This is a genomic window from Nonomuraea soli (assembly GCF_013761175.1).
In the GTDB taxonomy this organism is placed as follows: domain Bacteria; phylum Actinomycetota; class Actinomycetes; order Streptosporangiales; family Streptosporangiaceae; genus Nonomuraea; species Nonomuraea soli.
The window spans coordinates 669,839-782,677 of record NZ_JACDUR010000005.1; the positions used below are offsets into that span (position 1 = coordinate 669,839).

The window sequence follows — 112,839 nt, forward strand, 5'->3', positions numbered from 1 at the left end:
GTGTCCACCGCCACCGGATCGACGGCCGCCACGCCGTACAGCACCTGGATGAGCACCTGCCAGAAGGAGGCGTACACCACGAGCAGCAGCGTGGAGCCCAGCGAGGCGCCGAACAGGAGCGTGGCGAGCGGGATGAGCGCCACCGACGGGATGGGCCGCAGGAACTCGACCGTGCTGTTGGTGGCCGCCCGCAGCCCTGGCACGGTGCCGATGACCATGCCGGCGGCCACGGCGGCGCAGAAGGCGATGCCCAGGCCGAGCGCCCAGCCGAGCAGGGTCTCGCCGAGCGCCGCCCAGAGCCCGGCGGTGACCAGCTGTCCGCCCAGGGTCCGGAGGATCTCCGAGGCGGGCGGCAGGAAGCGCTCGTCGACGAGCCCGAGCCGGGGCACGGCCTCCATCAGCAGCAGGAGGCCGGCCACGCCGTACAGGGATCTCATTCCACCAGGCTCGGGACGCTCTTGAGCACGCCGTCGTTCTTGGCCATCTCCGCGATCGCGGTGACCGACTCCTTGTTGATCTCGGCGGGCCACTTGGGGAGCTTGATCTTGGCGATGACGTCCGGCGCGATCTTGGTGTAGGTCTTCAGCGTCTCGCGCACCTCGTCCGGATGCTCGGCGGCATAGGCGAGCGACTCGTTGATGGCCTTGGCGAAGCGGCCGGACAGATCGGCGTCGGCCTTGCCGGTGGTGAAGTACATGGCGACCGTGAGGTTGGGCGTGGCCTCGGCGAAGTTCCACGCCACCGCGCGGGCGCCCTGCGAGAGCGCCTGGCTGACGAAGGGCTCGACCACCCAGATGGCGTCCACGCTGCCGTTCTGCAGGGCCGCGGGCGCGTCGGGGAAGGGCAGCTCGACGAACTGGATGCCGGACGGGTCGCCGCCCGCCTTGCGGACGGTGGCGCGGATGGTCGTGTCGCCGATGTTCTTGAGCTGGTTGACCGAGACCTTCTTGCCCGCCAGGTCGGCGGCGGACTGGATGGGGCTGTCGGCCTTGACCAGCACGGCGCTGAAGTCCTCACCTGGCGTGCCGGTCGAGGAGACGCCGTTGGCCACCACCTTCACGTCCAGACCCTGCTCCTTGGCGGCCAGCAGGGAGGTCACGTTGGCGAAGGCGAACTGGAACTGGTTGCTCACCACCCCCGAGATGGCGGCGGCGCCGCCCTGGACCGGGGTGATCGTGAGGTCGATGTCGTGCTTGTCGAAGAAGCCCTTGGCCTTGCCGAGGTGGATGGGCGCGGTGTCGACGATCGCGATCACGCCCGCGTTGACCTTGTCCTTGCCCCCGGAGGTGTCTGTTGAGCCGCAGGCCGTCAGGGCGGCCAGTAAGACGACGGCTAAGACACGGCGCATCTCGCCTCCAGATTGTGTTCGCGATACGCACAGCCTGCCCGGTTGACGCCGTAAATGTCCACAGCTTAGCGTCACATTTGCGACCAGGAGTTCGGTAGACGAACAAGGAGCCTCCCATGCAACTCCTCGACCCCAAGATCTGGACGGGATCGGTGTTCAGCGGCGGATGGAGTTCCGCGCGGGAGGACGCGCCGGTGGTGGAACCGGCCACCGGCGAGGAGCTCGGCCGCGCCGGGGTGGCCGGGCCCGAGGAGATCGCGCGGGCCTGCGCCTCGGCGGCGGCGGCCCAGCGCGAATGGGCGGCGACGAGCTTCGAGGAGCGGGCCGCGGTGCTGCGCCGCGCCGGGCGGCTGTTCGAGGAGCACGCCGCCGAGATCCAGGAGTGGATCGTGCGCGAGGCGGGCTCCATCCCGCCCAAGGCGGGCTTCGAGGTGCACGTGGCCGCCCAGGAGTGTTACGAGGCGGCCATGCTGACCTCCCAGCCGCTGGGCGACATCCTGCCCACCGCCAAGCGGCGCCTCAGCCTGGCCCGCCGGGTCCCGGCCGGCGTGGTCGGCGTCATCGCGCCCTTCAACTTCCCGCTCATCCTCGGCATCCGCTCCGTCGCCCCCGCCCTGGCCCTGGGCAACGCGGTCGTCTTCAAGCCCGACCCGCGCACCGCCGTCTGCGGCGGCGTCTCGATCGCGCGGGTGATGGAGGAGGCGGGGCTCCCGGAAGGTGTGCTGCACGTGCTGCCGGGCGGCGCTGAAGCGGGCACCGCCCTGGTCGCCGACCCGCACGTCCGGGTGATCTCGTTCACCGGCTCCACCGCCGCGGGGCGCAAGGTCGGCGAGCTGGCCGCGCGCCACCTCAAGCGTGCTCACCTGGAGCTGGGCGGCAACTCGGCGCTGATCGTGCTGGAGGACGCCGACCTCGAAGCGGCGGTCTCGGCGGCGGCCTGGGGCTCCTTCCTGCACCAGGGGCAGATCTGCATGACCACGGGCCGTCATCTCGTGCACGCCTCGCTCGCCGAGGAGTACGCCGCCCTGCTGTCGGCCAAGGCCGAGGCCATGCCGGTCGGCAACCCCCTGACCGAGCAGGTCGCGCTCGGCCCGATCATCGACGCCGGGCAGCTGGAGAAGGTGCACGCGCTGGTCACCGCCAGCGTCGACGCGGGCGCCAGGCTCGACGCCGGCGGCACCTACCAGGACCTGTTCTACCGGCCCACCGTGTTGTCGCGGGTGCCCACCGCGGCGCCCGCCTTCGCCCAGGAGGTCTTCGGACCGGTCGCGCCCATCGTCTCCTTCAGGGACGACCCCGAGGCCGCCGCGCTGGCCGCCGCCTCGGAGTACGGCCTGTCGCTCGGCATCCTCACCGGCGACCCGATGCGCGGCATGGAGCTGGCCGAGCACATCCCCACCGGCATCGTGCACATCAACGACCAGACGGTCGACGACGAGGCGGTGGCCCCGTTCGGCGGGGTCGGCGCGTCCGGCACCGGTGCTCGCTTCGGCGGCGCCGCCGCTAACATCGAGGCATTCACGGAGACACGCTGGATGACGATGCAGAGCGGGATAGAGCGCTATCCGTTCTAGGTGGGGGTGACCGGATGGCGGAGTCGGCTGAGCACGTGCAGTCGCTGGCGCGCGGCCTGGCGGTGATCCGCGCCTTCGGCTCCGACACCCCGGAGCTCACGCTCAGCGACGTGGCCAAGTCCACCGGCCTGACCAGGGCCGCCGCGAGGCGTTTCCTGCTCACCCTGGTCGACCTCGGCTACGTGCGCACCGACGGCAAACTGTTCGCGCTCACCCCGCGGGTGCTGGAGCTCGGCTACTCCTACCTGTCAAGCCTGAGCCTGCCCGAGGTCGCCGACCCGCACCTCGAACGACTGGTCGCCGAGGTGCACGAGTCCGCCTCCGTGGCGGTGCTCGACGGTCCCGACGTCGTCTACGTGGCCCGCGTGGCCACCTCGCGCATCATGCGGGTGTCGATCAACATCGGCACCCGCTTCCCGGCCTACTGCACCTCGATGGGCCGCGCGCTGCTGGCCGGGCTCGACGACGAGGCGCTCGACACCTACCTGTCCGGCACCGAGCTGCGGGCGCTCACCCCTCGCACGATCACCTCGCCGATGGTGCTGCGCGCCGAGCTCGACAAGGTGCGCAGGCAGGGATGGGTCCTGGTCGACCAGGAGCTGGAGGAGGGGCTGCGCTCGCTGGCCGCGCCGATCCGCGACCGCGGCGGGCGCACGATCGCGGCGATCAACATCTCCTCGCACGCCAGCCGTACCACCGCCCAGTCGGTGCGCCGCGACCTGCTGCCGCCGCTGCTGGCGACCGCGGCCAGGATCGAGGCCGACCTGGAGGCGACGCGAACGGGCCTGCGGGCCTGACAACGTTGTCGACGGCGGCTCGCTGAGCGATGATTCGGTCGTGAGACCGACGATGAACGATGTCGCCCGCGCGGCAGGAGTGGCGCTCAAGACCGTCTCCCGCGTCGTGAACGGCGAGCCGGGCGTCAACGAGTCCACCGCGGCGCGGGTGCGCGAGGCGATCCAGGAGCTCGGCTACAGCCGCAACGAGGGCGCCCGCATGTTGCGCCGAGGCCGCACCGCCACCATCGGCCTGGTCATCGAGGACGTGGGCGACCCCTTCTACGCCGGGCTCAGCCGCGCGGTCGAGGAGAGCGTGATCCGCCACGGATACCTGTTGCTCACGGGCTCCTCTGGAGAGGATCCGGGGCGCGAGCGCGAGCTGGTGCGGGCCTTCTGCGACCGCCGGGTCGACGGTCTGATCGTCATCCCGGCCGGGAGCGACCACACCTATCTGCGCCCCGAGCTCGACGCCGGCACTCCCGCCGTCTTCGTGGACCGGCCGCCGGGGCCGGGCATCGACGCCGACACGGTGCTGTGCGACAACGCGGGCGGCGCCGCCCTGGCCGTCGGCCACCTGCTCAGGCACGGCCACCGGCGTATCGCCTTCCTCGGCGACAGCCCGTCGATCTTCACCGCCACCGAGCGCCTGCGCGGTTACCGCGAGACGCTGGGCGAGCTGTTCGACGAGCGGCTGGTCACGATGCGCCCGGCGACGCTGGAAGGTGTGCGCGCCGACCTCGACCGCATGTTCGCCCTCGACGACCCGCCGACCGCGCTGTTCACCGGCAACGGCCGCTTCACCATGACCACGCTCCGGGCTCTGGCGGGCAGATGGCTGCCGCTGGTCGGCTTCGACGACTTCGAGCTGGCCGACCTGCTCTCCCCCGGCGTCACGGTGGTCGCCCAGGACCCCGCCGGGCTCGGGAGGGTCGCGGCCGAGCTGCTGCTGCGCAGGATCGGCGGCGACGACGGCCCCTCGGAGCACCTGCGACTGCCGGTCAGGCTCATCGTGCGCGGCTCGGTCGAACGCTGAGCAGCGCCACGACCATGCCCACCGCTCCCGCCAGAGCGATCGCCAGGTGCGGCGCGGCCACCTCGCCGACGCCGCCCACCAGCGCCGCGCCCACGGCCTGGCCGGTCATCAGCCCGGTGCTCTGCAGCCCGAACGCCTGACCGCGCACCTGCTCGGGCACCGCGTCGAGGAAGGCACGCTGCAGCCCGAGCGTGTAGGCCAGGCAGGCCGCCGACAACCCCGCGCACACGGCGGCCACCACGACGCCCGGCTGCGCCGCGAAGACCAGCCACGGCAGGCCCATGAGAACGGCCAGCGGCCGTGACAGGCGCTCGCGGGCCGGCGGCGCGAGGAACCTGCCCACGACGAACTCCCCCACGGCCATGCCGCCCGCCGCGATGCCCAGCACCAGGCCGGCCTTCGACCCCAGGTACGGCACCAGCATCGCCTCGGCCCCGGCCAGGAACATCACCGGCAGCCACTGCGCCAGCAGCAGCCCTCGCACCTTCCGGTCGGCGAACAGCCGCCTGTTGACGGCCAGCGAGCCGCCCGCGCCGCCACGGGCCGGACGGTACGGCAGGCCGAGGCGCAGCAGCAGCGCCGAGAGCAGGGCCATGGCCGCAGTGACGGCCAGGGCGTTCTCCGGCCCGGTCAGCGCGATGAAGGCCCCGCCCACCGCCATGCCCGCGATCTGGGAGCCCGCCGAGGTCACGCCCAGCACCGAGCGTCCCAGCACGAAGGCGTCGCCCGGCAGCACCTCGGGCATCATCGCCGACCTCGCGGCCATGAAGACCGGGGTGAAGATCCCGCTCACCAGCACCAGGGCCAGCAGCACCCAGATGGGCAGGCCCGCGAAGGCGATCAGCAGGCAGACCACGACCCGCACCAGCTCGCCCACGATCATGAGCAGCCGCGGCGAGATCCGGTCGGCCAGGTTGAGCAGGAACAGGCCGCCGAAGACGTAGGGCAGCCATCCGGCCATGTAGGCCGCCGCCGACAGGCCGGGCGAGCCGGTCTGGGCGTAGACCAGCACCGACAGGGCGAGCATCTTGACCGAGTCGCCGGTCACCAGGAGGGCGAAGCTGCCGAACAGCACCCGGAACTCGCGGACGGCGAAGACCTGCCCGAAGGTGGCGGCCTGCTCCCCGCCCTGAGTCGTCGTCATCCTGGCTCCTTCGTGTCGGATCGCCCCGGCGGCCGAGGGAGGAGGGCCGCCGGGGCGAGGTACCCGACGATCGTCAGGGCTTGAGGCGCTCGGGGGCGAAAGATTCGGATATAACCGAAAGATGTACCGCCTGGAGGTCTCGCCACAGGACATCGTCGCCAGCCGCTTCGCCATCTCACCGCTCATGGAGACGATGCACTGCCAGTTCGTCCTCGACGGCCAGCATCCGCCGGGGCCGCACCGCCAGTGGCTGGCCCGCTGGCGGGAGCCGTACCTGCGACTGCGCGAGCACCACCTCGGCCTGCGGCTGGCACCCCTGATCACCGGCCTGCGCGGCCCGAACAACGTCGACTTCCTCGCCCCGCCGCCCATCGGCGTGGCGGTCGGCTTCGACGAGGAGATCGCCGCCATGCGGCGGGTGCCGCTGGAACAGGCCCACCAGGAGATCGAGGAGGCGCTCGCCCCGCGACGCGGGATCGACCCCGGGCTGCGGCGCGTCCTGCTCGGGCCGGACGTCGTCGAACTGCTCGCCCAGGCCATGGAGGCGCTGTGGCGGGAGATCCTCAGTACGGCCTGGCCGAGATTCCAGGCCGTCCTCCAGCGCGACATCGTGCACCGGGCCGGGCAACTGGCCGCCTACGGCTGGGCGGCGGCGCTCGGCGACCTGAGCGAGCACGTCCGATGGGTGCCACCCGGGCGGATCGAGATCGACATGCGCAGCGACGGCGACATCAGGCTCGACGGGCGCGGCCTGCTGCTCGTCCCGACCGTGTTCGGGTTCGACGTGGGCGCCTACCTGGAGGAGGCCTGGCCGTACGCGCTGGTCTACCCGGCCAGGGGCGTGGCCGCCGACCTGCCCTCCCACCACGACCTGACCGGGCTGATCGGGCGCAGCCGTACACGCATCCTGCTCGAACTGGCGAGCCCGGCGACCACCACGCAGCTCGCGGTCCTGCTGGAGCAGAGCCCCGGCACCGTCGGCGAGCACATCGCCGCCCTGCGCGGGGCCGGGCTGATCAGCGGGGCCCGCTCGGGGCGGCACGTGCTCTACAGCCGCACGCTCCTGGGCGAGGCGCTGGTCAGCCCTTCAACGCTCCAGCCATGAGCCCGCGCATGAAGAAGCGGCCCAGGAAGACGTAGATCAGCATCGTCGGGATGGAGCTCAGGATCGCCGCGGCCATCTGCTGGCTGTACGGCGTGGCCTGCGCGCCGGCGATGTTGTTGAGCATCACGGTGGTCGGCCAGTTCTGCGGGCTGGCCAGGAAGACCGCGAACAGGAAGTCGTTCCAGAGCGAGGTGAACTGCCAGATGATCACCACGGCGATCGCCGGCCCGCTCACCGGCAGCACCACCGACCAGTAGGTGCGCAGCATGCCCGCGCCGTCGACGCGGCTGGCCTCGATCAGCTCCGTCGGGATCGTCACGTAGTAGTTGCGGAAGATCAGCGTGCAGATCGGGATGCCGTAGACGACGTGCGCCAGGATCAGGCCGGGAAGGCCGCCGTAGAAGAAGCCGCTCGCGCCCACCGCCTCGTCCAGGTTGATCAGCAGCTGGACCAGCGGGATCATCACGCCCTGGTACGGGATGAACATGCCGAACAGGAAGAGCGTGAACAGCACGTCGGCGCCCGGGAAGCGCCATTTCGACAGCACGTATCCGTTCATCGAGCCGAGCGCGCAGGCCAGGATCGAGCCGGGCACGGCCAGCAGGATCGAGTTCCAGATGCCGGGGCGCAGCTTCTCCCAGGCCACGCCCCACGCCTCGAAGGTCCAGGTCTGCGGCAGGTTCCAGGCCTGGCTCGGGTCCGCCTCCGTCAGGGGCTTGAAGCTGGTGGCCAGCAGCACGTAGACGGGGATCAGGAAGATCAGCACGAAGGCCAGCAGCAGGATGAAGCGGACGGCCCTCAACGGTCCTTCTCCTTACGCACCGACCAGACCAGGTAGGGGATGACGAAGATCGCCACGGCGAGCACGATGTAGGCGGCGATGGTCGCGCCCTTGGCCGGATCGTCGGAGTCGAAGACCGTCACCCACATGAACACCGCGGGCACGTCGGTGACGATCTGCTTGCCCGACACCGCCATGATCAGGTCGAAGACCTTCAGCGAGATGTGGCCCAGGATGATCAGCGCCGACAGGGTCACAGGACGCAGCAGCGGCAGCACCACGTGGCGGTAGACGCCCCACTCCGTGCAGCCGTCGACCCGCGCCGCCTCCCTCAGCTCCTCCGGCACCCCGCGGAAGCCGGCCAGGAACAACGCCATGACATAGCCCGACATCTGCCAGACCGCCGGGATCGCCATCGCGGCCATGCCCCAGTCCTGGTCGCGGAACCACGCCCACTGCGGCAGCCCGACCGCGTCGAACAGCCGGTTCAGGCCGACGGCCCGCTCGCCCTGACCCGAGTTCATCAGCCAGCGCCACACGATGCCGGTGGCGATGAACGAGACGGCCATCGGGAACAGGTAGATCGTGCGGAAGGTGCCCTCGCCCCTGATGCCCTTCTCCATGAGGAACGCCAGGAACCAGCCGAGCACCAGCGCCCCGACCACGAAGACGACCGTGAACTTGATCGCGTGCTCGACCGACAGGTGCCATCGGGGCTGGTCCCAGATGGCGATGAAGTTCTCCAGCCCGACGAACTGCTCGTCCTGCTGCCTGCTCGTGTGCTTGTCGGTCATCGCCAGGCGGAAGTTCCAGCCCAGCATGCCGTACACGAACACGCCGATCGCCACGATCGAGGGCGCGACCAGGAGCAGTCCGGGCAACCAGGTGCGTGCCCTTCGCAAGATCTCTCCCTCAGTGAGGCGGGCCCCCTCTCGGGGGCCCGCGCTGCTACTGAATGTTGGCCTTCGCCGCGTCGTCGAGCGCCTTCTGCAGGCCGGCGACGTCCTTCGTGCCCATGAACAGGCCCACCGCCTCGCCGATCGCCGCCAGGTGCGGCTGGCTCACCGAGACGCCGTGCTGGATGGATCCGGCCAGCTTGTTGCCGCCCCAGTCCTTCAGCGCGTCGGCCAGGTAGTCGGTGTAGAGACTCGTGTCGGCGTCCTTGCGGGCCGGGATCGAGCCCTTCTTCGGGTTGAAGGCGTCCTGGCCCTCCTTGCTCGCCGCGACCTTCAGCCAGGCGAGCGCGCCGTCACGGTTCTTGGCGCCCTTGGGGAGGGTGAAACTGTCGGACAGCCACATGTAGGTGCCCTCGGTGCCGGGCGAGGGGGCCCAGTCGAAGTCGGTCTTGGAGGCCTTGCCCAGACCGCCGTCCGGAGGGTTGTGGAAGTAGCCGTAGGCCCAGTCGCCCATGATGTTGAAGGCGGCCTGGCCGTCGGCGACCTGCTTGGCGGCGGGCTGCCAGTCGTCCTGCGGGTCGCCCGCGTACTCCATGATCTTGGCGAACTTCTGCAGCGCCGTGGTCACCTCGGGACCCGCCCAGTTGCCGCCCGGCTTGAACAGGGCGTTGTAGGCGTCGGTGCCCATCGAGCCGAGCATGACGTTCTCGAGCAGGTGGGCGACGGTCCACTCCGAACCGATCGACAGCGGGATCTTGCCGGTGGCCTTGACCTTCTCCAGGGCGGCGATGAACTCGTCGATCGACTTCGGCGCGCCCGCGAGGCCGGCTTCCTTGAGGATGGCCGGGTTGAACCACAGGACGTTCGAGCGGTGGATGTTCACCGGGACCGAGTAGATCTGGCCGTCGACGCTGATCTGCTCGATCAGCTGCGCCGGGAAGACGTCCTTGAGCTTGAGCTCGTCGTAGAGGCTGTTGAGCGGCTCCAGCTTGCCGTCCTTGATGTAGCCCTGGAGCTCGGCGCCCGCGTGACCCTGGAAGGTGTCGGGGGGCTGGTTGCCGTCGAGCTTCGTCTTCAGCAGGGCCTTCGCCTTGTCACCCGAGCCACCGGCGACGGCGGCGTCGAAGAAGGTGAACTGGGTGTTCTGCTTCTCGAAGATCTCTCTCATGGCCTTCAGGCCGTCGGCCTCACCCGGGCCCGTCCACCAGGAGAAGACCTCCACCTGTTTCTTGGAATCGCCGCCCGCCGCGCCCGTCGCCTGCGTTCCCGACGGGGTCTGGTTGCCCCCTCCGCAGGCGGCCAGGCCCAGTAAGCCGGCCATCGCGATGGTCGCTAACCACTGTCGTCGCATCGCACACCGTCCCTTTCACAACCCCGAGCGGTCGTCAGGTGACAACGTTGTCAGTAGGGCAATCAACCCACTTCGCGGACTACGGCGTCAAGGAGCTACGGATAACAGGTCCGCATAGAAGGGGAGCGCTCTCCGCCCTACACACCGGCTCACGGAGTATGTAGCGGGGCCTCCTGGGGGTGAAGTGTTGGGCGGGCCCGAGCCCTGCGCGACATCTGTGGGGGCAGTCCCGCTGTCGCTGCTTTTTTGGGCGGGCTCGAGCCCTGCGCGACATCTGTGGGGGCAGTCCCGCTGTCGCTGCTTTTTGGGCGGGCCCGAGCCCTGCGCGACTCGGGCCCGCTGTCGCGTGTCGGCGGCCAGAACCTCCACCCCTCCGAGGAGGCCAAGGCCGCGGGGGACACGCGACGTCCCCGATCGATCGGGCCGCGGCCGCGATCCCAGGCTCGCCCGGGGCACGGGGGCGGGGGTCGCGGACACGCGGCCGATCACACTGAGAACGCTAGGCCCGCACAGCCCCGAGCACATGGGCCGACTTCACCATTCGACGGTGTATCCCAAGTTGTGTAGGCACCCGACCATGTATGCAGGCCATCGGAAGTGTCAGTGCACGAGCGCACACTGGAAGGATGGCCGAAGAACCGTTAGACCTCGGCGAGGTCACCTTCTCCGACTGGCACGCCCATACCGGCACCCTCACCGGGCTGCGTTTCCTCACGATGGCCCGCCGCCTGCCCGCGCTGATCCGCCACGCGATGCGCCTGGCCTGGCAGGCAAGCCCCCGCGACACGACGGTCACGATCGGGCTCAACCTGGTCAGCGGCGTCTTCACCGCCTTCGGCCTGCTCGCCACCACCGGTGTGCTCGACGCTCTCTTCAGCCAGGGTCCCACCCCCGACCGGGTGCGGGCCGCGCTGCCGAGCCTGGCGCTGGTGGCCGCGGCGGCGGCGCTGCGCGCGTCGACGCAGGCGCTGGCCGGGTGGGCGCAGTCTCGCCTGTCCCCGCAGATCTCCCGCCTGGCCGAGGGGCGGCTCTACGACCTGACGGCGCAGGTCGAGCTGGTCGCCTTCGACGATCCCGAGTTCCATGACGCCTTGGAGCGTGCGCGGGCTCGTGGGGCAGACAACGCCCACGCGGTGGTCTCCACGGCGATCAACGTGGTCACCGCCCTGGTGAGCCTGACCGCGGTGGCCGGCGTGCTGGGCGTGCTGCATCCGGTGCTGCTTCCGCTGCTGCTGCTCGCGGTGCTTCCCGACGCGTGGGCGGCGGTGCGCACGGCCAAGATGCGCTATGCCGCCAACTTCGCGGTCATTCCCGCCATGCGCCGCAAGTGGATCATCGCCGACCTCATGGGCGGCCGGCATCCGGCGGCCGAGGCCAGGTCGTTCACCATGCGCGGCTTCCTCACCCGGATGTACGACGCCGTGGCGCGGGCCGAGCAGGACGTGATGCTCGACCTGGCCAGGAGGCGCACGGTGGTGCAGCTGATCGGCCAGGGGCTGGGCGGGCTCGGCACCGGCATGGTCTACGCGGCGCTCGGGGTGATGTTGTGGCTGGGCACGATCCCGCTGGCGATCGCGGGCACCGCCGTGCTGGCGATCAGGCAGGGGCAGAACTCCCTGGAGAACCTGATGTACGCCACCAACCGCCTCTACGAGGAGGGGCTGTACTTCACCGACTTCCTCGACTTCTGCGCGGCCGCGGAGAAGCGCCTGCCGCGCAGCCGGTCACAACTCGCGCCGCGCGAGTTCGCCACGATCGCCGCCGAGGACGTGCACTTCACCTATCCGGGCAGCGACTCCCCCGCCCTGCGCGGCGTCTCGATCGAGATCAACCGGGGCGAGGTCATCGCCTTCGTCGGGGAGAACGGCTCGGGCAAGACCACGCTCGCCAAGATCCTCTCCGGCCTGTACGAACCCGGCGTCGGCCGGGTCACCTGGGACGACATCGACGTCGCGCAGGTCGAGCCCGAGCAGCTCAGGAGCCACATCGCGGTGATCGCCCAGGACCACACGCGCTGGCCGCTGACCGCCCGCTACAACATCACGATGGGCACGGACAAGGGCCAGGAACAGCTCGAGGCCGCGGCCAGGGTCGCCGGGGCCGACGAGGTCGTGGCCGACCTGCCGTACGGCTATCGCACACTGCTCGACCGGCGCTTCAAGGACGGCCAGGAGTTGTCGGGCGGCCAGTGGCAGCGCATCGCCGTGGCACGGGGCTTCCACCGCGACGCCACGCTGCTGATCTGCGACGAGCCCACCGCGGCGCTCGACGCCAGGGCCGAGCACGCCCTGTTCGAGCGCATCCGTACCCATGCCGACGGCCGGACGGTCCTGCTGATCACTCACCGCCTGGCCAGCGTGAGGTACGCCGACCGGATCTACGTGCTCGACCGCGGCAAGGTGGTGGAGCAGGGCTCGCACCGGCAGCTGATGGTGCTCGACGGCCTCTACGCCGAGCTGTACAACCTCCAGGCCTCCGCCTACCAGGCGGGTGTGTAGTCACGAGAGGGCGGCCTCCATGATGGCCCTGGCGATGGGCGCGGCGACCGAGCCTCCGCTGCCGGCGTTCTCGACCACCACCCCCACCGCCACCGCCGGGGCGTCGGCGGGGGCGAAGGCGGTGAAGACCGCGTGGTCGGCAGCCCCGGGCACGTTCTCCGAGGTGCCGGTCTTGGCGGCCACGGCCACCCCGGGGATGGCGGCGCCGGTGCCGGTGCCGCCCGGCTGGGTGACCGCGACCATCATGGTGGTCAGCTCGCGCGCCTCCATGACCCCCATGGTGGTGCGGTACTCCGCGGGCTCGGCCCGCGAGATGAGCGTGCGGTCCGGCAGCCTGATCTCGTCGACCAGGTAGGGCGTCATCAGCACGCCGTCGTTGGCGACGGCGGCCGAGAGCATCGCGACCTGGAGCGGGGTGGCCCGGACGTCGTACTGCCCGATCGCGGCCATGGCCAGCTGGGCCTGGTCGAGCTGCTTGGGGAAGACGCTCTCCGACACCGGCATCGGCACCGACAGGCCCCCGGCGTCGAAGCCGAAGCCCTCGGCCTGGTCGCGCAGCACGTCCTGGCCGAGTTGCAGGCCGATGGTGGCGAAGGCGGTGTTGCAGGAGGTCTGGAAGGCGTACGTCAGGGTGGGGCGGTCGTCGCCGCAGGGCTCGCCGCCCGCGTTGCCCAGGGAGGTCGAGGTTCCCGGCAGCGTCATGCGCCGGGGCGCGTCGATCTGCGTGGCGGGGGTGTACTCCCCCGAGGTCAGCGCGGCCGCCGCGGTGACCACCTTGAAGGTGGAGCCGGGCGGATAGGTCTGGTTGAGCGCCCGGTTGAGCAGCGGCTCGGCGGGGTCGTCGCGCAACGCGGAGTCCGCCTGGGCCAGCTTGGCGCTGTCGAAGGTCGTGTAGGCGTTGGGGTCGTAGGTGGGTGTCGAGACCATGGCCAGGATCGCGCCGGTGGCGGGGTCGATCGCGACGGCCGCCCCGCGCCTGCCCGTGGCCCGCAACGCCTCGTAGGCGGCCTCCTGCACCCGCGCCTCGATGGTCAGGCGCAGGTCGGCGCCGGTGAAGTCGCCGTCCTTGACCACCGAGCGCACCTTGACCTTGGGGTCGCTTCCCGACAGCTGGGCGTCCTCGGCCCGCTCCAGGCCGGTGGCGCTGTAGAGCGAGACGTGCCCGGTGACGGCGGCGTAGTGCCCGGCCCGCGGGTAGTGCCGCCGGTAGGTGTACTTGGCGTCCTCGGTGCGCACGCTGCGGGCGATGACCGTGCCGTCGGAGGTGAGGATGTCGCCGCGAGGATTGTCGAAGCGGGCGATGATCCGCCGTTCGTTGCGCGGGTCGGCGTTGAGCGAGTCGGCGCGGAAGGCCTGGATGTAGGTGATGTTGGCCATGAGCAGGAAGAGCATCCCCGCGCACATGAGGGCGACGCGGCGGAGCGGGATGTTGATCCTCTTCGCCCTGGGTCCTGCCATACGCCCTGGTCTAACAGCCGGACCACCGGGTTCCGGCTACACGACGCTGCGATAATAGGAAATCTTGGTGCGAATGTAGCGCTGCTGGGCTCGCTGCTGGGCGATCTGTTCCTCGACCCGGCGGTCGTGCTCCTCCAGGAGCTTGATCCGGTCGGTGATGGTGTGGTCGCCGGCGCGGACGAGTTCGGCGAAACGGAGCATCTCGGCGATCGGCATACCGGTGTCACGCAGGCAGCGGATGGTGCCGAGCCAGCTCACATCGTGTTCGGTGAAGCGGCGCTGACCCGCGGCGTTACGCTCCACGCGGTCCAGCAGGCCGATCTTCTCGTAGTAGCGCAGGGTGTCGATGGAGAAGCCGGTCTCCTCGACCACCTCGGCGGGGGTGTAGACACTCACGCTGCGATTGTCCCACCTGGAGTGAGCTCCAGGTCAACCGGTTGACCTGGAGCTCACTCCAGCTGACACGGTTCTCGCATGACCTTCGCACTGGGCACGATTCCCCTGGGTACCACCGTCTCCCCCGAGGACTCCTTCGCGATCCTCGACCGGTTCGCCGAGGCCGGCGGGACGATGCTGGACACCGCCAACAACTACCCGTTCTGGAACGAGGGCTGCACCGGCGACGAGAGCGAGGCGACCATCGGCGCCTGGCTCGCCGCCCGCGGCAACCGCGACGGCGTCTACCTGAGCACCAAGGGCGGCGCCCGCCCCACGGTGCCGGGCGACCGTACCCTGGCCTCCGCCGAGGGCGTCACCGGCAAGGCGCTGCGCGCGGCGATCGAGGGCAGCCTGAAGCGGCTCGGCGTGGATCACGTCGACCTCTACTGGACCCACATCGAGGACCGGGAGACGCCGCTGGAGGACACGCTGGAGGCGCTCGACGAGTTCCACCGCACGGGCAAGATCCTCAAGGCGGGGTCGAGCAACATGCCCGCCTGGCGCGTGGAGCAGGCCCGCGGCGTCTCGCGTGCGCACGGCTGGCTGCCCTACACCCACCTGCAGCTGCGCTTCACCTATCTTCAGCCGCGTCCCGGCGCGCTCCTGCGCGAGATGGGGCACAAGCTCGCGACCGCCGAGACGCTCGGCTACGTGCGGCACGCCCCCGACCTGACCCTGTGGGCCTACAACACCCTGATGTTCGGCTCCTACACGAACCCCGACAAGCCGATCGACCCCGCCTACGACCACCAGGGCAGCACGGAGCGCCTCAAGGTGCTGCGCGGGGTCGCCGCGGAGCTGGGCGCCACCGTCAACCAGGTGGTCCTGGCCTGGCACCGGCGTCAGGGGATCGTGCCCATCGTGGGCGTGACCCGCATGGAGCAGCTCGAGGAGGCCATCGGCGCCGCCCAGATCGACCTCGACGACGAACTCTTCGCACGTCTGGAGGACCCGGCGTGAGGAACGGCACAGTGGTGATCGGCAGCGGCGGCGCGTGGTTCGTCCCCCGCCACGAGCTCGTCAGGCGGTCAGGTGCTCGGCGAGGTAGCGCCTCACCAGATGCTTGCACTCGGCGATCAGATCGGGATCCCCGTCGGGGTGCACGCGGAAGGCCAGCTTGAGCACGGCGTCGGTGGCCTCGACCGCGACCAGCAGGGCCCGGTCGGCCGCGGTGCCGACCGGAGCGCCGAGCAGGTCGCGCAGCCGGTCGGCGACGACGGCGTTGTTCTCCAGCGCGGCGTCGAGCATGCGGTTGGTGCCGGGGACGGCGGGCCCGCCGGGGGTGGGCAGCACCTCTCCGAAGTCGACCACGGCGAAGCCAGGGGTGCTGCGCTTCATCTCGACGAACTCGTCGATGGCCAGGTCGACCAGGTCGGTCCAGTGTTCGGGAGCACGCCGGGCGATCTGGTCGGCCACGCGGGCCAGGAAGGCCTCCAGGTTGCGCAGCGCCAGAGCGCGCACGAGGCCGCGTTTGTCCTGGAAGAACTGGTAGAAGGTGCCGATCGGCACCTCGGCGCGGCGCGCGACCTCCTTGGTGGTCAGCGCGTCGTAGCCCACCTCCCCGAGCAGCGCGGCACACTCGTCGAGCATGCGCTCGACGCGCTCGACACTGCGTCGCTGGGCTGGACGGCGGCGGAGGGTACTCGTCATGCCTCCATCCTGGCTCATTACCGATCAGTAGGCTTAACATGAGCCATGCACACGTTCCTCTGGGGTACGGCCACGGCCTCCTACCAGATCGAAGGCGCCGCTCACGAGGACGGGCGCGTGCCCTCGATCTGGGACACCTTCTCGCACGAGCCGGGCCGTACGCGTGACGGCCACACCGGCGACGTCGCCTGCGACCACTACCACCGCTGGCCCGAGGACGTGGCTCTGATGAAGGAGCTCGGCGTCAACGCCTACCGCTTCTCCATCGCCTGGCCCAGGGTCATGGGCGGCCCCGCCGGGCTCGACTTCTACGAGCGCCTCGTCGACGCCCTGCTCGACGCCGGGATCACGCCCACGCCCACGCTCTTCCACTGGGACCTGCCCCAGGAACTGCAGGACCGGGGCGGCTGGCTGAACCGCGACACCGCGCACCGCTTCGCCGGCTACGCCGCCCAGGTCGCGGCGAGGCTGGCCGACCGCGTCTCCACCTGGATCACGCTCAACGAGCCGTTCGCCCACACCATCGAGGGACACGCCCTCGGGGTGCACGCCCCCGGCCAGGCACTCATGCTCGACTCGCTGCCCGTCGCCCACCACCAGCTGCTCGCGCACGGCCTGGCCGTACCCGCCCTGCGCGCGGCCGGGGCGGAGCAGGTGTGGATCACCCAGAACTGCTCGCCCGCCTGGGCCGCCACCCCGGCCGACCAGGCGGCCGCCGACGCCTACGCCACGCTGCACAACTGGCTCTTCAACGACCCGGTGCTGCTGGGCCGCTACCCGGATCTGTCGGCGTTCGGGGTGGAGCCGGACTTCGTGCGAGACGGCGATCTGGAGATCATCTCGGCGCCCATCGACGGCCTGGGCATCAACTACTACAACCCCACGCTGCTCGGCTCGCCGACCGGTGACGGCCTGCCCTTCGACCTGCTGGAGATCACCGGCTACCCGACCACCGCGTTCGGCTGGCCCGTCGTGCCCGACGGGCTGCGCGAGCTGCTGATCTCCTTCAAGGACAGGTACGGCACGGCGCTGCCGCCCGTCTACATCACCGAGAACGGCTGCTCCTCCGACGAGCCCCTGGACGACCAGGAGCGCGTCACCTTCCTGGAGGGCCACCTCGCCGCGCTCGACCAGGCCAGGGCCGAGGGGGTGGACGTGCGCGGCTACTTCGCCTGGTCGCTGCTGGACAACTTCGAGTGGGCCGAGGGTTACCACCAGCGGTTCGGCCTGGTGCACGTCGACTTCGAGACGCAGCGCCGTACACCGAAGGCTTCCTACCACTGGTTCAGGAAGTACCTCGAAGATCGACGATGATCTTGCCCACCTGCTGGCCGGCCTCCAGGTAGCGGTGGGCCTCGACGATGTCGTCGAGGGAGAAGACGCGGTCCACGGCCGCCTCGAACACGCCGTCGCGCAGCCCGGAGGAGACGAAGGCGACGGCCCTGCGCAGCCGCTCGGGGTCCGTGGTCGTCTCGTGCACGGTGTAGGTGCGCACGCTCAGCGCCGGCATGCCCAGCTCGAAGCCGGGATAGGGGGTGGGCAGGCCGCTCAGCAGGCCGTACAGCAGGAGCGTGCCGCCGGGGGCGACCACCCTGGCCAGCTCCAGCACGCCGGGGCCGGCGACGGCGTCGAAGACGATCTCGGCGCCCCTGCCGCCTGTCAGCTCCAGCACCCGCGGGGCGACCTCCTCGGCCGAGGTCACGATCACCTCGGCCGCCCCCGCCTTCAGCAGCGCGGCCTTCTTGGCCTCCGTGCGGGTGGTGGCGATCGGGATCGCGCCGACGCGGTTGGCGACCCTGATCGCGGCCAGGCCGACGCTGCTGGAGGCGGCGGTGATCACCACCGTGTCGCCCGCCCGCAGCCCGCCCTCCACCAGCGCGCCGTACGCGGTCAGGTAGGGCATCCACACCGCCGCGCCCGCCACCGCGTCGACACTCTCGGGGCGGTGCACCACGGCCGAGGCGGGGACGATCGCCCGCTCGGCATAAACGCCGTAGTCGTTCATGGAGAAGGCGGGCACCACGCTGACCGCCTGGCCGGGCTCGAACCCCGGCGCGTTCGACGTCAGCACCACACCCGCGGCCTCCGCTCCCAGCAGGGACGGGAACCGCTCGACCGGCACGATGTAGTTCCCGCTGCGGAAGAGGGCCTCGGCGCGGTTGAGCCCGATCGCCTCCACCTGGATGAGCAGCTCACCCGGGCCGGGCTCGCCGACGGGCACGTCGTCGAGCTTCAGCACCTCGGGCCCGCCCAGTTCGTGGAAGCGCACAGTCCTGGTCATCACGACACTCCAAGCATTAGTACGACGGCCATCGAAGTTCGATGACCGTCGTACTATAACCCGTATCAGAAGACCGAGACGTGCACGTGGTCCCAGTGGTTGGCGGTCACGCCGCCGCGGTCGGACATCGGATCCCAGCCGCCACCCGAGCGGATGTCGTAGTAGCGCTGCTTCCAGATGATGTACATCACGCCGAGCTGCTGCCCGTTGTCGATGAGGTACTGGGCGATCTGGTCACCCCAGTGGGCGGAGTCGCCGCTGGCCATCTGCCCGCCCAGCGTCATCATGAAGTCGCACGCCCGGCCCTTGCCGTGCTCGCCGGGGTCGCCCGCGCGGAAGCAGCCGACGCTCTTGACCGGGAAGTTCGAGGTCACCGCGTTGCGGACGGCGATCATGCGGGCCGTCAGCCCGCCGCCCGAGGTCGGCGGCTGGAAGCCGAACTTGGTGAGCAGCTGCTGCACGTCGCGCCGCTTGCCCTGCATCTTCTTGATCTCGGCCTCGAGCTTGTCGACCTTCTCGGAGGCAGCCGTCCTGGACGCCTTGGCTTCCTTGATCAGCTCCTTGAGCCGCTTGACCTGGTCGGCGCGCTCCTCGGTCAGATACGACAGGCTCGCAGCCCGCCCGAGGACCTTGTACGGATCACCGGCGCCCAGCAGCCGGGAGGGGTCCATCGGGCCGGTGATGTAGCTGGTCTGCGCCATGGCGGTGACGTCGCCCCTGGCGTCGGCCAGCATCTTCTCCAGCCTGGCCGTCTGCGTGTTGGCGCTCTTGATCTGGACCTTGATCTCTTCGAGGCTCTGGATCTGGCCCCGGTACAGCTTCTCGAGCTGGGCGGCCTGCTTGGTGAGGCGCTTGACCTTGGCCGGGTCGGGATCGGCGAGGGCCGGCTGGGAAACCGGGCTGGCCAGGAGCATGGCAAGGACGGCGAACGACACGGCGATACGGCCGGATCTCACGCTCGTCCTCCCCTCAAGCGACGGGCGAAACTATAGGAGGTGATCTTGATCTCTGCCACCTGAACGGGGGAACTCATGCACCATTAGCGAAGTTTCTACCACTTATCGGGCACCTTGCCGAAAGAGCCAGAACATGCTTCGGTTTGAATCAACAACCAAGCGTCCGGTCATTGGAGGCTCGCGGCATGCGCCAGCACGACAAGCTTTTCATCGGGGGCGAATGGGTGGCCCCAGCGGGCACCGGAACGATTGACGTCATCTCCCCGCACACCGAGGAGATCGTGGGCCGCGTGCCCGACGGCACCCCCGCCGACATGGACCGCGCGGTGGCCGCCGCGCGCGAGGCCTTCGACCACGGCCCCTGGCCGAGGCTGAGCTTCGCCGAGCGCGCCGAGGCCATCGCCAGGCTCGCCGAGATCTACGCCGCCCGCCAGGGCGAGATGGCCGAGCTGATCACCGAGGAGATGGGCTCGCCGATCACCTTCTCCCAGCTGGCCCAGGCCCCCCAGCCGCTGGGCATGCTCCAGTTCTACGCGGAGTACGGCAAGACGTTCCAGCAGGAGGAGCAGCGCCCCGGGCTGTTCGGCCCGACCACCGTACGGCGCGAGCCGGTCGGCGTGGTGGCCGCCGTGGTGCCGTGGAACGTCCCCCAGTTCGTCACCATGACCAAGGTCGCCCCCGCCCTGCTGGCCGGATGCACGATCGTGCTGAAGCCCGCCCCCGAGACCCCCCTCGACGCCTACCTGCTGGCCGAGATGGTCCAGGAGGCCGGCATCCCCGCGGGCGTGCTCAACATCGTGCCCGCGGGCCGCGAGGCGGGCGAGCACCTGGTCAGCCACCCCGGCATCGACAAGGTCGCCTTCACCGGCTCCACCGCCGCCGGCCGCCGCATCGCCTCGATCTGCGGCGAGCAACTCAAGCGGGTCAGCCTGGAACTGGGCGGCAAGTCGGCGGCGATCGTCCTCGACGACGCCGACCTGGCCTCCAGCATGGGCATGCTGGCCATCGCCAGCCTGATGAACAACGGCCAGGCCTGCGTGGCCCAGACCCGCATCCTGGCCTCGCGCAACCGCTACGACGAGGTCGTCGAGGCCGTCGCCGGCATGGTCGGCGGCCAGCCCGTCGGCGACCCGAGCGACCCCACCACCGGCATCGGCCCGCTGGTCGCCAAGCGCCAGCAGGAGCGGGTGGAGAGCTACATCAAGATCGGCATGGACGAGGGCGCCAAGGTCGTCGTCGGCGGGCTCGACCGGCCCTACGACCGCGGCTGGTACGTCGCCCCCACGGTCTTCTCCGGCGTCAACAACGACATGCGCATCGCGCGCGAGGAGATCTTCGGCCCGGTGCTGGCGGTGATCCCCTACGACGACGAGGCGGACGCGATCCGGATCGCCAACGACAGCGACTACGGCCTGGCCGGAACGGTGTGGACCAGCGACACCGAGCACGGCATGGACATCGCCCGCCAGGTGCGCACCGGCACCTACGGGGTCAACTGCTTCATGCTGGAGGCCAACACGCCCTTCGGCGGCTACAAGGCCAGCGGCGTCGGGCGCGAGCTCGGCCCCGAGGGCCTCAGCGGCTACCTGGAGTACAAGACCATCTCCAGGCTGGGATAGCGGATGGGCCCAGCGCGCCCCCGCGACGCTGGGCAACCACCCGAACACAGGAAGTATGTCTCAAGTCCAACGGTTGACGCTGGACTATCCCCACGACATTTCTCCCAGGGGGTATCTTCCATCCGCCCTAAGTAGACGCTGTTTACTCAGGAAAGGTTCGAAGAGATCCAATTTCCGATGCGACGAATGAGATCGGGCCTGGCAGCCGACTCGGCGTGACCGTAGCCGGGCTCGATCCACAACTCCTTCGGCTCGCGTGCCCCCTCGAAGAGCTGATGCGCGTGCTCCAGCGGGAAGAAGGTGTCGCTGTCGCCGTGCACCACCAGCAGCGGGGTGGGTGAGATCAGCGCGGCCGCCTCGTGCGGCGGCACCGGCACCGGGTCCCATGGCCCGCGGGCGATCCTGGTGCGCTTGCCCAGCGAGGCCGCCCACCTCCCGACGGGGCGCTCGATCGCCCAGTGCACCGTGCGCATCGGGCGGGTGCCCCGGTAGTACCAGCGGGCGGGGGCGCTCACCGAGACCACCGCGTCCACCCCGCCGTGCAGGCCCGCGTGCCGTACCGACACCGCCGCTCCCATCGAGAAGCCCACCACCGCGATCTTCCGGTAGCCGATCATCCGCAGGTGCCGCACCGCCGCCTCGACGTCCAGGATCTCCAGGTCGCCCACGGTGCTCAGGCCCGTGGAGCGCCCGTGCCCGCGAAAGTCGAAGGCGACTACCCCGCCGGTGCGGCTCAGCACGTGCGCGATGCGCCGGGTGTCCTTGCACCGCCACGACCCGGTGAAGCCGTGCGCCAGCACGATGCCGATCTCGGAGCCGGGCCCCGGGGTGTGCACGGCGTCGAGCCTGACCCCGTCCTTGGTGACGAGCATGGCGGGATAGTTGGTGGCAAGAGGCATGTCAGCCAGGTTATGACCTCGCCGGACCGAGCCCTCGGGCGGCCGCCCGCACCGGCAGGGGTCCGGCGAGACATCGGCCGATCAGCCCGCGAGCTCGTGCGGGCTCACCACCACGCGCACCCGTGACTCCTCCGCCAGCTCCGGCCGATCGCTGATCATCACCCTGGCCGCGACGCCGTGCACCGCCTCGGGCGAGGGCGGGTAGGCCAGCGGCATCGCCACGGCCCCCAGCGCGATCACCGCGTTGACGGCCACCAGCAGGTCGGTGCCGGTGGGCAGGCAGATCAGCACCGCGTCGCCCTCGCGCACGCCGCGCTTGCGCAGGCGCAGGACGGCCGCCACCGTCCAGGCGTCGAGCTGCGCCTCGGTCAGCGGCAGGCCGGTGCCAGGGTCGACGGCCACCACGCGGTCCATACCTGACACCGTAGAGAGGAAGCCCGGCCCGAACATGGGGCGGATTATGCAGAAGATTATGCAGACCCCAGGTCGTGCTCGGCGGCCCACACCGCGATCTGCGCGCGGCTGGTGAAACCCAGCTTGTCCATGATGTTGGCGATGTGCCTGGCGACCGTCGCCGGGCTGATCACCAGCTCCTCGCCGATGGCCCGGTTCGACAACCCGCGCATCAGCAGGCTCGCGATCTCCTGCTCGCGGGCGGTCAGGACCGTGCGCCGGCGTACGGGGGGCGGATCGACCGCGCTGACGTGCTCCTGCTCCAGTACCCTGCCCGCGGCCTCCTCAGGCGACAACTCGCCGCCCTTGGCCCACATCGCGGCGGCCCTGCCGTCGCCGAGCTCGGCGCGGGCCCTGGCCATCAGCTCGTCCGTGCGGGCCCGCGAAGCGGGCTGGCCCACCGACTCGCGCAGCCGCTGGACCGCCGCCGCCGTCAGGACGGCGCCCTCCAGGTCGCCCTCCTTCTCGGCCAGGACCGACAGCGCCGACAGGCAGTGGGCGATGGTCAGGCGCTGGCCGGTGCCCTTGGCCAGGGCCAGGCTCCTGGCGAGATGGCGCCGGGCGGCGGCGAAGTCGCCCAGTTGCCCGGCCACCCTGCCGCTCCTGGACAGCACTCTGGCCAGCTCGGCCCGGTTGTCGAGCTCCTCGTTGAGCGGGACCGCGGCGGCCAGGTGCCCCAGCGCCGCCTCCAGGTCGCCCCGCGCCTCGGCCAGCACGCCGAGTTGCAGGCTGACCTGGGCGATGATCCACGGGTGCCCGTGCTCGCGCGCCGCCCGCAGGGCCTCTTCGACGTGCCGCTGCGCCTCGCGCAGGCGGCTGTCCGCCAGAGCCAGGGTGGAGCGGTAGAGCAGGGCGGCGGCGAGGGTGAACCGGTCGGCGTGGGCCCTGGCCCGTTCGATCAGCTCCTCCAGCCAGCGCCTTGAGGCCTCCCGCTCGCCCAGGCGCAGCAGCACCCTGACCGCGATCGCGTAGACCACGCCGAGCCGGAAGTGATAGGCGCCCGCCCGCAGCCCCTCCACGCCCTCCACGGCCAGCTCGCGAGCCTGGCGCAGCTCGTCGCGCGCCTCCAGCCCGTAGGCGATGAACGACTTGGCCATCAGCAGGTCGGAGGGGTCCACGGCCGACACGTCCATCGCCAGCAACAGGCCGAGCCAGTCGGCCGTCTCCGCCGCGTCTCCCGCCACCGCCAGGGGCGCCGCCGCGATCAGGCACAACTCGATGCCCGCGCGAGCGTCGCCGGCCCTGATCGCCCAGTCGAGCGCCGCCCGGGAGTCGTCGACCAGCGCCGACGCCCGCTGGAAGGCCTCCAGCCGGTCCGGGCGCTCCATGCGCTGCTCCTCGAAGGTGACGCGCAGCCCCCTGGCCTGGACGGCGAGCACCTCCCGCAGGTGGCGCTCGGCGAACCGGTCGCTCTCGCCCGCCTCGGCCAGCCGTTCCGCGGCGAACTGCCTGATGGTGGCCAGCAGCCGGAACCGCTCGCCCTCGCCGATGACCAGCGACTTGTCGACCAGCCCCGACAGCAGGTCGAGGACCTCGTGCTGGAGCAGGTGTCTGTCGTGGCAGACCTGCTCGGCGAAAGCCAGGTCGAAGTCTCCGGGGAAGACCGACAGCCGGTGCAGCAGCGCCTTCTCCTTCTCCTCCAGCAGGTCGTGGCTCCACTGCACGGTGGCCAGCAGCGTGCGATGCCGGGCGGGAGCCGTACGGTCACCGGAGGTCAGCAGCGTGAAGCGGTCGCCGATACGATCGATGATCTGGCGCGGGCTGAGCACCTTGGTGCGCGCGGCGGCCAGCTCCAGGGCCAGTGGCAGCCCGTCGAGCGCCACGCACAGGTCGGCCACGTCGGGCAGCACGTCGAGGGAGATGCGGATTCCCGCGGCCGTCGCCCGCTCCATGAACAGCAGCACAGACTCCGCGTCGGGACGGCGCGCGTCGGGCAGGTCGAGCGGCGGGACACGCCAGATGAGCTCCTGCGGGATGCGCAACGGCTCTCGGCTGGTGACCAGCACGCGCAGGTCGGGGCACGAGGCGACCAGCCGGGCGACCAGCTCGGCGCAGGCCTCGACCAGATGCTCGCAGTTGTCGAGCACCAGCAGGGTGCGCGCTCCGCGAAGGTTCTCGATCAGCCCGTCGGCGAGCGGCCTGGCGCCCTCCTCCCGCACGCCCAGCACCCCGGCCAGCTCCTTGGCCACCAGGTCGGCCCTGGTCAGCCGGGCCAGCTCCACCAGCCGCACCCCGCCGGGAAAACGGTGCACGAGGCGCTCGGCCACGCGTAAGGCCAGGCGGGTCTTGCCGATGCCGCCCACACCGCACAGGGTCACGACGCGCTCGTCGGCGAACAGCGCGCACAACTCCTCGACATCCCGCGCCCGGCCGATGAAGCGGTTGGGCTCGACGGGAAGGTTGTGGTTGGCCGCCTGCGGGGAGTACACGACTCCCTCAGTGTCGCATCACGGCCGTTGGCTGAACACCATCTCATCCACAACACGTATGCCCCGCTGCCCCGCCAGCCTCCTGCCCAGGTCGGGCGGGCCGACCATCACCGTGGCCCGGTGTTCGGACATCAGCACCCGGCAGCCGATCAGCGTCGGCTCGTAGGCCAGCACCACGTGGGCGCCGGACATCAACGCCAGGCCGAGCAGGCGCAGCAGCCGCATGGGGTCGCTGACCGCCGCCAGCACGACGTCGCCCCGGCCGATCATGCCGCCCTTGGCCATGCGCCGCAGATCGTCGGTGAGGTCGGCCTGGCTGAGCACCCTGTCGCCCAGTGCCAGCGCCGGGCCGGCGATCGGGCCGAACTCCAGGGAGTCTCCGGTGTACAGCTCGGCGAAGGTGCTCGCGCCGGGGGTCGGCTCGACCGTGAAGACCGGCCTGGTCTCCTCGGCGTCGAACCGGTTGTAGGTGACGGCCATGCGGGCCAGCCCGTTGGGGCGGGCGAACGAGACGACGCCGCCGGCCCACGAGACGGAATGGACGGCCAGCAGGAGCGCGATGCCGGGAGGCAGGTCGATCGACACCCGGTCCCCTGGTCGCAGGCCCCGGCGGCGCAGGCCCGCGGCCGCCTGGGTGACACGACGCGACAGGGCCGCGTAGGACAACACCTCTCCGGTCCTGACCTCCGTCACCGCCAGGCGATCACCCCGCTCGGGGGTTGCGCTCAAGACGAGTTCTGTCCAGGTCATGATGTTCAATCTAGAGAGGCGCATGGCCGCTGCCATGCGCAAAACCATGCACGGACCTATGTATGTTCGTGCGCGCCCGGCTTCACGGTTGCATCACCGGGACAGATGGAACCGGCCGACGCCGTGACGCCTGTCGCGCCACGGCGCCGGCCGGGCTCGGCGATCAGCCGGGGCGGACGACGATCATGGTGTGGCCGTGCACCGTCAGGCTCGTGTGGGTGCCCGGCAACACGGGGGCGATGCGCGGAGGCACCGCCGCGAGCGTCACGCCGTACTGCCCGATCAGCTCGCGGCAGCGGCTCAGCGACGTGTCGGCGGTGGCGACGATGTGGGCGCCCGCCATCAGCGCCACATCGAAGATCATCGCCTGCTCGCGCGACTCCGTGGCGGCCACCAGCACGACGTCGCGCTCGCGCAACCGCAGCTCGCGCGAGATCCGGCGCAGCTCGGCCACCATCTCGGCATGGCTGACCACACGCCGGCCGTCGAAGCTGGCGGCCGACGCCACGGGCACCCGCTCGGGGGCGCCGTCGAGATCGCAGAAGGCCGTCGCGCCGTGCACCTCGCCGAAGGCGAAGATCTGCCTGATCCTGGACTCGCCCACGGCGCTCGTCGACCAGCTCGCCAGCTCGGCATCGGTGATCAGGATGCGCGCCCGGCTCGAACACAGCCGCTCGTAGAACAACTCGGTGTCCATGTCGGCTTCGAGCGGCACCACCAGGCCACCGGCCGCGGCCGCCGCGTGCACGGCCAGCGGATAGTTGGCACCGGGCGGCAGATGCACCAGCACCGGGTCTCCGGTGGACAGGCCACGCTCGCGCAATCCGGCGGCAGCCCTGTTCAGGCGCTTGGGCAACAACTCATAGGTGAGGATCTCGCCGGTCCCGGCATCGGTCACCGCCGGGCGGCCGTTGCGGCGCCCGGCCTCCCCCAGCACGGCATCAGTCCAGGTAGGCATGGGTTCACCGTAAGAACGGGACGCCCGGCATACATGCGTACGAATATGCAGCGACCTAACCATTCACGATGCGGTGCTCCAGAGCCCACGCCGCGACCTGGGTGCGGGAGGAGAATCCCAGCTTCAGCATGATGTTGGCCACGTGCCTGGCGACCGTCGCGGGGCTGATCACCAGCTCCTCGGCGATCCTGCGGTTGGACATGCCCTTGACCAGCAGGCCGACCACCTCCCGCTCCCGTTCCGTGAGCAGCGAGGCGACCTCCATCGAGACCTGCTCCCCCGGCCCCGGCGCGGCGCGCTCCACGGGCTCGGCCGACTGCGCCTGCTGCAACGCGGCCTCCTCCGACATCGCGCGGCCGTGGGCGTACAGCAGGCCGGTCCTGGACTCGCCGATCTCCGTGCGGGCCTTGCCGAGGATCTCCTCCGCCCACGCCACCGACGAACGTTGCCCGATCGCGTCACGCAGCGCCGCCACGGTCCCGCACAGCAGCACCGCGCTCTCGATCTCGCCCGACGCCTCCGCCACCCGGGCCAGCGCCGCCAGTCCGCGCGTCACCCCGCGCCGCTGGCCGATCTTGCGGCTCAGCTCGATGCTCTCCACCAGGCGATCCCTGGCCCTGCCCAGGTCGCCCTGCTGCGTGGCCACCCGGCCGAGCTCCGCCAGCGCCCTGGCGATCTCCGGCTTGGCGTCGAGCGCCTCCAGGTACGGCAGGCTGGCCTCCAGATTGGCCCTGGCGTTGTCGTAGTCCTCTCTGATGCGCCCCAGCACGCCCACGCTGATGAGGGCGCGCCCGATGCCCCACGGCTGGTCGGTCTCGCGGAAGGCGACCAGGGCGTCCTCCGCGTGGCGCTGCGCCTCGCGCAGCTTGCCGCCGAGCCCGGCGATCAGGGTCAGGCCGTTGTGCGCCATGCCGATGTTCCACAGGTCTCCCGCCTGCGTGGCGCCCTCCAGCGCCTCCTCGGCGTGTCTGCGCGCCTCCTCGGGGCGGCCCGTGCGCAGGTAGATGATCGCGACGTTGTTCAGCGTCAGGCCCAGTGCGAAGCGGTAGCCGGGCTTGGTGCGCATCAGCTCGAGGCCCCGCAGCGCCGACCTCTCGGCCGTGGCCAGATCGTCCTGACCGAAGGCCATGTCGGCCTGGCGCGACCAGGCCTCCCCCACCAGCTCGGGACGGACCCTGCTGGTGTCGAGCGACAGCAGCCGTTCGTACCAGGCCCGGTTCTCGATCCAGGTGCCGCGCACCGCCCAGATCGGGTACAGGTAGCAGGCCGTCTCCAGGCCCACCTCGGCCTGCCCGGTCTCCACCGCCCAGGCGAGCGCCGCACGGTGGTCGGCGTTGCGGTCGGCGACCTTGCCGAAGGCCTGCAGCCGCTTGTCGCCCGGCAGCTTCTTGAGCATGTCGACCCAGAAGTCGTCCCTTGCGCGGTCACGCGTCACCCTCAGGTGCCGGTCGCGAAGCTCCTGCTCCTCGCCCGCCTCCTTGAGCTGCTCCCTGGCGAAGTGGGCGATGGTCTCCAGCAGGCGGTACCTGGCCTGGTCGAACTGCACGAGCGACTTGTCGACCAGGCCGGCGAGCAGGTCGAGGATGTCGTCGGCGGGCAGGATGCCGTCGCCGCAGACCAGCTCCACGTACTCCAGGTCGAACTGGGCGGCGAAGACGGCCAGCCGGCGCAGCAGCACCCGCTCGCCCTCCTCCAGGAGGTCGTGGCTCCACTGGACCGTGGCGAGCAGCGTGCGGTGCCGGGCGGGCGCCGTACGCTCGCCGCCCGTCAGGAGTTTGAAACGGTCCTTGATGCGGTCGGAGATCTGCTCGGGCGAGAGCACCCTCGTGCGGGCCGCGGCCAGTTCGAGGGCGAGCGGCATGCCGTCGAGGGCCCGGCAGAGCTGGCCGACGGTGCGCATCGTCTCGTCCGTGGGCTCGAGTCGCGAACCCGACGCGTAGGCGCGCTCCAGGAACAGCTGGACGGCCTCGCTCGCCTCGATCGCCCCGTCGTCGGGCAGGTCGAGTGGCGGCACACGCCACACCAGCTCGCCCGCGATGCGGACCGGCTCCCGGCTGGTCGCCAGGACCCTGAGGTTGGCGCAGTTGGCGATCAGCGCGTCGACCACCCGCGCGCACTCCTCGATCACGTGCTCGCAGTTGTCGAGCACCAGCAGGATGCGCTGGCTCGCGATCCGCCCGATGAGCGTGTCGAGGAGGGTCCTCGCGCCTTCCTCGGCCGCCTGCAGCACGTCGGCGAGCATGTGCAGGAGCAGGTCGGCACGGGTGATCTTGGCGAGCTCGACCAGCCACACCCCGTCGGCGAAGTCGTCGACCACCCGCGCGGCCACCTGGAGGGCGAACCTGGTCTTGCCGATGCCGCCCGCTCCGCACAGCGTGACCACTCTGTGCCTGGTCAGCAGCCCGGCGACCTCGGTCAGGTCGCGTTCCCTGCCGATGAATCGGTTGGGCTCCAGAGGGAGGTTGTGGGGCATCGTGGTCCCGTGGGTCGAGGCTCGATCATTCGGAGTCTCTTCTGACTGGGGAGAGCTTGCAAGCGTGAGTGACTTTTGTCCTGTATCTCACTTAAGCCACGGTGATGGCATCAATCGGCCTCCGAGTCTGGCCTTCGACCTCACGGCATGCACGAATCCGGCGATCATCAGGCCGAGGGCCCACGCCAGGGTGTACGGCACGGATCCGACACCGGTCAGCCAGGCGGGGACGATCAGGAAGGCGAGGATCCAGAGCACCGTGCCCGCCACGACGAACCGGGCGAACAGGCTGACCCGCAGGATGGCCGCCCAAGGCCGCGGCCCCGCCTCGAAGAGGGGCAGGGCGACCATCAGGGCGGTCACCGGAAGGACGGCGACGCGCAGGATCGTCTCGCTCTCCTCGATCGCCTGGGCCATCGTCGTGAAGACCGGGACGCACGCCAGCCAGATCGCGAACGGCAGCCCTCCGTGCCTGCGCAGGTTGGCCTCGTCCATGGCGTCGAGCTGCGCCCGGACCCTGGCCCGATGCCGCTCGACGACCGCGCGAACGCCCCCGCGCCGCTGGGCGCGCACGGCCCAGCCGATCGCCACGACCAGGAGGATCGCGCCGACGATCGCCAGCTCGACGGTGACATCGTCCACCAGCACGTTCATGGCCACGTTCCCGACGATGAGGATCAGGACTGCCGCGGCCCAGCTGCCGCCTTCACGAGCCATCGATCAGCCGGCCCTCCCGCTTCAGGGTGCGGCGGAGCGGCACGGTGTACGGCATCGTCACCAGCCAGCCGGCCACGCCCCAGGCCAGCGCGTAGAGCCACCAGCCCGGCTCGATCGTGACCGCCGCCAGGGCGGCGAAGGCGGCCGCCGCGTTGCCCCAGGCCGCCGGGCCCGCCTGCCGTACGCGGGGGCCCATGTCCTGCCACAACCACCACGCCACCAGCGCGCCGACCAGGGGTGGCCACACGCGCATCACCACCTGGTGACCGCCGGTGAGCGCGACCATCGGCACCAGGGCGGGCAGGACGGCGAAGCACAACACCGAGCCCGTCTCGGCCGCCGCGAGGCGCAGGTTGTCGGCGTCGAGCGCGGCCCACCAGGCCCGCTGTCCCTGGCGGCGTTTGCCGAGCGCGGCGCGGATCGTCTTGCCCGAGCGCCTGGCCTTGATCAGCTGCCAGCCCAGTACCGTCGCGCCCACCGCCAGCAGGAGTGAGGCGTCGCGGTGCACCGGCAGGTGGAGGGTTCTGACGAGTGCGGCCATCCCTTCGTCGAGGAGCAGGATGGCGGCGCCGGCGGCCAGGAGCGCGGCGCACCCGGTCGCTGCGTCCCTGACCTCACTGTCGGCCAAGGCGCCCCCACCGCTCGCGTACCCGGGCCGGCCGCCGCTCGGGTCCGGCCGCCAACGACACGACCCATGTGACGAAAATCCCGGCGAGCACGACGCTCAGGCCATCGAGGTCCGGGATGTCCACGGATCCCATGATGCCTCCGAGCCGGCCGGCCGTCACGCCCGCGGCGGAGATGGCCAGGACGGTGACCAGCAGGAAGAGCGCCCGCCTCATCCGGACTCACCTCCCGACGCCGGGAAACGTCGGGTGTCGGGCAGGCGACGAGGGTGGGTGGCCCGGGGAGACATAGCCTGAAATGTACTGCTTTGCGCAGGCCGCGCCATAGGTGCTAACGGGATCAACTAAAATGGAGTTGCCGCGACTTCGCGCGGACGACCCCACGAGCTACAGAGCGAGACACCACCATGCCTTTGAACCGCCGCGACGACCTGCGCAACATCGCGATCATCGCGCACGTCGACCATGGGAAGACGACGCTGGTCGACGCCATGCTCTGGCAGTCGGGGGCGTTCCGCGCGAATCAGGACGTCGACGACCGCGTGATGGACTCCAACGACCTCGAGCGCGAGAAGGGCATCACCATTCTCGCCAAGAACACCGCGGTCAAGCACGGCGACATGACCATCAACATCATCGACACCCCCGGCCACGCCGACTTCGGCGGCGAGGTCGAGCGCGGCCTGTCGATGGTCGACGGCGTCGTGCTGCTGGTCGACGCCTCCGAGGGCCCGCTGCCGCAGACGCGCTTCGTGCTGCGCAAGGCGCTGTCGGCCAAGATGCCGGTCATCCTGTGCATCAACAAGGTCGACCGCCCCGACGCCCGCATCGCCGAGGTCGTCGACGAGGTCTACGCCCTGTTCATGGACCTCGACGCCACCGACGACCAGATCGAGTTCCCGATCGTCTACGCCTCGGCCAAGGCCGGGCGCGCCTCGCTCGAGCGTCCCGCCGACGGCGGCATGCCCGACAGCGAAGACCTCGAGCCTCTGTTCGACATCATCAAGTCGACCATCCCGGCGCCCACCTACGACCCGACCGCGCCGCTGCAGGCCCACGTCACCAACCTCGACGCCTCGTCGTACCTGGGCCGCATCGCCCTGTGCCGCATCCACCAGGGCACGATGAAGAAGGGCCAGCAGGTCGCCTGGTGCAAGACCGACGGCACGATCCAGCGGGTGAAGATCACCGAGCTGCTCATGACCGAGGCGCTCGAGCGCAAGCCCGCCGAGGAGGCCGGCCCCGGCGACATCATCGCGATCGCGGGCATCCCCGAGATCATGATCGGTGAGACCCTGGCCGACCCCGACGACCCGCGCCCGCTGCCGCTGATCACGGTCGACGAGCCGGCCATCTCGATGACCATCGGCACCAACACCTCGCCGATGGTGGGCCGGGTCAAGGGTTCCAAGGTCACCGCCCGCATGGTCAAGGACCGCCTGGAGAAGGAGCTCGTCGGCAACGTGTCGCTGCGCGTGCTCCCGACCGAGCGTCCCGACGCCTGGGAGGTGCAGGGCCGTGGCGAGCTGGCACTGGCCATCCTGGTCGAGCAGATGCGCCGCGAGGGCTACGAGCTGACCGTCGGCAAGCCCCAGGTGGTCACCAAGGAGATCGACGGCAAGGTCCACGAGCCGGTCGAGCGCCTGACGGTCGACTGCCCCGAGGAGTACCTGGGCGCGGTCACGCAGCTGCTGGCCGTACGCAAGGGCCGCATGGAGCACATGACCAACCACGGCACCGGCTGGATCCGCATGGAGTTCATCGTGCCGGCCCGTGGCCTCATCGGCTTCCGCACCGAGTTCCTCACCGAGACCCGTGGCACCGGCCTGGTCCACCACGTGTTCGAGGCCTACGAGCCGTGGTTCGGCGAGCTGCGCACCCGCAACAACGGCTCGCTGGTCGCCGACCGCTCCGGCCCCGTCACCGCGTTCGCGATGACGAACCTGCAGGAGCGCGGCACGCTGTTCGTCTCGCCCGGCACCGAGGTGTACGAAGGCATGATCGTCGGCGAGAACTCCCGCTCCGACGACATGGACGTCAACATCACCAAGGAGAAGAAGCTCACCAACATGCGCTCCTCCACGGCCGATGTGACCGAGACGCTCACGCCGCCGCGCATCCTGTCGCTGGAGCAGGCGCTGGAGTTCATCCGCGACGACGAGTGCGTCGAGATCACTCCTGAGACCGTGCGCATCCGCAAGGTGGTGCTCGACGCCTCCACCCGCGCGCGCACCGCCGCCCGCGCCAAGCGTTCCAACTAGCACCCGCACCACCCGGCGGCCCGCGCGAACACGCGGGCCGTCGGCGTTTCACGGCTCTCGTGATGGGACCGTTACCCCTATCGCTAGAACCTTTCCCTCCGTCAATGGATCATCAGTAACCGTGGGTCCGTTACGGGTGGTCATCGGTTATGCGCTGGCCGCGATATCGGCCGGGGCGATCGTCTGGGGCGCCGCGGCCGCCGAACCCGTGCCACGGTTCCCCCAGCCGCCGCCCCAGGCGCAGACCCTGCAGACGGAACCCGAAGGCCCGCCGATCAGCGAGTCGATGATCCCGCCGGAGATCACGACGAAGGTGACGGTCTCCGACCCCTCAGACGCGGACCTCTCGCATGCCCCGCAGGGCCGCATCGACGTGGGCCGGCGCCAGGCCAAGCTGACCATCGTCCACACCCTGAGCGTCGACGCGCGCCAGAGCTCCCTGCTCGGCGGGATCAGGTCGCACCCGGACTTCCCCCAGCAGCTGGCCAAGGAGACCAACGAACTGTTCGGTCCCACGGCGGTGGTCACGGGCGAGGAACTGGCGTCGACGCGCCGCAGCCCACCGGAGACCACCACCGCCGACGGTGTCACCAAGCTCGCCTACAGCCTGGTCATGCTGCGCCAGACCGGCACGGGCGAGCCGCTCACGGTGAAGTTCCAGGTCCCCACGAGGCGGCCCTACCTGGTCGACCACCGCAAGATCTCGCTGGAGTCGAAGGAGTGGGTGGTCGTCAGGACCGGCGGCTTCGTGCCCGACAAGGAGACGAAGGAGGGCATCGAGGTCACCATCAACCCCAACGACATCGAGATCACGCTCGCGCACCGCAGTCACAGCTTCGTCGACGCCGCGCAGAACTCCGACGTCTCCTGGTCGGCCGCGCTGGGTGTGCTGACCGCGATCGTGCTCATCGTCTTCCTGATGCGCGCGCTGGGGAGCGACTGGTGGTATCGCATGCTCAACCGCGAGCTGGCCGTCGGCGCGGGGCTGTGCGCCGCCGTCGCCGCGATCGCGATCCCGCTGCAGCAGGCCGAGCGCGAGGCCTCCGACGCCGCCGCGCAGGCGCTGCACTCCTCGGCGATCGTCGGCTACGTGGCGCTGTTCGTGTTGCTGCCCGCGATCGCGCTGCGTCACGCCGTCAAGCTCGTCCCAGGCCCCGCGCCGTGGAACACCACCGACCTGCTGGTCGTCACCGGCTCCGGCATGCTCATCGGCGTCGGCATGCTCACCTGGTCGGGCATCCATCAGCAGCTCGGCATGCCCACGCTGCTGGCCACCGCCACGATCGCCGCCGCGGCCGCCGCGGGCTCGGCCGTGGCCTTCGGCGCCGACCTGGGCGACCGGGCCATGGTCGTCCGGCTGGCGCTGATCGCGGTGGGCATCGCCCTGGGCACGCTGGCCCTGGCGTTGTGGATGCGCGCGCTCATGAGCGGCGAGGCCTACCCTCCCGACAGCACCCGCCTGGTGCTGGCCCTGGCCTGGTCGCTGATCCCGATCGCCGGGATCGCGGTGGCCACCCGCCAGTGGTCGCGCGTGGTCGTCGGCATGGGCTTCGTGGCCGGGCTGCTGGTGCAGGGCTGGCCCAGCGAATGGCTCGACACCAACTCGTGGACCAGGCAGATCGAGAACGTCCAGCCCGTCTACCCCACGCTCGGCGCCTTCCCGCTCGACGCCCTCTACCGCGGCATGCTCGGCCTGCTGCTGCTCAGCTTCATCCTGATCGTGCTGCGGCTGCGGCGGCTCGGCGACTCACCCATGGCGCTCAACAGCAGGCCCGTCCAGGGAACGATGATGGCCGCCCTGCTCGTGGTCTATCTCACGCCCCGCGAGGACGCGCTCGACGTCGGCGTGCCGCTGCCGTCCCTGGCGATCACCTCGCTCATCGCCTGGCTGGGCGCGACCTGGCTGATCACCGGGCCCCGCCTGGAGTTCCGCGAGCCGCTCAACCACTCCGAGCACCGCGACATGATCCGCGAGGCGCTCCACCAGCGGCTGCTCTTCCAGGCCAAGCAGGAGCTGTACCGGCTCGGCCGCGGCAAGCTCGGCGCCGGGGAGATGACACTCGACGACTTCGACAGCCGGCGTCGTGACCTCAACCAGGCCCTGGGCGAGGAGTCGCACCGGCCGGAGACCGCCTTCGCCACCTCGGCGGCCTGTTCGCCGTGGCACAACGGCGTGACGGCCTTCACGCTCACGCTGGCGCTGACCCTGCCGTTCGCCGCCCTGTTCGGCTGGCCGTCGGGCACCGACCTGAGCGTCTTCGTCTTCGACGCCCGCGGGCTGCTCGCCCTGCCGGTCTTCGGCTTCCTCTTCGGCTACTTCTACCCGCTCCTGCGCGGCACGCAGCCGATGACCAAGGCGCTGTACCTGATGACCGCCGCCACGGCCACGGAGATCTCCGCCTACGTCACGGCGCTGTTCGAGCCCGACATCGGCGCGATCGACAAGTTCCAGGTGATCGCCATCGTCGTCGGGCAGACGGCGCTGGCGTGCATCGGGCTCGGGCTCTACTGGGAGTGGCGCATGATGCACCTGGCGGGCGAGCCGTGGGGCAGGGTGCGCAACGTACGGAGTGTGCGCAGCCTGGCGACCCCGCTGATCGCGGTCGTCATCGCCGCCGGCACCACGGCCGCCACCACCGTGGCGGGCAAGACCGTCGACCGGATCCTGCGCGGCGACTCCATCACGACGGGGCAGGTCCAGAACCCGCAAGGACCGTGAACCCCGCCTTCTCGAAGATGACGTGATAGCCGTGGCCGAGGAGGAAGCGCACCCTGGCCTGCTGCTCGCCCACGTCCTTGAAGGGGAAGACCCTGCGTCGTGTGTCGGCGATCACCCAGGGCGCCCAGCGGGGAGTACGGTCCCACAGCAGGACCTCGTTGCCCGCCGACAGGGCGGGGGCCAGGTTGTTGGGCGCCTCGACGCGCACGCCCCCGGGGATCGCCGCGACGGCCTCGGCCGCGGCGCGCTCGCGCTCGTCGCGCTGGTAGGTCGCGGGGTCGGCGAGCGTGGCCAGCGAGAAGAACGGCACGCTGGCGACCGCCACGACGAGCACGGCGATCGGCCATGCCCGCCGTACACGTCGTTGGGGAGTCTGAGACGGCACGGCACGCGGCCGGCCGCTCAGCCGGCAGGCCCCGTCGACGCCCGCGCAGAAGACCACCATCACCAGGAACGCGTTGTAGTGGTATTCCGGCACCCACCAGTTCGGGAACGCGCTGGCCAGCATCCGCTCGGCCAGCAGCGGCAGCGCGGCGAGCATCACCGGTGACAGGCACGCCGCCAGCAGTGTCACCCCCAGCAGCAGCCCCAGCGTCACCAGCTTGACCGGAGGCGTGCCGAGCTGGGCCAGCGCCGTCAGCGGCTGGGTGAGCACCGTCGTGGCCGCCTCCGTCATCGACGAGCCGAGCGCCCCGTAGGCCCAGTAGTAGTCGGGCCGCCCTCCGAAGGCCGGGATGAGCACCTGCGACGCCAGCCAGGTGAACCCGAGCCCACCGGCCAGGAAGCACCCGCCCATCACCCGCCAGCCCCGATGCCGGGCCTGGGGCGCGGCGCCGGCCACGTGGGCGCCGTCCAGGGTCCGCCAGCCGCGCTGGGTGAGCAGCGTCAGGCCGAAGCCCGCGACCAGCAGGCCCATGTCCTCCTTGACGGCCAGCAGCACGAGCGCCGCGAGGACGACGTGGACCTTGCGCCCTGCCTGCCAGCGTTCCAGCATGACGGCGGTGGCCAGCGGTGCGAAGGCGACCTCGTGGAAGTCGAAGGCGACGGCCTCGACGACCGGCCACGACAGCAGGTAGGCCGCGGCGACCAGGTGTGCCGCACCGGCGCCCATGGCCCGCCTGGTGAACACCCACAGCGGGACCGCCGCCAGTGCCATGAGCACCGCCTGCGCGACCAGCAGAGTCGCCGGGGTGTCGGCGATCCAGTAGAGCGGCGCCAGGAGGGCCAGGATCGGCGAGAAGTGGTCGCCGAGGACGGAGAAGCCCGGCCCGAAGTCGTTGTGGACGCCCTTGACGATGGCGACGGGCAAGCCGAAGCGGGAGTAGGAGCGCACGGCCTGGTCGAAGATGACCAGGTCGTAGGCGCCGGCCTTGAAGTCGGCCAGCCGGAGCAGCGAGAGCGCGGAGTAGACGGCCGCCGCGGCGGCGGTCATCGCCGCCAGGAGCGTCGTGTCGCGGCGTGATCGCTGGAGGGTGTCTCGGGCGTCGGTGAGCCGGGGGCGAGCTTTCACCGGGCCGGCAGCTCGCTGCCTCTCACGTGGTCGGAGAGCCACTCGACCAGCGGCGCGAAGTCGCGCCAGCTCCCCCGCACCCGCTCAGCGACTTCCGCGGTGTGCACCCACGGCTCGGGCTCGAAGCGCAGCCCGGCGTAGAGGCTCTTGTGGCGCAGCAGCTCCAGCCGCGGATGCCCCTCGTCGACGCCGCGCGGCCTGGTCTTGAGCCGCTCGCCCTCGACCGCGTAGCCGGCCTCGCGCAGCGAGTCGACGAGCTTCTCCAGGGGCACCCCGGTCAGCTCGTTGTCGACGGCGGCGCGGTAGCGGGCGACCTGGTCGGACGCGCCGCTGTAGTAGCCGCCGGCGACGTAGAGCCCGTCGGCGCTGATCTGCACGTAGAGGCCGATCCCCGGGCAACTGTCGACGAAGGCGCCCTGATGGTCCTTGTACGGCGACTTGTCCTTGGAGAAGCGCACGTCACGGTAGGGCCGGAACAGCGTGGCGACACCGAACTCCTCGCCCAGCTCCTCCGCCAGCGCCAGCATCGGCGCCCGGACCGCGTCATCGTAGAGATGTCTGTTGCGGGTGAAGTAGGTCTTGGAGTTGTCCGCCTCGAGCCCCTCGTAGAACAGGAAGGCCTCGTCGGGGAAACCAGTGAACGCCATGCCGTACAGAGTGCCACGGCGTGCCGACAACTACCGACGGCGCTTGGCCGTACCGAAGATCGATCTGCTGATCTCGCGGCCCAGCGTGCTCGCGATCGACCGGGTGAAGGAGCGGAAGAACGACGAGCCGAGGATGCCCTCGATCATCGACGGCTCCTGCTGCTGGGGCGGTGGCGCGGTGGGCGCGGGAGCCTGCGGCTCCTGGGCCAGCACCCGGGCGGCGAGCATCTCGTAGGCGGACTCCCTGTCCACCTCCGTGCCGTACCTGGGCATGAGCGGCGACTGGGCGATGAACCCCCGCATCACCACCTGATCGATCGGCCCCATCTGCGACTGCGGCGCCCGCAGCCGGGTCCAGGCCACCGGCGTGGGCACGCCCTTGTCGCCGAGCACGGTCACGACGGCCTCGCCGATGCCGAGCTGGGTGAGCACCTCCTCCAGGTCGTAGCCGGAGTGCGGGAAGGTGGACACGGTCGCCTTGAGCGCCTTGGCGTCCTGCGGGGTGAAGGCGCGAAGGGCGTGCTGCACCCTGGCTCCGAGCTGGGCGAGCACGTCGGCGGGCACGTCCTTGGGCGTCTGGGTGACGAAGAAGATGCCCACGCCCTTGGAGCGGATGAGCCGCACGGTCTGGGTGATCGACTGCAGGAACGCCTTGGAGGCCCCGGTGAACAGCAGGTGCGCCTCGTCGAAGAAGAAGACGAGCTTGGGCTTGTCGGGATCGCCCACCTCGGGCAGTTCGCCGAACAGGTCGGCCAGCAGCCACATCAGGAACGTCGAGAACAGCGCGGGCCGGTCCTGGACGGCGGGAAGCTCCAGCATGGAGACGACGCCGCGCCCGTCGGGCAGGACGCGCAGCAGGTCGGCGGTGTCGAAGGCGGGCTCGCCGAAGAACTGCGCGGCGCCCTGGGCCTCGAAGTTGACCAGGGTGCGCAGGATGACCCCCGCGGTCTGCTTGGACAGCCCTCCGACGTCCTTGAGCACCCCGGGATTGTCGATCAGGTACTGGATGACCGAGCGCAGGTCCTTCAGGTCGAGCAGCGGCAGTCCCTGCTGGTCGGCGAAGTGGAAGATCAGCCCGAGCGACGACTCCTGGGTCTCGTTGAGGCCGAGGACCTTGGCCAGCAGCGTCGGGCCGAAGTCGGTCATCGTGGCCCGGAGCGGGATGCCGTCGCCGATGCCGCCCAGGGAGTAGAACTCCACGGGGCAGGGTGTGCCCACCCAGTTCTGCCCGATGCCGGCCGTACGGCTGAGCAGCTTGTCGGAGCCGGCGCCCGCCACGGCCATGCCGGACAGGTCTCCCTTGACGTCGGCCAGGAAGACCGGGACTCCCTGCGCCGACAGTTGCTCGGCCATGACCTGCAGGGTCACGGTCTTGCCCGTACCGGTCGCGCCGGCGACCAGGCCGTGCCGGTTGAGCATGCGCAGCGGGATGCGGATCTGGTCGGCTGGGCTCGGCGTGCCGTCCACGAGCAGGGCCCCGAGGTCGATCGTGGGCCCGTCGAAGTCGTACTCGATCATCGTTCGGTGTACTTCCTTCCCGGTGCCGGGCGTTTGCCGTACAGCTCGGAGACGGTCACGAAGGTGTAGCCGCGGCGGGAGAAGGAGGAGATGAGCGAGGGCACGGCGGCGACCGTGCTGCGGTGGATGTCGTGCAGGAGGACGATCGAGCCCGGAGTGGCGGCGGCCGCGCGGCGGGCCACGACCGACGCGTAGCGGTCGCGCCAGTCGAGGGTGTCGACGTTCCAGAGGATCTGGGCGAGCCCTTCGCGGCGGCTCTCGGCGGCGACCCTGCCGTCGGTCGAGCCGTACGGCGGCCGCATGACCTGCATGGTGACGCCGGTCCTGTCCTTGACGATGGCCTGGGTGCGGGCCAGTTCGGCCTTGATGCCCGAGCTGGACAGGGCGGTGAGCTGGGCGTGGCTCCAGGAGTGGTTGCCGAGCTCGTGGCCGTCCTCGACCATGCGGCGCAGGTTGCCGTCGCGGTCCTCGGCGACCATCTGTCCGACGACGAAGAACGTGCTTCTGACGTTCCGTTTCTTCAACAGGTCCAGCAGGTTGGCGGTGTATTCACCGGGACCGTCGTCGAACGTCAGCGCAACACATTTAGTTTTGGCACAGTTTATCGGGATTTTCCTTTTTGGCCATTGCGCCTGCATCCCCTTCAGCCGCTGAGCCAGCACTCCCAGGTCAGCTGCCGGCGAAGGAAAGTCCCTCACTCCCATTTCCTTCGTCGACACCTGCGCCTCGCAGCCGGTTACGCCAAGGCTGACAAGGAGCACCCACACCCCCCACCGCATGCTTCCCCCCGAAAGCGCGCGCGGAGGTTAGATCACGGATAGTCCTGAGCCGAGTCCCCCCGCAGCTCTCTGCTCAGTTCCTCCCACCATGGTGGAATATCCGCCTGCAACTCTGCATAGCGACGCGCCACACGAATGGCACATCCGACCGGATCTGTACCCAGATGACGTCGTTTAACAGCCCCTTCCTGCCATCGGAAAAAACCATCCCTGAACCGCACGACCAGTCCGATCCATACGGAAAGGGTGGCACCATCGCCAACCTCGTCCGTATCGGTCACACCGAGACCGGTCAGCTCGATCTTGAGCTTCTCGATCGCAGCGCGAGCTTCGCTCACCAGCGCTCCTTTGCCTGGCCCCCCAACTGACGGTTTGTCGGTCGCATGTGGTGTACCCAAGATTGGCACCGCCATGGAGCAATCATGACTCAGACATCCAAGACTTCCCGCGGTTCGGCGACCATCATGACAAAACGCATGGTTTCCCCAGCGACATTCGCGTAACGGTGCGGCCGATCGGCCGTGAACAACACCGCGTCACCGGCTCCGACGGTGTGGCTCCTGCCGTCGACCGTCAGGGTCAGCTCCCCCTCCAGGATGGTCAGCAACTCGCGCGTGCCCGGTGGGTGGGCGTCGCCGTCGTGGTGCGAGCCGGGCTCCAGCCGCCAGTCCCACAACTCCAGGATCATCGGCGAGTCCGCGCCCACCAGCAGCGTGGCGGCCGAGCCGTCGTGGGAGAAGGTCACCATCTCGCTCTTGTCGACGACCCTGACCACGGGCACGTCCGACACCTCGACCAGCTTGGCCACGGTGGTGCCGAGCGCGGCGGCGACCCGGGTGAGCGTCGACACGCTGGGATTGGTGCGCGCCTGTTCGATCTGGATGAGCATGCCCCGGCTGACGTTCGAGCGGGCGGCCAGGGCGTCGAGGGTCATGTTCCGCTGGGTACGCAGGCCGCGGACGTTGGTGGCGATGGCCGCGGTCACCGCATCAGTTTCGCGCATTAGAGTGTACTAACTGTGCAATGGAGTGAACTGTGCTTGCTGTGATGTTAGCGACCGCGTGCGCCGTGGTTTACGGAACCGCCGACTTCCTGGGCGGACTGGCGACGCGCCGGTCGCGGGTGCTCGCCGTCGTGGTGCTCTCCCAGATCGCCGGATTCGCTCTGATCCTGCTGCTGATGCCGCTCCTGCCTGGGCTCTTCTCGTCATCGGCCCTGCTGTGGGGCATGGCCGCGGGCGTGGCCGGCGCGGCCGGGCTCACCTTGTTCTACCGTGCCCTGGCCACGGGTGTCATGTCCGTCGTCGCCCCCACCACCGCGGTGACCTCGACCGTGCTGCCCGTGGTGTTCGGCCTGGCGACGGGCGAGCGTCCCGAGATCCTGGCCGTGGTCGGGATCGTGCTCGCCGTGGTCGCGGTGATCATGGTGGGCCGCAGTCCCTCCCAGGGACAACGGTCCTCGGCCGCCTCCGTGCTCGCGGCGCTGGCGGCGGGCGCGGGATTCGGCGGCTTCTTCATCCTCCTCGCCCAGGCGCCCGAGGGCACGGGCCTGTGGCCGCTGGTCGGGGCCAGGATCACCTCCATCACAGCGGTGGTCCTGCTGGCGCTCGTGACGCGCGGCTCCCTGCGTCCCGGCAAGGGGGCGCTGGGCATCATCGCCGCCGCGGGGGCGCTCGATATGGCGGCCAACGTGCTCTACCTGCTGGCCGAGCAGCAGGGCATGCTCAGCCTGGTGGCCGTGCTGGTCTCGCTCTATCCCGCCAGCACGCTGGTCCTGGCCCGGTTCGTGCTGGGCGAGCGGCTGCAAGGAGTCCAGGTGGCCGGGGTGGCGTGCGCGCTGGGGGCGGTGGCGTTGATTGCCGTTGCCTAGCGGGCCAAGCGCTTGTTACGGTTCGCTGCGTGCACTTCCTGCACATGGCGGTGCCGTACAACTCGGACGAGGGCTTCCTCCACCTGGTCGGACCGCACGTCGAGAGAGCGCTGGGCGAGGGCCGTCACGTCCTGGCCATCACCGCGCCTGCCCGGCTCGACCTGCTCGACAGGCGCGTCGAGCGGCGAGTGGCCGCGCGCTGGTACGAACATCCGCCGCGCACCCTGGCGGCCACGCATGAGTACGCCGACGGCCGGCGCACGCTGATCGTGGGCGAGCCGCCCTGGCAGAGCGAGGCCTGGATCCGCTTCGAGTCGGTGCTCAACGCCGCCCTGCGCGGCCAGGCCTGCACGGCGTTGTGCCTCTACTCCGCTCCCCCCGAGCACATGTGGCTGACCCATCCGGCCCAGCTGGCCCCCAACGGCGTACGGCCGAGCGAACGCTACGTCGAGCCGCACGACCTGATCCTCGACAGCGATCGTGCTCCGCTGGCGGATCCGGTGGGCGAGGTGCGCGCGGCCGCCTTCACCGCGCCGGAGCTGGCCAGGCTGCGCCAGCTCGTCGCCGACTACGCCAGGTCGGCGGGCATGGAGCGCAACCTGATCTCGTCGCTGGTGCTGAGCGTCTCGGAGGTGGCGGCCAACAGCGTCGAGCACGGCGCGGGGCACGGCACGCTGAAGGTGTGGACCAACGGCCGCGAGGTGGTCTGCGAGATCATCGACCCGGGCGGCTCGCTGACCGACCCGCTACCGGGCTACATGCCACCAGAGCCCGAATCCCAGCGGGGATACGGGCTCTGGATAAGTCGTCAGTTGTGCGATCTGGTGGAGACAAGGACCGACGCGGGCGTCCTGAGGGTCCGGCTCCACCAGCGGCTGCGTTAGGCGGCGCGCTGCGCCGGAACCTTCGCGCCCTCGTCGAGAACGTAGTCCTCCAGCATGCTGCGCAGCTGGCGGCGGCCACGGTGCAGCCGGGACATCACGGTGCCGATGGGCGTGCCCATCCGCTCGGCGATCTCCTTGTAGGCGAAGCCCTCCACGTCGGCCAGGTACACCGCGACACGGAAGTCCTCGGGCAGCGAACGCAACGCGTCCATCACCGTGCTGTCGGGCAGCTGCTCCAGCGCCTCCGTCTCGGCGGACCTCAGCCCGGTGGAGGTGTGCGACTCGGCCGCGTGCAGCTGCCAGTCCTCGATCTCCTCGGCGGCCGAGAGCTTCGGGGAGCGCTGCTTCTTGCGGTAGTCGTTGATGAAGTTGTTGGTGAGGATGCGGTGCAGCCAGGCCTTGAGGTTCGTGCCCTCGCGGAACTGGTGGTAGGAGGTGTAGGCCTTGGTGACCGTCTCCTGGACCAGGTCCTCGGCGTCGGCGGTGTTCCGGGTCAGACGCATAGCGGAGGCGAACAGCTGGTTGGTCACTGGAACGACGTCGCGCTCGAACCAGTCCTGGCGCTGCTCTTCAGTCATAGTGATCAAGATCTTTCCCCCTTGCGCTATCCCCCGGTCCGGCGCACGCGCCGGACTCCATGCTCGCAAACCGCCCGTAAGGGGCGCGTTAGCTGGTCATTGGGGCGAATCATCCGTCTGCTCGCGGCGTGCGTGGTCACGTCCACGGCCGGATAAGTCTCATAATCATAACACTCTCCCTCCAATTCCGCATGAGGTGTGGTAAGAGTCACATGGGTTACGTTATGGGGCATGATGGACCGTCAATGGGTCGCCGAAGCCGTCCGAACAGTGGAGGCCGACGCCAACCGCAGTGCCGATACTCACCTGCATGTCTTTCCGCTTCCCTCGCGCTGGGGGGTAAACCTCTACTTGAAAGACGAGTCGGTCCACCCCACTGGTTCACTCAAACATCGCCTAGCGCGATCGCTTTTTCTGTATGGCCTTGCCAACGGCTGGATCGGGCCGAACACCACGATCGTTGAGGCTTCCAGCGGATCCACCGCGGTCAGCGAGGCGTACTTCGCCCGGCTGATCGGCCTGCCGTTCATCGCCGTCATGCCCGACTCCACCTCGCCCGAGAAGATCGCCCTGATCGAGTTCTACGGGGGCAAGTGCCACCTGGTCACCGATCCCCGCGAGATCTATTCGGAATCACAACGCCTGGCGGATGAGACCGGCGGCCATTTCATGGACCAGTTCACCTACGCCGAGCGGGCCACGGACTGGCGGGGCAACAACAACATCGCCGAGTCGATCTTCCAGCAGATGACCCTGGAGCCCTACCCCGTGCCTCACTGGATCGTGGTCGGCGCGGGCACCGGGGGCACCTCCGCCACGCTCGGGCGTTACCTGCGCTACCGATGTCACCCGACCCGGCTGTGCGTCGCCGACCCGGAGGGCTCGGCGTTCTACTCGGCCTGGACCACCGGAGACGTCTCGACCACGGCCGGCGGCTCGCGCATCGAGGGCATCGGCAGGCCGCGCGTGGAGCCGTCGTTCCTGCCCTCGGTGATCGACCGCATGATCCAGGTGCCCGACGCCCGCTCGATCGCCGCGATGCGCTGGGTGCACCGCCTCACCGGGCTCGACGTGGGCGGCTCGACCGGCACCAACGTGGCCGCGGCCGTCGACCTCATCCGCGAGATGATCGCCGCGGGCGCGCGCGGCAGCGTCGTCACCCTGATCTGCGACCAGGGCTCGCGCTACCGCGGCACCTACTGCGACGACTCCTGGGTCGCGGGCCAGGGGCTGGACCTCGCCCAGCACCTGGCGGAGTTCGAGGAGTTCCTCACCCTGTGACGTCGAAGATCTTGGCCACGTCGTCGAGGATCGCGTTGGCCCCCTGGATGCCCACGGCGGTCATCCAGGTGACGTCGGCCACGTCGTGCTTGTCGCCCTTGAGCTTGTCCCACAGGGGATTGGTGACGAACTGCTGCTTGGGCCCGACCGCGGCGGGGTCGGGATAGGTCGCGACGAAGATGTGGTCGGCGTCGAAGTCGGCGATCCGCTCCTGGCTGACGTCCACGGCGATCTTGGCCGGGTCCTTCGGCTGGCCGGCGGGGCGCGGGAAGCCGACGTCCTTCAGCACGATGCCCGAGTAGGAGTTCTCGACGTACAGGCGGGTCGTGGGCTCGCCGGCGAAGCGCACCACCGCGATGGTGGGCATGGCGCCCTCCTTGGCCTTGATCGCCTCACCCAGCTTGGCCGCGCGCGACTCGAAGGTCTTGAGGGTCTCGTCGGCCAGCTGCTCCTTGCCCAGGGCCTGGCCCATCAGGCGCAGGTTCTCCTTCCAGATCGCGCCGGTCGTCTCGCTGAAGACCGTCGGCGCGATCTGGGAGAGCTTGTCGTACAGGGCCTCGTGGCGGACCTTGGCCGAGACGATCAGGTCGGGCTTGAGCGCGATGATCTTCTCAAGGCTCGGCGACTCGAGCGTGCCCACCGGGACGGCGTCCTTGCCGTACTGCGCGGCGACCTCACCCAGATAGGCGGGCAGCTTGTCGTCGACCGAACGGTAGGTGGTGAAGCCGACCACGGGCGTCTGGAGGGTCAGCACGGCGTCGACGAAGCTCTGGTCCAGCGCGACCACCCGCTTGGGCTGCGCGGGGATCTTCGTCTCGCCCATCGCGTGCTTGATCGTCCGGAACGGCTGCTGGGGTGCGGCCTGCTCGGCCGTCGACCCGCAAGCGGACAGGGCCAGCGCGAGCGCGACTCCCAGGACCCAACGTTTCACAACAAACCCCCATGTTTAGCTTAGGCATGCCTAACCTGGCATACTTCACCCGAACCAGCAAACCTAGGAGGCACCAGATGGCACGCACGCGCATCCTGTGCGTGCTCGCCGCCGCACTCCTCGTCGCCGTCGCCCTGAGCATCACCATCGGGGCGAAAGCCGTCCCCCTCACCGACGCCTGGCAGGCGCTGACCGCGCCCACGGGGAGCGAGAACGACATCATCATCCGCTCCCTGCGCGTGCCACGCACCATCCTCGGCGTGCTGGCCGGCATCGCCCTCGGCGTCGCCGGCGCGCTCATGCAGGGCCACACCCGCAACCCGCTGGCCGACCCCGGGCTGCTCGGCGTGACCCAGGGCGCCGCCTTCCTGATGGTCTCCTCGATCATCTTCCTCGGCGTCTCCAATCTGTACGCCTACATCTGGTTCGGCCTGGCCGGGGCACTGATCGCCAGCGTCGGCGTCTTCGCCCTCGGCATGGTCGGCGGGCGCGGCGGCCCCACGCCCGTCACGCTCGCCCTCGCGGGCACCGCCGTCAGCGCCTTCCTCTACGCGCTGACCTCGGCCATCGTGCTGCTCGACGAGCAGGCCATGGACGTCTTCCGCTTCTGGCAGGCCGGCTCCATCGCCGCCCGCAGCGCCGACGTCGTCTGGCAGATCGTGCCGTTCATCGCCGCCGGGCTGATCCTCGCCCTCGTCAACGCCCCAGGACTCAACGCGCTGTCCCTGGGCGAGGACGTCGCCCGCTCACTCGGCCAGGACGTCAACCGCACCCGCGCGGTCGGCGTGGCCGCCGTCACGCTGCTGACCGGCGCCTCCGTCGCCGCCTGCGGCGCGCTCGCCTTCGTCGGGCTCATCGTCCCGCACCTGGCCAGGCATCTGTCGGGCACCGACCACCGCTGGCTGCTGCCGTACTCCGGGCTCATCGGAGCGGCCCTGCTGCTCGTCGCCGACGTGATCGGCCGCGTCGTCGCGCCACCCGGCGAACTCGAGGTCGGCGTCGTGCTCGCCCTGCTCGGCGCGCCGTTCTTCATCGCGCTCGTGCGGCGCAGGAAGCCGGTGCGGCTGTGAGATTCCGCGTACGGCCCCGCGCGGTGATCGCCTGCGTGACCGGGTCCATCGCCCTGCTCCTGCTGATGGCGCTCAACATCCGCATCGGTGACATCCCCATGTCCCTGGGCGAGGTGTTGCGGGGAGTGATCGAAGGCGACTTCGTCGTCATGGAGCTGCGCCTGCCCCGCGCCCTCACCGGCGCCCTCGTCGGGGCCGCGCTGGCCATGGCGGGCGGCATCACCCAGTCCATCGCCCGCAACCCGCTGGCCAGCCCCGAGATCCTCGGCGTCACCACCGGCGCCTCCGTCATGGTCGTGGCCGGCATCGTCGCCAGCGGCAGCGTGTACGGCGGAGCCAGCGGCCTGCTGCTCAGCCTCGGCATCCCCGTCCTGGCCCTGCTCGGCGGATTGCTCGGAGCGGCGCTCGTCTACTCCCTGGCCTGGCGGCGAGGGCTCGACGGCTACCGGCTCGTCCTCGTCGGCATCGGCGTGGCCGCCGTGTTCACCAACGTGAAGTACTGGCTGCTGACCGTCGGCGACGTCAACGACACCACGCGCGCCATGGTGTGGATCTCCGGGTCCCTGCACGGACGCGGATGGGAGCACGTGCTCCCCGTCTTCCTCGCCCTGGCCGTCCTCGTGCCCGTCGCCCTGGCGGCCACCCGCACCCTCGACGCGCTCCGCTTCGCCGATGACACCGCCATGTCGCTCGGCGTGCGGCTCAACCCGGCGCGCGCCGGCATGATCCTGCTGGCCGTGGGTCTGGCCGCCGTCGCCACCGCCTCCGCCGGGCCCATTGCCTTCGTCGCCCTCGCCTCGCCGCAGATCGCCCTCAGGCTGACGGGGTCGGGCAGGCCGCCCCTGCTGACGTCGGCGATCGTCGGAGCGGTCCTGGTCGCCGCGGCGGACCTGATCGCCAGAACCGCCTTCGCCCCCGTCGAACTGCCCGTGGGCATCGTCACCGCCGTGCTCGGCGCGCCGTACCTGATCTACCTGCTCATCCGACTGCGAAGGGGAACCCGCACATGAGGCTCCAGGCGGTGGACGTCCGTCTCGCGTACGGCGACCGCGTGGTGGTGGACGGCCTCGACCTCGGCATCGAGGCAGGCACCGTCACCACCATCATCGGCCCCAACGGCTGCGGCAAATCCACCCTGCTGCGCGCCCTCGGCCGCCTGCTCAAGCCGGCGGGCGGCGAGGTGCTGCTCGACGGCAAGCGCATCGACAAGCTCCCCACCCGCGAGGTCGCCCGCGTGCTCGGCGTCCTGCCCCAGTCGCCCACCGCCCCGGAGGGCCTCACCGTCGCCGACCTGGTCGCCCGCGGGCGCCACCCCCACCAGACCTGGTACCGCCAGTGGTCCTCGGACGACGAGTCGGCGGTCGCCGACGCCCTGTCCATGACGGGCCTGTCCGACCTGGCCGACCGGCCGCTCGACGAGCTCTCCGGCGGCCAGCGCCAGCGCGCGTGGATCTCCATGGCGCTCGCCCAGGGCACCGACCTGCTGCTGCTGGACGAACCGACCACCTTCCTCGACCTCGCCCACCAGGTGGAGGTGCTGGAGCTGGTCAGGCACCTGCACTCGTCGCTGGAGCGCACGGTCGTCATGGTGCTGCACGACCTCAACCTCGCCGCCAGGTACGCGGACCGGCTGGTGGCCATGCGGTCGGGGCACATCATCGCCGCGGGCACGCCGCACGAGGTGCTCACGGAGGAACTGCTGGCCTCGGTGTTCGACCTGGACGCCAAGGTGATCGCCGATCCGGTGGCGGGCACGCCCCTCGTCGTCCCCATCGGCACCCGGCACGGATCGCCCCCGGCGTCACCTGCCTGAACCCCTGCTCACCTCAAAAGACACCGGTTCCCACCAGGCGTTCGCTATGCGACGATCACCCGGTGCTGCGCAGCCTGGAAATCCAAGCCACCCTCTCCACCCCCTCCACGCCCGACCACCTCCCCCACTTATCGTGGTCCCCCACCATCGAACTGAGCCTCGACTGCTTCGTCTGCGTACGCGTGGGCCGCACCACCCGGCTCGAACGGGGTGCCGAGCAAGCCATCTGCTCCTCCGACCGCGACCACGGACCGCACTTCGCCCCGGCCCGCATCGCCGAGTTCGACACCGCCGGCACCTCGCTGCGCGCCGTCGTCGAGTTCTGGTGGGCGCCCTTCCACGACGCCAAGCGCGACACCCCGGCCACGCCGCTGAGCGAGGCCCCGTGGGTGCGGCTGCACCTGGCCTACCAGTGCCCCCTCCACGCGGCCCCCGGAACGGCCTCCACGCAGACGAACCTGGTCCGCCCGACCGCCCTGCGCTGTGAGCACTGCGCCGCCGTGATCGCCACCAGCCATGAGGCGCCCGCCATCCGCCTGCTGGGATGAACCGCCGGAAGCCGGGTAGCAGCGGCTGGTGCCCATGTTCGAGAAATTCCAGGCCGAGCACGTTCAGACCGGCGAGGCGTCGATCTTCACCCGCCATGGCGGCGACGGGCCGCCGGTGTTGTTGCTGCACGGCCATCCCCGCACCTCCGCGACCTGGCATCGGGTGGCGCCGCTCCTGGTGGACCAGGGCTTCACCGTGGTCTGCCCCGATCTGCGCGGGTACGGCAGGTCGCGTGGCCCGGCTCCCGCGGCCGATCATTCCGCGCACTCCAAACGCGCGGTGGCCGGCGACCTTCTGGCGGTGATGCGGACGCTCGGGCACGAGCGGTTCGCGCTGGCGGGTCACGACCGTGGCGGTGCCGTGGCCCTGCGGCTGGCCCTCGACCACCCCGACGCCGTCACCCGCCTGGCGATCCTGGACTGCATGCCGATCAGCGAGCACCTGTCGCGCATCACGGCGCAGTTCGCCACCCAGTGGTGGCACTGGTTCTTCTTCGCGCAGCCGGACACCCCCGAGCGCGTCATCAACGCCGACCCGGACAGCTGGTACAAGGGCGATCCCGAGCGGATGGGCGAGGAGAACTACGCCGAGTTCCGTGAGGCGACGCGCAACCCGGGTGTGGTGAGGGCCATGCTGGAGGACTACCGGGCGGGCCTCGCCATCGACGCCGGGCACGAGCGTGAGGACCGGGCCGCCGGGCGGGGGATCTCATGTCCCACGCTGGTCCTGTGGTCACAGCGCGACGACCTGGAGGAACTGTACGGCGATCCGCTGCGGATCTGGCGTGACTGGGCCGCTGACGTGCGCGGGCACGGCATCGACTGCGGGCACCACATGGCCGAGGAGGCTCCCGGCGAGCTGGCCGCGGCCCTGGCCGAGTTCCTGAAAGGAGTCGGCACGCCGCACACGTTTCCCGGCAGCGCTATGGGACCTTCTCCAAGGAAACCGGACGAATAGGCGACCGGGTGACGGCCAAAGCGATCACCAGCCAGCTCGTCCCGGCCACGGCCATGAGCAGGTAGGCGTTCCCGACCAGCGTCTCGAACGCCCCGGCCAGCAAGGCGGCCACCGGGATCGCCGCGAAGGCGATCATGCGGGCGGTGCCCAGGACCCGCCCCAGCAGCTCGTCGGGGATCACCTGCTGCCGCAGGGTCATGGTCGCCACGATCAGGATGCCCGCGCCCGCGAACTGCCCCGTCCACGCCAGCCCGATCAGCACGGGACCGCGAGCAGGGATCATCGCCAGCATCGACAGCCCGCCCAGCGCCGCACCCGCGGCGATCAGCACCCAGGGCGGCAGACCCCGCCGCAGCAGCCGGCTCCCGGCCAGCCCGCCGACCACGGCGCCCGCGCCCTGGAAGGCGTAGACGACGCCGATCTGCGTGGGTGTGAACGCATGGTAGGCGCTCAGGTAGAACACCAGGTTCGCCAGCAGCAGCCACACCCCGACGTTGCACGCGAACGACACCAGCGCCGTGGCCAGCACCTCCCGCCGCTCAACGAAGAGGTACCGCAACCCGGCCCGCACCGACACGTCACGACGCCGTACGGCGGGCAGCCGCCCGATGGGCGCCAGCAACGCGGCCGAGACGAAGAAGGTCGCCGCGTCCACGTAGATCGCCGTCTCATACCCGAAGGCGACGATCATCGCGCCACCGAGAGCCGGTCCGATCATGTTCGTCCCGTGCTCCCCGATGTGCACCCGGGCATTGGCGGGCGGCAGCCGGTCGGGCGTCACCAGCGAAGGCACGATCGCGTTGAACGCCGGCCGGTACAGCGGATCGACACACGACAGCAGCAGGACCAGCAGGTAGATCACCCACAGCGGCGGCGGCCCCATGGTCACCACCACGGCGAGCAGCAGCGCGAGCACCCCCGCCGCCAGGTCGCCGATCACGAGCACCGGCTTCCTGCCGAACCGATCGGCGATCACCCCGCCCAGCAGCCCCAGCACCAGGAACGGCAGGTATTCCAGCGCGTAGACCGCTCCCGTGCCCAGCGCTGAACCGGTCAGGTCGAGCACGAGCAGCGGCAACGCCAGCCGGTAGATCCACGTCCCCATCGACGAGATCAGATAGGCCGACAGCAGGAGCCAGTAGCGCGTCCCCATGCCGCGTCAGCCCGCCGCGAGCGCCTGGCGGATGTCCTCGTCGCCGGGCGCCAGCCGGGCGGCGGCGTGCAGGTCGGCTCGTGCTTCGTCGGCCCGCCCGCAGGCGCGTAAGGCGACCGCCCGGTTGAACCGCAGCTCGGCGCCGTCGTCGAGGTCGAGCGCGCGGGTCAGGTCGGCCACCGCGCCCCGGGCGTCGCCCTGGTCGAAGGCCAGCCGCCCGCGTCCCGCCCAGGCGGCGGCCAGGTCGGGCTGGAGCGAGATCGCCCGGTCGAAGGCGGCGCGTGCCAGGTCGGCACGCCCTTCCGCATCCTCCACCTGGCCCAGCACGCAGAGCAGGTGAGCGCTGCCGGAATCGAGCTCCAGGCCGCGCTCGACGTCGCGCCTGGCCTTGCCGTACTGCCCGAGGGCGGCGTGCAGCCCGGCGCGGTTGACGTAGGCGGGCGCGAACGCGGGATCGAGCTCCAGCGCGTAGTCGAGGTCGGCCAGCGCCCCTTCGAGGTCGCCCGCGCCGAAGCGGATGCCCGCCCGGTTGTAGTACGGCTCGGGGAAGGGCGGGCTGACGCGCATCGCGGTCTCGTAGTCGGCCAGCGCCTCCTCCTGGCGGCCGAGCTTGACCAGCAGGTTGCCGCGGTCGAGGTAGTAGTCGGGGTAGCCGGGGTCGATCGCGACGGCCTCGTCGTAGTCGGCCAGCGCCTCCTCGGTGACACCGCGCAGCTGGGCGCGGTTGGCCAGCAGCACCAAGCGGTGGATCGGGTGCCGCTCTCCCAGCGCGGACGCGACCTCGATGGCCTCGTCGACGAGCGCTGCGGCCCGGTCGAGCCGGCCCAGCCGTACCTCGACCAGGGCCCGGGTGTTGAGGTCGAAGCTCAGGTGGAAGGCGCGCTCGCCGGGGTCGGGCAGCAGCGACGTGATCGTGATCGCCTCGTTGATCCAGCCGAGCGCCTCTTCCGGGTCACGCCGCGACGGGTCGCTGTGCCGTACGAGGATCGTCGCCGTCTGGCAGGCGGTCGTGGCACGCGCGAGCGGGTCGACGCAGGTGCGGCGGGAGCGGTGGTACAACTCCAGCGCCTCGTCCTCCCGCTCGATGGCCGCCAGCGCGCAGGCCGTACGGCTCAGCAGGGTCCAGTCGTCGGGCGTCCTGGCCAGCGCGGCCAGGCCGCCCTCGGCCATCGCGTGGTGGAAGCCCTCGTTGCGCAGCCGTTCGAAATCGGTGACGAGAGGCAGGCCGGAGGGCATGTCACGGCCGCGCTCGACGCGCACCTGCGGCACCCGGCGCGCGAGGACGCCCAGGAACTCGCGGTCGGTCTGGTCGGCTTCGTCCAGGTTGTCGACGATCATCGTGACCGCCTCGGGCAACGCGTCACGGACGAACTCGGCCAGCCCGTTGGCGATCCACAACGTGCGGCGGGCGCCGGGCACCAGGATGCGCTCCTCCGAAGGCAGCCCGTCGGCCAGCGAGGTCCTGCGGGCGGCGACCCCGAGGTGCGGGGCGGCGACGCGTAGCTCGATGTCGTGCGCGGCGACCAGCTCGGGCCGCGCCTTGGGGACCAGCGTCTCCAGCAACCCGGCGGCGAGCGTGTACGGCCCGCGCAGGCGACGGTCGGCGTCGATGACGATCGTGTTCATGAAGAGGTCCTCCCGAGACATGAGAGAGCCGGCGCTCCTGTCCAGAAACGCCGGCTGATCCGCCACCTAGCCCGTGTGCCTGGGGGCACCGGCCCCGGCAGGCTTGAGAGTCCCGGGCTTGTAGACGATGACCTTCTTCATGGGCAACCTTTCTCTCGAACGGGTTGACGACTAATGTCAACACGAGCGAACTCTGAGATCAAGGTTCGAGGTGGTAATCGATCATTCCCGAGTGAGCTCGCGCCGGATGTCCTCGTCGTCCGGATCCAAGGAGGCCGCCTGGCGCAGGTCTTCCAGCGCCTCGGGCTCGCGGCCGCACGCACGCAGCGCGACGGCCCGGTTGAAGTACAGCTCGGCCGACTCCTCCAGCTTGAGCGCCTGGGTGAGGTCGGCCACGGCGGCCTCGTGATGGCCCTGGGCGTACTCCAGCTCGCCCCTGCTGGCCCAGCCCGCCACCAGATCCGGCTGGAGCTCCAGCGCGGCGTCGAAGGCCTGCCTGGCCTCCACCACGCGCCCCGAGGCCGCCTGGACCTGGCCCAGCACGCACAGCAGGTGCGGATTGGCGGGATCCAGCGCCAGGCCCCTGGCCGCGTCCCCCGCCGCCTCGCCGTAGCGGCCGAACTCCGCCAGCAGCCCGGCGCGGTTGACGTAGGCGGGCGCGAAGGAGGGGTCCAGCTCCAGCACGTAGTCGAGGTCGGCCAGCGCCCCTTCGTGGTCGCCGGCGGCGAAGCGCAGCTCGGAGCGGTTGTAGTACGGCTCGGGAGAGGGCGGGCCGAGCCGCATCGCGCTCTCGTAGTCGGCCAGCGCCTCCTCGGCCCGTCCCAGCTTGGCCAGCAGGACACCGCGGTCGAGGTAGTAGTCGGGATAGTCGGGATCGAGGGCGATCGCCCGCGTGTAGTCCTCGACGGCCGCCTCGGAGACGCCCTTGAGCAGGGCACGGTTGGCGTAGAGCACCATCCGGTGGATCGGGTGGCGCTCCCCCAGCGTGGCGGCCAGCGCGATGGCCTCGTCGACCAGCCCGGCCGCTCGGTCGACCCGGCCCAGCCGTACCTCGACCAGGGCCCTGGTGTTGAGGTCGAAGCCCAGGTGGAAGGCGCGCTCGTGGGGGTCGGGCAGCAGCGAGGTGATCGTGATCGCCTCGTTGATCCAGCCCAGCGCCTCGCCGGGGTCGCGCCGCGACGGGTCGCTGTGCCGTACGAGCAGTGTGGCCATCGAACACGCCACGGACGCGCGGTGCTTCGGCTCGGTGCCCTCGCGCCTGGCCAGCTGATACAGCTCCCAGGCCTCGTCCTCGCGCTCGATCGCCTCCAGCGCGCCCGCGGTGCGGTGGATCATGGTCCACCACTCCTCGCTCGACGGCTCCAGCCGGGGCAGCGCGTCGAGCCCGGATTCGGCCATCGCGTGGTGGAATCCCTCGTCGCGGTAGCGCTCGAAATCCGCGGGCAACGCCAGGCCGCTGGGCCGCGACTCCCCCGGCGTGATCGTCAGGTACGGCACGCGCCGCCGGATCACCCCGACCAGCTCGGCATCGGTCGGGTCGGCCTCGTCCAGGTTGTCGGCGATCACCGTGACCGGCCCGGCGAGCGCGTCACGGAAGAACTCCGCCAGCCCGTTGGCCAGCCACAACGTCCGCCGCGCCCCCGGGATGAGGATGCGCTCGCCCGGAGCGAGCCCGGTGGAACGTTCCTGGACCAGGTGGGGCGCCACCACCCGGATCACGCGCTCGTGCGCCTCCACCAGCGGCGCGGGCGCCCCCGGCACCAGCAACTCCAGGAGCGCGGCCCCCAGCGTGTACGGCCCCCGCAGGCGGCGGTCGGCGTCGACGACGGGCACTTCGATCCCCTCACCCAGGCTGTTTCCGGCAACAGAAAGGCCGGCGTCCTGTCCAGAACGCCGGCCGACAGTACTCAGCCCTTGTGCCGCGGCGCGGCGGCTCCGGACGGCTTCACGGTTCCGGGCTTGTGGACCACGACCTTCTTCATGCGCACCTCTCGCTTTCTTTCCGCGAGATCGCCCCCACTGCACCTTGGTGGCGATCCCGACATGACCGACTCATGTGAACACGGCGAGGTTGAGAGATCAAGGGCTGGGTCGGTAACGGACAATTCCCCATAAAAAAGGAACACCCCACGATTCCTCGCGGGGTGCCCAAAACTATTTCAGTCTCCCAGAATGGCGTCCACGAACACCTCGGGGTCGAACGGAGCCAGGTCGTCGGCGCCCTCGCCCAGTCCCACCAGCTTCACGGGTACGCCCAGTTCACGCTGGACCGAGACCACGATGCCGCCCTTGGCCGTGCCGTCGAGCTTGGTCAGCGCGATGCCGGTGATGTTCACCACCTCGGCGAACACCTGCGCCTGGCGCATGCCGTTCTGGCCGGTGGTGGCGTCGAGCACCAGCAGCACCTCGTCGACGGTCGAGCGCTTCTCGATGACCCGCTTGACCTTGCCGAGCTCGTCCATGAGGCCGGTCTTGGTGTGCAGGCGACCGGCGGTGTCGACGATGACGGTGTCGGCCTTCTCCTCCAGGCCCTTGGCCACCGCGTCGAACGCCACGGAGGCGGGGTCGCCGCCCTCGGGGCCGCGCACGACGTCGGCGCCGACCCGGTCACCCCAGGTCTGCAGCTGGTCGGCCGCCGCGGCACGGAAGGTGTCGGCCGCGCCGAGCACGACCTTCTTGCCGTCGCCGATCAGCACGCGCGCCAGCTTGCCGGTCGTGGTGGTCTTGCCGGTGCCGTTGACACCGACGACCAGCACCACGGCCGGGCGCTCGCCGTGCTTGTCGACGTGGAGCGTGCGGTCGAGATCGGGATTGACCTGCGCCAGCAGCTGCTCGCGCAGCAGGCCGCGCACCTCCGAAGGCGTGCGGCTGCCCAGGACCTTCACCTTGGTGCGCAGCTCGCCCACGATCTCCTGCGTCGGCGTGACACCAAGATCCGCGGTGAGGAGGGTCTCCTCGATCTCCTCCCAGACGTCCTCGTCGAGGCGGTCACGGGAGAGCAGCTCCAGCAGGCCCTTGCCCAGGGCGTTCTGCGAACGGGCCAGCCGGGCGCGCAGGCGCACCATGCGCCCCGCCGACGGCAGCGGAACGTCAACCTCGGCGAGCTCCGGAGCCTTGACTAGCTCCTGGGCGGGCTGGGCTGGAGGCGGCAGCGTGGTCGTCGCGCCGCCCTCGTCGGCCTGGGCCGGGGCGGAAGCGGCGGGAGCCTCCTTCTCCGCTTCCTCGACCTTCGGCGGCGCCGCGGGCGGCGGCACCGGCTTGGAGGATCGCCGGAACATGAAGAACAGGCCACCGGCCGCCAGCAGGGCGACCAGGGCCACGATCACGATGAGGAGAAGAGAATCACTCACAAGTGTTTAGTTTTCCAGATCAACCCAGATGCTCACGACGATCAGACACGTTCGCGCAGCCGCTGGCTCACCACCTGGGTCACGCCGTCGCCGCGCATCGACACGCCGTAGAGGGCGTCGGCGATCTCCATCGTGCGCTTGTTGTGCGTGATCACAATGAGCTGAGAGCTCTGCCGCAGCTCCTCGAACAACGTCAGCAGGCGCTGCGTGTTGGTGTCGTCGAGGGCCGCCTCGACCTCGTCCATCACGTAGAACGGCGAGGGCCTGGCCTTGAAGATGGAGATCAGGAACGCCACCGCGGTCAGCGAGCGCTCACCGCCCGACAGCAGCGACAGCCGCTTGACCTTCTTGCCCGGCGGTCGCGCCTCGACCTCGATGCCGGTGGTCAGCATGTCTTCTGGCGCGGTCAGGATCAGCCTGCCGTCGCCACCGGGAAAGACCCGGCCGAAGATCTGCTCGAACTCGCGCGCCACGTCGTCGTAGGCGGCGGCGAACATCTGCTGCACCCGGTCGTCGACCTCCTTGACGACCGTCAGCAGGTCGCGCCGGGTCTTCTTGAGGTCTTCGAGCTGGCTGTTGAGGAAGGCGTGACGCTCCTCCAGCGCCGCGAACTCCTCCAGCGCCAGCGGGTTGACCTTGCCGAGCTGCGTCATCTGCTTCTCGGCGATGCGCGCCCGCTTCTCCTGCTCCTCACGGACGTACGGCACCGCGGGATCGCCGGGCACCGGCGCCTGCGGACCGTACTCGGCGATCAGCGAGTCGGTCTCGACACCGAACTCCTCCATCGCCCGCACCTCGAGCTGCTCCAGCCGCAGGCGCTGCTCGGTGCGGGCGACCTCGTTGCCGTGGACCCGGTTGACGAGCTTGTCGAGCTCGTGGCCCAGCTCGCGCACGTGGGCGCGCACCTGCTTCAGCTCGGCGTCGATGGCGACCCTGGCCAGGTCGGCGTCGTCGCGCTCGCGACCCGCCTGCTGGATGGAGGCCGCCAAGGTCGACAGCACCCGCCCGGCGGCGTCGGCGATCTGCTCGGCCAGCGCCGCCTGCCTGCGCCGCTTCTCGCGCTGCTCGACCGCCCTGACCCGCTCCTCACGCTCCTGCTGGGCCTGGCGCACCAGCTGGTCGGCCCGGCCCTCGACGCCCCTGACCCGCTCCTCCGCGGTGCGGACCTGCAGGCGCGACTCCATCTCGCGCTGCCGGGCGGCGTCGCGGGTGGCGGCCAGCTCGTCGCGGGTGTCGGTGGTGGGCTCTGCCTCCAGCTCCTGGGCGTACTCGGCCTCGGCCAGGCGCATCTCCAGCTCGGCCGCCTCCTCTTGGCCCTCCGCCCTGGACTCCTCGGCCGCGCGCACGCTGGTGTTGAGGCGCGCCGCCTCGGCCTCGGCCGCCTTGGCCGCCGCCTCCAGCTGCGCCACCCGCCTGGCCGCGGCGGCGTTGCGCTGGTCGGCCTCGCGCTGCCTGGCCCTGACCTGGTCGAGCCGGCGCTGGGAGTCGGTCACCCCTGCCTGGGCGCTGCCCGCCTCCTGCTGAGCCGTCGCCACCCCCGCCTGGGCCGCTTCGAGAGCGGCCTGGGCGGTGTGCTCGGCCTCCAGCGCGGTGTCGAGGCCCTGGGCGGTGGTCTCGGCGGTGAGGCGGGCCTCCTCCAGGGCCGCCACGGCCTCGTCGAGCGCCGCACGGACCTGGAGCACGCTCGTGCCACCGGCGGAGCCGCCGTGGGCGGTATGGGCGCCGACCAGGTCGCCGTCCTTCGTGACGGCCTTCAGCGACGGGTCGCCTTCGACGAGGGAGCGGGCCTGGTCGAGGGTGTCGACGACCACGATGCCGTCGAGGAGGTGGTCGAGGGCGGCTCTCAGCTCGCCGGGAACCGTCACCAGGTCGGCGGCCCACTGCCCGGCCGCGAGAGCGCGCCGCGCCCCGCCGTACGGCTCCTCGCCGTGGCGGCGCCCGGAAAGAGCGGCTTCGGAGCCCGTGCCGGTGCCCGCCACGACGAGGGCGGCGCGGCCGCCGCCTGAGGCGCGCAGGTGCTCCAGCGCCTCCACGACCGACTCCAGCGACTTCACCGTCACCGCCTCGGCGGCGGCACCCAGGGCGGCCGCGATGGCCGCCTCCGCGCCCGGAGCGACCGTCAGCGAGGTCGCCAGCGGGCCCAGCACTCCCGGCAGGGACGCCGCCAGCAACGCGGCGCCGCCGTCGGCCCCCTGCGCCAGTCCCAGCTCCAGGGCCTCCCGGCGGGCCTCCAGCGCGGCCACGGCTCGCTGGGCCGCCTGGTCGGCGGCTCGGGCCGTGCCGACGGCCGCCTTGGCCGACTGCAGCGCCGATCGGGGCCCGCCCAGCGCGGCGGAGGCGGCCTCGACGGCCTCCTGCGCCTCGATCGCCAGCGCGCGAGCCTCCTCCAGGGCGGCCTCGGCCACCGCGAGATCGGCGGCGAGCTCCGGATCGGCCTCCGGTTCCTCGTCGCGCGCGGCGGCCAGCTCGTCGTCCGCGCTCTGGGCGCGGGCGGCGGCGTCGAAGACGGCCTTCTGGAGCCGCCCGATCTCCTCCTCCGCCGCGCGGACCCGGCTGCGCGCCGCGTCGACCTGGCCTCGGAGTCTCACGAGCTCCTCGCGGCGGGAGGCGGCGGCGCGGGCGGCGGCGGCCAGCACGCGCTCCTCCTCGGCCAGGGCCGCCTCGGCGTGCTGGCGGGCCTCGACGGCCTCCTCCATCAGCTCCTGGGCGGCCTCCAGCTCGGCGGCCAGGATGAGCTCCTGCTCGCGCGCCTCGACGGCCTCGCGCTCGAGCTCCTCGGGATCACGCCCGCGCCGCTCGATCGCGGCGGCGTCGAGGGCGTGGCGGTGGCGCTCGCGGGCCAGCTGCTCCAGGCCCGTGATGCGCTCGCGCAGCGACGACAGCCGGAAGTAGGTCTCGTGGGCGGCCGACAGCCGGGGCTGGGCCTCGGCCTCCGCCGTCTCCAGGGCGGCCTCGCGCTCCTGGCCCTCCTCGAGGGAGGCCTCGACCTGGGCGCGCCTGGCGACGATCGCCGCCTCGTCGGCGGCCTCGCGCTCCAGGGTGGCGCGCAACGTCACCACGTCGTCGGCGAGCAGCCGCAGGCGGGCGTCGCGCAGGTCGGCCTGGATGACCGCGGCCTTGCGGGCGATCTCCGCCTGCCGGCCCAGCGGCTTGAGCTGGCGGCGCAGCTCGGTGGCCAGGTCTTGCACGCGGGTCAGGTTGGCCTGCATGGCGTCGAGCTTCCGCAGTGCCTTCTCCTTGCGCTTGCGGTGCTTCAGGACGCCCGCGGCCTCCTCGATGAAGGCGCGCCGGTCTTCGGGGCCGGCGTGCAGGACCGCGTCGAGCTGGCCCTGGCCGACGATGACGTGCATCTCGCGCCCGATGCCCGAGTCGGACAGGAGTTCCTGGATGTCGAGCAGGCGGCAGGTGTCGCCGTTGATCGCGTATTCGGACTGCCCGCTGCGGAACATCAGCCGGCTGATCGTCACCTCGGTGTAGTCGATCGGCAGCGCGCCGTCGGAGTTGTCGATCGTCAGCGTGACCTCGGCGCGGCCCAGCGGCGGGCGCGAGGAGGTGCCGGCGAAGATGACGTCTTCCATCTTGCCGCCGCGCAGCGACTTGGCGCTGTGTTCGCCCATGACCCAGGCCAGGGCGTCGACGACGTTGGACTTGCCGGAGCCGTTGGGCCCGACGACGCAGGTGATGCCCGGCTCGAAGCGCAGGGCGGTCGCGGAGGCGAAGGACTTGAAGCCGCGCAGGGTGAGGCTCTTGAGGTACAAGCAGTCGCCCCTTCCCTTGACAGCGCTTCCGGGAAAGCCTACTGGTCCTCACTGCCCGGCGAGGGCCGCTGTAGCCACTGATCAGGGAAATGACGAAGGGACGTCCCATCCGGAACGTCCCTGTGATTTAGCGCTTCCGTCCACTCACGTGAGTGCCGGCTCGCGCTCCTGCAGGCGGTTGTACGCCTCATCCCGACTTTGGGCCGCAAGAGCGTCGTTCTGAGCCTGAAGTCGGATGAGTTCTGCCTCCAGATCCCGGATTCGCTGCTGTAGACGGCGCATCTCCGAGACCATCCGAGGGTCAGGACCGCCGACGTGGCCGAGTAGAGCCTTCGCCATGGTAAAGGGTCCTCCACGCTGAGTGACCAGACTGGTTCGCGCACTTCTTCATTCCGCGGGAGGGGTGCGCGTGGTACCTAACAAGAGTCGCACCGGCAGAGTGGGCGGTCAAGTTGAACGCACCGCATAGACCTACCTGTGGGCACTCCCGACATACAACTATACCCTATTTGGTGCGTTTCGCGGAAGGGGCTACCGTTCTACAAACCCGGCCAAACTACCTCGGGCTTCACTCCAGCGTTCCACCACTCCATGGACCTCGCCCGGCGTGTCGCAACCACGGAGCAGGCCGAGGAGCTTGACGCACCGGTCCTCAGGGCCCTCCGCAACGACTTCCACGCGCCCGTCGGGCATGTTGCGCGCCCAGCCGGCGAGCCCCAGCTCCAGAGCGCGGGCCCGGGTCCACCAGCGGAAGCCGACCCCCTGGACCCGCCCACGCACCCAGGCGGTGATCCTCACCGGGGCTTGCGCTGGCATTTCGGGCAGCTGAAAGAGGAGCGGTTCATGAACGGGTCACGCCTGATCGGGGTGCCGCAGCGCGAGCACGGCTGCTCGCGCCTGCCGTACGCCTCCAGGGAACGCTCGAAGTAGCCGCTCTCGCCGTTGACGTTGACGTAGAGGCTGTCGAAGGAGGTGCCGCCCTGCGCCAGCGCGCTGGCCATCACCTCGCGCACGGCGGCGAGCAGCTCGGCGATCTTCGGCCCGGTGAGCGTCGCCGTCGGCCTGGCCCAGTGCAACCGGGCACGCCACAACGCCTCGTCCGCGTAGATGTTGCCCACGCCGCTGATCAGCGACTGGTCGAGCAACGCCCGCTTGATCTCGGTGTCACGCGCCCTGAGCCGCTTGGCGAACACCTCGTCGTCGAAGACGGGTTCGAACGGGTCGGGCGCGATGTGAATGATCGGCTCGGGAATGTCGCCCACGAGAGGGCTGACCATCATCTCGCCGAAGGTGCGCTGATCGACGAAGCGCAGGTCGGGGCCGCCGTCGCTGAAGGCCACGCGGACCCTCAGATGGCGCTCCACGACCGAGTCGACCAGCAGCTGCCCGCTCATGCCCAGGTGGGCCACGATCGCCTCACCCGAGTCGAGCGGGAGCCACAGGTACTTGCCGCGCCGCCGTACGTCGGTGACCGTACGGCCCGCCAGAGCGGCGGAGAAGGCCGCCGCTCCGGGAAGGTGACGCCGGATCGCCCGCGGGTGCAGGACCTCGGCGAGCGTGATGGTGCGGCCCTTGACCCACTGGTCCAGGCCCCGCCGCACCACCTCGACCTCGGGCAGCTCCGGCATCAGGACCCTGCGGGCTGAGACTCGCGGGCCTCACGGGCGGCGCGGATGCGGTTCCACGCGGCCTCGGCGGCCTGCTGCTCGGCCTCCTTCTTGGAGCGCCCGTTGCCGGTGCCGTAGGCCTGGCCGCTGACCCGCACCTCGGCGGTGAAGGACTTGGCGTGGTCGGGCCCGCTCTCCTCGACGTGGTACTCGGGCACACCCAGCGCCTCCGAGGCGGTGAGCTCCTGCAGCGAGGTCTTCCAGTCGAGCCCGGCGCCCAGCGAGGCGGACCGGATGATCAGCGGGTCGAAGAGCTGGTGCACGACCCTGAACGCCTCGTCGAGGCCCTTGTCGACGTAGACGGCGCCGATCAGCGCCTCCAGCGTGTCGGCCAGGATCGAGGACTTGTCGCGCCCGCCGGTGCCCTCCTCGCCGCGGCCGAGCCGGAGATACTTGCCGAGCCCGAGATTGCGGGCGACGTCGGCCAGGGCACGCATGTTGACCACCGCGGCCCGGAGTTTGGCCAGCTGGCCCTCGGGCAGGTCGGGGTGGTTGCGATAAAGGGTGTCGGTGACGACGAGACCCAGCACCGAGTCGCCGAGGAACTCCAGGCGCTCGTTGGTGGGCAGTCCGCCGTTCTCGTAGGCGTAGGAACGGTGCGTCAGCGCACGCTCGAGGATGTCGGGGTCGAGCTTGACCACGAGCACCTTGTCGAGCTCGTCACGCGCTACGTCGACGGCGATGGGTTTGGGAGCTGAGCCCACGTGCTTCCTCCTCGGACATCTTCCAGCGGCGAGCGATGGCTGGGAGATGCCCGAAAACGTGGTGGGCGTCGGGGACACGCTCCGGCGTCCACCACGGCCGCGGGCTGACGAGCCACCGCGTCGCATCATGAACCGCGGATGCCGACCGGCGGAACCGGTCGGCACGTCGACGGTCGTGTGCGATCAGGCAGACGGCTCGATGACCTGGCGACGGTTGTAGGTGCCGCAGGTCGGGCACGCGATGTGCGGCTGCTTGGGCGAACGGCACTGCGGGCAGCTCACCAGCGCGACAGCAGTCGTCTTCCACTGGGAGCGGCGGTGGCGAGTGTTGCTCCGCGACATCTTCCGCTTCGGGACGGCCACGTCACTTCTCCTGATCGTTCTCGGTAACCAAACCTTGCAACGACGCCCAGCGGGCGTCGATCTTCTCGTGCCGGTGATCCGCGCCGGCCTCGGCCAGCCTGATCCCGCACTCCACGCAGAGCCCCTGGCAGTCGTCTTGGCAGACGGGGCTCAGCGGCAGTGCGAGCACCGCCGCGTCGCGGAACGTCGGCTCGAGGTCGAACAGTTCGCCGTCGAGCAGCGAATCCTCCTCCGAGGAATCCTCGTCGGAGTAGAAGAACAGCTCCTGGAGTTCGACCTCGATCTCGTCGGAGACCGGTTCGAGGCACCGCACGCACTCCCCTGCCAGAGGAGCCCGGGCCGTGCCGCTCACGAGCACGCCTTCCATCACCGCTTCGAACCGGAGATCCAGTTCGACTTCGGCGTCCTTGGGAACGCCGATCATGTCGACGCCGAGATCTGCCGGAGCCGGGAGAGACAGATGGATCTCTCGCATCGTGCCCGGCCGCCTGCCCAGATCGTGGGTGGAGAACACCCAGGGTGTGCGGGGGTCGAGGTGCTGAGTCATTCTGCTCTCGCTAGGCATGGCGAAGACCGTCGCCGTCGTACAAGGCCGAATAGAAACAATACCAGGCGCCAGTCAGCCCCTGAGACGCTCAATCAGCAGCTTGTGTACCAGGTCGGGCACGAGACCCGAGACGTCGCCGCCGTAGCGGGCGATTTCCTTCACTCTGCTGGAGCTCAGGAAAGAGTATTCGGGGTTGGTCGGCATGAACAACGTCTCCACGCCGGACAACCGGTAGTTGAGCTGCGCCATCTGCAGCTCGTAGTCGAAGTCGCTGACGACCCGGATGCCCTTGACGATGGCCGGGATGTCGTTGTCCTTGCAGAAGTCGACCAGCAGGCCGTGGAACTTCTCGACCTTGACGTTGGGGTACTCGCGGGTCACGGTCTGAAGGATCTCGATCCGCTCGTCGACCGTGAACAGGCTGCTCTTCTCGATGTTGATAAGCACGGCGACGGTCACCTCGTCATACAACTTGGCCGCACGGCCGATGATGTCGAGGTGGCCGTTGGTGATGGGGTCGAAGGACCCCGGGCAGACCACGCGTCGCAAAACGCCTCCCCGGTTCTAAGGGTTCCCGGCGGCGCGACCGTACCAAACGGCCGCTTCGCCGTAACGACGGACCCTCTCCTCTACGTACCCACTCGGCCAGACCAGGTCGTCTCCCCTGCTCTCGCGTTCGTAGGCGATCACGGCCTCGGGCGCCAGCCAGCCGTTGTCGCGCAGCAGCTCCAGCACCTCTCCTGTGTTGCCCGCGGCGTACGGCGGATCGGCGAAGACGATGTCGTACGGCTCGGCGCACGGCTTGGCGATCACCCGCTCGACCTTGTCGGCCACCACCCGCGCCTCCCGGCCGAAGCCGAGCGTCGCGATGTTGGCCTTGATCGTGCGGACCGCCCTCTGGTCGGCCTCCACCAGCAGGGCGTGCGCGGCGCCGCGGGAGACCGCCTCCAGGCCGATCGCCCCCGACCCGGAGTACAGGTCGAGGAAACGCACCCCCTCCAGCCCCTGGAGCGAGTCGAGCGTCGAGAAGATCCCCTCTCGGGCACGGTCGCTGGTGGGCCTGGTCGCCTTGCCGGGCGGCGCCTGGATCCGCCGCCCTCCGGCGCTCCCCGCGATGATCCGACTCATGCCTCCATCCTCGCAGGTCAAGAGTGGACAAGTGTCGGCCTCGTATGCGCAAGGGTGATTCACAACGCCACCCCGGACCCGCATGATGATGACTGCGGCCTTCGAGGTGACCCACAGGGAGGCCGCCCGGCGTGATCGTGAGCCCTTCCGCACGCCGGAACCCTCGGCACCTGACCCGAGGGTGGGCCCAGGCGGGGACGGCATTCGGGGGGAGGCCGTCCCCGCAGCTGGGCACTTGCCCGGCTGCGGAGCTCTCAGGTCTTCTCCAGGTAGTCGGCCTTCTCGTCGCGCAGCAGCCGGTCGATCTCGGCCCGCAGCCCGGAGTGCCCCTTCATCTCAGGATCCTTGCGCAGCAGCTCCAGCGCCTCGGCTCTCGCCGCCTCGATGACGTCTTCGTCGCGCAGCAGCTGCAGCAGCTTCAGCGACGACCGCTTGCCCGACTGGGCCGCGCCCAGCACGTCGCCTTCGCGCCGCTGCTCCAGGTCGACCCTGGACAGCTCGAACCCGTCGAGGGTGGCGGCGACGGCGTCGAGCCTGGCCCTGGCGGGAGAGTTCTCGGCGAACTCGGTCACCAGCAGGCACAGGCCGGGCAGTCCGCCTCGGCCGACCCGGCCGCGTAGCTGGTGGAGCTGCGAGACGCCGAACCGGTCGGCGTCCATGATGACCATGACCGAGGAGTTGGGCACGTCGACTCCCACCTCGATGACGGTCGTGGCAACCAGCACGTCGACCTCGCCGCGCGAGAACGCCTTCATGATCGCGTCCTTCTCCTCCGGCGGCAGCTTGCCGTGGAGGACCGCGACCCGCAGGCCGCGCAGGGGGCCGCTCGCGAGCAGCTCGGCGACCTCCAGGACCGCCAGCGGCGGACGCCGGTCGTCGCCGCCGGCGGCCGCCGACAGGTCGCCCTCGTCGCCCTCGAGGTCGCCGATGCGCGGGCAGACGATGTAGGCCTGGCGGCCCAGCCCGACCTCCTCGCGCACCCGCTCCCAGGTGCGGTCGAGGTAGTGGGGCTTGTCGGCGGCGGGCACGACGTGCGAGGTGATCGGCGCCCGGCCCGAGGGCAGCTGCGACAGCGTGGAGACCTCGAGGTCGCCGAAGACGGTCATGGCGACCGTGCGCGGGATCGGGGTGGCGGTCATGACCAGCACGTGGGGCCGTCCGCCCGACACCTTCTCGCGCAGCGCGTCGCGCTGCTCGACGCCGAAGCGGTGCTGCTCGTCGACGACGACCAGGCCGAGCTCGGCGAACTGCACGTGTTCCTGCAGCAGCGCGTGGGTGCCGACCACGATGCCCGCGGCGCCCGAGGCGGCGTCGAGCAGGGCCGAGCGGCGGGCGGCGGCGCCCATGGAGCCGGTGAGCAGGCCGACGGTGGTGCCGCCGAACATGCCACCGGCGGCCAGGTCGCCGAGCATGGCGCTGATGGAGCGGTGGTGCTGCTGGGCCAGGACCTCGGTGGGGGCCAGGAGCACGGCCTGGCCGCCGGAGTCGACGACCTGCAGCATGGCGCGCAGCGCGACCACGGTCTTGCCTGCGCCCACCTCGCCCTGGAGCAGCCGGTGCATGGGGTGCTCCAGGGCCAGGTCGCGCGCGATCTCCTCGCCAACGGCCGACTGGCCCTCGGTGAGGTTCCACGGCAGGCGCTCGTCGAACTGGTCGAGCAGCCCTCCCTCGATCCTGGGCCGCGCCTTGGCCGGCCAGGAGGTGGCGGCGATGCGCCGCTGCAGCAGCACCGCCTGCAGCACGAACGCCTCGTCGAACTTCAGCCGCTCGCGCGACCTGGTCACGTCGCCGAAGTCGCGCGGCCGGTGGATGGCCTCCAGCGCCTCGGCCAGCGGCATCAGCCGGTGGCGGGCGCGCACCTCGGCGGGCAGCGGATCGTCGAGGGGTCCGAGCGTGTCGAGCACCACGCCGATCGCCCGCCTGATCACCCAGGGCGTCAGGTCCTTGCCCGCCGGATAGATCGGCACCGGCGCGTTGGCGAACTCCTCGGCCGACGCGGAGCCCGTCTCCTCCTCGAAGAGCTCGAACTCGGGGTGGGCCAGCTGCCAGCGCGGGTGGGCGCGCGAGCCGAACTGCCCGACCTTCCCGGCGAACATGCCGCGCCTGCCCGGCTTGAGCCGCGACTCGGCGACGTGGGAACCCTTGCCGAAGAACGACAGGTAGATCTTCGCGCGGTTGCCGTCGACCACCTCGACCTCGAGCCAGGTGCCGCCGCGGTTGCGCATGGGTTTGCGCATCAGCCTGGTCACCTCGCCCACGACGGTGACGTGCTCGTCGACCTCGAGGGCGTCGATCGCGGTCAGCTCGCCGCGCTCGGCGTAGCGGCGTGGGTAGTGGCGCAACAGATCGCCGACCGTCTCCAGCTCCAGCACCGACTGCAGGAGCTTGGCGGTCTTGGGGTCGAGCGCCTTCCCGAGCGGCTCGTCAAAACGACTCACGCAGTCCGTTCTACCGTGCCCGGCCGACAGGAACGCCCTACTCCACACCGATGAGCAACGGGTATCCGCCCTGACCGCCCTCGTAGACGACCACCTCGACCAGCGGCCCGAGGTGGTCGGCGACCGCCGGGGCCAGAGAAGGCGGCGCGTCCTTGCCGGTGACCAGCGTCACCAGCTCGCCGCCGCCCGCCACCATGCGCTGCACCAGGCGCATGCAAAGCTCGCCGAGATCGGGGCCGAGGTCCACCACGTCGCCGTCGATCAGCCCCAGCACGTCGCCGGGGCGGCACACGCCCACGCTGGTCATCGCCTGGCGGTCGGCGACGGTGACGTGGCCGTACCTGGTGTGCCCGGCGGCGTCGGTCATCGCCACCACGTCGTCGTCGAAGCGCCGCAGCGGGTCGTGGACGGCCAGCGCGGCCAGTCCCTGCACGGTCGCCTTGGTGGGCAGGACGCTGACCACCACGCCGTCCTCGCGGGCGATCTCCGCCGCCGCGATGGCCACCGCGCGCACGCCCTCGTCGTTGGGGAGCACCGCGACCTCGTCGCCCGCGTCCCTGATCGCCGCCAGCATCGCGGGAAGCGGCGGCGAGGTGCCGGGCTCGCGCCTGACCACGACGGCCCCCGCCTCCTCGAACAGCGCCGCGATGCCGTCGCCCGCGGCCACGGCCACCACGCCGCGCCCGGCGTTGCCGCGGTGGGTGCGCTCGGCCAGGTAGGTCACCCTGATGCGGTGCGGGCGGCCCACGCGCAGCCCGGCCTCGATCGCCTGGCCGGCGTCGTCGCAGTGCACGTGCACGTTCCACAGCCCGTCGCCGCCGACGATCACCAGCGAGTCGCCCATCCCGTCGAGCTCGTCGCGCAGGTTGCCCAGCGACGGCGCGTCGAGCAGGTACATGACCTCGTATCCCGCGCCGGCCTCGGTCATCGGCACCACGGGCGCGGTCGGCGCGGGCACCTCGTAGCGCCGCGGCCCCGACCCGGTCAGCACCGACACGAGGGTGTCCAGGATGATCGCCAGGCCCGCCCCTCCCGCGTCGACGACGCCGCTGCGGGCCAGGACCTCCAGCTGCGCGGGTGTACGGCTGAGCGCCGACCGCGCCTCCGCCGCCGCGCATCTGGCGACCTCCTCGAGGTCACCTTCAAGATCTCGTACGGCCACCGCCACGGCTTCGAGGACGCTCAGCACGGTGCCCTCGACGGGCCTGGCCACCGCCCCGCGCGCCAGCTCCGCGCCCCTCACCAGCGCGCCACGCAGGTCGGATTCGCCGTTCTTCAGCACCTCGGCCAGCCCGCGCAGCGCCTGGCTGACGATCACTCCCGAGTTGCCGCGCGCGCCCACCAGCGCGCCGTACGACAGCGTCTGCCACACGACGGCCGCGTCGACGTCGTCGGGAAGCGACTCCACGGCCTCCGCGGCCGACAACATCGTCATGTGCAGGTTCGTGCCCGTGTCGCCGTCGGCGACGGGGAAGACGTTGAGCGCGTCGATCTCCGCCCTGGCCCGGCCCAGCGTGTCAGCCGACAGCCTGGCCCAGCGCCGCACCGCGGGCGGGTCGAGAACCGTGCTCACTCTCGCGCGCTCCTCGGTGTGCGGTATCTTTGATGTCAGGAGAATATCCCCACGAACCGGGCCCTGTTGAGTAGCTCCGCCGAGCTCGCGTGGCACCCATCCGTCCGGATCGGATATCCTCGACTAGCTCGCCGGTTGTCCCGGCATGCCCTCCGCAAGGCCAAGCATCAGCGGAACGGGCTATATCGACTGTTTGAAGGAGCGATACCGTGGCTTCCGTCTGCGATGTCTGCGCCAAGGGCCCGACCTTCGGCAACAACATCTCCCACTCCCACCGCCGCACCCGTCGCCGGTGGAACCCGAACATCCAGACCGTTCGCGCGGTCGTCGGCGGCACGCCGAAGAAGCTGAACGTCTGCACCTCGTGCATCAAGGCCGGCAAGGTCACCCGCTAGGGTCTTCAGCGAGGCGAAGCCCGGCGCACCCCGCCGGGCTTTTGTCATGCCCATGACCAGGAAGCTCCTCGCCGTCCTGGCCGTCGTCGCCGCGCTGCTCGCGGCGTTGTGGGCCATCGGACTCCTCTACACCGGGCCCAGCGAGTTCGCCACCTTCGGCCACACTTGTGTGCACGGTCTGGGCTGCCCGGAGTTCGACGCGCAGGGCGCCTTCACCGGCTTCGCCCAGCCGCTCTGGGCGAAGCTCACCGGCGTCGCGCTGGGTGCGATGGCCGCGGGCGCGATCGTCTGGATCGTGCGGGGCAAGCGGCCCTGACGGCGAGTGGGCGGAGGTCCTGGCGGGTGGGCCTAGCGCCACTTCCAGGCGTGGTCGACCGGGCCGATGCCGCCGCCGAGCGGGAAACCGAGCCCGATCGCCCCCGTGACGTACTCCTTGGCCTTGCCCACCGCTCCCGGCACGTCGTCGCCCAGCGCCAGATGCGAGGCGATCGCCGATGCCAGCGTGCAACCCGTGCCGTGGGTGTGCCGGTTGTCGAGCCGCTCGGCCCTGAACAGGTGTTCCTGGTCACCGTCGGTGAGCAGGTCGACCGGCTCACCCGGCAGATGGCCGCCCTTGATGAGCGCCCAGCGCGGCCCCAGCTCCAGCACGGCGTCTGCGGCGCGCCGCAGGTCGGTCTCCGACTCGACGCGCACGCCCGTGAGCTGCTCGACCTCCCACAAATTGGGCGTGACGACCGTCGCCACCGGCAGCAGCAGCGTCTTGACCGTGTCGACCGCCTCGGGGGCCAGCAGCGGGTCGCCGTGCTTGGAGACGCCCACGGGATCGACCACGACGGGCGCGGGATAGGCGGCCAGCGCGGTGGCGACCGTCTCCACGAGCACGGGAGAGGCCAGCATGCCGGTCTTGATCGCCTGTGCCCCGATGTCGCCGAGCACCGAGTCGAGCTGCGCGCGCACGGCCTCGGGAGGCAGCTCCCAGTAGCCCTGGACACCCAGGGAGTTCTGCGCGGTGACGGCGGCGATGACGCTCATGCCGTGCACGCCCAGAGCCAGCATGGTCTTGAGGTCGGCCTGGATGCCCGCGCCTCCGCCGGAGTCGGATCCGGCGACGGTCAGAACACGTGGAGGGGTACGAAGCGACACGCTTCCTATCCCATCACACACTCCGCGCCGACCACGCCACAGGTCTCGGGCTCCTCCGCCTGGCCGTACGCACTGACGGTCACCGTGGCCTGCCCGCCCTCGGGCAGCTCGCCGGGCAGGTCGAGGATGAGCAGGTCGCCGTCCTGGGTCCAGTTGGCCCCGGCCACGTCGAAGACGTCTCCGGAGACCGGGACGGTGACGGTGGCGGCGCTCAGCGGCGTGCCGGTGTGGTTGGTCACCGACACCTCGGCGGTGTAGCCGCGCCTGCCCTGCTCCAGGAGGTCGAAGGTGACACCGACCTGGCTGCTGCTCTGCCGTCCGAAGGTGTCGGTGGTCGGCTCGACCGTGGGCCGGCTGTCCGCGCCCGGGTCGTCCTGGAAGATGGGAGCGTCCTCCTCCTCGGTGGAGGTGGGCTCGGCGGTCGGCGAGGCGTCCGGGAAGTCCGGGGAGGGCTCGCTGACCGGGCGCTGGGTCTGTTTCAGCCTGCTCTTGGTGGGCGTGGGCCTGGCCGGGCGCGGTGTGGTCGTACGGCCCGGCGTGCGCGCGGTCGGTGACTCCTCCGACTCCGGGGTCTGGTCCGCCTCGGTCTGGGGGCTCTCGTCGGCCGCGCCGGAATCGGAGACGGTCGGCATGGGCTGGCCCGAGGCCGCCTGGCAGGAGTCGCCCGTGCACTCGGCGGGCGCCGACGAGCTCATCATCCGCACGCCGACCACGGAGCCGCCGAGCACCACCGCGACCGCGGCCACGGCCAGCAGGGCCGCCTTGCCCCTGCCCTGAGCGCCTCCGGGCGGCCGGCCGCCGGAACGGGGGCGACGCCGTCCGCGCCTGCGACCTTCGTCGTCAGGGAGTTCCTCGCCTCCGGACCAGCCCGAGTCGTCGTTGCTCCAGCCGGAGCCCAGGAAGGCGGTCTGGGTCTCCGCCCACGCCGGGACGGGCGCTCCGGCGACCTTGACGTCGCCGGGCTCGGGGGGCGGGGCGTTGAAGGAGGCCCGCTGGTCCCAGGGGACCTCGGCGCTCTCCTCCCCCTGACGGGGGCCCTGCTGATGCGCCTGATGGCGGCTCTCCTGCGGAGGCAGGTGGTAGGGCTGCTCCGGGGCAGGCCTGGCCCATTGGCCGGTCACCGCCGGCCGGTCGGGCGGTTGCGGCCATGCGGGCTGAGGAGCGGGCTGAGGAGCGGGCTGCTGGGGGTCGGGCCGTTCGGCCGGCCAGAACGCCCCTGTCGAGACGGCTTCCTCCGACCAGGACCACGAGGCCCTCGGATCGGTCTGATCCGCCCCACGCTGATATTCGCTCTCCGATCCACCGCTGCCGTGGCGGCCCATAGTCGCCCTTTCTGCCGGGTACAGTGGCCGCCAAACTTCATAACACCTTTACTACGCCTTTGTCACAACTTTCTCGCCTGTCACGCGAGAGTCATGACATGTCAGGCCCGAAGTGATCCCAGCCCCGCGCGGGCGCGACACGCCCAGCGACCTGCACTCCCTCGCCCTCGACGACCCTGCCTGCAACGTTCCAGCCAGGCGTGAGGCATATGTCACTCGGAAAGACCGCCGCGAGCGCGTGGTCCTCCCCTCCGGCCAGCACCCAGTCGAGCGGGTCGGCCCCCACCTCGGCCGCGGCCCGGACCACCGCGTCGCCGGCCCGCAGCAGCTCGGGGTCGAGCACGATGCCCACCGCGCTGGCCGCCGCGATGTGCCCGAGATCCTGCACCAGACCGTCGCTGACGTCGAGCATCGCGGTCGCGCCCAGCCGCGCGGCCTCGGGTCCTGACGCGTACGGCGGGCGGGGCCGGCGATGCACCTCGACGGCCTCGCCCGAGGCGTCCCCGCCGTACTTCTCCAGCAGGGCCAGCCCGGCCGCCGAATACCCCAGCAGCCCGCTCACCGCCACGACCTGCCCCGGCCTGGCCCCCGAGCGCAGCACGGGAGCCCGCCCCTCCAGGTCGCCCATGACGGTCACGCCCAGCACGACCAGCGGGCAGCGGGTGATGTCGCCGCCCGCCACGCTCGCCCCCACCAGCGCGCACTCGTCGCGCAGCCCGTCGGTCAGCGCCTCCAGCCATTCGACGGGCAGATCGGCGGGCAGCCCGAGCCCGACCACGATGGCGGTCGGCACGGCGCCCATGGCGGCCGCGTCGGCCAGGTTCTGGGCCGCGGCCTTCCGGCCGATGTCGTACCCGCTGGACCAATCGCGGCGAAAGTGCCTACCCTCGATCAACAGATCAGTTGACACGACGACACGCCCATCGGAGGCGCTGATCATCGCAGCATCGTCACCGGGACCGACCAGGACCGGCGCGCCTTGCGGCAGACGAGCGGTAATGCGGCCTATAGCACCAAATTCGCCAATATTTCCAACTGTGATGACGCACCTCCAACAGGCAACAGGGTACGGTGGCCCTTCGGCGTGATCCAATTGCCCGGGAGGACGCAATGGTGCAGGCCTACATCCTGATTCAGACCGAGGTTGGCAAGGCGGCCGACGTGGCCAGAGAGATCGCCGCGATCCAGGGGGTCACGCAGGCCGAGGACGTCACCGGCCCGTACGACGTGATCGTGCGCGCCGAGGCCAGGAACGTGGACGAACTCGGCAAACTCGTCGTCGCCCAGATCCAGGCCGTGGACGGCATCACCCGCACTCTGACGTGCCCTATCGTGCACATATGAGAAGCTTCGCCCTGCTCACCCTGTTCGCGCTCGCCGGTTGCGGCGCAGCCGTACAGGTGGAACCCCCGGTTCCGCAGGGCGAGGCGGCGGCGGCGTGCGCCCGCCTCGACGGATCTCTGCCCGCGCAGCTCGCCGGGCTGGAGCGCGGCCGGTCCAGCCCGGAGTCGGCCTACGTCGCCGTCTGGGGGGACGGCGAGATCGCGCTGCGCTGCGGCGTGTCCAGGCCCAGCCAGATGGCGCCCACCGACCAGCTCCTGGAGATCAACGGGGTGGGCTGGTACGCCGACCCCGACACACCGACCCTCTTCACGGCCGTCACCGACACGGCCTACGTCGAGGTGACCGCCGCGCGCACGCACGAACCCGCCGAGGTCCTGGCCGACCTGTCGGAGCCGGTGAAGACGGCCACCACCGGCTGACAGGAGCGGTCAGCGCAGGCCGGGCTCGCGTCGCAGCGCCAGCTGGATGAGGTGGTCGACGAGCTGCGGGTAGTCGATCCCCGAGTGCGCCAGCAGCTGCGGCGCCACCGACAACGAGGTGAAACCGGGCAGCGTGTTGATCTCGTTGAAGACCAGTTTGCCCTCGGGGGTGTAGAAGAAGTCGACCCGGGAGACCCCCTCGCAGCCCAGCGTCTCGTAGGCCTTGACCGCCATCGCGCGCAGCTCCTCGGCGACCTCCTTGGGCAGATCGGCCGGGACGGTCAGCGACATCTGCTCCGGGTAGTACTTGGCCTCGAAGTCGAAGAAGTCCTGCCCGCCCTCGACGATGACCTCTCCTGGCTGGGAGGCCAGCGGCGGCTGGTCGTCGAGCTGCTCCAGCACAGCGCACTCGACCTCACGCCCGCTGATGGCCGCCTCGATCAGCACCTTGGGGTCGTGCTCGCGGGCCAGCTCGACCGCCGCTTCCAGCGACGCGCGGTCGTGCGCCTTGGAGATGCCGCGCGACGACCCCGCCCTGGCCGGCTTCACGAAGACCGGCCAGCCCAGCTCCTCGGCCTCCTTGAGCACCCGCTCCTTGTCGAGGCGCCAGTCGCGCTCACGCACCACCACGTAGCGGCCGATGGGCAGCCCGGCGGCCGCCATGACGGTCTTCATGAAGGCCTTGTCCATGCCGGCGGCGCTGGCCAGCACCCCGGAGCCGACGTAACGCACGCCGGCCATCTCCAGCAGGCCCTGGATGGTGCCGTCCTCGGCGAACGGGCCGTGCATCACCGGGAAGACCACGTCGACCTCGCCGAGGCCCTGGCCCGGCTCGATCGAGACCAGCCGGCTGGACGGCAGCGCCACCAGCGTGCCCGACTCGTCGACCACGGGCAGCTGCCCGCCCTCGATAGCGTAGCGCTGGTCCCCGCCGACGAGCACCCACCGGCCGTCCTGGGTGATCCCGATCGGGATCACGTCATACTTGCTGGAGTCGATGGCCTGCAGCACACTGCCCGCCCCCATGAGGGAGACGGCGTGCTCCGAATTCCGACCACCGAAAACGACGGCTACGCGTGGCTTGCTCATGTAAACCGAATCTACACGCCATACCGCTCAGGCTTGGGTGAGCGCGACATGAGCAACACGCCCGCTTCCGCCGGAGCCATCCCGTCGTGCACCACTCCGACGACCACCTCGGTGATCGGCATCTCCACATCGTGCTTGCGTGCCAGCTCCAGCACCGATTCCGCGGACTTGACGCCCTCGACGGTCTGCTTGGTGGAGGCGATGGCCTCCTCCAGCGTCATGCCGCGGCCCAGCTTCTCGCCGAAGGTGCGGTTGCGCGCCAGCGGCGAGTTGCAGCTGGCGATGAGGTCGCCCATGCCCGCCAGCCCCGCGAAGGTGTGCGGGTCGGCCCCGAGCGCCGCGCCCAGACGCGAGATCTCGGCCAAGCCGCGCGTCATCATGAGCGCGCTGACGTTGTCGCCCATGCCCATGCCCTGGGCGACACCGATCGCCAGCGCGATCACGTTCTTGATCGCGCCCCCGAGCTCCACGCCGACCACGTCGGGATTGGTGTAGGCGCGGAACCACGGCGGCACGTGGCAGGCCTGCTGCAGCCGGTCCATCACCTGCTCGTCGACGCACGACACCACGGTCGCGGACGGCTGGCCGCGGACGATCTCGCCGACGAGGTTCGGCCCCGAGACGACGGCCACCTGCTCGGCGGGCAGCTCCGCCACCTCCGCGATGACCTCGCTCATCCGCTTGGTGGTGCCCAGCTCGATGCCCTTCATCAGGCTGACCAGCACCGCCCCCTCGGGCAGGTGCGGCTTCCACGCCGTGAGGTTCTCGCGCAACGTCTGCGAAGGTACGGCCAGCACGACGAAGTCGGCGCCCTGGAGCGCCTCGGCGGCGTCGGTGGTGGCGCGCAGCGTGTCGGGCAACTTGACGCCGGGCAGGTAGTCGGGGTTCTCGTGCCGCTCGTTGATCGCCTCGACGATCTCGGCGCGACGCCCCTGGATGACCGTCTCCGTGCCGGCCTTCTCCAGGATCATCGCGAAGGCCGTGCCCCACGATCCGGCTCCGAACACCGCGGCCCTAGTCATCGGAGGGCTCCCACGGCTTCTCCGGCGCCTTCTCGCCGCGCAGCTCGGCCAGCTGGTGGGTGATGGCCATCATGATGTCGTTGGTGGCCTCCTTGAGCACCTTGCCGCGCATCGGCTGGCCTTCGTACTTCGACAGGTCGACCGGCTCGCCCACCGAGACCGCGAAGGTCTTGCGAGGGAACGGCTTGGGCTTCGACGAGCCGTACGGCAGCAGCTCCTGCGCGCCCCAGTGGGCCACGGGGATGACCTTCGCGCCGGTCTCCAGCGCCAGCCGCGCCACGCCGGTCTTGCCCTGCATGGGCCACAGCTCGGGGTCGCGGGTGCAGGTGCCCTCGGGGTAGAACAGCACGGCTGCGCCGTTCCTGAGCCGCTCACGCGAGATGTCGAGCGACTTGGCCGCGTCGGTGCTGCCCCGGTAGACGGGGATCGCCAGCAGCGCCTTGACCGCCACCCGCAGCACCGGCACCTCGAACAGGCCCGACTTGGCCAGGATGACCGGCCAGCGGCCGTTGTTGTAGAGGAAGTGCGAGATCAGCACCGGATCCGACCACGACAGGTGGTTCGCCGCGATGATCAGCCCGCCCTGCCGGGGCACCCGCTCGCCGTGGCGCCAGTCCTTCTTCACCAGCAGCCGCGAGAGCGGCTTGACGATCACTACGGCCAGCCACTCCCAGAAGCGGGTCGGTCGGTTGGGACGACTCACGGACTTTCCTCCAACAAACGCACGGATTGCGCCCCAATGTTCACACACGACGTTGAGCCGCGATAGTTAACTCTATGAGCAACCGCTGGTCCCTGGTCATCCCGGTGAAGACCCTGGTCGCCGCGAAGACCCGGCTGGCAGCCGCGCTGGGGCCGCATCGCGAGCGCCTGGCCGTCGCCGTCGCCTGCGACACGGCTTCCGCCGCCCTCTCCTGCCCCGGCGTGGCGCGGGTCATCGTCGTCACCGCCGATCCCCTGGCCGCGGGGCCGCTGGGCGAGCTCGGGGCCGTGGTGGTCCACGACCCGGACCGCGGGCTCAACACCGCACTGCGCACCGGAGCCGCCCATGCCGTACGGCTGGCGCCGGACGATCCGGTGGGCGCCCTGCAGGCCGACCTGCCCGCGCTGCGCCCCTCCGAGCTGGCACGGGTGCTGGAGCAGGACTTCGAGCAGGGGTTCGTGCCCGACGCGCTGGAGGTGGGCACGACCTTCTACGGCGTACGGCCCGGCGTGCCGTTCACCCCGCGCTTCGGCGGCGAGTCGAGGGCCAGGCACCTGGCGGGAGGGGCGAAGGAACTGGCGCTCGACGGCATCGACTCGGTGCGCCGCGACGTCGACACGCCCGACGACCTGGCCGCGGCCATCGGGCTCGGGCTCGGACGGCACACCGCCGCGGTGGTCGGGGAGCTGGAGCGGGCCGGACGGTGGCCGGTGCGCTGACCGCCTGTGCCGTGGCCCGGGCGGCTCATAGTTTCAGGTCGCGCGTGGGCAGGTGGAGCGTGATCGGCAGGTGGGCCGCGGTGACGATCAGGCAGGTGATCCAGAGCATCGTGGAGATCGGCAGCGACTCCGCGAGCAGGCCGGCCAGCACGCTGCCGATCGGCATCATGCTCCACATCAGGAAGCGCATGCTGGCGTTCATGCGGCCCCGCAGATGGTCGGGCGTGACCGCCTGGCGGTAGCTGGCCTGGCCGACGTTGAAGACGACCGCGGCGATCAGCCAGGTCAGGGTGCCCAGAGGGTAGAGCGCCAGCTGCCAGCCCGGCCCCGAGAACGGGATGATCAGCGGGAAGACCATCGCCAGCAGCGCCCCGCCGTACATGGCCCTGCCGAGGCCGAACCGCTCCACGACCTTGGGGGCGATCAGGGCGCCGACCACGCCGCCGATGCCGTACGTGGAGACGATCAGCCCGTAGACGGCGGCGCTGACCCCGATCTCGTCGATCAGGAAGAGCGGCTGCACGACGGCCCAGAAGCCGTTGGCGAGCATGTTGAGGCCACCGACCATGGCCACCCGGCGCAGGATCGGGTGGCCGAGCACGTAGCGGATGCCCTCCAGCAGTTCGGCCCTGAGGCTGCGCCGCTCCTGGGCGGGCCTGACCTTCTCGGCGGCCTTCAGGCCTCTGAGCAGGAACGCCGACGCCAGGTAGCTCAACGCGTCGGCCGCCAGGGCGATGGGCGCGGTCAGGATCTGCACCATCGCGCCGCCCACGCCCGGCCCCGCCACGCCCGCGACGCTGCGCAGGCTCTCCAGCATGCCGATGGCCTTGGCCAGGACTCCCTTGTCGATGATCGACGGCAGGAAGCTCATGTGGGCGACGTCGAAGAAGACCGCGCAGACGCCCACGACCAACGCCACCACGTACAGGTGGGGCAGGGTCAGGTGGCCCAGCACCGCCGCCAGCGGGACGCTGCCCAGCGCGGCCGCGCGCACCAGATCGGTGACGATGAGGATCGGCCGCCGCCGCATACGGTCCACCCAGACGCCCGCGGGCAGGCCCACCAGCAGGAACGGGATCATCTCCACCGCGGTGAGCAGGCCCAGCTGGAACGGCGTCGCGTCGAGGGTGATCAGGGCGACCAGAGGGAGGGCGACCAGCGTGACCTGGGTGCCGAACTGGCTCAGCACGTCGGCGCCGAGATAGCGGCGGTAGGCCGCATTCCTCCACAAGCTCTCCTGGGCGACCATGAAGATCGATCCTGCGTGGCTGTGGCGGCGGGGTCAACCCGATTACGCTGGGACCCGTGCAGGGAACGGTGCGAACCTTCGATCCGGCCACCCGCAGCGGGACGGTCTTCCTCGACGACGGCACGGTGCTGGAATTCGGCACCCGCGCCTTTGACGCGGGGCCGCTGCGGCTGCTGCGTTCGGGACAGCGGGTCAATCTCGTGCTGACCGGCGAAGAGATCAGCTATGTGACGCTGTCGACTTTTCCGGTCCCGGAATAGAAAACGGCCCCCGCATACGCGGAGGCCGTTTCCTGGGTGAATCGTTACTTCTTCTTGGAAGCCTTCTTGCCGCCGGCGTTCACCAGCTCCTTGAAGTCGGAGCCGGGACGGAACTTGGGCGCCCAGCTCTCGGCGACCTTGATCTCGGCGCCGGTGGAAGGGTTCCTCGCCGTGCGAGCCGGCTTGTGAACCATCTCGAACGCGCCGAAGCCGGTGATCGAGACCTTGTCACCGCTCGCCACGGCACCCTGAATCGCCTCGAGAATCGCGTTGACGGCCTCAGTGGCCGTCTTCTTGTCGCCCACCTTCGGCGCGATGGCGTCGACGAGTTCCCGCTTGTTCATCTATCCCCCTGAATTGGCGCGGGGTTCCAGCACAGACGTCCACGTAGAAACCCCTTACGCGCTCGAAATTAAGGCCGATTGCTGGGGAACTCAATCACCAAGCGCGTTTTCTTGACTGCGTGGCGTGTCGGGAAGATCAGCCAGGAAGGCGTCGAGCCGGGCTCCCGCCCGGCCGGGATCACGCTTGGCGAGGTCGCAGATCGCCAGAAAACGCCGCTGCTGCGCGGGCGTGAGCAGGCGGACGCGGCGGTGCGCATCGCGCAACCGCCGCGCCAGATCGTCTTCTTCTAGATGCTCGTCTAGACGGTCGTCGGCAGCCATGACTGCCGACCATTCTCGTACGTGGCGATGTCGTCGGCGTGACGCAGGGTCAGGCCGATGTCGTCGAGGCCCTCCATCAGGCGCCAGCGGGTGTAGTCGTCGATCTCGAAAGAGTGGGCCTCGCCGGCGACCCTGACCTCGCGCTTGTCCAGGTCGACGGTGATCTCCGTGGAGGGGTCGGCCTCGACCAGATCGTGCAGGTGCTCGACGACCTTCTCGTCGAGGATGACCGGCAGGAGGCCCATCTTGGTGGAGTTGTTGCGGAAGATGTCGCCGAACCTGGCGGCGATCACGGCGCGGAAGCCGTACTGCTGGATCGCCCAGACGGCGTGCTCGCGACTGGAACCGGTGCCGAAGTCGGGGCCGGCCAGCAGGATCGTGGCGCCGGCGTAGGTGTCCTGGTTGAGGACGAAGGCCGGGTCCTCGCGCCAGGCGGAGAACAGCCCCTTCTCGAAGCCGGTACGGCTGACCTGCTTGAGCCAGACGGCGGGGATGATCTGGTCGGTGTCGACGTTGCTGCGGCGCAGGGGCACCGCTGTGCCGGTGTGGGTGGTGAATGCGTCCATGTCGTGGTCTCTTCTCCTGGGCAGGGCGTGGTCAGGGGCGGTCGGCTGTCGCTCGGCCGTTCCGGGCTTTCCTGGGAGGCCGATCGGCTTCGCTGTGCCGTACGGGTCTCCTCTTCGAAGGCCAATCGGCTTCGCTGTGCCGTACGGGCCTCGTCAGAGGTCTGCCGGTGCGGTCAGCTTTCCGGTGACGGCGGTCGCCGCCGCGACCTGCGGTGACACCAGGTGCGTGCGGCCACCCTTGCCCTGCCTGCCCTCGAAGTTGCGGTTGGAGGTGGAGGCGCTGCGCTCCCCCGGCTGCAACGTGTCGGGGTTCATGCCCAGGCACATCGAGCACCCGGCCTGGCGCCACTCGGCACCCGCCTCGATGAAGACCTTGTCGAGGCCCTCCTTCTCGGCCTCCAGCTTGACCAGCATCGAGCCAGGCACGATCAGCGTGCGGGCCTTGACCTGCCGGCCCTTGAGGATGTCGGCGACCGCCCGCAGGTCCTCGATGCGGCCGTTGGTGCACGAACCCACGAACACCGTGTCGACCTGGATGTCGCTCAGCGGGGTGCCCGCCGTCAGCCCCATGTACTGCAGGGCCCGCTCGTCCTCGCTGTTGCGCGGCGACGGGATCGGGGTGTTCAGCGGGGCGCCCTGGCCGGGGTTGGTCCCCCACGTCACGAATGGGCTGAGCTCGGCCGCTTCGATCTCCACGACCCGGTCGAAGACCGCGTCGTCGTCGGTGCGCAGCGTCTTCCAGTGCTCGACCGCCTTGTCCCAGTCGTCGCCCTGGGGCGCGTGGGCGCGGCCCTTCAGGTAGGCGAAGGTGGTCTCGTCGGGGGCGATCATGCCCGCCCTGGCGCCGGCCTCGATGGACATGTTGCAGATGGTCATCCGGCCCTCCATGGAGAGCTTGCGGATGGCCTCGCCGCGGTACTCCACGATGTAGCCCTGGCCGCCGCCCGTGCCGATCTTGGCGATGATCGCCAGGATCAGGTCCTTGGCCGTGACGCCCGCGGGCAGGTCGCCCTTGACCTCGATGGCCATCGTTTTCGGGCGGTAGGCGGGCAGCGTCTGGGTCGCCAGCACGTGCTCGACCTCGGAGGTGCCGATGCCGAACGCGATGCCGCCGAACGCGCCGTGGGTGGAGGTGTGCGAGTCACCGCAGACGATCGTCATGCCGGGCTGGGTCAGGCCGAACTGCGGCCCGATGATGTGCACCACGCCCTGGCCGGCGTCACCCATCGGATGCAGCCGGACGCCGAACTCGGCGGCGTTCTTGCGCAGCGTCTCGACCTGCGTCTTGGAGACCGGGTCCTCGATCGGGCCGAGCACCGTGGGAACGTTGTGGTCCTCGGTGGCGATGGTGAGATCGGGGCGCCGCACCTTCCGACCGGCCATGCGCAGGCCGTCGAAGGCCTGGGGGCTGGTGACCTCGTGAATGAGGTGCAGGTCGATGAAGAGCAGGTCGGGTTCGCCCTCGGCACGTCGAACGACGTGTTGCTCCCAGACCTTCTCCGCCAGTGTGCGGCCCATGTTCTCCTCCTTCGATCGCGACCTGCCGGGAATTCCGGTCAGCGCCCTTGCCTTCCGCCCTTTTGCAGGTCGCAGGGACCCACCGACTTGCTTTCTCGTATGCTGAGACGGCAGTATCGGTACATGGACAACTCTAGCGGAGTCGGAGTACTCGACAAGGCCGTTTTGGTGCTGAACGCCCTCGAAGCGGGCCCAGCCTCGCTCGCGCAACTGGTCCAGGCGACCGGTTTGGCCAGGCCCACAGCGCATCGGCTGGCCGTCGCCCTGGAATTTCACCGTTTCGTATCGCGAGACACCCAAGGCCGCTTCGTGCTCGGGCCCCGCCTTTCCGAGTTGTCCACGGCGGCCGGCGAGGACCGGCTGCTGGCCGTGGCCTCCCCCGTGCTGACCCAGTTGCGCGACCTGACCGGGGAGAGCGCCCAGCTCTACCGGCGCCAGGGCGACGAGAGGGTGTGCGTGGCCGCCGCCGAACGGGCCAGCGGACTCCGTGACACCGTGCCCGTCGGCTCCGCGCTTCCCATGAGCGCGGGGTCTGCGGCCCAGATCCTGCTCGCATGGGAGGAGCCCGACCGGCTGCACCGGGGGTTGCGGGGGGCCAAGTTCACCGCCGCCACGCTCGCATCGGTACGGCGGCGCGGATGGGCGCACAGCGTGGGTGAGCGGGAGAACGGGGTGGCCAGCGTGTCGGCGCCCATCCGGGGGGCTGGGGGGAAGGTGATCGCGGCGGTGTCGGTTTCCGGGCCGATAGAGCGGTTGACGAGGACGCCGGGACGGCTGCACGCGGTGCCGGTGATGTCGGCGGCGGAGCGGATCACGGAGGCCATGCGGCGGTCGTCTTGAGGGCGGTCGTCTCGAGGCCAGCCGTCTCGAGGCCAGCCGTCTCGAGCCCACCCGTCTCGAGGCCAGTCGCCTTGAGGCCAGCCGTCTCGAGGCCAGCCGCCTTGAGGGACGCGAGTTCCGTCTACGCGCTGTGACGCGGGACCGCCGACGACGCCGGTCCGCCCACACCCTCGCCGCATGGCCAGGTCCTGCCCCTCGCAAGCCCACACCCTCACCGACCCGACGCCGCGCCGCGCCCGCCTACCTCGCGAGCCAGCTCCCCACCCCCATGCTCCCCAGCCGACTCCCCAACTTCCCCGCCTCCCCACCCGGCTCCCCGCCGGCTCCCCACCCCTGGGCCGCTCTCACCTCCCTACCTCCGCGCCGTTCCCACCTGCCGAGCCGACTCCCTACCTCGGCGTAGCACCCGCCTGCCGAGCCAACCCCCCACCCCGGGCCGCTTCCACCTCCCACGCGGACTCTCCGCCTCCACCCCTCTCACAAAGCCGCTCCCCCGCCCCCTCCCGCAAAGTCGCTCCCCCGCCCCTGCCACCCCCGTGGCACCCCGCCAACCAGCCCTTAGGCCGGGCGGACGCGGCATTGCTGACGATTTCCCGAAGCGAGCGCCCTCTCAGGCGCACTAGCCTGGTCGGGTGACAGATCGCATCGAGGTAGCCGCCACTGAGCTGCGACCCCTGCTCGAGGAGTTCATCGTCTGGGCCCGCACCAACGAGCCCGACATCGCGCCTGAACTCGTCGGCCCCGCCGTGCTGTGGCACCGGTTGGCTTTCTCCGACGACGCCGGCATCTGGAAGGCCGACACCCTGCGTGAGCTGCTGCTCGAGCGCATGCCCACGGTCGTCGACGACCCCGATGCCGCCGCCGACGGCCTGATCCAGGCCTTGGAGGCCTACCTGACCTTCCTGTCCCAGACCGGCAGAATGCACCAGCGCGCCGACTCTTTCGACCGGCTGCGCTCGGAGCTGCTCGCCCTCGAGGACGACTTCGTCGACGCGATGGAAGACCTGATCGACTCCGATTCCCCCTCCGAGGGCGACGACGAGGAGGAGATCGCCGACCTCGGTGACTTCGAGCTGTTCGCCGACGAGCTCGCCGAGCTCGACACCATCCGCCTGCGCCCCGACGCCGAGCTGGCCGACGCCGCGCGTGCCGTACCTCTGCTCGCCAAGGCGCGCGACCTGGCGCTGTGGGTCGGGCCGTCGCGGCAGGTCGGCGAGGAGAGCCTGCTGACCGACGCCGAGGTCGAGGAGGCCCTGTCTGTCGTCGGCCTGCCCCGGCCCTCCGCCGCCGGGCCGCTCGCCCAGGCCGTGCCGCAGTTGTGGAACATCTGGAACCTCGCCGTCGATCTGGAGTTCCTCGAGCCGGGCGACGACGACACGGTCAGCGTGCGCACCGACACCGCCGACTGGCCCTTCGACGACGACGAGGACGTGCTCGACGCCTGGGCGCTCGGCCTGCAGTCGGTCGACTACGCCGACCCGGAGCTGCCCGACGAGGACCTCACGCTCGTCCTCACGGGGCTGACCCGCGGGGTGCTCGTGCGCCTGCTGCTCGCCGGCGGCTCCCTGGAGCTCGCAAACCTGCGCACCGACCTCGAGGCGGCCGCCGCCGACCTCGACGAGCTCGGCCCCGACGCGTGGGCCGCCGCCACCTCGTTGTACGGCGACCCGCTCGCGCCCGTCATCGACTGGCTCGTGGGGTACGGCATGGCCGTCGTGTCGGGCACCTCCCTGGTGCTCACCCCTCTCGGTGTCGACGGTGTGGTGCACCTGATCGACGACGCCGACATCGAGGTCGACGCACGACCGGCCATCGACTCGATGAACGCCCTCGACCTGCTGGCCCTGAGCGCCGATCTGCCGGAGGAGGAGGCCGACGCCGAGCTCGCGGCCTGGATGGAGCTCCGCGATCCCGCCAAGGCCGCCTCGGAACTGCTCGAGGCCGCCACCGCCGACCCGGCGGACGCCCTCATCCGTGTGCAGGCCGCCTCCGTCGTGGGGGCTCTCGGCGAGGCAGCCACCCCCGCGTGGAAGGCGGCGCTCTCCGAGCCCTCGCTCCGGCCGTACGCCGCCACCCACCTCACCCAGCTCGGCGTGGCCGACGCTCCCGAGCCGACGCAGGACGACACTCACTGGCTCATCTTGGACATGTGGACCATCTCCGCGGGGCTCGGCCGCTCGGAGTTCGTGAGCAGCTTGAGGGACATCGGGCCTGATCTGCTGAACAACCTGCTGGAGGTGGTTTGGAAGATTCCTCACGCGCATGTGGAGGAGCTTCTGGACCTCATCTCGCAGGTGCACCCGGACAAGCAGGTCGCCAAGGCCGCCAAGCGGGCGTTGTTCAAGACCCGCTCGGCCACCGGCCACTAGAGCCCGGCTGGTGCCCGGAGCCAGCGTTAGGGCGGGCTTCGGGCGCTGGTGAGCCGCCGCCCCCCTTGGAGACCCGCCCTGGCGTGTCCCCTCGGAGATCGGGCCTGAGGTGCTCTCTCGGAGATCGGCTCTGGGGTGCTCCCTCGGAGGCCGACTCTGGGGTGCTCTTTCGGAGACCAAGCCTGGTGTGCTCCCTCAGAGACCAAGCCTGGTGTGCTCCCCCGGACGCCGGGGCTGGCGGGCTTGTGCTTGTCAGGCGTCGCGGTGTCGTAAGAGCCAGCGGCCCAGCGCGATGGCGGCGGTCGCCCAGGCGGCGAACACCCCCAGCCCTCCCCAAGGGCTGATGGGAAACGCCGCCAGGTCGGTCGTCGCCTGGATCGTCAGCCCGGCGTTGGTGGGCGCGAGCCTGAAGATCCACTCCTTCATGTCCGGGTTGCTGATCAAGACCAGGAGGCTCGGCACGTAGAGCACCGCCAGCACGCTCCCGGTGGCGGCCGCGGTGTCGCGGACCGCTGCCGCGATTCCGACGCTGAGCAGGGCGATCAGCCCCAGGTACAGCACCGAGCCGACGGCGGCGCGCAGGCTGGGGCCGTGGGTGAGGGACGGCAGCGCGTATCCGTGGACGAAGGTGTATCCGGTGTCGGGCAGGATGAGCCGCGCCGCGAGGATCGAGCCCAGGACCCCGGCCGTCCCCGCGGCCAGGGTCGTGCCCGTGACGAGGATCGCCTTGGCCGCGAGCACCCTTCCGCGGGTAGGCATCGCCGTCAGGGTGGTCTGGATCAGCCCGGTGCTGTATTCGCCGCTGACCACCGCGATGGCCAGGAGGGCGACCAAAGCCTGGCTCAGCTGCACGCCGCTGAGGCTGATCCGGGCGGGGTCGTAGGAGCACTGACCGAACGGGCAGGTCATGACGGCGCTCGCCGCCGCGCCCACGGCCACCGTCAGTAGCGCCACACCCAGTAGCAACCATGCTGGACCCGCCACCGTGCGCATCTTGGTCCACTCGGCGTGCAGTTCGCGCCTCATCGTGGCTCCCCTCGGCTCAGGCGTCATCGCTCGCACGTCCCGACTCAGACGTCATCGCTCACACGTCTCGGGATCGGAGCCGGTGGATCGCCACGCCCAGGGCGAGCGCCGCGTAGATGCAGAGCACCCCGAACCCGGCCCAGGCGGGCAGGGGGAAGTAGCCCTCGAGCGGCGACTCGGATGTGAGGACGTGGGGGTAGCTGGGCATGCTCTGCTGGACGGCGAAGGCGGCAGCAGGAGTCAGGCGCAGCAGCCACTGCGCCGGGCCTGTCGGAAGCAGTGAGGTCGTCGCCAGGATGTACGGCAGGACGATCAGTGCGAACGTGGTGACGATCGCCGCCGCGCTGCGCCGGAAGATCACCCCGAGGCCGAGCGCGAACACCGCCGTCACGGCCAGCAGCGCCGCGGTGCCGCCCACGATGCGGGCCTGGGTGAGAAACGAGATCGGCAGGATGAAGTTGCCGTTGTCGCGCAGGATCGGCAGGGACACGGCGATCGTGGCAACGGTGGCGACCAGCGCTCCGGCGAGGGTGACGGAGCCGATCACGACGGCCTTGGCGGCGATCGCTCGGTGCCGCCTCGGGCTGGCGAGCATGGTGATGGCGATCATTCCGCGGCGGTACTCCGCCGTGATGTACATGACGGCCACCACCGTGACCGCGATCATTGCGGCGAGCGTGCCGGTGAGGATGCTGGAGTAGCGCACACCATCGGCGGTGACCGGCGCGATGTCGCCGTTGCCGGTGACGGTGAAGGTGTCGCCCGACTGGGTGGCCTCGCCCGGGCGATGGGGCGTGTGTCCGTCGGGTCCGAGGGTGACGCCGACGTCGGTCCGCGTCCACTCGCCCGTGGCGGAGGGGGTGACGTTGTCGAAGGTGGCGGTGGCGTTCGCGAGGCGGGATGTGGAGATGCTTCCGCCGAGGGAGTTGCCGGTGAGCGTCATGTCGTCGGGCGACGCGACGAAGAGGCCGATCTGCACCGTGTCGGGGAGGTCGTCCATGCGAACGGTGCTCACGGTGCTCCAGGTGCGGCCGTCGGCGGACTCGCTGCCGGTGATCGTGTCGCCGCTGCGGCTCAGTTTCAGCCATCGGCCGCCGGGCGCCGAGGCGCTCCCCGCGGCGTCTTCGGTGAAGTCGTGCTGCATGCGGACGCCGTGCTTGGCCGTGACCATCACCGCCGCGTAGGACGAACCCTGCTCAAGGCCTTCCTTGATCATGAGGCCGGCCTTGGCCCAGGGTGTGTTGCCGGGGACGATCTTGTCGTGGTTGGGAGGCGGGTAGGTGATCGTGCCGGAGAGCGACGCGACGCGGGCGGTGATCGTGCCGTCGCCGGTGAGCGGCTGGTGTACGAAGAAGAACTTGTCGTTCACCGCCTCTCCGCCGGGCCCGGTCGGAGGAACCGGGCAGGCCACCTCTTTCGTGCCCTGCATGCACGAGCTGAAGGAGTTGGCCGCGAAGAGCAGGCCGAAGGCGGGGATCACCAGCAATGCCACGACCAGGCCGATGGTCCAGCCGCGGACGGTGCGGAACTTGGTCCACTCGGCGCGAAGCAGTTGGGCGAAGCCGTCGCGTGCGGCGCGCGCCTGGGAGCGCGGGCGGGTGGTGGTCGTCATCTCCCCGCACCTCCGTGGAACTCGACGGACGCGCGCGTCAGGTCCATGTAGGCCTCTTCGAGGGTGGCGCGATGGGCGCTCACCTCGGCGAACGGCACCGCGTCGCGGGTCAGCAGACTGACGACCCGCTCGGCTTCCATGCCTTCGATCACCAAGGTGTCGGGCCCGGTGACGGTGACGATCGCTCCGGCGGGCGACAGGGTCTCCATGGCCGACTCGCGCGACGGTGTGCGCAGCGTGACGCGCCCGTTGGACGCCGCCGCGATCAGCCGCGACACGGCGGTGTCGGCGACCACCTGCCCGCGCCCCACGACCACGAGATGCTCGGCGGTGTCCTGCAACTCGCTCATGAGATGGCTCGACACCAGGACCGCCCGCCCCTCGCGAGCCAGCGAACGCAGGAATCCGCGCACCCACAGGATCCCCTCGGGGTCGAGCCCGTTGAACGGCTCGTCGAGCATCAGCACCGCCGGATCACCCAGCAGCGCCGCGGCGATGCCGAGCCGCTGCCTCATGCCCAGCGAATAGCCGCCCGCCCTGCGCCGGATGGCGCCGCCCAGCCCCATCAGCTCGGCGACCTCGTCGACACGCTTGGCCGACAGCCCCTGGGAGTGGGCCAGCCACAGCAGGTGGTTGCGTGCCGTCCGGCTCGGTTGGAGAGCGCCAGCGTCGAGCAGCGCTCCGACCTCGCTCAGCGGGTTTCTGAGCTTGGGGTACGGCATGCCGCCGACCAGTGCGGTGCCCTCGTCGGCGGTGTCGAGCCCGAGGATCACCCGCATCGTGGTGGATTTGCCGGCTCCGTTGGGGCCGACGAACCCGGTCACCTGGCCCGGCCGTACGGTGAAGGACATCCCGTCGAGGGCGAGGACCTGCCCGAACCGCTTGCGCAGCCCGGAGACTTCGATGGTCGCATCCATGCCAGGCAGATTAGGGAGCTTGGGCGTACCAGGGCGTCCCGCGTGGGAGCCATCTTCGGCCTCCCTTACGTAAGGGAGGCAGGATCCCTCACGTGAGGGATGCCCCGGCAGGGCTCTGGCCTGCACAATGACCTGTGTGAATCGGTGGGTCGAGTGGGCGCGGCGCATCGCAGCCGCCCCGCGCGCGCCCGTCGTAGCAGGGGTGCTGCTGGTGCTGCTCGCGGTGGCCGAGTCGCTCCTCGACGCGCGCGACACCCGACTGCCCAGCCTGGTGGGCGGGATCAGCGAGACCGTGCCCGTCGGGACGATCACTCCGGCCGTGTCGCCGCACCCGCCCGACAACGCGCTGTACTTTCTCGTCTTCCCGCTGCTCGCCCTAGCGGCCACGCTGCCGCTCCTGCTGCTCCGGGCCCTGCCGGGGGCAGTGATCGTCACGGCGACGGTGGTGGTGTCGCTCACGGCGTTCCACACCCTGACCCTTGCCGCGGCGGCCGCGTTGCTGATCTCGGAGTACCGGCTCGGACGTAGGGGCTCCCCGTTGGCGGCCGTGGTGCTGGCCGCGCCCTTCCCGGTGCTCGCCCTGGTGATGGCGGCTTCCGAACCCTCGGGAGAAGGGTCGCTGGCCGTACTGGTCCTGGCGTCGATGGCGCCGACCGCGGCACTGGCGGGCATCGCACAGCGGGCCCACGCCCAGACGCTGGCCTCGGCCGCCACCCGGCAGGTCGTGGAAGACTCGCTGCTCGCTCACACGGCGCGCGGTGAACGGGCGAGGATCGCCCGAGAGCTGCACGACGTCGTGGCGCACCACATCTCGATGGTGGCCGTCCAGGCGGAAACCGCGCGCCTGGCCACGCCGGGCATGCCCGACGCCGGGGCCGAGCGGCTGCTGGCCATCGGGAACACCGCGCGGGCCGCGCTGACGGAGATGCGGCGGGTGCTGGGCGTGCTGCGCGAGGACGCCGAGGCCGAGACGGCGGAGCGCCGGCCGCAGCCGGGGTTGCGGCTGCATGAGCTGAACGCGCTGCTCGACGAGGCGCGGGAGGCTTCTGGGACGGTGGTGCGGCTCGTCCTCAGCGGGACGCCGGAGGTGTTCGATCCGGGGGTGGAGTTGGCGGCTTATCGCATCGTTCAGGAGGCGCTGACGAATGCCCGGCGGCATGCGCCGGGGGCCGCGGTCGATGTGGAGCTGGCGTATTCGGCGGAGGCGCTGCGGGTGCGGGTCAGGGACAACGGGCCGGGCACGGCGCAGGGGGCGCGGCGGTCTGTCGGGGGTGGGGATGTCGACGAGTGGCTGCTCGCGGACAGGACGCACGACGGGGCAGACGGGGGGGCGTACGGCAGAGCCGGCGGGGGGACGCACGGCGGCGGGCCAGGTGGGAGGACGGGCGGGCCGGGTGGCGGAAGGCGCGACGGGACGCGCGGCGGCGGGCTAGGTGGGAGCTACGGCAGGACAGGGGGTGGGCGACTGGCTGGTGCTGCTTGGGCGGGGGTGCGCGGCGGTGGGCAGGAGGAGGCAGGTGGATGGGGGCGCTTCTTGGGGCGGCGTCGGGCGTCGCTGATCGTGGAAACCCCCGTGCTCCCGGTCGCCGGGCACGGTTTGTCCGGTATGAAGGAGCGGGTGGCGGCCGTGGGTGGGCGGTTCCGGGCCGGGGCGGCGCCCGGTGGCGGGTTCATGGTCGAAGCGATCCTTCCCAGGGCCGCCGAATGACGACAGGGAGCGGGAGCGTGCGGATCATCGTCGCCGACGATCACCTGGTGGTGCGCACCGGCTTCGCCGAGCTTCTCGGCACGCAGCCCGACTTCACCGTCGTGGGCACCGCCGCCGACGGTGCAGAGGCTGTACGGCTCAGCAAGGAGCTGGAGCCCGACGTCGTCCTGATGGATGTGCGTATGCCCGGTATGGATGGCATCGAGGCCACCCGTCGCCTCATGGCCGGGCCGGCGGGGCCGTACGTGCTGATCCTCACCACGTTCGATCTCGACGAGTATGTGTATGACGCGCTCAAGGCCGGTGCGAGCGGGTTCCTGCTGAAGGACGTCACCGCGGAGCGGCTGTTCGACGCGGTGAGAGTGATCGCGGCGGGCGAGGCGCTGCTGGCGCCTGGGGTCACCAAGCGGTTGATCCGTGAGTTCGCCCAGCTCAAGCCGAGGGCGAATCCGGTGGTGCTTGAAGGGCTGACCCCGCGTGAGACGCAGGTGCTACGCCTGGTGGCCGAGGGGTTGTCGAATCCGGAGATCGCCGACCGGCTGGTGGTGACGGAGGAGACGGTCAAGACGCATGTGAGCCGGGTGCTGAACAAGCTCGGGCTGCGCGACAGGACCCAGGCGGTGGTGTTGGCCTATGAGAGTGGGCTGGTGGTGCCGGGACAGAAGGAGTGAAGGGGCCGTGCCCGGGAAGGGGCGACTGGGCCTTGTAGGGAGCTGTGCCCCGGAAATGAGAAAGCCCCTCGTGAAGAGGGGCTGAGGAGTAGTCCCGACCGGATTCGAACCGGCGCTACCGCCTTGAGAGGGCGGCGTCCTAGGCCACTAGACGACGGGACCGCTCGCGATTGTGACAGTGGTAGTCCCGACCGGATTCGAACCGGCGCTACCGCCTTGAGAGGGCGGCGTCCTGGGCCACTAGACGACGGGACCCTGTCACAAGCGACGTGCCGGGTTTCCCCGGCAGCGCTGGTAACTCTACCGCACCCCGTGGAGCACAACCAAACTGAGTGCCAAGGCTCTCAAACATCCCCGGAAATGCAGAAAAGCGGATGATCTACAGATCATCCGCTCCAGAGCTGGGGTACCAGGACTCGAACCTAGAATAACTGAACCAGAATCAGTCGTGTTGCCAATTACACCATACCCCATCGCGGCGAACCCCTTGGGGCTCACTGGCGACGTCCCAAACAATAGCCCAGTTCCGCCTTCATCGCCAAAACGATTGCCGAACCGCTGTCCCAGTGCCATTGCACAACCCCCGACATGCCAAGCTAGACAGGACAAAATCACCCCGTGAGGAGCCCGAGCGTTGACCGACAACCCGTTCTTCGCACCCAGTGCCCTGCCGTACCAGCTGCCTGACTTCGCCAACATCCGCGAGGAGCACTTCCGGCCCGCGTTCGAGCGTGGCATGGCCGAGCACCTGGCCGAGGTCGACGCGATCGCGAACAACCCCGAGCCGCCCACTTTCGACAACACCATCGTGGCCCTGGAGCAGGCCGGACGTATTCTCGCCCGGGTCGCCACGGTCTTCTACAGCCTCGCCTCCTCCGACGCCTCCGACGCGATCCGCGAGCTGGAGAAGGAGTTCGCGCCGAAGTTCGCCCAGCACAGCGACGAGATCAGGCTCAACCGCGCGCTGTGGGCGCGCATCAAGCAGGTCGCCACGGACGACGCCGAGGAGGCGTGGCTGCTGGAGCGTTACAGGACCGACTTCATCAAGGCCGGCGCCGACCTGACCGAGGAGGAGCAGGCACGGCTCAAGGGGCTGAACTCCCAGCTGGCCGAGCTGGCCACGGAGTTCGGGCAGAACGTGCTCAAGGCGACGACCGAGTCGGCCTTCGTCACCAGCGATGCGGGTGACCTCGACGGCCTCGACCAGGCCGAGATCGACGCGATCAAGCAGGAGGACGGCACCTTCGTCCTGCCGCTGCTCAACTACACCAACCAGCCGAAGCTCGCGCAGCTCACCAACCGGGCGACCCGCGAGAAGCTGTACACCCTGAGCGTCGAGCGGGCGCCGCAGAACTTCGACCTCGCGCCGAAGATCGCCCAGATCCGCATCGAGCGGGCGAACCTCCTCGGGTATCCCAACCACGCCGCGCTGATCGTCGCCGACCAGACGGCCAAGACCGTCGACGCGGTCGAGGAGATGCTGGCACAGCTGGTCGGCCCCGCCGTACGGAATGCCAAGAAGGAGGCCGCGGCGCTGGCCGAGCAGGCCGGGCACGAGATCCAGCCGTGGGACTGGTCGTTCTACGCGGAGAAGGTGCGCCAGGCCACCTACGACTTCGACGCCTCGGCGATGAAGCCGTACTTCGAGCTGAACCGGGTGTTCGACGACGGTGTGTTCTACGCCGCGACCAAGCTGTTCGGCATCACCTTCTCCGAGCGTCCCGAGCTGAAGGGGTATCACCCCGACTGCCGGATCTGGGAGGTGTCCAACGAGGACGGCTCGCCGATCGGCCTGTTCCTGCTGGACCCGTACGCCCGGCCCACCAAGCGCGGCGGCGCGTGGATGAACAACCTGGTCGATCAGTCGTTCCTGCGCGACGAGCGGCCCGTGGTGATGAACAACCTGAACCTCACCAAGCCGGTCAGCGGCCCGACGCTGCTGACCTTCGACGAGGTCAACACCGCTTTCCACGAGTTCGGCCACGCCCTGCACGGTCTGTTCTCGCAGGTGCGCTTCCCGCGTGTCGAGGGCACCAACGTGCCGCGCGACTTCGTGGAGTACCCGTCGCAGGTCAACGAGATGTGGGCGACCTGGCCGGAGATCCTCACGAACTACGCCAAGCACCACGAGACGGGCGAGCCGATGCCGGCCGGGCTCGTCGAGAAGATGAAGGCCGCCGAGCAGTTCAACCAGGGTTTCGCGACACTGGAGTACCTCAAGGCGACGCTGCTCGACTGGGCCTGGCACAAGCTCGGCACCGGCCAGACCGTCGCCGACGGCCGCGCGTTCGAGGACGAGGCCCTGCGTGAGGCCGGGGTCGACTTCCCGCTGGTGCGCACGCGTTACCGGACGAACTACTTCCTGCACATCTTCTCCGACATCACCGGCTACAGCGCGGGCTACTACTCCTACATCTGGAGCGAGGTGCTCGACGCCGAGAGCGTGGAGTGGTTCAAGGAGAACGGCGGGCTCAAGCGGGAGAACGGCGACCACTTCCGCAAGACGCTGCTGTCGGTCGGCGGCAGCATGGACGCACTGCAGGCGTTCCGCAACTTCCGCGGCCGCGACCCGCAGATCGCGCCGCTGCTCAAGCGCCGCGGGCTCGACTAGGGCCTGTCTCGAAGCGAGGCCAGTCCTTCTGAACCTCGAAGCGAGGCCAGGCCTTCTCGATCTCGAAGCGAGGCCGATCCTTCTCGACCTCGAAGCGAGGCCAGGCCTTCTCGACAGCGGCCCTCTCCGGTCCCGGGGAGGGCCGCTGCCTTTCCGCTATGAACCTTTTCGTCACGCGGCGGTAAGTAACGATGTCCGCTGACCCACTGAGAAGGGCTCATATGCATGACCATCACCCGCGAAGTCGACCAATCCGACGACGCGACCCTCATCCAGGAGTCACTCCGTGACCCCGAGCTCTTCGCCGCCCTGTTCGACCGGCACGCACCGCTTCTGCACCGCTATGCCGTACGCCGGTTAGGGCCCGACGCGGCCGAGGACGTGGTCGCCGACACCTTCCTGGCGGCGTTCAAGCATCGCGACCGGTATGACCGCTCGCGTCCCGATGCGCGGCCCTGGTTGTACGGCATCGCGTCGAATGTGATCGGCAAGCGCAAACGTAGCGAGCTCAACCTCTACCAGGCCTACGTGCGCAGCGGTGTGCACCCTGGCGTGCCTCCGGTGGAGGACGGGGTCAACACGCTGGCCGTCAACCGGCCCCTGGCCGCGGCGCTGCTGAAGCTCAAGCGCGCCGACCGGGACGTGCTCCTGCTCGTCGCCTGGGCGGAGCTCACCTACGAGGAGGTGGCGCGGGCGCTCGACATTCCGGTGGGAACCGTACGGTCCCGGCTCAACCGCGCCCGCACCAAGATCCGCGAGACGTTGGGAGACGTGTGATGGACGACCTGAAGACGATGTGGGCCGAGGTGCCCGTGGCCGACCGCCAGGACCTGGCCCCGGCCAGGGCCAGGCTGCTGAACGGCATGCACGGCGCGAGACACGGCCGGGCGGGCGTGAGACGCGAGGAGGCGGGCACGAGACACGGCGAGGCGGGCGTGAGGCGCGGCCGGGCGAGTGTGAGGTTCGCCGTCGCCGGAGGGCTGGCCGCCGCGCTGGCGGTGGGGTTCGTGGTCGTGCAGGTCGTCGCGGACCCGGCGCCGGCCAGCGCGCAGGATCTGCTGGCCCGCGCGGCGCGGACGGCCGCGGCGGAGCCCGACCTGAACCCGCGCGCCGACCAGGTCGTCCACACGGTGGCGCGCGATCGGTCGGCGATCTTCGCCGCCCCCGACGCCTCGGGCGAACCGGTGAGGATGCAGGACGAGGTGCGCGAGGCCTGGTCGCCCGCCGACAGCTCCGGCGCGTTCATGTTGCGCCAGGGCGACCAGATCACCCTGATGAAGCTCTGCTCGGAGAGTTTCGACAGGAAACGGCGCACCACCTACGCCGATCTGGCGAGCTGGCCCACCGACGTGGCGTCGCTCCGCGAGAGGGTACGGCAGGCGGCGGCCGCACACCCCGCCGAGCCGCATCTCCGCATGTCGTACACGCTTCAGAACCTGATCGACAAGTCGGTCGTACGGCCCAGCCTGCGGGCGTCGCTGTTCGCCCTGATCTCCGAGATGGAGGGCGTGACGGTGAAGCCGTCGATGACCGACGCTCTGGGGCGCGCCGGTGTGGGCGTGCGCACCGCGGAGGGCACCACCCTCATCTTCGAGCCCGAGACCTACCGCTACCTGGGCTATGCCGAGGAGAACAGGAACGGCCACGTGATCGCCTCGCACGCCCTGGAGACGGTCGAACTCCTCGACCGTCTCCCGAAGGAGAAGGTGACGTTCACCGAGCCGGGCTGTATTCCGGCCTGAACGCCTCAGCGTGCTCGGCCGCCCACTGCGCGAAGGTCAGGGGCGTACGGCCGAGCAGGTCCGCGACGGTCGAGCTGGGCTGGTAGGCGTCAGGATCGACGTCGCCGAAGACCCTGATCTGGAAGTCGATCATCTCCTCGGGCACCCCCTGCGCGGCGTACTTGACGCGCATCTGCTCGATCGACAACTCCACGAACTCGATCTCGCGCCCGATCGCCTCGCCGAGGATCCGCACCTTGGTGGGGATGTCGAGCCGTTCGCCGCCGGTCAGGCCGTACGTCTTGCCGGTGTGGCCATCCGAGGTCAGCACATGGGCGATCACCGCGCCGATGTCGGCCTCGTGCACCATGACCGTCTTGGTCGCGGCGAACGGCTCCTCGATGCGGTTGCTCAGCCGTACGGACGGCGCCCAGGCCAGCGCGTTCGACATGAACTCGGTGGGCTGGACGTAGGTCCAGTCGAGGTCGCTCGCGCGCAGGGCCGGCTCGAGGGTGCCCTCACCCCAGCTGCTGAGCAACGTCACCTTGCGGCCCGCGAGGAGCTTGACCAGCTCGGGGCCGTTGCGGAGCGGGGTGTAGTCGGAGTCGGCAGTGTCGATGAGGTGGACTCCGGCTACACCCTCCAACGCCGGGACGATCGTGTCGAGGCGGGTCAGGTCGCCCTCCACCACCTCGACCTCGCGGGCGAATCGGGCATGCGAGGCCGAACGGGTGAGAGCCCGCACGTGGGCTCCGCGCTCCAGGAGCGAGGTGACGACGTGGCGGCCGACTGCGCCGGTGGCACCGGTGACGAGGTAGGTCATGGAGCTCACGCTAGGAGCTATTGCGGCAAGGACAGTTCCTCGATCGTCGCCCTCAGCCATTCTTTCTCGGCGGTGCCGGTGGCGCGCGCGACCAGGAGCATGCCCCGGCGGAACGGATCCGGTTCCTCCTCGGCCCTGACGGGCTTTCCGGAGTCGTAGAAGAAGCTCGCCGGGGTCTCCAGGAAGTCGAGGCGGCGGCGCAGCACCTTGACCTGGTCGGCGCGGTCGGGCAGCACGGACAGGAAGGTCAGCAGGGTGAAGAACCTGGTCTGGTCGGTGATCTCGACGTCCTTCGGGGAGCGGAGCCTGTCCATGAGTTCCTCGCGACCGGGGAGGGTCAGGGTGAGCATGTGGCGGGCGGCGGCGGCCGAGCCGCGCTCCTCATGGGCGACGACCAGGCCCTTCTCGCGGAGGCGGGCGATGGCGGGGTAGAGGGCGCCGTCGCTGATCGGGCGTCTGTGGCCGGACAGCGCCACAAGGCGGCTTTTCAGCTCGTAGCCGTGCATCTGGCGCTCGAAGAGGAAGCCGAGGATCGCGAGGCTCAACTCATTGGACACGGGATACATCGTACCGCTATACCTCTATTCGAGATAAATCGAAAAGAGGTAAGTCCATGCTCCTCCGGCTCGCCGCCCCCATCTACGTCGAACTGCTCACAGCGGTCGTAGCCGTCAGCGTGATCGACCTGCTCTGGGTCTCCGGCCTGGGACCGTCGGCGATCGCCGCCGTCACGATCGCGACCACCGTCGAATACCTCCTCTACGGCCTCTTCCTCGCCGTCCCGACCGGGCTCACCGTCCTGATCGGCCGCAACGACGCCCACGCCGGCGACGCCGGTGGCTCCATCAGCCCCATCCGCCCTCTCGTGCGCACCGGCTGGCTGGCCACCATCGTCATCGGCACCTCGATCGCCGCACTCGCCCTCCCCCTGCGCCACCACCTGTCCGCCCTGCTCGCCCCCGACCCCGCCACCGCCGCCCTGACCGCCGGCTTCCTGGCCGTCAGCCTGGCCGGCCTCCCCGTCTACTTCGCCCAGACCTGCGTGGACGCCGTCGCCAAGGGCCGCGGCAACACCAAGCTCCCCATGCGCAACGCCCTGATCTGCAACGCGCTGGTGATCGTCCTCGACCCGCTGTTCATCTACGTCCTCGACCTGGGCGTCCAGGGTGCGGCGCTCGCCACGGTCCTCGCCCGCGCGATCACGCTGCTCATCGCCCTCACCGCCAGGCTCACGCCGCGCGACGGCGCCGGCTGGGCGTCCCCGTGGCCGATCCTGCGCACCGGCCTGCCCATGTCAGGGGATTTCCTGAGCCGTTCCGTGGTCGGCCTCGTCATGGTCGACCTGGTCGCCGCCTTCGGCCTGTCCGCCCAGGCCGGGTACGGCATCGGCCTGAAGATCATGCTCGCCGGGGTGATGGCGTTCTACGCCGTCCGCCAGGCCACGATGATCGCCACCGCCCGATCGGAGCCTCTCCCCTCCCCCGCGAAGATCGGCCTGGTCACCGGGGCCGTCGTGGCTCTGGTGCTCAACCTGGTCGCCTCCCCCGCCGCCTCGTGGTTCACCGGCGACCCGGCGGTGGCCGAACAGGCGGTGGCGTTCCTGCGGTGGATGCCGCTCTACCTGCTGCCCTTCGCCACCCTGCTCGCCGTCGGCGGAGTCCTCCAGGCCTCGGGCCGCGGCGCCCGCCTGCTGGCCGCCACCCTCGCGGGCTTCGCCGTGCAACTGCCTGCCGCCTACCTGCTCAGCGGGTGGATCGGGGTGACGGGGCTCTGGCTCGCCATGGCGGCCGGGGCGGCCGTCTCCCTCGCCGGAAGCGGAAGCGGCAGCGCCGTCAGGGCCATCGCCCGCCGTTAGTCGCCGAACCGCGACAACTTCCCGTGGGCCCTGGCATAGCGCAGGGCCCACGCGAAGACCCCCAGCGCCGCCGCCAGGTACACGACGTCCAGCACCGCCGCCACCGCGAGGTCCGCCCACGGTACGGCGCCGCCGCTCAGGACGGTGCGCATGCCCTCGAACACGTACGTTCCGGGGATGGCGTGGGCGACGGCCTGCAGTGGCTCGGGCAGCACGCTGACCGGGTAGAAGATGCCCGTCAGCGGCTGGGCGACGAACACCAGCGACCAGGCGATGACCTGGGCGTTCTCGCCGAACCTGAGCACGGCGGCGATGCCGACGAGGCCGAGGCTCCATCCCATGACGAGCAGCAGCGCCATGAAGGGGACCAGCCCGGCGCCGACCGCCGTGATGCCGAAGCCGTACAGCAGCATGCTCAGCACCGCCATCAGGGCGACGGCCACCACGACCTTGCCGAGCGCGAAGAGCATCAGGCCGAGCAGGTACTCGCCGCTGGACAGCGGGCTGACCTGGACGTTGAGCAGGTTCCTGCTCCAGATGTCCTCCAGGAAGGCGATGGAGATCTCGTTGCTCGCCTTCTGCAGCACCTGCCAGAGCAGGACGGCGCCGAGCAGGAAGCCGACCACGAACGGCACCTGCTGCGACTGGAGAAACAGGGTGACGAACCCCCACAACACCAGTTCCACGGTCGGCCAGAAGACGATCTCGAACATCCGGATCGGGCTGCGGCGCAGGGCGGCGAAGTCGCGGCGCACGACGCCGCGCACCCGTTGCGCGCGGGCCGGGAGCGTCAGGGCGGTCATCGGCGTGCCACCTTCAGGAAGACCTCTTCGAGGTCGTCGGCGCCGAAGCTCGTGGTCAGCTCGGCGGCGCTGCCGCTGGCGATGATGCGGCCTTCGGCCATGAAGTGGATGCGGTCGCACATGCGCTCGACCTCGGGCATGTTGTGCGAGGTGATGAGCATGGCGCGGCCGTTGTCGCGCGCGAGCCGTACCAGCAGGGAGCGGACGCGGTCGCCCGCGTCGGGGTCGAGGTTGGCGGTGGGCTCGTCGAGGATGAGCAGGTCGGGCTCGTTGATGAGCGCCTTGCCGAGCTGGACGCGGGTGCGCTGGCCTGAGGAGAGCTCCATGTACCTGCGTTTGCGCAGCCGTCCGAGCTCCAGCAGGTCGATCATGTCGCGCACGCGGCTCTGGGGCACGGCGTAGAGGTCGGCGTAGGCCTCCAGGATCTCCTGGACGTACAGGACGCCGGGCAGGTCGACGTAGCTGGCGGCGAAGTTGATGCGGCTCAGCACCTCGATGCGGTGGCGCTGCAGGTCCATGCCGAACAGCTCGACGGAGCCGTGGTCGGGGGTGATGAGGCCGAGCAGCATGTGGAGGGTGGTGGACTTGCCGGCGCCGTTGGGGCCGAGCAGGCCGACCACCTCGCCGGGGCCGACGGTCAGGTCGAGGCCGTCGACGGCGGTGACGGGTCCGAAACGTTTGGTGAGGGCACGTGCTTCGAGGAGATGCACCACGCCAGGATGCGGAAGCGGGGGCGCACCGGGCAAAGGGTTTTCACGGTGCTGACCGCCGCACGCGCCCTCCCTCCCACGGCCGGCCGTAGGAGGGAGGGCCGTGTCGCCGTCTAGGCGCCGAGCTTGGCCAGCGCCGCGCGCACCCGCTCGACCGACTTCGCGCGCCCGAGCACCTCGATCGACTCGAACAGCGGCAGCCCGACGGTGCGCCCGGTGATGGCCACCCGCACCGGCGCCTGCGCCTTGCTGAGCCCCATGCCGAGCTCCTCGCCCACCTTCAGCAGGGCGTCCTTCAACGACTCGGGGTCCCAGTTGACCACCTCGAGCGCCGACAGGTAGCCGGTGAGGATCTCGACGGGGTTCTTCTTCATCGCCTTGTCCCACGACGCCTCGTCGAAGACGGGCTCGTCGAGGAAGAGGAAGTCGACGTTCTGCCGAATCTCGCTCAGCACCGGGATGCGGGTCTGGGCCAGCGGCGCGACCTTGCTGAACAGCTCGGCGTCCCAGGAGGGGTCGAGGTACGGCAGGCACCGCTCCTCGAAGATCTCCAGCGGGAGCGCCCGGATGTACTCGCCGTTGAACGCGCGCAGCTTCTTCTCGTCGAAGAAGGCGCTGGCGGAGTTGACGTTCTCGAGGGAGAACAGCGGCATCATCTCGGCCCACGGCATGATCTCGCGGTCGCCGCCGGGGCCCCAGCCGAGCAGCATGAGGTAGTTGACCATCGCTTCGGCCAGGTAGCCCTCGTCACGGTAGGACTCGAGGGCGACCTTGTCGCGGCGCTTGGACAGCTTCTTGCGCTGCTCGTTGACGATGACGGGCAGGTGCGCCCAGACCGGCGTGGTGGCGCCGAGCGCGGGCCAGAGCATGACCTGCTTGGCGGCGTTGCCCAGGTGCTCCTCGCCGCGCACGACGTGGGTGATGTTCTGGGTGATGTCGTCGACCGCGTTGGCCAGCACGTAGAGCGGCGAGCCGTCGGTGCGGGCGATGACGAAGTCTTCCTGGGCGTCGTTGGGGAACTCCACCCGGCCCCTGATGATGTCGTCGACCACGGTGACGCCCTCGTCGGGGGTGCGGAAGCGCACGGCGCCCGCGCTGAGCCCGCGCTCGCGGCAGTGGCCGTCGTAGCCCTTGTGCTCGGAGCCGGTGCGGGCGACCAGGTCTTCGCGGGTGCAGTCGCAGAAGTAGGCGCGCCCGTCGGCCAGCAGCTTGGCGACGGCCTCGCGGTGCTGCGGCTCGAAGGTGGACTGGAAGTAGGGTCCCTCGAAGACCGGGTTGGTGCCGTTGATCCCGATCCAGGCCAGCGCCGAGATGATGCCCTCGGTCCACTCGGGCTGGTTGCGGGAGGCGTCGGTGTCTTCGATGCGCAGCACGAAGACACCACCGGACTGCTCGGCCAGCGCCCAGTTGAACAGCGCCGTGCGGGCGCCGCCGACGTGGAACATGCCGGTCGGGGAGGGTGCGAATCGGACCCTAATCACGGGAGACCACCTTGTTCGTCAAAGTGCCGATGCCCTCGATGCCCACGCTGACCTCGTCGCCGACCTCCATCGGGCCCACGCCCGCGGGGGTGCCGGTCAGGATGACATCGCCGGGGATCAGCGTCATGACCGCGCTGACGTAGGAGACCAGCGCGGGGATGTCGTGGATGAGCTGGCTGGTGCGTCCGCTCTGCCGTACGTCTCCGTTGACCGTCGTGGTCAGGGCCAGGTCGGAGGGGTCGAGGTCGGTCTCGATCCACGGGCCGATCGGACAGAACGTATCGAACCCCTTCGCGCGGGTGAATTGCACGTCCTTTTTCTGGAGGTCGCGCGCGGTCACGTCGTTGGCGCAGGTGTAGCCGAAGATGACGTCCTTGACCCGCTCAGCCGGGACCTCGCGGCACAGGCGGCCGATGACCACGGCGAGCTCGCCCTCGAAGTCGACCCGCTGCGACAGCGAGGTCGGGTAGGCGATCGACTCGCCGGGACCGATCACCGACGTCGACGGCTTCATGAAGATCAGGGGCTCTTCCGGCACCTCGTTGCCCAGTTCGGCGGCGTGCTCGGCGTAGTTGCGGCCGATCGCCACGACCTTGCTCGGCAGCATGGGCGCCACCAGCCGCACCTCGGCCAGCGGGAAGCGCTCGCCGGTGAACTGGATCTGGTTGAACGGGTGACCGGCGACCGTCGAGATGAAATCGCCCTCGACGACACCGAAAGAGACACCCTCACCTGTGGAGAACCTTGCGATACGCACCCGTCAAGGCTATCGGGGCTTTGGTGTCAAGCGGTCATACCTCAATCGTCACATGGGGCGATATTTCAACATGCTGCTCCGTAGCCTGCACGCGTTGTTACCCGTTGACTGAGGAGATCACCCCATGCGGACCGCCCGGCTGGCGGCTGCAGTCTCGCTGCTGCTGCTCGCCCACCTCCCAGCGCCTGCCCAGGCCGCGACGAGCCCTCTGAGCGACGCCTTCACCAAGGCCGCCACCGCGTTCGACGTCCCGGCCGACCTCCTGGTCGCCATCGCCTACACCGAGTCACGCCTGGACGCCCACGAGGGCCAGCCCAGCGCCAGCGGCGGGTACGGCATGATGCACCTGGTCAGCCCCGGACCCCTGGAGAAGGCCGCACAGCTCACCGGGGAGAGCGCCGATCGGGTCAAGACCGACACCACCGCGAACATCCTGGGCGGCTCGGCCGTCCTGGCCTCCCTGGCAGGCCAGATCAACCGCAAGGACCTGGCCGCCTGGTACCCGGCGGTCGCCGCCTACTCGGGCGCCGCCTCCGACACCGTCGCCCGCCTCTACACCGACGCGGTCTACGAGGTGCTCAACAAGGGCCTGACCACCCCCGAGGTCTCCATCACGCCCAGCCCGGTGCAGCCCCAGCGCGGCGAGCTGGAGAACGCCCGCAGCTTCGCCCAGGTGATCAGCGCCGACTACCCCGCGGCGCACTGGATCGCGGCCAGCGCGAGCAACTACACCGCCGGCAACCGCACCAGCGTCGACCGTGTCGTCATCCACGTCACGCAGGGCTCCTACGCGGGCGCGATCTCGTGGTTCCAGAATCCGCGCTCCCGCGTCTCGGCGCACTACGTGGTGCGTTCCAAGGACGGCGACATCACGCAGATGGTCCGCCACAAGGACATCGGCTGGCACGCCGGCAACAGCTCCTACAACCGCCGCTCGATCGGCATCGAGCACGAGGGCTTCGTCAACAACGCCTCGTGGTTCACCGACGCCATGTATCGCGCGTCGGCGGCGCTGACCAGGGCCATCTGCGACAAGTACCGCATCCCGAAGGACCGCAAGCACATCATCGCCCACAAGGAGGTGCCGGGCGCCGACCACACCGATCCGGGACCCCACTGGAACTGGAACCGCTACATGCAGCTGGTCAACGGCACCAGCACGCCCGACCCCGGCAACCCCAAGCCCAAGCCGCCTGGCGCCTGGAGCGCGGTGATCGACACCCCGACCGGCAGTGCCAACTGGGGCAGCTCCGACTTCTCCGGCCAGAAGTACGGCAAGACGTACCGGTTCGCCAAGCCCGCCAAGACGGCCGACGCCGCCTGGTTCACCGCCAAGCTGCCCTCGGACGGCAAGTACAAGATCGACGTCTGGTACCCGGCGAACAAGGGCTACAACACTGTGGCGCCGCATCTCGTCAAGGGGAACACGATCGAGATCAACCAGACCGTCGCGGGCGGTTCATGGCAGCACCTGGGCACCTTCGCCTTCACGGCGGGCACCCAGAAGGTGGTCGGGGTGAGCCGGTGGACCACCACGCCCGGCTACGTGGTCGCCGACGCCATCAGGGTGACCAGGGTGTCATAGGACGAAAAGTTTCATCTGACAAATGGGCCCTGGCAATTATCGACAGATGATCGTATGGTGCGGTCAACCCCCCAAAGGAGTTGACATGCGATTAGTTGCCTCCGTCTCCCTCGTCCTCGCGCTGTTCGTGGCCGCCCCGGCCCAGGCCGCCACGAGCCCCCTGTCGGACGCCTTCGACAAGGCCGCGCAGACCTACGACGTGCCGCGCGACCTGCTGGTGGCGCTGGGCTACGCCGAAACCCATCTCGACGGGCACGGCGGAGAACCCAGCGCCAGCGGCGGCTACGGGGTCATGCACCTGGTCAGCAACCCCTCCACCAAGAACCTGGAGAAGGCCGCCGAGCTGACCGGGCTCAGCGCCGACCAGCTCAAGACCGACACCGCCGCCAACATCCTCGGCGCCGCCGCCGTCCTCGGCTCGCTCGCCGGCGACATCGACCGCAAGGACCCCGCCGCCTGGTACGAGGCGGTCGTCCAGTACGGCAACGTCGCCAGCCCCGAGGTCGCCCGCATCTACGGCGACGCCGTCTACGAGGTGCTCAACAAGGGCCTGTCCACCCCCGACGTCTCCGTGGCCGCCAGCCCGGTGCAGCCCCAGCGCGGCAAGCACGACCGCGCCCGCAGCTTCGCCGAGATCCTCAGCACCGACTACGGCCCCGCCCACTGGGTGCCGGCCAGCTCCAGCAACTACACGGTCGCCAACCGGCCGACCTCCAACGCGATCGACCGCATCGTCATCCACGTGACCCAGGGCTCCTACGCGGGCTCGATCTCGTGGTTCCAGAACCCCAGCGCCGGTGTCTCCGCGCACTACGTCATCCGCTCCTCCGACGGTGACGTCACCCAGATGGTCCGCAACAAGGACATCGGCTGGCACGCCGGCAACTGGACCTACAACCAGCGCTCGATCGGCATCGAGCACGAGGGCTTCGTCAACAACGCCTCGTGGTTCACCGACGCCATGTACCGCGCCTCCGCGGCGCTGACCAAGGCCATGTGCGAGCGGTACGGCATCCCGAAGACCCGCTCCTACATCATCGGCCACAACGAGGTCCCCGGCGCCACCCACACCGACCCCGGGCAGTACTGGAACTGGTCCAAGTACATGGAGCTGGTGACCGGCAGCACCTCGACCTGGTCCACCATCGTCGACAGCCCCACCGCCTCGGCCAACTGGGGCACCTCGACCTACTCGGCCCAGAAGTACGGCGCCAACTACCGCTTCGCCAACCCCGAGGCGGTCAGCGACCCGGCCTGGTACCGCGCCAACATCCCCAGCGCGGGCACCTACCGCGTGGACGTCTGGTACCCGGCCGACGCCGGCTACAACGACTCCACTCCGTACATCGTGGCCGCCTCCGGCGGTAACCAGTCGGTCCGCGTGAACCAGCGCACCGGTGGCGGGAGCTGGCAGAGCATCGGCACCTTCACCCTCAACGCGGGCGACCAGAACATCGTCGGCGTGAGCCGCTGGACCAGCGGAGTCGGCTACGTGATCGCCGACGCCGTGCGCATAACGAAGCAATAGCGCTTATCGCTAGTCTCCCGCCGTGGAGACAGCGCACTACACCGTCATCAGGCGACTGGGCGAGGGAGAGACCTTCCTCGCCCAGTCCGCTTCCGGGCAGCTGGTGGCGCTCAAGTACCTCACGCCTGAATACACCGTGGGACTACGCGCCTGGCTGCCCGAGGCCCGAGCCGTATCCAGCCGCCACCTCGCCCCCATCCTCGACGCCGACCTCGACGCCGAGCGGCCCTGGGTGGCCACCGCCTACTTGGAGGGGCCCACGCTCCAGGAGCACGGCCCGGTCGGCGGCTACCTCGGCGAGCTGAGCTCGTGCCTGCACGAGGCCGTGGACGCCCTGCGCCAGGCGGGGATCGCCCACGGCGACCTGCGGCCGTCGAACGTCATCCTCAGCACCAACGGGCCGCGCCTCGTGGACTACGCCCTCACCGACCGGATCGACGATGCCGACGGCCTGGAGTCGGTCCTGGCCTATGCCAAAGGCGCCACCGCCGTGGAGCCCTACCGGCCCAAGCGGGCTCTGCTGATCGTCTCGGCCGTCACCGCGCTCTTCGCCGCGGCGGCGGGGGCGACCCATCCCGCGCTCTGGCCCGACGGGGAGGTCTGCTGGGCGGTCGGGGAGGAGACGCGGAGGAGTCACGACATCCAGGACGCCTGGTTCCTGCAGCAGGCCAAGGAGACGGACGACACCCAGCTGCGTCTGGCGCTGGAGAACGCCGCGCGGGCCGACGCCTCAGGTGACCTGTTATCCCCGTCGACCGACTACAACGACGCCCTGGCGAGGATCTCCGATGCTTGTGAACGCTGACCACGCCCACGTCACGCTGGGCCGCGCCCGCCGGATCGCACTGGCCGCCGCGCTCACCGTGGTCGGCGTGATGGTGCTGGTCAGCGTGGGCTGTGCCGCCTTCGTCCGGCCCGACTGGGAACGCGTCGACTACACCTCCCTCTTCAACACGATCTACGGGATCACCAGCTTCCCCCTGGTGAGCCGCGAGGTCCCGCCGGCACTCGTGCTGGTCTGGACCGTGCTCGCCTACGCCGCCGTGGCCGCGGTCGTCTACGGCCTGGTCGTCGGCCTGCGCAGGGTGGTGCCGGTACGGCACGGCAAACTGGCCGCCTTCCTGCTCGGCTGGGGCGCGACGATGGTCGCACTCCTGGCGGCCGCCGTGTTCTTCCAGGGCGCCATAGGCAGTGGGTACTGGCCGGGACTGGAGCCGACCGATTGGAGAGCACTCTTCGGCGCGCACGCCAACGGCTGGACACTGCTCTTCGGCTGGCTCGGCGGGCTGGCGGCGCTCGTCGCCTACCACCGCACACGCGTCTCCGACGGACCGCCAGCGCCCAGGCACACCGGTCGCGCGTTCGCGGCGGCGGCGCTCTGCGCGGCCGTGCCGGCCGCGCTCATGGTGGTCGGCGGGCTGCTCCCCCTTCGCGTGGAATCGGGCTGGCCGATCTGGCTACTCGACTTCCCCAAGCCGCTCACTTCTGAGTTCCTCGAGCCCGCGCTGACGATGGCGGACGTGCTGGCGACCTTCGCCATGGCGCTCCTGACCCTCATTCTGCTGACCGCCCTGCTCGGGCTCGCCCTGCGCGGTGCCCGGCCCTCCTTCCCCGGCGTGTTCGTCCTGAGCTGGATCTGCGCGTTCCTGGTCACCTCCGCCTTGGGGGCGCTCCACTCCTGGGTCTCGCTGATCGTGCAGGAGGGCTCGGGCTTCAGCACCTGGAACGGATACTCCGTCTTCGACGGCGCCACCTACGGCATCGCCATCGGCTGGCTGGCCGGGCTCGTCGCCGCCCTGGTGTTCGCAGGGCTTCGCCGTACTAGATTCCCCGCATGACACGCATTTCGGCTGATCTGCTCATTCCAGGCGACGGCGAGCCCGTACGGCACGGCACGGTGGTGATCGAAGGCGGCGTGATCACCTACGCCGGGCCCGCCCAAGGCGAGTCCGACCTGCACGTCCCCGTCGTCATGCCAGGCATGTGGGACTGCCACAGCCACCTGTTCGGCCTCACCGACCTGGAGCCGAGCAAGGTGGTGTCCGTCCCGATCCCCACCAGGGCCGCCAGGTGCGTGCCCGACCTGAGGGCGGCGCTCGACGCGGGCGTCACCTCCATCCGCGAGGTCGGCGGGCTGGGCATCTACCTCGCGCCCGCGGTCGAGGACGGCACGGTCGAGGGGCCGTCCATCTACGCCGCGGGTGCCATCCTGTCGGCCACCGGGGGCCACGGCGACCTGCACGGCCTGCCGTACAACTGGGTCGTCGACTACGGTCACCACGGCGGCGAGCTGCGCATGGCCGACGGGCCGGACGAGTGCATGCGCGCCGTGCGCGACCAGTTGCGGCGCAACGCCAAGGTGATCAAGATCTGCGCCTCCGGCGGCGTGCTGTCCGACGTGGACCACCCGATCCACCAGCAGTTCACCGACGCCGAGATGCGGGCGATCGTCGAGGTGGCCGCGATGGCCGACCGCAGCGTCGCCGCCCACTGCCACGGCAAGCCCGGCATGATCGCCGCGCTGGAGGCCGGGGTGAAGACCATCGAGCACGGCACCTACCTCGACGAGGAGGTGTGCGAGCTGATGCGCGAGAAGGACGCGGTCCTGGTCGCCACCAGGACCATCATCGACGAGCTGATCACCGACGGCTCGCTGCCGCCGATGTACATGGACAAGCTCAAGGCGATCGCCGAAATCCACGCCGACGCCGTCGCGCTCGCCCACCAGAAGGGCGTCACCCTCGCGATGGGGACCGACGTCTTCGTCAGCGGCTCCGAGCGGCCCAACTCGTGGGGGCGCAACGGGCGCGAGCTGGCGCACCTGACGGCCTGCGGGCTCTCCCCGCTGGAGGCGATCAAGGCCGCCACCGCCAACGGCCCCCTGACCCTCGGCCGCCAGGCCCCGCGCAGCGGCGTGCTGGCCGAGGGCCACGACGCCGACCTGATCACCCTGTCGGCCGACCCGCTCGCCGACATCTCGGTACTGGCGGACCCTCGAAATGTCACCGGCGTGTGGAAGGCTGGGCGCAAGGTGAAGGGGGCCTGATGGAATTCCAGGACGTCGTCGACAAGCGCCGGATGGTGCGCAACTACGACCCCGAGCGGCCGGTGCCGCCGGAGATCCGCGAACGCATTCTGAGCAACGCCCTGCACGCGCCGTCGGCGGGCTTCAGCCAGGGCTGGGCCTTCCTGACGCTCGAAGGCGACGACATCCGGACCTTCTGGAAGGCCGCCGTCAAGGACCGCGGCGACGACCCGTGGCTGCAGGGCCTGATGAACGCTCCCCTGCTGATCATCCCGCTCTCCCACAAGCAGGCCTACCTCGACCGCTACGCCGATTCCGACAAGGGCTGGGAGGACAAGGACGAAAACCGCTGGCCCGTGCCGTACTGGGACATCGACACCGGCTTCGCCTCCCTGCTCATGCTGCTGACGGCGGTCGACGAGGGGCTGGGCGCCTGCTTCTTCGGCATCCCGCCGGGCGAGAACACCAGGAAGTTCAGGTCCGCCTTCGGCGTGCCCGACTCCTACACTGCCATCGGCGTGATCAGCATCGGCTACCGCGCCCAGGACCGTCCCTCGCCGTCGCTGAAGCGCGGCAGGAAGCCCGTCGAGGCCGTCGTGCACCGAGGGTCGTGGGGCAACCACTGAGCGAGACCAGTCCGGGCGTGTCACACTGGCCAGAGTGAGCCCGCGCAGGCACAACATCCCGGCCGAGCCCAACCAGTTCGTCGGCCGGAGCAGAGACCTCGACGAGTTGAGCCGCCTGGTGCACGAAACCAGGCTGCTCACCCTGAGCGGCATCGGCGGCATCGGCAAGACCCGCTGCGCCCTCCAGCTGGCCACCCGGGTGGTCGAACACTTCCCCGACGGCGTGTGGCTGGTCGAACTGGCCAAACTCACCCGTCCCGACCTGGTGCTGCACGAGGTCGTCGGCACGCTCGGCCTGCGCGAGGAGGGCGGGCGCCCGCTGCTCGACTCCTTGCGCGACTTCCTGTACGGCAAGCGGCTGCTGCTGGTGCTCGACAACTGCGAACACCTCGTGCAGCCCTGCGCGGAGCTGGCCGAGTCGCTCCTGGCCGCCTGTCCCGAGCTGCGGGTGGTGGCCACCAGCCGCGAGCCGCTGAAGATCCCCGGCGAGCTGGTGTGGCGGGTTCCCCCGCTGGCCGTCCCGCTGCCGGGCCAGCCGATCGAGCAGGCCGAGTCGGTCGAGCTGTTCCTCCACCGGGCCCGCGCGGCCGGATCCGGCCTGGCGCTGACGGCCGACAACGCCCCCGACATCGAGCGGCTCTGCCGCGACCTCGACGGCCTGCCGCTGGCGCTGGAGCTGGCCGCCGCGCGCACCTGCGTGTTGTCGCCCGGCCAGATCGCCCAGCGCATCGGCGACCGCTTCCGCCTGCTGACCACCGCCTCCCGCACGACGCCCGCCCGGCAGCGGACCCTTCAGGCGACCATCGACTGGAGCCACGCGCTCCTGTCCCCCGCCGAGCAGGTGCTCTTCCGCCGCCTGTCGGCCTTCAGCGGCCCGTTCACCCTCGACCTGGCCGAGCTGGTGTGCGCCGACGGCGACCTGCCCGCCTTCCAGGTGCTCGACCGGCTCGCCCTGCTGGTCGAGAAGTCGCTGGTGCTGTTCGACCAGGGCGACGCCTGCTACCGGCTGCTGGAGTCGACCCGGCAGTTCGCCGCCGACCGGCTGGAGCAGGCGGGCGAGAGCGCCACCATGGCCGACCGCCTGCTGCACGGCCTGGCCGCACTGGCCACCCGCCACGGCCACGACATGTGGCTGACCGACGACCGCGCCTGGGCCGACCGGGCGGCCGCGCGCGACCTGCTGCTGCGCCTGGCCGACAACGCCCGGCAGGCCATGACCTGGGCCGCCGCCTCCGGCCAGATCGCCCACGGGCTCCGCCTGGCCTGCGCCTACATGCCTGCCTGGATGATCACCGGATCCTTCGCCGAGGGCCGCGGCTGGCTGGAGACCTTTCTGGAGCGCAGCGAGGGCGAGCCGGCCGAGCTCGTCGGCGACGCGCTGGTCTGCCACTCGGCGCTCGTCTTCGAACAACACGACTCCGCCGCGGCCGAACGGTCCGTCGCCCGTGGCCTGGAGCTGTGCCGCGCGGCCGGCTCGCCCGTCCTGCTCGGCTTCGCCCTCGACATCTCGGCGATGCAGGCCGTCTTCCGCGGCGAGCTCGCCCCGGCCCGCGCCCGCGCGCAGGAGGCCCTGGAGGTGATCGGGCCGGGCGGCTCGGGATACCTGGAGGCCGGCGCCCGGATGATCCTGGCCTCGGTGTCCGGCCTGGAAGGCCACCGCAGGGAGGCCCTGGCGGGCGGCGAGGGCGCCATCGAGTGCTACCTGCAGACCGGCCAGCTGTACGGCGCCGCCAGGGCAGGGCTGGAGCTGGGACGGCTCGGCGACGCCCTCGGCGAGCTCGACTTCGCCCGGCGCCAGCTCGACCGGGCGATCTCCCTGGCCGGCGAGGCCGGCTCGCAGCCGCTCCTGGCGCTGGCCCTGGGCCTGCTCGGGCTGATCCTGGCCCGCCAGGACCAGGGCGACGACGCCACAGACCGCATCCGGGAGTGCGTGCGGCTGAGCCAGTCCATGGGGCAGCACCTGCCCGTCGCCTCGGCGCTCATGGCGCTGGCCGTCCTGGCCGAGGAGCAGGAGGACCTGGAGCCCGCCGTACGCCTCTGGGCCGCGGCCAAGGCCCTGGAGCAGCGCCTGGGCCTGTTCACCTTCACCTCCGCCTCCCCCGAGCCGCTGCTCGCCAGGGCGCGGGCCAGGCTGGGCGACGGGCTGGTCAGCCAGTGGTGGGCGATGGGGAGCGCGATGAGCGAGGAGGAGGCCGTGCGCTACGGCCTCGAGGGGGTGCGCCCGGCCCGCGTCGCCAAGCCGGCGGGCGGCGCGACCACCGTGCTGACCGCGCGCGAACGCGAGATCGTCGCGCTGATCCGCAGGGGCATGTCCAACAAGGCCATCGCGGAGGAGCTGTTCATCAGCCCCGCGACGGCCGCGCGCCACGTCGCCAACATCCTGACCAAGCTGAACTTCAGCTCCCGCTCCCAGGTCGCCGCCTGGGGAGCCGAACTACACATCGGCCTACACAGTCCTGGCCATGCGGGCAGGGAGCCGCGCTCCTAGCGTGGAGTCATGGCTAGGACGCTGGAACGGGCGCTCGCGTTCGGCCCCCGCAGGGCGGTGGTCGAGGCGGAGACGGGAGCGTCCCTGAGCTACGCCGCGCTCGCCCTGCGGGCCACGCGCTCCGCCGAACTCCTGGTGAGACGCGGCCTGATGCCAGGGGACCCGGTGGCCGTGGTCCTGCCGGTGGGCTGCCGCTTCCCGGTCGCGGCCTACGCCGTGACCGCCGCGGGCGGGCGGGCCCTCCCTTTCGAGGAGGGCCCCGACCTGGGCGTACGGCTGGCGGCCACGCATGCCCGCATCATGATCACCGACCTCGCCCACGCGGACGAACTCGCCCAGGAGGCGAGCATCAGGCAGGTCTACTCCTTCTCCCCCGTCAGCGGCGCGATGCCGTTGCCCTGCCCGCCCGGTCCCGAGTCCGAGCCGGGCGGGATGAACGGGGTGGTGCTGGTCACCGCGGCCGATCTGGGAGCCTTCGACCTGGCGCTCGACGCCGGAGCCCTGGTCGTCACCGCCCGCGAGCCGTCCCCTGAGGCGTGCAGGAAGCTGGTGGGCTGCCATGGCGTGACGCTCGTGGCCGGGCACAGGCGCCTGGTGGAGCGGCTCGGCGACCTCGTACCGGTCCTGGCCCTCGGGAGCTGAGCGGCTTGGCGCCTACGAGTTGAGCGGGTTGGCCGCCAGCTTGCCGTCCAGCCCCGCCTTGACGAACCGCGCCGCCAGGGAGCCGGGCTTGCGCTCGCCCTGCGCCACGAAGCAGGCGGCGAACTCCGTCACCAGGTCGAGCCTCGGGTAGGCGGCCAGCACCTCGCGGCGCACCTCGGCCGGGATCTCGTCGGTCTGACGCCCCGAGATGTCCATGGCGGTCGACAGCTCCAGCAGGTGGCCCTCGGGGTCCTCGGTCACGTCCACGACGTCCCACATGTGACGCACGATCACCTCGGCGGCCCGCCGGCGCCGCTCCACCGGCCAGCCGGCGCCCGCGCCGAACACCCACGCCACGTGCCCGCCCGCGTCCTCGAACGGCACCGACACGTTGTCGAAGGCCGCGGCCAGACCGATGTCGTGCAGCATCGCCGAGACGAACAGCAGCTCGGCGTCGAAGGCGATGCCGTGCCGTCCCGCGTGGTCGGCGGCCCAGAGGTAGGCCCTGATCGAGTGGTTGAGCAGCGACGGCGTCTGGAACTCGGTGGCCACTTCGAGGGCGGTGCGGCAGGCGGCGGAGTCAGGAAAGTTCATGGGGACAGGGTGCCGCCTGCGCTGCTCCGGCGCGAGTGGCCGGAGCGTCACCAATCGACAGAATCCGGCCAGCAATAACGATCTGGTACTCAACTTGACCAATAACTGACGAACCGGAAAACATGTTGCGCCGCCCTCGCTCCGGAAGGACCTCACGTGCGTCCCCTCGTCGTGCCTGCCGCCGTTCTGCTTGCCCTCACCGGGCTGACCGGGGGCGCCCACGCCGCGGACAAACCGGTCAAGCGCACGGCCCAGTGCCAGGGCGACTGGATCCCCGGCACCCCCACCGCGGACGACGTGATGAAGGGCGAGGTCTCGCTGGTGGGCCTGCCGCCCGTCAAGCTGGGCAAGAAGATCAACTGGGACGCCTCGCCGTACAAGAACCGCTCCTGGGAGTACGTCTTCCACTCCCTGCGCTGGATGGGCACGCTCGTCGTCGCCTACGAGAACTCCGGCGACGACAAGTTCCTGGAGCGCGCCAAGGAGATCACCGCCGACTGGTGGCGCCACAACAAGCCCGGCGCCAGCAAGCCGTACGTCTGGAAGGACCACCCGGTCTCCCTGCGCACCCAGGCCCTGGTCTGCCTGAGCATGCACGTCGACGACCCGTGGCTCAAGGACAGCCTCAGCGCCCACGCCAAGCTGCTGTCCACGCCCTCGCTGTACAAGAAGGGCCACAACCACGGCATCGACCAGGACATCGCGCTGATGGCCATCGGCTGCCGCTACAAGCGCTCCGACTGGTCCAAGCTCGCCGTCAGGCGGCTCACCGAGACGGTCAAGCTCGACGTCGACTCCCAGGGCGCGCTGCGCGAGCAGGCGCCGCGCTACGCCGTCTACGTGTACGGCAGGCTCCAGGTCGCCATGACGAACATGCGCGAATGCGGCATCAAGGTGCCCGGCGACATCGCCGGCAGGGCCGAGTCGCTCAAGGACTTCATCGCCCACTCCACCCAGCCCAACGGCTACATGGCCCCCCTGGGCGACGGCAGCGCCGAGACCGAGCCGAAGATGGAGACCGGCACCCCCGCCCAGGAGGTCAAGGTCTACCGGTCCGGTTACGCCTACGGCCGCACCGAATGGGGCAAGCCCGACTCGGCCTACTACAGCATCCGTTTCGGGCCCGGCATGAAGTACCACGGCCACGAGGACCACCTGGGCGTCACCTACTACGCCCAGGGCCGCGACATCCTCGTCGACGCCGGCTTCCACTCCTACGAGCGCAGCAAGTACCGCTACTGGACGATGTCGCACGAGGCCCACAACGTGCCCACCGTCGTCGGCGCGCGCTTCCGCCCCCGTACGGCCTCGCGCCTCGTCGACAGCTCCCTCGGCAAGGACCGCCAGGCCTACGAACTCACCGACCAGGCCTACGGCGTCAGCCGCACCAGGAAGGTGCTGGTCAACCACGGCGAGGACATCATGGCGGTGCGCGACGGCGCCGCGGGAGGCAAGAAGGTGCGCAACATCTGGCGCTTCGCCGACTCGCTGACGCTCGTGTCGAACAAGGGCGGCGTGGTGGTGCTGGGCGACGGGAAGTTCAAGGTGGCGCTGGTGCAGCTGTCGTCGAGCTGCAGGCCGCTGACCGGGCAGAAGGTCGAGCGTGGAGGCAAGCTGGGGTGGGTGTCGCCCACCTATCTGTCCAGGAAGCCGGCCACCGTCGTCGTCTCACCGGCCGCCGCGGACGTGCTGACCATCGTGGTGCCGGGGGTGGAGGATCCCAAGGTGTCGTGTTCGGGCGGCAAGGTCACGGTGCACACCGCGGACGGGGCCGTGAGCTTTTCGGCGAACCTGATCTGAGCCCTGGGATCATCCGGCGGTTCCCTTCGCTCGGGGTCAGCAGCAGCAGACGCACTCCAGCTGCAAGTACGTCGAGCACGTCGACCCGCAGATGGTGCACTTCTGAGCGAGATGCTTGTACCTGTCCCCTCCGCCACAGATCCTGCCGAGCAGCACCGTACGCACGTATCCCGCGCGGCAGTGCTTGCTCGTGTCGCAGTAGGGCGCGGCGAGTGCCGGGCGCCCGGCGGCGAGGGCGCCGATGGAGGGGACGGCGATGGCGATGCCCGCCGCCAGCTTCTGCAGGAAGGACCTGCGGTCGCCTAGAGGTGCGGGTGCGTCAGGGTGGTGGTGGTTGTCGGCCA

At 70.3% G+C, this 112,839-nt stretch carries 107 protein-coding genes and 3 tRNA genes (3 of these 110 cut by a window edge); 41 read left to right on the top strand and 69 right to left on the bottom strand.

Annotated elements, in window-relative coordinates; all coding sequences use genetic code 11:
• Window positions 1-437 carry the 5' portion of an ABC transporter permease gene (locus HNR30_RS26330; protein WP_181612679.1) on the bottom strand. The gene continues 319 nt to the left of window position 1, outside the view, so 437 of the gene's 756 nt are visible here — the first part of the coding sequence; the start codon lies at window positions 435-437; its stop codon lies beyond the left edge, outside the window.
• The gene (locus HNR30_RS26335; protein ID WP_181612680.1) at window positions 434-1,348 is read right to left on the bottom strand and encodes an ABC transporter substrate-binding protein; all 915 of its coding nucleotides are present in this window, start codon (window positions 1,346-1,348) and stop codon (window positions 434-436) included. Before HNR30_RS26335 ends, HNR30_RS26330 begins: the two co-directional genes overlap by 4 nt.
• Window positions 1,349-1,464: 116 nt before the next feature.
• Between HNR30_RS26335 and HNR30_RS26340 the strand changes: the two genes are divergently transcribed.
• From HNR30_RS26340 to HNR30_RS26350, 3 genes are read left to right on the top strand one after another with little or no spacing between them, the layout of a single operon-like run.
• Window positions 1,465-2,922 (top strand): benzaldehyde dehydrogenase, encoded by a 1,458-nt coding sequence (locus HNR30_RS26340; RefSeq protein ID WP_181612681.1) that lies wholly within the window; start codon window positions 1,465-1,467, stop codon window positions 2,920-2,922.
• 14 nt (window positions 2,923-2,936) lie between these two features.
• Window positions 2,937-3,719: an IclR family transcriptional regulator gene (locus tag HNR30_RS26345; protein ID WP_181612682.1), complete on the top strand. Its 783-nt coding sequence runs from the start codon at window positions 2,937-2,939 to the stop codon at window positions 3,717-3,719.
• A 40-nt stretch (window positions 3,720-3,759) separates the two neighbouring features.
• A complete protein-coding gene (locus HNR30_RS26350) occupies window positions 3,760-4,734 on the top strand; it encodes a LacI family DNA-binding transcriptional regulator (protein ID WP_376771759.1) in 975 nt (324 codons plus the stop codon).
• Here HNR30_RS26350 and HNR30_RS26355 read toward each other — a convergent pair.
• On the bottom strand, window positions 4,706-5,878 hold the full coding sequence (locus HNR30_RS26355; protein WP_181612683.1) for an MFS transporter: 1,173 nt from the start codon (window positions 5,876-5,878) through the stop codon (window positions 4,706-4,708). The genes HNR30_RS26350 and HNR30_RS26355 overlap by 29 nt on opposite strands.
• 121 nt (window positions 5,879-5,999) lie before the next feature.
• Here HNR30_RS26355 and HNR30_RS26360 point away from each other — a divergent pair, with 121 nt between their 5' ends.
• Window positions 6,000-6,983 (top strand): DUF5937 family protein, encoded by a 984-nt coding sequence (locus HNR30_RS26360; RefSeq protein WP_181612684.1) that lies wholly within the window; start codon window positions 6,000-6,002, stop codon window positions 6,981-6,983.
• On the opposite strand, the gene HNR30_RS26365 is transcribed toward HNR30_RS26360, so the two are convergent.
• From HNR30_RS26365 to HNR30_RS26375, 3 genes are read right to left on the bottom strand one after another with little or no spacing between them, the layout of a single operon-like run.
• Window positions 6,958-7,785, bottom strand: coding sequence for a carbohydrate ABC transporter permease (locus HNR30_RS26365; protein ID WP_181612685.1), 828 nt, complete (start codon window positions 7,783-7,785; stop codon window positions 6,958-6,960). The two genes, HNR30_RS26360 and HNR30_RS26365, sit on opposite strands and share 26 nt — an antisense overlap.
• Complete coding sequence (locus HNR30_RS26370) at window positions 7,782-8,666, bottom strand: carbohydrate ABC transporter permease (protein ID WP_220133997.1); 885 nt, start codon at window positions 8,664-8,666, stop codon at window positions 7,782-7,784. Before HNR30_RS26370 ends, HNR30_RS26365 begins: the two co-directional genes overlap by 4 nt.
• A 46-nt stretch (window positions 8,667-8,712) precedes the next feature.
• The gene (locus HNR30_RS26375; protein WP_181612686.1) at window positions 8,713-10,011 is read right to left on the bottom strand and encodes an ABC transporter substrate-binding protein; all 1,299 of its coding nucleotides are present in this window, start codon (window positions 10,009-10,011) and stop codon (window positions 8,713-8,715) included.
• A 626-nt stretch (window positions 10,012-10,637) separates the two neighbouring features.
• Between HNR30_RS26375 and HNR30_RS26380 the strand changes: the two genes are divergently transcribed.
• The gene (locus HNR30_RS26380) at window positions 10,638-12,509 is read left to right on the top strand and encodes an ABC transporter ATP-binding protein (protein ID WP_181612687.1); all 1,872 of its coding nucleotides are present in this window, start codon (window positions 10,638-10,640) and stop codon (window positions 12,507-12,509) included.
• Here the strand turns inward: HNR30_RS26380 and HNR30_RS26385 are convergent, their stop codons facing one another.
• Both HNR30_RS26385 and HNR30_RS26390 read right to left on the bottom strand, forming a co-directional pair.
• Entirely contained in the window at window positions 12,510-13,967 is a 1,458-nt protein-coding gene (locus HNR30_RS26385; protein ID WP_220133998.1) for a peptidoglycan D,D-transpeptidase FtsI family protein, read from the bottom strand.
• Window positions 13,968-14,003: 36 nt separating this feature from the next.
• Window positions 14,004-14,363, bottom strand: coding sequence for a MerR family transcriptional regulator (locus HNR30_RS26390; RefSeq protein WP_181612688.1), 360 nt, complete (start codon window positions 14,361-14,363; stop codon window positions 14,004-14,006).
• A gap of 78 nt (window positions 14,364-14,441) precedes the next feature.
• Here HNR30_RS26390 and HNR30_RS26395 point away from each other — a divergent pair, with 78 nt between their 5' ends.
• On the top strand, window positions 14,442-15,365 hold the full coding sequence (locus HNR30_RS26395) for an aldo/keto reductase (protein ID WP_181612689.1): 924 nt from the start codon (window positions 14,442-14,444) through the stop codon (window positions 15,363-15,365).
• A 60-nt stretch (window positions 15,366-15,425) separates the two neighbouring features.
• On the opposite strand, the gene HNR30_RS26400 is transcribed toward HNR30_RS26395, so the two are convergent.
• Window positions 15,426-16,055, bottom strand: coding sequence for a TetR/AcrR family transcriptional regulator (locus HNR30_RS26400; protein WP_220133999.1), 630 nt, complete (start codon window positions 16,053-16,055; stop codon window positions 15,426-15,428).
• A 45-nt stretch (window positions 16,056-16,100) separates the two neighbouring features.
• On the opposite strand from HNR30_RS26400, the gene HNR30_RS26405 reads away from it, so the two are divergent.
• Entirely contained in the window at window positions 16,101-17,369 is a 1,269-nt protein-coding gene (locus HNR30_RS26405) for a GH1 family beta-glucosidase (protein ID WP_181612691.1), read from the top strand.
• Here HNR30_RS26405 and HNR30_RS26410 read toward each other — a convergent pair.
• Window positions 17,341-18,336: a zinc-dependent alcohol dehydrogenase family protein gene (locus HNR30_RS26410; RefSeq protein ID WP_181612692.1), complete on the bottom strand. Its 996-nt coding sequence runs from the start codon at window positions 18,334-18,336 to the stop codon at window positions 17,341-17,343. The two genes, HNR30_RS26405 and HNR30_RS26410, sit on opposite strands and share 29 nt — an antisense overlap.
• Window positions 18,337-18,401: 65 nt before the next feature.
• Window positions 18,402-19,292 (bottom strand): coiled-coil domain-containing protein, encoded by an 891-nt coding sequence (locus HNR30_RS26415; RefSeq protein ID WP_181612693.1) that lies wholly within the window; start codon window positions 19,290-19,292, stop codon window positions 18,402-18,404.
• Between the two features lie 185 nt (window positions 19,293-19,477).
• Between HNR30_RS26415 and HNR30_RS26420 the strand changes: the two genes are divergently transcribed.
• A complete protein-coding gene (locus tag HNR30_RS26420; RefSeq protein WP_181612694.1) occupies window positions 19,478-20,911 on the top strand; it encodes an aldehyde dehydrogenase in 1,434 nt (477 codons plus the stop codon).
• Window positions 20,912-21,057: 146 nt separating this feature from the next.
• On the opposite strand, the gene HNR30_RS26425 is transcribed toward HNR30_RS26420, so the two are convergent.
• From HNR30_RS26425 to HNR30_RS26465, 9 genes are all read right to left on the bottom strand, one after another.
• Entirely contained in the window at window positions 21,058-21,810 is a 753-nt protein-coding gene (locus tag HNR30_RS26425) for an alpha/beta hydrolase (RefSeq protein WP_181612695.1), read from the bottom strand.
• Between the two features lie 81 nt (window positions 21,811-21,891).
• Window positions 21,892-22,224, bottom strand: a complete 333-nt coding sequence (locus tag HNR30_RS26430) for an AMP-binding protein (protein ID WP_181612696.1) — start codon at window positions 22,222-22,224, stop codon at window positions 21,892-21,894.
• A gap of 56 nt (window positions 22,225-22,280) precedes the next feature.
• A complete protein-coding gene (locus tag HNR30_RS26435) occupies window positions 22,281-24,692 on the bottom strand; it encodes an ATP-binding protein (protein ID WP_181612697.1) in 2,412 nt (803 codons plus the stop codon).
• Between the two features lie 18 nt (window positions 24,693-24,710).
• Window positions 24,711-25,442: an AMP-binding protein gene (locus HNR30_RS26440; RefSeq protein WP_181612698.1), complete on the bottom strand. Its 732-nt coding sequence runs from the start codon at window positions 25,440-25,442 to the stop codon at window positions 24,711-24,713.
• Between the two features lie 163 nt (window positions 25,443-25,605).
• Window positions 25,606-26,400, bottom strand: coding sequence for an AMP-binding protein (locus HNR30_RS26445; RefSeq protein WP_181612699.1), 795 nt, complete (start codon window positions 26,398-26,400; stop codon window positions 25,606-25,608).
• 55 nt (window positions 26,401-26,455) lie between these two features.
• Window positions 26,456-28,873, bottom strand: a complete 2,418-nt coding sequence (locus HNR30_RS26450; RefSeq protein WP_181612700.1) for a tetratricopeptide repeat protein — start codon at window positions 28,871-28,873, stop codon at window positions 26,456-26,458.
• A gap of 87 nt (window positions 28,874-28,960) precedes the next feature.
• Window positions 28,961-29,590, bottom strand: a complete 630-nt coding sequence (locus HNR30_RS26455; RefSeq protein WP_181612701.1) for a hypothetical protein — start codon at window positions 29,588-29,590, stop codon at window positions 28,961-28,963.
• A complete protein-coding gene (locus HNR30_RS26460) occupies window positions 29,580-30,218 on the bottom strand; it encodes a hypothetical protein (protein WP_181612702.1) in 639 nt (212 codons plus the stop codon). Before HNR30_RS26460 ends, HNR30_RS26455 begins: the two co-directional genes overlap by 11 nt.
• Window positions 30,205-30,432 (bottom strand): hypothetical protein, encoded by a 228-nt coding sequence (locus HNR30_RS26465; protein ID WP_181612703.1) that lies wholly within the window; start codon window positions 30,430-30,432, stop codon window positions 30,205-30,207. The genes HNR30_RS26460 and HNR30_RS26465 overlap by 14 nt, the downstream gene beginning before the upstream one ends.
• Before the next feature lie 191 nt (window positions 30,433-30,623).
• Here HNR30_RS26465 and typA point away from each other — a divergent pair, with 191 nt between their 5' ends.
• Both typA and HNR30_RS26475 read left to right on the top strand, forming a co-directional pair.
• Window positions 30,624-32,477 (top strand): translational GTPase TypA, encoded by a 1,854-nt coding sequence (gene typA / locus HNR30_RS26470; RefSeq protein WP_181612704.1) that lies wholly within the window; start codon window positions 30,624-30,626, stop codon window positions 32,475-32,477.
• Window positions 32,478-32,598: 121 nt separating this feature from the next.
• Entirely contained in the window at window positions 32,599-35,196 is a 2,598-nt protein-coding gene (locus HNR30_RS26475; RefSeq protein ID WP_181612705.1) for a hypothetical protein, read from the top strand.
• On the opposite strand, the gene HNR30_RS26480 is transcribed toward HNR30_RS26475, so the two are convergent.
• The 6 genes from HNR30_RS26480 to HNR30_RS26505 all read right to left on the bottom strand — a co-directional run bounded on the left by HNR30_RS26480 (window position 35,159) and on the right by HNR30_RS26505 (window position 40,653).
• On the bottom strand, window positions 35,159-36,706 hold the full coding sequence (locus HNR30_RS26480) for a DUF2079 domain-containing protein (RefSeq protein WP_181612706.1): 1,548 nt from the start codon (window positions 36,704-36,706) through the stop codon (window positions 35,159-35,161). The two genes, HNR30_RS26475 and HNR30_RS26480, sit on opposite strands and share 38 nt — an antisense overlap.
• On the bottom strand, window positions 36,703-37,353 hold the full coding sequence (locus HNR30_RS26485) for a DUF2461 domain-containing protein (protein WP_181612707.1): 651 nt from the start codon (window positions 37,351-37,353) through the stop codon (window positions 36,703-36,705). Before HNR30_RS26485 ends, HNR30_RS26480 begins: the two co-directional genes overlap by 4 nt.
• A gap of 30 nt (window positions 37,354-37,383) precedes the next feature.
• A complete protein-coding gene (locus HNR30_RS26490) occupies window positions 37,384-38,871 on the bottom strand; it encodes a helicase HerA-like domain-containing protein (protein WP_181612708.1) in 1,488 nt (495 codons plus the stop codon).
• Entirely contained in the window at window positions 38,868-39,509 is a 642-nt protein-coding gene (locus HNR30_RS26495) for a polysaccharide deacetylase family protein (protein ID WP_246379448.1), read from the bottom strand. The genes HNR30_RS26490 and HNR30_RS26495 overlap by 4 nt, the downstream gene beginning before the upstream one ends.
• 173 nt (window positions 39,510-39,682) lie before the next feature.
• The gene (locus HNR30_RS26500) at window positions 39,683-39,988 is read right to left on the bottom strand and encodes a hypothetical protein (protein ID WP_181612710.1); all 306 of its coding nucleotides are present in this window, start codon (window positions 39,986-39,988) and stop codon (window positions 39,683-39,685) included.
• An 89-nt stretch (window positions 39,989-40,077) separates the two neighbouring features.
• Entirely contained in the window at window positions 40,078-40,653 is a 576-nt protein-coding gene (locus HNR30_RS26505) for a helix-turn-helix domain-containing protein (protein ID WP_181612711.1), read from the bottom strand.
• A gap of 32 nt (window positions 40,654-40,685) precedes the next feature.
• Between HNR30_RS26505 and HNR30_RS26510 the strand changes: the two genes are divergently transcribed.
• Window positions 40,686-41,519: an EamA family transporter gene (locus tag HNR30_RS26510; protein WP_181612712.1), complete on the top strand. Its 834-nt coding sequence runs from the start codon at window positions 40,686-40,688 to the stop codon at window positions 41,517-41,519.
• Window positions 41,520-41,548: 29 nt separating this feature from the next.
• Window positions 41,549-42,403, top strand: a complete 855-nt coding sequence (locus HNR30_RS26515) for an anti-sigma factor RsbA family regulatory protein (RefSeq protein ID WP_181612713.1) — start codon at window positions 41,549-41,551, stop codon at window positions 42,401-42,403.
• Here HNR30_RS26515 and HNR30_RS26520 read toward each other — a convergent pair.
• Window positions 42,400-42,981, bottom strand: a complete 582-nt coding sequence (locus tag HNR30_RS26520) for a sigma-70 family RNA polymerase sigma factor (RefSeq protein ID WP_181612714.1) — start codon at window positions 42,979-42,981, stop codon at window positions 42,400-42,402. The two genes, HNR30_RS26515 and HNR30_RS26520, sit on opposite strands and share 4 nt — an antisense overlap.
• Before the next feature lie 231 nt (window positions 42,982-43,212).
• Here HNR30_RS26520 and cds1 point away from each other — a divergent pair, with 231 nt between their 5' ends.
• Window positions 43,213-44,262 (top strand): L-cysteine desulfhydrase Cds1, encoded by a 1,050-nt coding sequence (gene cds1, locus HNR30_RS26525; RefSeq protein WP_181612715.1) that lies wholly within the window; start codon window positions 43,213-43,215, stop codon window positions 44,260-44,262.
• On the opposite strand, the gene HNR30_RS26530 is transcribed toward cds1, so the two are convergent.
• Window positions 44,252-45,193, bottom strand: a complete 942-nt coding sequence (locus HNR30_RS26530) for an ABC transporter substrate-binding protein (RefSeq protein ID WP_181612716.1) — start codon at window positions 45,191-45,193, stop codon at window positions 44,252-44,254. The genes cds1 and HNR30_RS26530 overlap by 11 nt on opposite strands.
• Before the next feature lie 77 nt (window positions 45,194-45,270).
• Between HNR30_RS26530 and HNR30_RS26535 the strand changes: the two genes are divergently transcribed.
• The 5 genes from HNR30_RS26535 to HNR30_RS26555 all read left to right on the top strand — a co-directional run bounded on the left by HNR30_RS26535 (window position 45,271) and on the right by HNR30_RS26555 (window position 49,582).
• Window positions 45,271-46,263, top strand: coding sequence for a FecCD family ABC transporter permease (locus HNR30_RS26535; protein ID WP_246379186.1), 993 nt, complete (start codon window positions 45,271-45,273; stop codon window positions 46,261-46,263).
• On the top strand, window positions 46,260-47,273 hold the full coding sequence (locus HNR30_RS26540; RefSeq protein ID WP_312894656.1) for a FecCD family ABC transporter permease: 1,014 nt from the start codon (window positions 46,260-46,262) through the stop codon (window positions 47,271-47,273). The genes HNR30_RS26535 and HNR30_RS26540 overlap by 4 nt, the downstream gene beginning before the upstream one ends.
• Complete coding sequence (locus HNR30_RS26545; RefSeq protein ID WP_181612718.1) at window positions 47,270-48,076, top strand: ABC transporter ATP-binding protein; 807 nt, start codon at window positions 47,270-47,272, stop codon at window positions 48,074-48,076. The genes HNR30_RS26540 and HNR30_RS26545 overlap by 4 nt, the downstream gene beginning before the upstream one ends.
• Window positions 48,077-48,138: 62 nt before the next feature.
• The gene (locus tag HNR30_RS26550) at window positions 48,139-48,624 is read left to right on the top strand and encodes a hypothetical protein (protein WP_181612719.1); all 486 of its coding nucleotides are present in this window, start codon (window positions 48,139-48,141) and stop codon (window positions 48,622-48,624) included.
• A gap of 34 nt (window positions 48,625-48,658) precedes the next feature.
• Window positions 48,659-49,582, top strand: coding sequence for an alpha/beta fold hydrolase (locus HNR30_RS26555; protein ID WP_181612720.1), 924 nt, complete (start codon window positions 48,659-48,661; stop codon window positions 49,580-49,582).
• On the opposite strand, the gene HNR30_RS26560 is transcribed toward HNR30_RS26555, so the two are convergent.
• The 15 genes from HNR30_RS26560 to HNR30_RS26625 all read right to left on the bottom strand — a co-directional run bounded on the left by HNR30_RS26560 (window position 49,548) and on the right by HNR30_RS26625 (window position 67,889).
• Window positions 49,548-50,735: an MFS transporter gene (locus tag HNR30_RS26560; protein WP_181612721.1), complete on the bottom strand. Its 1,188-nt coding sequence runs from the start codon at window positions 50,733-50,735 to the stop codon at window positions 49,548-49,550. The two genes, HNR30_RS26555 and HNR30_RS26560, sit on opposite strands and share 35 nt — an antisense overlap.
• Before the next feature lie 6 nt (window positions 50,736-50,741).
• The gene (locus HNR30_RS26565) at window positions 50,742-52,361 is read right to left on the bottom strand and encodes a tetratricopeptide repeat protein (RefSeq protein ID WP_181612722.1); all 1,620 of its coding nucleotides are present in this window, start codon (window positions 52,359-52,361) and stop codon (window positions 50,742-50,744) included.
• A 222-nt stretch (window positions 52,362-52,583) separates the two neighbouring features.
• Window positions 52,584-54,194 (bottom strand): tetratricopeptide repeat protein, encoded by a 1,611-nt coding sequence (locus tag HNR30_RS26570; protein ID WP_312894657.1) that lies wholly within the window; start codon window positions 54,192-54,194, stop codon window positions 52,584-52,586.
• A 326-nt stretch (window positions 54,195-54,520) separates the two neighbouring features.
• Complete coding sequence (gene ftsY / locus HNR30_RS26575; protein WP_181612723.1) at window positions 54,521-55,711, bottom strand: signal recognition particle-docking protein FtsY; 1,191 nt, start codon at window positions 55,709-55,711, stop codon at window positions 54,521-54,523.
• Between the two features lie 41 nt (window positions 55,712-55,752).
• The gene (gene smc / locus HNR30_RS26580; protein ID WP_181612724.1) at window positions 55,753-59,469 is read right to left on the bottom strand and encodes a chromosome segregation protein SMC; all 3,717 of its coding nucleotides are present in this window, start codon (window positions 59,467-59,469) and stop codon (window positions 55,753-55,755) included.
• 144 nt (window positions 59,470-59,613) lie between these two features.
• Window positions 59,614-59,808 carry a hypothetical protein gene (locus tag HNR30_RS48195; protein WP_246379188.1) on the bottom strand — a complete coding sequence of 65 codons (195 nt, stop codon included), beginning with the start codon at window positions 59,806-59,808 and terminating at the stop codon, window positions 59,614-59,616.
• 192 nt (window positions 59,809-60,000) lie between these two features.
• Window positions 60,001-60,285: an acylphosphatase gene (locus HNR30_RS26585; RefSeq protein ID WP_181612725.1), complete on the bottom strand. Its 285-nt coding sequence runs from the start codon at window positions 60,283-60,285 to the stop codon at window positions 60,001-60,003.
• Window positions 60,264-61,097, bottom strand: a complete 834-nt coding sequence (gene mutM, locus HNR30_RS26590) for a bifunctional DNA-formamidopyrimidine glycosylase/DNA-(apurinic or apyrimidinic site) lyase (RefSeq protein WP_181612726.1) — start codon at window positions 61,095-61,097, stop codon at window positions 60,264-60,266. The genes HNR30_RS26585 and mutM overlap by 22 nt, the downstream gene beginning before the upstream one ends.
• Window positions 61,097-61,819: a ribonuclease III gene (rnc, locus tag HNR30_RS26595; protein ID WP_181613081.1), complete on the bottom strand. Its 723-nt coding sequence runs from the start codon at window positions 61,817-61,819 to the stop codon at window positions 61,097-61,099. The genes mutM and rnc overlap by 1 nt, the downstream gene beginning before the upstream one ends.
• A gap of 204 nt (window positions 61,820-62,023) precedes the next feature.
• Window positions 62,024-62,203 carry a 50S ribosomal protein L32 gene (gene rpmF, locus HNR30_RS26600; RefSeq protein WP_139632166.1) on the bottom strand — a complete coding sequence of 60 codons (180 nt, stop codon included), beginning with the start codon at window positions 62,201-62,203 and terminating at the stop codon, window positions 62,024-62,026.
• Between the two features lies 1 nt (window position 62,204).
• Complete coding sequence (locus HNR30_RS26605; RefSeq protein WP_376771760.1) at window positions 62,205-62,768, bottom strand: YceD family protein; 564 nt, start codon at window positions 62,766-62,768, stop codon at window positions 62,205-62,207.
• A gap of 54 nt (window positions 62,769-62,822) precedes the next feature.
• Entirely contained in the window at window positions 62,823-63,299 is a 477-nt protein-coding gene (coaD, locus tag HNR30_RS26610; RefSeq protein ID WP_181612728.1) for a pantetheine-phosphate adenylyltransferase, read from the bottom strand.
• Window positions 63,300-63,314: 15 nt separating this feature from the next.
• Entirely contained in the window at window positions 63,315-63,878 is a 564-nt protein-coding gene (gene rsmD / locus HNR30_RS26615; protein ID WP_181612729.1) for a 16S rRNA (guanine(966)-N(2))-methyltransferase RsmD, read from the bottom strand.
• Window positions 63,879-64,132: 254 nt separating this feature from the next.
• Window positions 64,133-66,316, bottom strand: a complete 2,184-nt coding sequence (recG, locus tag HNR30_RS26620) for an ATP-dependent DNA helicase RecG (protein WP_181612730.1) — start codon at window positions 66,314-66,316, stop codon at window positions 64,133-64,135.
• A 37-nt stretch (window positions 66,317-66,353) separates the two neighbouring features.
• The gene (locus HNR30_RS26625; protein WP_181612731.1) at window positions 66,354-67,889 is read right to left on the bottom strand and encodes a fatty acid kinase ATP-binding subunit FakA; all 1,536 of its coding nucleotides are present in this window, start codon (window positions 67,887-67,889) and stop codon (window positions 66,354-66,356) included.
• A gap of 209 nt (window positions 67,890-68,098) precedes the next feature.
• On the opposite strand from HNR30_RS26625, the gene rpmB reads away from it, so the two are divergent.
• Window positions 68,099-68,284, top strand: coding sequence for a 50S ribosomal protein L28 (gene rpmB, locus HNR30_RS26630; RefSeq protein ID WP_181612732.1), 186 nt, complete (start codon window positions 68,099-68,101; stop codon window positions 68,282-68,284).
• A 52-nt stretch (window positions 68,285-68,336) separates the two neighbouring features.
• Window positions 68,337-68,600 carry a hypothetical protein gene (locus HNR30_RS26635; protein WP_181612733.1) on the top strand — a complete coding sequence of 88 codons (264 nt, stop codon included), beginning with the start codon at window positions 68,337-68,339 and terminating at the stop codon, window positions 68,598-68,600.
• A 32-nt stretch (window positions 68,601-68,632) separates the two neighbouring features.
• On the opposite strand, the gene thiD is transcribed toward HNR30_RS26635, so the two are convergent.
• The 3 genes from thiD to HNR30_RS26650 form a co-directional block, all read right to left on the bottom strand.
• Window positions 68,633-69,427 (bottom strand): bifunctional hydroxymethylpyrimidine kinase/phosphomethylpyrimidine kinase, encoded by a 795-nt coding sequence (gene thiD / locus HNR30_RS26640; protein WP_376771761.1) that lies wholly within the window; start codon window positions 69,425-69,427, stop codon window positions 68,633-68,635.
• A gap of 5 nt (window positions 69,428-69,432) precedes the next feature.
• Window positions 69,433-70,548 (bottom strand): hypothetical protein, encoded by a 1,116-nt coding sequence (locus HNR30_RS26645; protein WP_181612734.1) that lies wholly within the window; start codon window positions 70,546-70,548, stop codon window positions 69,433-69,435.
• 292 nt (window positions 70,549-70,840) lie between these two features.
• A complete protein-coding gene (locus HNR30_RS26650) occupies window positions 70,841-71,776 on the bottom strand; it encodes a thiamine-phosphate kinase (RefSeq protein ID WP_312894685.1) in 936 nt (311 codons plus the stop codon).
• A gap of 83 nt (window positions 71,777-71,859) precedes the next feature.
• Here HNR30_RS26650 and HNR30_RS26655 point away from each other — a divergent pair, with 83 nt between their 5' ends.
• Window positions 71,860-72,093, top strand: coding sequence for an Lrp/AsnC family transcriptional regulator (locus HNR30_RS26655; RefSeq protein ID WP_181612735.1), 234 nt, complete (start codon window positions 71,860-71,862; stop codon window positions 72,091-72,093).
• Window positions 72,090-72,512, top strand: a complete 423-nt coding sequence (locus tag HNR30_RS26660) for a DUF3515 family protein (protein WP_181612736.1) — start codon at window positions 72,090-72,092, stop codon at window positions 72,510-72,512. The genes HNR30_RS26655 and HNR30_RS26660 overlap by 4 nt, the downstream gene beginning before the upstream one ends.
• A gap of 9 nt (window positions 72,513-72,521) precedes the next feature.
• Here HNR30_RS26660 and HNR30_RS26665 read toward each other — a convergent pair whose 3' ends face one another.
• The 3 genes from HNR30_RS26665 to HNR30_RS26675 are packed head-to-tail and all read right to left on the bottom strand — an operon-like array spanning window position 72,522 to window position 75,326.
• Entirely contained in the window at window positions 72,522-73,601 is a 1,080-nt protein-coding gene (locus HNR30_RS26665; protein ID WP_181612737.1) for a D-alanine--D-alanine ligase family protein, read from the bottom strand.
• An 11-nt stretch (window positions 73,602-73,612) separates the two neighbouring features.
• Window positions 73,613-74,623 (bottom strand): NAD(P)H-dependent glycerol-3-phosphate dehydrogenase, encoded by a 1,011-nt coding sequence (locus HNR30_RS26670; RefSeq protein WP_181612738.1) that lies wholly within the window; start codon window positions 74,621-74,623, stop codon window positions 73,613-73,615.
• Entirely contained in the window at window positions 74,616-75,326 is a 711-nt protein-coding gene (locus tag HNR30_RS26675; RefSeq protein WP_181612739.1) for a lysophospholipid acyltransferase family protein, read from the bottom strand. Before HNR30_RS26675 ends, HNR30_RS26670 begins: the two co-directional genes overlap by 8 nt.
• 74 nt (window positions 75,327-75,400) lie before the next feature.
• On the opposite strand from HNR30_RS26675, the gene cofC reads away from it, so the two are divergent.
• Window positions 75,401-76,045: a 2-phospho-L-lactate guanylyltransferase gene (cofC, locus tag HNR30_RS26680; protein ID WP_181612740.1), complete on the top strand. Its 645-nt coding sequence runs from the start codon at window positions 75,401-75,403 to the stop codon at window positions 76,043-76,045.
• A gap of 25 nt (window positions 76,046-76,070) precedes the next feature.
• On the opposite strand, the gene HNR30_RS26685 is transcribed toward cofC, so the two are convergent.
• Window positions 76,071-77,294 carry an MFS transporter gene (locus tag HNR30_RS26685; RefSeq protein ID WP_181612741.1) on the bottom strand — a complete coding sequence of 408 codons (1,224 nt, stop codon included), beginning with the start codon at window positions 77,292-77,294 and terminating at the stop codon, window positions 76,071-76,073.
• Between the two features lie 56 nt (window positions 77,295-77,350).
• Here HNR30_RS26685 and HNR30_RS26690 point away from each other — a divergent pair, with 56 nt between their 5' ends.
• The gene (locus tag HNR30_RS26690) at window positions 77,351-77,554 is read left to right on the top strand and encodes a hypothetical protein (protein ID WP_181612742.1); all 204 of its coding nucleotides are present in this window, start codon (window positions 77,351-77,353) and stop codon (window positions 77,552-77,554) included.
• A 44-nt stretch (window positions 77,555-77,598) separates the two neighbouring features.
• On the opposite strand, the gene HNR30_RS26695 is transcribed toward HNR30_RS26690, so the two are convergent.
• From HNR30_RS26695 to leuC, 4 genes are all read right to left on the bottom strand, one after another.
• On the bottom strand, window positions 77,599-77,898 hold the full coding sequence (locus tag HNR30_RS26695; protein WP_181612743.1) for an HU family DNA-binding protein: 300 nt from the start codon (window positions 77,896-77,898) through the stop codon (window positions 77,599-77,601).
• Window positions 77,899-77,988: 90 nt separating this feature from the next.
• Complete coding sequence (locus tag HNR30_RS26700; RefSeq protein ID WP_181612744.1) at window positions 77,989-78,219, bottom strand: SCO5555 family protein; 231 nt, start codon at window positions 78,217-78,219, stop codon at window positions 77,989-77,991.
• Window positions 78,198-78,785 carry a 3-isopropylmalate dehydratase small subunit gene (leuD, locus tag HNR30_RS26705; RefSeq protein WP_181612745.1) on the bottom strand — a complete coding sequence of 196 codons (588 nt, stop codon included), beginning with the start codon at window positions 78,783-78,785 and terminating at the stop codon, window positions 78,198-78,200. The genes HNR30_RS26700 and leuD overlap by 22 nt, the downstream gene beginning before the upstream one ends.
• 153 nt (window positions 78,786-78,938) lie before the next feature.
• Window positions 78,939-80,303 carry a 3-isopropylmalate dehydratase large subunit gene (gene leuC / locus HNR30_RS26710; RefSeq protein ID WP_181612746.1) on the bottom strand — a complete coding sequence of 455 codons (1,365 nt, stop codon included), beginning with the start codon at window positions 80,301-80,303 and terminating at the stop codon, window positions 78,939-78,941.
• Between the two features lie 123 nt (window positions 80,304-80,426).
• On the opposite strand from leuC, the gene HNR30_RS26715 reads away from it, so the two are divergent.
• Both HNR30_RS26715 and HNR30_RS26720 read left to right on the top strand, forming a co-directional pair.
• Window positions 80,427-81,143: an IclR family transcriptional regulator gene (locus tag HNR30_RS26715; RefSeq protein WP_181612747.1), complete on the top strand. Its 717-nt coding sequence runs from the start codon at window positions 80,427-80,429 to the stop codon at window positions 81,141-81,143.
• Window positions 81,144-81,775: 632 nt separating this feature from the next.
• Window positions 81,776-83,512, top strand: a complete 1,737-nt coding sequence (locus HNR30_RS26720; RefSeq protein WP_181612748.1) for a hypothetical protein — start codon at window positions 81,776-81,778, stop codon at window positions 83,510-83,512.
• A gap of 252 nt (window positions 83,513-83,764) precedes the next feature.
• Here HNR30_RS26720 and HNR30_RS26725 read toward each other — a convergent pair whose 3' ends face one another.
• From HNR30_RS26725 to HNR30_RS26735, 3 genes are read right to left on the bottom strand one after another with little or no spacing between them, the layout of a single operon-like run.
• Window positions 83,765-84,538 (bottom strand): ABC transporter permease, encoded by a 774-nt coding sequence (locus HNR30_RS26725; protein WP_181612749.1) that lies wholly within the window; start codon window positions 84,536-84,538, stop codon window positions 83,765-83,767.
• A gap of 58 nt (window positions 84,539-84,596) precedes the next feature.
• Complete coding sequence (locus tag HNR30_RS26730; protein ID WP_181612750.1) at window positions 84,597-86,150, bottom strand: ABC transporter permease subunit; 1,554 nt, start codon at window positions 86,148-86,150, stop codon at window positions 84,597-84,599.
• A complete protein-coding gene (locus HNR30_RS26735; RefSeq protein ID WP_181612751.1) occupies window positions 86,147-87,067 on the bottom strand; it encodes an ATP-binding cassette domain-containing protein in 921 nt (306 codons plus the stop codon). Before HNR30_RS26735 ends, HNR30_RS26730 begins: the two co-directional genes overlap by 4 nt.
• Before the next feature lie 136 nt (window positions 87,068-87,203).
• Here HNR30_RS26735 and HNR30_RS49470 point away from each other — a divergent pair, with 136 nt between their 5' ends.
• Both HNR30_RS49470 and HNR30_RS26745 read left to right on the top strand, forming a co-directional pair.
• Window positions 87,204-88,775: a sensor histidine kinase gene (locus HNR30_RS49470; RefSeq protein ID WP_220134002.1), complete on the top strand. Its 1,572-nt coding sequence runs from the start codon at window positions 87,204-87,206 to the stop codon at window positions 88,773-88,775.
• Entirely contained in the window at window positions 88,772-89,446 is a 675-nt protein-coding gene (locus tag HNR30_RS26745; RefSeq protein WP_181612752.1) for a response regulator, read from the top strand. The genes HNR30_RS49470 and HNR30_RS26745 overlap by 4 nt, the downstream gene beginning before the upstream one ends.
• Window positions 89,447-89,535: 89 nt before the next feature.
• Here HNR30_RS26745 and HNR30_RS26750 read toward each other — a convergent pair.
• The 3 genes from HNR30_RS26750 to HNR30_RS26760 form a co-directional block, all read right to left on the bottom strand.
• A tRNA-Glu gene (locus tag HNR30_RS26750) sits at window positions 89,536-89,608 on the bottom strand.
• A gap of 17 nt (window positions 89,609-89,625) precedes the next feature.
• A tRNA-Glu gene (locus HNR30_RS26755) sits at window positions 89,626-89,701 on the bottom strand.
• Window positions 89,702-89,847: 146 nt separating this feature from the next.
• Window positions 89,848-89,919 (bottom strand) — tRNA-Gln (locus HNR30_RS26760).
• Between the two features lie 161 nt (window positions 89,920-90,080).
• Here HNR30_RS26760 and HNR30_RS26765 point away from each other — a divergent pair.
• From HNR30_RS26765 to HNR30_RS26775, 3 genes are all read left to right on the top strand, one after another.
• Window positions 90,081-92,057 carry a M3 family metallopeptidase gene (locus HNR30_RS26765; RefSeq protein ID WP_181612753.1) on the top strand — a complete coding sequence of 659 codons (1,977 nt, stop codon included), beginning with the start codon at window positions 90,081-90,083 and terminating at the stop codon, window positions 92,055-92,057.
• Between the two features lie 225 nt (window positions 92,058-92,282).
• Window positions 92,283-92,834 carry an RNA polymerase sigma factor gene (locus HNR30_RS26770; RefSeq protein WP_181612754.1) on the top strand — a complete coding sequence of 184 codons (552 nt, stop codon included), beginning with the start codon at window positions 92,283-92,285 and terminating at the stop codon, window positions 92,832-92,834.
• Window positions 92,834-93,799, top strand: coding sequence for a CU044_5270 family protein (locus tag HNR30_RS26775; RefSeq protein ID WP_181612755.1), 966 nt, complete (start codon window positions 92,834-92,836; stop codon window positions 93,797-93,799). Before HNR30_RS26770 ends, HNR30_RS26775 begins: the two co-directional genes overlap by 1 nt.
• On the opposite strand, the gene HNR30_RS26780 is transcribed toward HNR30_RS26775, so the two are convergent.
• Together HNR30_RS26780 and HNR30_RS26785 are read right to left on the bottom strand one after the other, a co-directional pair.
• The gene (locus tag HNR30_RS26780; protein ID WP_181612756.1) at window positions 93,771-94,601 is read right to left on the bottom strand and encodes an SDR family oxidoreductase; all 831 of its coding nucleotides are present in this window, start codon (window positions 94,599-94,601) and stop codon (window positions 93,771-93,773) included. The genes HNR30_RS26775 and HNR30_RS26780 overlap by 29 nt on opposite strands.
• Window positions 94,602-94,618: 17 nt before the next feature.
• Window positions 94,619-95,158, bottom strand: coding sequence for a PadR family transcriptional regulator (locus tag HNR30_RS26785; protein ID WP_312894658.1), 540 nt, complete (start codon window positions 95,156-95,158; stop codon window positions 94,619-94,621).
• Between the two features lie 56 nt (window positions 95,159-95,214).
• On the opposite strand from HNR30_RS26785, the gene HNR30_RS26790 reads away from it, so the two are divergent.
• Entirely contained in the window at window positions 95,215-96,456 is a 1,242-nt protein-coding gene (locus HNR30_RS26790) for an MATE family efflux transporter (RefSeq protein ID WP_181612758.1), read from the top strand.
• Here HNR30_RS26790 and HNR30_RS26795 read toward each other — a convergent pair.
• The 4 genes from HNR30_RS26795 to HNR30_RS26810 all read right to left on the bottom strand — a co-directional run bounded on the left by HNR30_RS26795 (window position 96,453) and on the right by HNR30_RS26810 (window position 100,207).
• Window positions 96,453-97,259 (bottom strand): ABC transporter permease, encoded by an 807-nt coding sequence (locus HNR30_RS26795; protein WP_181612759.1) that lies wholly within the window; start codon window positions 97,257-97,259, stop codon window positions 96,453-96,455. The genes HNR30_RS26790 and HNR30_RS26795 overlap by 4 nt on opposite strands.
• Complete coding sequence (locus HNR30_RS26800) at window positions 97,256-97,969, bottom strand: ABC transporter ATP-binding protein (protein ID WP_181612760.1); 714 nt, start codon at window positions 97,967-97,969, stop codon at window positions 97,256-97,258. Before HNR30_RS26800 ends, HNR30_RS26795 begins: the two co-directional genes overlap by 4 nt.
• A gap of 113 nt (window positions 97,970-98,082) precedes the next feature.
• Window positions 98,083-99,414 carry a glutamate--tRNA ligase gene (gene gltX / locus HNR30_RS26805; protein WP_220134097.1) on the bottom strand — a complete coding sequence of 444 codons (1,332 nt, stop codon included), beginning with the start codon at window positions 99,412-99,414 and terminating at the stop codon, window positions 98,083-98,085.
• A gap of 28 nt (window positions 99,415-99,442) precedes the next feature.
• Window positions 99,443-100,207, bottom strand: a complete 765-nt coding sequence (locus tag HNR30_RS26810) for a fumarylacetoacetate hydrolase family protein (RefSeq protein WP_181612762.1) — start codon at window positions 100,205-100,207, stop codon at window positions 99,443-99,445.
• 124 nt (window positions 100,208-100,331) lie between these two features.
• Between HNR30_RS26810 and HNR30_RS26815 the strand changes: the two genes are divergently transcribed.
• From HNR30_RS26815 to HNR30_RS26850, 8 genes are all read left to right on the top strand, one after another.
• Window positions 100,332-101,792: an N-acetylmuramoyl-L-alanine amidase gene (locus tag HNR30_RS26815; RefSeq protein WP_181612763.1), complete on the top strand. Its 1,461-nt coding sequence runs from the start codon at window positions 100,332-100,334 to the stop codon at window positions 101,790-101,792.
• Window positions 101,793-101,877: 85 nt separating this feature from the next.
• Entirely contained in the window at window positions 101,878-103,320 is a 1,443-nt protein-coding gene (locus HNR30_RS26820) for a golvesin C-terminal-like domain-containing protein (RefSeq protein WP_181612764.1), read from the top strand.
• A 22-nt stretch (window positions 103,321-103,342) separates the two neighbouring features.
• Window positions 103,343-104,125: a protein kinase family protein gene (locus HNR30_RS26825; RefSeq protein ID WP_181612765.1), complete on the top strand. Its 783-nt coding sequence runs from the start codon at window positions 103,343-103,345 to the stop codon at window positions 104,123-104,125.
• Window positions 104,109-105,158, top strand: coding sequence for a hypothetical protein (locus HNR30_RS26830; protein ID WP_181612766.1), 1,050 nt, complete (start codon window positions 104,109-104,111; stop codon window positions 105,156-105,158). Before HNR30_RS26825 ends, HNR30_RS26830 begins: the two co-directional genes overlap by 17 nt.
• A complete protein-coding gene (locus HNR30_RS26835) occupies window positions 105,155-106,366 on the top strand; it encodes a metal-dependent hydrolase family protein (RefSeq protein ID WP_181612767.1) in 1,212 nt (403 codons plus the stop codon). Before HNR30_RS26830 ends, HNR30_RS26835 begins: the two co-directional genes overlap by 4 nt.
• Window positions 106,366-106,971 (top strand): nitroreductase family protein, encoded by a 606-nt coding sequence (locus HNR30_RS26840; protein WP_181612768.1) that lies wholly within the window; start codon window positions 106,366-106,368, stop codon window positions 106,969-106,971. Before HNR30_RS26835 ends, HNR30_RS26840 begins: the two co-directional genes overlap by 1 nt.
• A gap of 34 nt (window positions 106,972-107,005) precedes the next feature.
• Window positions 107,006-109,459 (top strand): LuxR C-terminal-related transcriptional regulator, encoded by a 2,454-nt coding sequence (locus HNR30_RS26845; RefSeq protein WP_181612769.1) that lies wholly within the window; start codon window positions 107,006-107,008, stop codon window positions 109,457-109,459.
• A gap of 9 nt (window positions 109,460-109,468) precedes the next feature.
• A complete protein-coding gene (locus HNR30_RS26850) occupies window positions 109,469-110,101 on the top strand; it encodes an AMP-binding protein (protein ID WP_181612770.1) in 633 nt (210 codons plus the stop codon).
• Window positions 110,102-110,113: 12 nt separating this feature from the next.
• Here HNR30_RS26850 and HNR30_RS26855 read toward each other — a convergent pair whose 3' ends face one another.
• Window positions 110,114-110,695: an HD domain-containing protein gene (locus HNR30_RS26855; protein ID WP_181612771.1), complete on the bottom strand. Its 582-nt coding sequence runs from the start codon at window positions 110,693-110,695 to the stop codon at window positions 110,114-110,116.
• A gap of 156 nt (window positions 110,696-110,851) precedes the next feature.
• Between HNR30_RS26855 and HNR30_RS26860 the strand changes: the two genes are divergently transcribed.
• A complete protein-coding gene (locus HNR30_RS26860; RefSeq protein ID WP_312894659.1) occupies window positions 110,852-112,495 on the top strand; it encodes a heparinase II/III family protein in 1,644 nt (547 codons plus the stop codon).
• Window positions 112,496-112,531: 36 nt separating this feature from the next.
• Here HNR30_RS26860 and HNR30_RS26865 read toward each other — a convergent pair whose 3' ends face one another.
• On the bottom strand, window positions 112,532-112,839 hold the 3' portion of the coding sequence (locus HNR30_RS26865) for a hypothetical protein (RefSeq protein WP_181612772.1). The gene runs 1 nt beyond the window's last position; the window shows 308 of its 309 coding nt (coding positions 2-309); its start codon straddles the right edge of the window (only 2 of its three bases are visible, at window positions 112,838-112,839); its stop codon occupies window positions 112,532-112,534.
• Window positions 112,798-112,839: the 3' end of a MauE/DoxX family redox-associated membrane protein gene (locus HNR30_RS26870; RefSeq protein WP_181612773.1), read on the bottom strand. The gene runs 537 nt beyond the window's last position; 42 of the gene's 579 nt are visible here — the last part of the coding sequence; the start codon falls outside the window, past its right edge — the gene reads right to left on this strand; the stop codon is at window positions 112,798-112,800. Before HNR30_RS26870 ends, HNR30_RS26865 begins: the two co-directional genes overlap by 43 nt.

What these genes read in the sequence shown, in the direction of transcription:
- HNR30_RS26335 (WP_181612680.1), bottom strand. Translation starts at nt 1,348, where the DNA reads ATGCGCCGTGTCTTAGCCGTCGTCTTACTGGCCGCCCTGACGGCCTGC.
- HNR30_RS26340 (WP_181612681.1), top strand. Translation starts at nt 1,465, where the DNA reads ATGCAACTCCTCGACCCCAAGATCTGGACGGGATCGGTGTTCAGCGGC.
- HNR30_RS26345 (WP_181612682.1), top strand. Translation starts at nt 2,937, where the DNA reads ATGGCGGAGTCGGCTGAGCACGTGCAGTCGCTGGCGCGCGGCCTGGCG.
- HNR30_RS26355 (WP_181612683.1), bottom strand. Translation starts at nt 5,878, where the DNA reads ATGACGACGACTCAGGGCGGGGAGCAGGCCGCCACCTTCGGGCAGGTC.
- HNR30_RS26360 (WP_181612684.1), top strand. Translation starts at nt 6,000, where the DNA reads ATGTACCGCCTGGAGGTCTCGCCACAGGACATCGTCGCCAGCCGCTTC.
- HNR30_RS26375 (WP_181612686.1), bottom strand. Translation starts at nt 10,011, where the DNA reads ATGCGACGACAGTGGTTAGCGACCATCGCGATGGCCGGCTTACTGGGC.
- HNR30_RS26380 (WP_181612687.1), top strand. Translation starts at nt 10,638, where the DNA reads ATGGCCGAAGAACCGTTAGACCTCGGCGAGGTCACCTTCTCCGACTGG.
- HNR30_RS26385 (WP_220133998.1), bottom strand. Translation starts at nt 13,967, where the DNA reads ATGGCAGGACCCAGGGCGAAGAGGATCAACATCCCGCTCCGCCGCGTC.
- HNR30_RS26395 (WP_181612689.1), top strand. Translation starts at nt 14,442, where the DNA reads ATGACCTTCGCACTGGGCACGATTCCCCTGGGTACCACCGTCTCCCCC.
- HNR30_RS26400 (WP_220133999.1), bottom strand. Translation starts at nt 16,055, where the DNA reads ATGACGAGTACCCTCCGCCGCCGTCCAGCCCAGCGACGCAGTGTCGAG.
- HNR30_RS26405 (WP_181612691.1), top strand. Translation starts at nt 16,101, where the DNA reads ATGCACACGTTCCTCTGGGGTACGGCCACGGCCTCCTACCAGATCGAA.
- HNR30_RS26410 (WP_181612692.1), bottom strand. Translation starts at nt 18,336, where the DNA reads ATGACCAGGACTGTGCGCTTCCACGAACTGGGCGGGCCCGAGGTGCTG.
- HNR30_RS26420 (WP_181612694.1), top strand. Translation starts at nt 19,478, where the DNA reads ATGCGCCAGCACGACAAGCTTTTCATCGGGGGCGAATGGGTGGCCCCA.
- HNR30_RS26425 (WP_181612695.1), bottom strand. Translation starts at nt 21,810, where the DNA reads ATGCCTCTTGCCACCAACTATCCCGCCATGCTCGTCACCAAGGACGGG.
- HNR30_RS26430 (WP_181612696.1), bottom strand. Translation starts at nt 22,224, where the DNA reads ATGGACCGCGTGGTGGCCGTCGACCCTGGCACCGGCCTGCCGCTGACC.
- HNR30_RS26440 (WP_181612698.1), bottom strand. Translation starts at nt 25,442, where the DNA reads ATGACCTGGACAGAACTCGTCTTGAGCGCAACCCCCGAGCGGGGTGAT.
- HNR30_RS26445 (WP_181612699.1), bottom strand. Translation starts at nt 26,400, where the DNA reads ATGCCTACCTGGACTGATGCCGTGCTGGGGGAGGCCGGGCGCCGCAAC.
- HNR30_RS26450 (WP_181612700.1), bottom strand. Translation starts at nt 28,873, where the DNA reads ATGCCCCACAACCTCCCTCTGGAGCCCAACCGATTCATCGGCAGGGAA.
- HNR30_RS26455 (WP_181612701.1), bottom strand. Translation starts at nt 29,590, where the DNA reads ATGGCTCGTGAAGGCGGCAGCTGGGCCGCGGCAGTCCTGATCCTCATC.
- HNR30_RS26465 (WP_181612703.1), bottom strand. Translation starts at nt 30,432, where the DNA reads ATGAGGCGGGCGCTCTTCCTGCTGGTCACCGTCCTGGCCATCTCCGCC.
- typA (WP_181612704.1), top strand. Translation starts at nt 30,624, where the DNA reads ATGCCTTTGAACCGCCGCGACGACCTGCGCAACATCGCGATCATCGCG.
- HNR30_RS26485 (WP_181612707.1), bottom strand. Translation starts at nt 37,353, where the DNA reads ATGGCGTTCACTGGTTTCCCCGACGAGGCCTTCCTGTTCTACGAGGGG.
- HNR30_RS26490 (WP_181612708.1), bottom strand. Translation starts at nt 38,871, where the DNA reads ATGATCGAGTACGACTTCGACGGGCCCACGATCGACCTCGGGGCCCTG.
- HNR30_RS26495 (WP_246379448.1), bottom strand. Translation starts at nt 39,509, where the DNA reads ATGCAGGCGCAATGGCCAAAAAGGAAAATCCCGATAAACTGTGCCAAA.
- HNR30_RS26505 (WP_181612711.1), bottom strand. Translation starts at nt 40,653, where the DNA reads ATGCGCGAAACTGATGCGGTGACCGCGGCCATCGCCACCAACGTCCGC.
- HNR30_RS26520 (WP_181612714.1), bottom strand. Translation starts at nt 42,981, where the DNA reads ATGACTGAAGAGCAGCGCCAGGACTGGTTCGAGCGCGACGTCGTTCCA.
- cds1 (WP_181612715.1), top strand. Translation starts at nt 43,213, where the DNA reads ATGATGGACCGTCAATGGGTCGCCGAAGCCGTCCGAACAGTGGAGGCC.
- HNR30_RS26535 (WP_246379186.1), top strand. Translation starts at nt 45,271, where the DNA reads ATGGCACGCACGCGCATCCTGTGCGTGCTCGCCGCCGCACTCCTCGTC.
- HNR30_RS26545 (WP_181612718.1), top strand. Translation starts at nt 47,270, where the DNA reads ATGAGGCTCCAGGCGGTGGACGTCCGTCTCGCGTACGGCGACCGCGTG.
- HNR30_RS26555 (WP_181612720.1), top strand. Translation starts at nt 48,659, where the DNA reads ATGTTCGAGAAATTCCAGGCCGAGCACGTTCAGACCGGCGAGGCGTCG.
- HNR30_RS26560 (WP_181612721.1), bottom strand. Translation starts at nt 50,735, where the DNA reads ATGGGGACGCGCTACTGGCTCCTGCTGTCGGCCTATCTGATCTCGTCG.
- HNR30_RS26565 (WP_181612722.1), bottom strand. Translation starts at nt 52,361, where the DNA reads ATGAACACGATCGTCATCGACGCCGACCGTCGCCTGCGCGGGCCGTAC.
- HNR30_RS48195 (WP_246379188.1), bottom strand. Translation starts at nt 59,808, where the DNA reads ATGGCGAAGGCTCTACTCGGCCACGTCGGCGGTCCTGACCCTCGGATG.
- HNR30_RS26585 (WP_181612725.1), bottom strand. Translation starts at nt 60,285, where the DNA reads ATGCCAGCGCAAGCCCCGGTGAGGATCACCGCCTGGGTGCGTGGGCGG.
- mutM (WP_181612726.1), bottom strand. Translation starts at nt 61,097, where the DNA reads ATGCCGGAGCTGCCCGAGGTCGAGGTGGTGCGGCGGGGCCTGGACCAG.
- HNR30_RS26605 (WP_376771760.1), bottom strand. Translation starts at nt 62,768, where the DNA reads ATGCCTAGCGAGAGCAGAATGACTCAGCACCTCGACCCCCGCACACCC.
- rsmD (WP_181612729.1), bottom strand. Translation starts at nt 63,878, where the DNA reads ATGAGTCGGATCATCGCGGGGAGCGCCGGAGGGCGGCGGATCCAGGCG.
- HNR30_RS26635 (WP_181612733.1), top strand. Translation starts at nt 68,337, where the DNA reads ATGACCAGGAAGCTCCTCGCCGTCCTGGCCGTCGTCGCCGCGCTGCTC.
- HNR30_RS26655 (WP_181612735.1), top strand. Translation starts at nt 71,860, where the DNA reads ATGGTGCAGGCCTACATCCTGATTCAGACCGAGGTTGGCAAGGCGGCC.
- HNR30_RS26660 (WP_181612736.1), top strand. Translation starts at nt 72,090, where the DNA reads ATGAGAAGCTTCGCCCTGCTCACCCTGTTCGCGCTCGCCGGTTGCGGC.
- HNR30_RS26665 (WP_181612737.1), bottom strand. Translation starts at nt 73,601, where the DNA reads ATGAGCAAGCCACGCGTAGCCGTCGTTTTCGGTGGTCGGAATTCGGAG.
- HNR30_RS26670 (WP_181612738.1), bottom strand. Translation starts at nt 74,623, where the DNA reads ATGACTAGGGCCGCGGTGTTCGGAGCCGGATCGTGGGGCACGGCCTTC.
- cofC (WP_181612740.1), top strand. Translation starts at nt 75,401, where the DNA reads ATGAGCAACCGCTGGTCCCTGGTCATCCCGGTGAAGACCCTGGTCGCC.
- HNR30_RS26685 (WP_181612741.1), bottom strand. Translation starts at nt 77,294, where the DNA reads ATGGTCGCCCAGGAGAGCTTGTGGAGGAATGCGGCCTACCGCCGCTAT.
- HNR30_RS26695 (WP_181612743.1), bottom strand. Translation starts at nt 77,898, where the DNA reads ATGAACAAGCGGGAACTCGTCGACGCCATCGCGCCGAAGGTGGGCGAC.
- HNR30_RS26700 (WP_181612744.1), bottom strand. Translation starts at nt 78,219, where the DNA reads ATGGCTGCCGACGACCGTCTAGACGAGCATCTAGAAGAAGACGATCTG.
- leuD (WP_181612745.1), bottom strand. Translation starts at nt 78,785, where the DNA reads ATGGACGCATTCACCACCCACACCGGCACAGCGGTGCCCCTGCGCCGC.
- leuC (WP_181612746.1), bottom strand. Translation starts at nt 80,303, where the DNA reads ATGGGCCGCACACTGGCGGAGAAGGTCTGGGAGCAACACGTCGTTCGA.
- HNR30_RS26715 (WP_181612747.1), top strand. Translation starts at nt 80,427, where the DNA reads ATGGACAACTCTAGCGGAGTCGGAGTACTCGACAAGGCCGTTTTGGTG.
- HNR30_RS26725 (WP_181612749.1), bottom strand. Translation starts at nt 84,538, where the DNA reads ATGAGGCGCGAACTGCACGCCGAGTGGACCAAGATGCGCACGGTGGCG.
- HNR30_RS26730 (WP_181612750.1), bottom strand. Translation starts at nt 86,150, where the DNA reads ATGACGACCACCACCCGCCCGCGCTCCCAGGCGCGCGCCGCACGCGAC.
- HNR30_RS26735 (WP_181612751.1), bottom strand. Translation starts at nt 87,067, where the DNA reads ATGGATGCGACCATCGAAGTCTCCGGGCTGCGCAAGCGGTTCGGGCAG.
- HNR30_RS26745 (WP_181612752.1), top strand. Translation starts at nt 88,772, where the DNA reads ATGACGACAGGGAGCGGGAGCGTGCGGATCATCGTCGCCGACGATCAC.
- HNR30_RS26770 (WP_181612754.1), top strand. Translation starts at nt 92,283, where the DNA reads ATGACCATCACCCGCGAAGTCGACCAATCCGACGACGCGACCCTCATC.
- HNR30_RS26775 (WP_181612755.1), top strand. Translation starts at nt 92,834, where the DNA reads ATGGACGACCTGAAGACGATGTGGGCCGAGGTGCCCGTGGCCGACCGC.
- HNR30_RS26780 (WP_181612756.1), bottom strand. Translation starts at nt 94,601, where the DNA reads ATGACCTACCTCGTCACCGGTGCCACCGGCGCAGTCGGCCGCCACGTC.
- HNR30_RS26790 (WP_181612758.1), top strand. Translation starts at nt 95,215, where the DNA reads ATGCTCCTCCGGCTCGCCGCCCCCATCTACGTCGAACTGCTCACAGCG.
- HNR30_RS26795 (WP_181612759.1), bottom strand. Translation starts at nt 97,259, where the DNA reads ATGACCGCCCTGACGCTCCCGGCCCGCGCGCAACGGGTGCGCGGCGTC.
- gltX (WP_220134097.1), bottom strand. Translation starts at nt 99,414, where the DNA reads ATGTTCCACGTCGGCGGCGCCCGCACGGCGCTGTTCAACTGGGCGCTG.
- HNR30_RS26815 (WP_181612763.1), top strand. Translation starts at nt 100,332, where the DNA reads ATGCGGACCGCCCGGCTGGCGGCTGCAGTCTCGCTGCTGCTGCTCGCC.
- HNR30_RS26820 (WP_181612764.1), top strand. Translation starts at nt 101,878, where the DNA reads ATGCGATTAGTTGCCTCCGTCTCCCTCGTCCTCGCGCTGTTCGTGGCC.
- HNR30_RS26830 (WP_181612766.1), top strand. Translation starts at nt 104,109, where the DNA reads ATGCTTGTGAACGCTGACCACGCCCACGTCACGCTGGGCCGCGCCCGC.
- HNR30_RS26835 (WP_181612767.1), top strand. Translation starts at nt 105,155, where the DNA reads ATGACACGCATTTCGGCTGATCTGCTCATTCCAGGCGACGGCGAGCCC.
- HNR30_RS26840 (WP_181612768.1), top strand. Translation starts at nt 106,366, where the DNA reads ATGGAATTCCAGGACGTCGTCGACAAGCGCCGGATGGTGCGCAACTAC.
- HNR30_RS26850 (WP_181612770.1), top strand. Translation starts at nt 109,469, where the DNA reads ATGGCTAGGACGCTGGAACGGGCGCTCGCGTTCGGCCCCCGCAGGGCG.
- HNR30_RS26855 (WP_181612771.1), bottom strand. Translation starts at nt 110,695, where the DNA reads ATGAACTTTCCTGACTCCGCCGCCTGCCGCACCGCCCTCGAAGTGGCC.